The organism is Methylobacterium sp. UNCCL125, assembly GCF_900116795.1.
In the GTDB taxonomy this organism is placed as follows: domain Bacteria; phylum Pseudomonadota; class Alphaproteobacteria; order Rhizobiales; family Beijerinckiaceae; genus Methylobacterium; species Methylobacterium fujisawaense.
In genome coordinates this window covers 1-110830 of the sequence record NZ_FPBW01000021.1, presented here as the reverse complement: position 1 = coordinate 110830, position 110830 = coordinate 1, and the positions used below count along the sequence as shown (strand labels likewise).

Sequence of the window (110830 nt, the reverse complement as noted above, 5' to 3'; positions counted from 1 at the left end):
GCGATGGCGCCCGAGCGGGTCATGATGGCGACGAACCGCGCATGGGCGGCGGCATCGGAAAAAAGCTCCGGCAGGCCGGTGCGGGGCAGCTCGCCGAAGACGCTGAGCCGGTACGCCTTGAGCCCCGTCGCCTCGCCCTGCCAGAACGGCGAGGAGGCCGAGAGGGCGAGCAGCAGCGGCTGGAACGGCAGCAGCCGGTTCATGAGATCGATGCGGGCCTCCGGGTCCGGCACCTCGACATGGACATGCATCCCGCAGATCAGGGCCCGCCGGGCGGCGATGCCGACATCCGACAGGATGCCCTTGTAGCGTTCGCCGTCCGTGGCGGTCTGGCGCGACCAGCGCGCGAGGGGATGCGTGCCGCAGGCGAGGAGCGCCAGCCCATTCTCCGCGGCGATGCCGGCGAGCCGGGCCCGCTGGCCGCCGAGATTCGCCCGGGCGGCGCTCGCGTCGGTGAGCGGCGGGGTGCAGACCTCGACCTGTGCGGCGACCAATTCGCGTCCCGTCTCGGGGAGTTCCGCCTTCACCCGCGCGTGGAAGGCGGCGAGGTCGCCGCGCGGTGTCCCACGGGTCTCGGCATCGGCCAGGAAGTATTCCTCCTCGATGCCGAAGCGGTAGCTGTGGGCGCTCATCGTGGCCTCCGGAAACGCGACGCGTGCGCGGCCAACGCGCCGGCTCACGGGAAGGTGCCGTTCAGGCCGCGCGCAGCGGTCCGCCCACCAGCCAGGCGGGATCGAACCAGCGGTCGGCCTCGCCGTCGTAGGGCAGGCGGGTGATGTCCCAGTTCTGGATGTACTTGGCGTAGACGTTCCACACCGCGATCCCGCCGCCGACGAAGATCCGCCGGCCGGGATAGCGCTTGAGCACCGCCTCCGGATCCTCGTGGCTGCGGATCACGTCGATGGTGCGGTCCTTGAAGGCGAATTCGGGCACCGAGGCCACCGTCTTCGGCCCGGCGATCAGGACATGGCCCATGGTCAGCGCGAAGAAACGCGTCACGTCCTCCACGAACAGCGGATCGGTGTTGCCCTCCCAGGGCAGCTGGCCGTTGAGGCCGAGCTGGCCCCGCAGGCCGATCGCACAGATGCAGCGGACGTCGATCATGGAAAGCAACTCAGACAGGAAGATCAGGCCTGCCCCATCCACCCCCTCATCCTGAGGTGCCCGCGCGAGCGGGCCTCGAAGGCGGGGTCCAGGGATCGCGCGACCTGTGGAGCCCGCCTTCGAGGCCTCCGCTGCGCTCCGGGACCTCAGGATGAGGGAGGCGGTGGGGTGCGTGTTCGAATAACAGGGTACCGGCTCATTCAGGTGCGCGGAAACTCAGCACCCGGTCGGTGGGGAAATCGTAGAGCTTGCCGGTCTCGGCCCAGTCCGGCGCGGCGAGCCGCACGAAATGGGGGGCGAGGTCCTCGGGCGTCTTAAGGGTCTCGGGGTCCTCCCCGGGCATGGCCGAGCGGCGCATGCCGGTCCGCAAGGGTCCGGGATTGAGCAGCATGGCCCGGATCGCCGTGCTCTCGTTCTCGGCCGCGTAAGTCCGCACCAGGGCCTCCAGTGCCGCCTTCGACACCGAGTAGGGTCCCCAGTAGGGCCGGCACTTCGAGGCCGCCCCCGAGGAGACGAAGATCGCCCGCCCGGCATCCGACATGCGCAGCAGCGGATCGAGGGAGCGGATCAAGCGCCAGTTGGCGGTGACGTTCACGTCCATCACCTGCCCCCAGATCTTCGGGGTGATGTGGCCGATGGGCATGAGCGCGCCGAGGATGCCGGCATTGGCGATCAGGATGTCGAGGCGCTTCCAGCGCTCGTTGATCGCCGCGCCGAGGCGGTCGATCGCGTCGTAATCGGCGAGGTCGAACGGCACGAGGGTGGCGCTGGAGCCGGCCGCCCGCACGGCGTCGTCCAGCTCTTCCAGGGCGCCGACGGTGCGCGCCACCGCAATCACGTGGGCGCCGGCGCCGGCGAGCGCCAAGGCGGCAGCGCGCCCGATGCCGCGGGACGCGCCGGTGACGACCGCGACGCGGCCTTCCAGGGGTTTCTGAGACTCAGCCATGCGCAGGACCTAGCGCATTCCGACCGGAAGGGTCGAGGAATCGGTTTCAAAAGGTCTATGACCTTTTGCGGGTGCAGGGCAGAGCCCTGCGAGAGACCCAGGGGCGCCGCCCCTGGACCCCGCCAAAGGGCTCGCCCTTTGGGAACCCCAAACCTCAGTCCGCCTCGGCCAGCATGGCGAAGCGCTTCGGGCCGGCAATGGAGAGGTCCGTGAGGCCGGTCGGGTAGTCGCCCGTGAAGCAATGGTCGGTGTATTGCGGGCAGGCGGCGTTCCGGGCCTCCTCGCCCATCGCCCGGTAGAGGCCGGGGATCGACAGGAAGGCAAGCGAATCCGCGCCGATATACTTGCGCATCGCCTCGAGATCGTGGGTCGCGGCGAGCAGCTTCTCCCGCTCGGGCGTGTCGATCCCGTAGAAATCCGGGTAGGTGATCGGCGGCGAGGCGATCCGGAAATGCACCTCGGCGGCCCCGGCCTCGCGCATCATCCGGACGATCTTCACCGAGGTCGTGCCGCGCACGAGGCTGTCGTCCACGAGGACGATGCTCTTGCCCTCGATCGCCGCGCGGTTGGCCGAGTGCTTCATCCGCACGCCGAGTTCGCGCACCGACTGGGTCGGCTGGATGAAGGTCCGCCCGACATAATGGTTGCGGATGATCCCCATCTCGAAGGGAATCCCGGTCTCCTGCGAGAAGCCAAGTGCCGCCGGGACGCCGGAATCAGGCACCGGCACGACGATGTCGGCCGTGACGGCGGCTTCGCGGGCCAGTTCCCGGCCGATCGCCTTGCGCACCCCGTAGACGCTCTTGCCGTTCACCACCGAGTCCGGCCGGGCGAAGTAGATGTATTCGAAGATGCAGGGCCGCATCGGCACGGCGTCGGCGAAGCGGATCGACTCGATCCCCTCCTCGGAGATCACCACGATCTCGCCGTTCTCGATGTCGCGGACGAACCGGGCGCCGATGATGTCCAATGCGCAGGTCTCGGAGGCCAGCATGTAGCGGCCGTCCAGCTCGCCCAGCACCAGCGGGCGGATGCCCAGCGGGTCGCGGGCACCGATCAACTTCTTGTTGGTGAGCGCCACGATCGCGTAGGCGCCCTGGATCGCCTGCAGGGCGTCGATGAAGCGCTCGATGATCCGCGGCTTCCGGGAGCGGGCCGCGAGGTGGAGGATCACCTCGGTGTCGGAGGTCGACTGGGTGATCGCACCGTCGCGGACGAGGTCGCGTCGGATCGACAGGGCGTTGGTGAGATTGCCGTTATGGGCGACTGCCAGCCCGCCGCTGGCGAGCTCCGCAAAGAGCGGCTGGACGTTGCGCAGGATCGTCCCGCCGGTGGTCGAGTAGCGCACGTGCCCGATGGCGGCGCGGCCCTTCAGGCGGGCGATGGTGTCGCCGTCCGAGAAGGAATCACCCACGAGGCCGGGGCGCCGTTCGGAGTGGAACACCGAACCGTCGAAGGAGACGATGCCGGCCGCCTCCTGGCCGCGGTGCTGAAGGGCGTGCAGCCCCAGCGCGACGATGGCCGAGGCCTCCGGATGGCCGAAGATGCCGAAGACGCCGCACTCCTCCCGGAGCGTGTCGCCATCGAGATCGAAATTGAAAGCGTCGGTGGAGGCGGCGGCGTGTGACATGAGGCGGTCGATCACTCACAGATCCCGGCGGCGAAGGGCCGACGCGCCGGTCGTCGCGGAAGCAATCCGTGCACCACCGGAACCGCTATCTAGGCGTTCCGCACGACGAGTCCTACGGCGAATACCGCAGATCAGCGTCGCGTCGGGGTCGGCGCGGTCTCGGTCCGGCGCTGGGGCGCCGCGTCGGTCTCGGCCGGGGCGTCGGCCGCCTCATTGGGCGGCGTGGCGACCTTCGGCTTCTTGAACTGCTTGAGGAAGCCTTCCGGATTCTCGGGCAGCTGCGCCACGAGGGCGTCGCCGGACTTCTCCAGCATCGGGCGCGTGCGGGCCTGGGCGGCCCAGTCCGGCACCTTGCCCTGGACCAGCCAGGACAGGAACACCCAGCCGATCACGCAGATCAGGAAGCCGCGGGCCGCACCGAACAGGAAGCCGAGGGAACGGTCGACGGCACCGATCCGCGAATCGAGCACCACGTCGGAAATCTTGACCGTGATGATCGACACGATGATCAGGGTGCCGAGGAAGATCGCCGCGATCGAGGCGACCAGCGCGACGGTGTCGCTGTTCACGTGCTGCTTCACGGTCGGCAGCAGCATCGGATGGAGCGTCCAGGCGACCGCGGCGGCGGCAACCCAGGCGACGATCGCCAGCACCTCGCGGGTGACGCCGCGCACGGCCGCGAGCAGCGCGGAAACCGCGACGATGCCGAGCACGGCGAGATCCAGGACGGTAAACGGCATCGTTAAACTTTTTGGTACCCGCGGGGATGCCGTGTCCGACCTGCGGCTCCCCCGGACCGCGGTGGATTTATACCAAGCCGGATCTCGGCCGTCACCCTCGCGAGCCCGCCTGATCGCGCGCTGTGCCGTCCTTGCATCAGCCGCGCCGTTCACCAGGGCGCGAGCCGCCGCGCCGAGGGCCCGGCTCCACCCGGGCGCCGTACCGGTGCTATGGGTCCGGCCTGGGGTCCGGTCTGTGCTTCCGGAGCCCCGGTGGCGAATGGATGGAGGCGGTCTGCGTGGCCGAGGCCGGACCTGTGACGGAGATCGGCGCCCACGGCGCCCGGCTCACGATCGACCTCGGGGCGATCGTGGCCAACTGGCGGATCCTGGCGGCCCGCGGCGCGGGCGCCGACTGCGCCGCCGTGGTGAAGGCCGACGCCTACGGCTGCGGCATCGGTCGCGTCGGGCCGGCCCTGTGGGCCGCCGGCTGCCGGACCTTCTTCGTCGCCCATCTGTCGGAGGGGGTCGCGGCCCGTGCCGCCCTGCCCGAGGCGGCGATCTACATCCTGAACGGTCTGCCACCGGGCGCCGCGGAAGCCTTCGCGGCGCACGAGCTGCGCCCGGTGCTGGGCAGCATCGCGGAGTTGTCGGACTGGGCGGCGCTCTCGTCCGGCCGCCTGCCGGCGGCACTCCACGTCGATACCGGCATGAACCGTCTGGGCCTGCCCGTGCCGGAGGCGCTCGATCTCGCGGGCGATGGGCGGATCACCGCGGCCGGGATCGACCTGCTCCTCAGCCACTTCGTCAGCGCCGAGAAGCCGGAGGATCCGGTCAACGCCCGGCAGATCGCCGATTTCGCCCGCGTCCGGGCGGCGTATCCGCAACTCCGGGCCTCGCTGGCGAACTCGTCGGGCGTCTTCCTCGACGGGGCCCGGCACGATCTCCTGCGGCCGGGCTACGCCCTGTTCGGCGGCAACCCGATTCCGGGGGGCGCCAACCCGATGCGCCCGGTGGTGCGGCTGGAGGCGCTGATCGCACAGGTACGCGACGTCGCAGTCGGAGCGACCGCGGGCTATAACGGCCGCTGGACCGCGCCCCGGCCGAGCCGGCTCGCGACGCTCTCCCTCGGCTACGCCGACGGGTTCCCGCGGACGATCAGCGGGCGCGGGCAGGCGCTGGTCGGCGGCGTGCCCTGCCCGATCCTCGGCCTCGTCTCGATGGATCTCATCATCCTCGACGTCACTGCGGCGCCCGCCGCGACGCGCGGCGCAACCGCGGTGCTGATCGGCGACAGCCTCGACATCGACGCGGTCGGGCGCTCTGCCGGCACGATCGGCTACGAGATCCTGACCGGGCTGGGTTCTCGTTATGTTCGAGATTATGTAGGCTGACGCACCTCCCCGCTGATCCGCCGGACCGACGGCGCCCCGGATTCGAATGGCCAAGATCCATCAGACCTTCGTCTGCCAGTCCTGCGGGGCGGTCTACAACCGCTGGCGCGGGCGCTGCGAGGCCTGCAACGGCTGGAACACGATCGTCGAGGAGGCGCCTTCGGCTCCCGGGCAGTCGGGTCCCGCCGCGACAAGGCCGTCGCGCAACCGCGGCCGGGTCTTCCCGCTGGAGGGGCTGACCGGCGAGGCCAAGGAGGCGCCGCGCATCCCCTCGGGGATCGGCGAGCTCGACCGGGTCACCGGTGGCGGCTTCGTGCGCGGCTCGGTGATCCTGCTCGGCGGCGATCCCGGCATCGGCAAGTCGACCCTGCTGATGCAGGCCTCCGCCGCCATGGCCGGGACCGGTGAGCGGGTCGCCTACATCTCGGGCGAGGAGGCGGTGGGACAGGTGCGCCTGCGGGCGGAGCGGCTGGGGCTCAGCGCGCTCCCCGTGCAGCTCGCCGCCGAGACCAATGTCGAGGACATCGTCGAGACCCTGAGCCAGGGCCGGCCGCCGGCCCTGGCGATCATCGACTCGATCCAGACCATGTGGACCGAGACGGTGGAATCGGCCCCCGGCACGGTGACCCAGGTGCGCTCCTCGGCCCAGGCGCTGATCCGCTTCGCCAAGACCACCGGCACGGCGGTGATTCTCGTGGGCCACGTCACCAAGGACGGGCAGATCGCCGGCCCCCGGGTGGTCGAGCACATGGTCGACGCAGTCGCCTCCTTCGAGGGCGACCAGGGCCACCATTTCCGCATCCTGCGCGCCGTGAAGAACCGGTTCGGGCCCACCGACGAGATCGGCGTGTTCGAGATGACCGATGCGGGCCTCAGCGAGGTGCCGAACCCGTCCGCCCTGTTCCTGGCGGGCCGCGACCATCAGGCGGCCGGCACCGCGGTCTTCGCCGGGATGGAAGGCACCCGGCCGCTTCTGGTGGAGATCCAGGCCCTGGTGGCGCCATCGTCACTCGGCATGCCCCGGCGCGCCGTGGTCGGCTGGGATCCGAACCGGCTGTCGATGGTGCTCGCCGTGCTGGAGGCCCATGGCGGCATCCGGCTCGGGAGCCACGACGTCTACCTGAACGTGGCGGGGGGCCTGCGCATCACCGAGCCGGCGGCGGATCTGGCGGTGGCGGCCGCCCTGGTCTCCTCCCTGTCGGGGGCGGTGCTGCCGCCGGAGACCGTGTATTTCGGCGAGATCGGCCTGTCGGGGGCGATCCGGCCAGTGGCCCAGGCCGGATCCCGGCTCAAGGAGGCCCAGAAGCTCGGCTTCGCCAAGGCCTTGATCCCGCAGGGCCGGGGCGAGGGCGAGAAGGCGCTGTCGGTGGAAACGCTGCGCCACATCGCCGATCTGGTGGCGGGTATCAGCGCGGGCGCGCCGCGGAAGGGGTCCGGGCAGCGCGGGCGGCAACAGGCGCGCTACGCCGACGAGGAAATGTGAGGTCGTCGAACGACGGCCTGCGCCGGCAGGCTCCACACCGTTCGAGGGACGAGCGCGGATTCCCTGTCCCACACGCGAGAGGGCGCGCGTGGCGCCGGGGTTGGTCTGTCAGCCGCCCGTCACGCTCATGTGCCGCGGCACGGCGGCCGGGCGCTGGCGCTCGATGACGAAGTCGTGGCCCTTGGGCTTGCGGGTGATCGCCTCGACCACGGCCGCGGCCAGCACCGCGTCGTCCTGGGAGGCGCGCAGCACCGCCCGCAGATCGGCCGAATCCTCCTGACCGAGGCACATGTAGAGCTGGCCGGTGCAGGTCAGGCGCACCCGGTTGCAGCTCTCGCAGAAATTATGGGTCAGCGGCGTGATGAAGCCGAGCTTCCCGCCGGTCTCCTCGACGCGCACGTAACGCGCCGGGCCGCCGGTGCGGTCGGGCAGCGGCGTGAGGGTGTAGCGGGTCTCCAGGCGCTGCCGGGCCACCGACAGGGGGAGGAACTGGTCGGTCCTGTCCGCCTCGATCTCGCCGAGCGGCATGACCTCGATCAGCGTCATGTCCATGCCGAGGCCGTGCGCCCAGGCGATCATGTCGGGGATCTCGTCGGCGTTGACGTCGCGCAGCGCCACAGCGTTGATCTTGACCTTCATCCCGGCGGCCCGCGCCGCCGCGATGCCGTCGAGCAGCACCGCGAGATCGCCTCGGCGGGTGATCTCGCGGAACTTGTCGGGGTCGAGGGTGTCCAGCGAGACGTTGATCCGGCGCACGCCGAGGCTCGCCAGCTCGTCCGCGTAGCGCGTGAGCTGCGTGCCGTTGGTGGTCAGCGTCAGTTCCTCCAGCGCGCCGGAATCGAGGTGGCGCGAGAGGCGGCGGAACAGGTGCATGATGTCGCGCCGCACCAGCGGCTCGCCGCCGGTGATCCGGAGCTTGCGCACGCCCCGGGCGATGAACACGCCGCAGAGCCGGTCCAGCTCCTCCAGGGTCAGCAGATCGCGCTTGGGGAGGAACTGCATGTGCTCGGACATGCAGTAGGCGCAGCGCAGATCGCAGCGATCCGTCACCGAGATGCGCAGATACGAAATCGCCCGCTGGAACGGGTCGATCAGCGGGGCGGGCCCGGCGGGCACGCCGACCGCGGACGTCTGCGGCGTCAGGGAGCTGTCATCGAGCATCGTCCGGCATATGATGTCCCGGACGGTCGCGGGCAAGCAGGTCCCGCGCCGCAGCCCCAGATTGCGTGAGGAGTGTGACCCGTGAGCGAGGATCTGTGGCCGACCGAGATCCGCCTGTCGGCCGATCGGCGGGTGCTCAACGTCGCCTTCGAGGACGGGGCGCGCTTCGCCCTGCCGGCCGAGTACCTGCGCGTGTCGAGCCCCTCGGCCGAGGTGCAGGGCCACTCACCGCTGGAGCGCAAGGTGATCGGCGGCAAGCGGTCCGTGGCGATCCTGGCGGTGGAGCCGATCGGCAACTACGCGGTGAAGCTCGGCTTCGACGACATGCACGACACCGGCATCTATGGCTGGGGCTACCTCCACACCCTCGGCCGCGAGTACGAGGCGCGCTGGACCACCTATCTCGGCGAACTCGCCGAGCGCGGCCTCGACCGCGACACGGCGCGGCAGGCTTCGGTCAAGTCCGGCGGGGGCTGCGGCTCGGGTTCGTGCGGGTGCCATTGAGGGCCGCGGCGGACGCTTCCCGCCGCACCGGTTCCGGCGCGGGATGCCGCGACGACCGGCCGCCGCGGCTCGGCGGCTGAAGCCGCGCCACCCTGGGGCGTCGCGCCGCGTGCGCGAGGACGGCGTGGGTCACTGCGCCGCCCGGGAGGCCGAAGCCTTGCATCGTCATGACGGCACACCCACCGACCGCTTCCCTTGGAGCCGCCATGGCCTTCGCCTGCACCATCCCAGCCGTCCCGACTGTCCAGCAGGACGACGCCACCGTGCGCATCACCCGCTGGGACTTCCCGCCGGGCGCCGTGACCGGCTGGCACGAGCACGGCTGGCCCTACTTCGTGGTGATGCTGATGGATGGGATCCTGCGCGTCCACGACGGCATGGCGGTCAGCGAGACGGCGCTCGCGGCCGGCCAATCCTACATGCGCCCGGCCGGCATCCGGCACGACGTGATGAACGGCTCGGACCACCCGATCGCCTTCGTGGAGATCGAGGTGAAGCGCCCGGACGCGCTGGTGACCCTGCCGGGCGCCTGAACGCGAAAGGGCCGACCTGTGACGGCCGGCCCCTCCCAAAGGTCCGAACGCCTCAGCGCTGGACGATGACCTTCGTGCCGACCTTGGCGCGGGTGTAGAGGTCCGTCACGTCGTCGTTGGTCATGCGGATGCAGCCCGACGAGACGGCGGTGCCGATGGTCTCCGGCTCATTGGAGCCGTGGATCCGGTAGATCGAGCCGCCGAGATACATGGCGCGGGCGCCCAGCGGGTTCTCGAGGCCGCCCTTCATGTAGCGCGGCAGGTCGGGCCGGCGCTTCAGCATGGTCGACGGCGGGCGCCAATCCGGCCACTCACGCTTCATCGTGATCGTCTGCACGCCACCCCAGGTGAAGCCCGGCCGGCCGACGCCGACGCCGTAGCGCAGGGCCTGACCGCCGCCCAGCACGTAGTAGAGCCGCCGCTCGGCGGTGGAGACGACGATCGTGCCGGCGCCGTAGGGGCCGTTATAGGCCACCGTCTCGCGCGGGATCGCCGACATCTGCGGGACCGCGGCGTCGGCGTTCAGCGGGTCGGCGGGGTTGAGCGAGGCGTTCGCCACCGGCACCGCAACCGTCTCGACGGCCTGCGGGCGCACGCGCACGGTGAGCGCGTCGTTCAGGGGCTGGCGGGTCAGCGGGTCGATCTCGTAGGCCAGAACCGGCGCGGCGGAGGCGGCCACGCCGAAAAGCCCGATCAGGGCGGGGAGAAAACGACGCATCAAAGCCTCTCGGGGCAGGCGCGGACTATGGCGGGAACGCGGCGAATACCGGGGCACGATGCCGTGCCGATCCTCGCCAAGGGGTAAACGCTCGCGCCTCGAATCCAAGCCTGAAACCGCCCCGCCCGGGCGGTTCCGCCCGCCCGTGACTCGATGGCAACACTGTGGCAGCTTGGCCGTAGCCCCGGGATGAATGCCGACGGTCCCGGCGTCCGGTGCCTTCGCCCCGCCGGCGAAGGCCTGCTCGCATCCCGCCTCCGGTCGATGGCGCCGGCACCACCGTCCTTGCGCGCCGAGAGAAGCAATCTCGTGAGCGTGGCAGGTCCTGCTGTCCCACGCTCCTGGGGCGCTTCGCTGCGCGCGACGACGGCGAGGGCCGGCTCGAACGACGGCCCGCGACCGGCGCCCGGATCAGGCCTCGTCGGCGGCGAGCCAGATGGCCGGCTCGCGGGGGACCGTCCGGAGCGGAGCCGGTGCGGAGGGCAGGCCGCGGAGCTGGGCGAGTTCGGCGAGCTCCGGCGCCTGCGCGGTGTCGTCGGCGTTCAGGAACAGGCCGCGCGCCCGGGCGGCGCGGCCGAGATCGGCCCGGCTCGTCCAGACGCTCTGGGCCGGGCTCGTGAGGAGCGCCAGGGCCAGCGGCGCCATCCAGAGGGCGAGCCACGCGTTCCCGACGAGGAGCAGCGCGAAGACCATCAGCCCGCCGACCACCACGGCGTCCGCCTGGAGCCGGAAGGCCTCCGCCCAGGACAGTTGCCGATCGTCGCGATCCTGCGTCTCCCAGCGCACCACCCGGCCGAAGAAGGTCGAGACCACGGCCCCGGCGGTGAACAGGGTCAGGACCGGCCACAGGAACACCCACGCCGCCTGCTCCAGGGCGGCGCTCGCGAGCAGCGCCCGGGTGCCGCCGAAGGCCGCCCGGCGCTCCGGCGATGCCAGGACATGGACGAGACTGAGGAGCTTCGGCAGGGCCAGGATTGCGAGGCTGAGGGCGGCCAGAGCGTGGGCGGCCGCGCCCTGCCCGGTCAGCCCGTAGGCCAGGAGGCCGAGATCGCCGGTCCGGGCGGCCTGCCACGCGGCGAGGCCGAGGAAGGCGATCCAGAGCGGCAGCATCCCGTAGGAGAGGATCCCGACCAGGAGATGCCAGCGGCTCGCCGCGTGCAGGCCCGCCCAGGGCAGCACGCGCAGGTGCTGGAGATTGCCCTGGCACCAGCGGCGCTCGCGGCCGAGCAGGTCGATGAGGTTGGTGGGCATCTCCTCCCAGGTGCCGCCCATCTCGGGCAGGAGCCGCACCTCCCAACCGGCGCGGACCATCAGCGCGCCCTCGACGATGTCGTGGCACAGGATCTCGCCGCCCAGCGGCTCCCGGCCCGGGAGCTTCGGGAGCTGCGCATTCTCCGCGAAGGCCTCGATCCGCAGGATCGCGTTGTGCCCCCAGTAGCTGCCCTCCGGCCCCTGCCAGGTCTCCAGGCAGCGCAAGGCCAGCGGCGCGTAGAGGCGGACGGCGAATTGCTGGATGCGGGCGAAGAGCGTGTCGCGACCGGCCGCGTAGGAGACGGTCTGGATCAGGCCGGTGCGGGGGCTCGCCTGCATCAGCCCGACGAGCCGGGTCATGGCCGCGCCGGTCATCAGGCTATCGGCGTCCAGCACGATCATGAAGGCGTATTCGGCACCGTAGCTGCGGCAGAACTCGCCGATGTTGCCGGCCTTGCGGCCGACATTCTCCGTCCGGCGCCGGTAGCGGATCCGCGGCAGGGCCGGATCCTGTGCCGCCCAGGCCTGGATGCGCGCGAATTCGTGCTCCTCCACGGCGGCGATCGCCCCGTCCCGCGTGTCGGAGAGGACGAAGATGTCGATGCCCTGCGCGTCGGTACGGGCCAGCGAGCGGGCCATCACCCGCAGGCGGGCGAACACCGCGACCGCGTCCTCGGCGTGGATCGCCACCACGGCGGCGGTGCGTCCGGTCCCGGCCGGCCCGGCACCCGCCGCTTCGGAGCGGCGCTCCAGCGCGGATTTCGCCCGGTCGCCCAGGAGGGAAGCGACGAACCCGTAGACGTACTGGCAGGCGACGAAGGCCTGCCAGCCCATCACGAGGCCGAACAGAACCAGGACCGCCCAGGCAAGCGGGCTGACGCCCGCCGGATAGGCGAGCGCGGCGAGCCACACGAGACCGCCGGCGGTGCCGAGGCTCGGGACGGCCAGGGCCAGGCGCCGGGCGCGCAGGGCGCCGCGGCCCGCGCCGGTCCAGACCTCGCGACAGGATGCGGCGTCCGACGGATCGGGTATGGCGGGATCCGCGTTCCGGTGCGACCGCTCGGCGGAGGAGGTGACGCGTGAGGACATGGCGCGAGGAACTCGACCGTGGAAGGCTGCCGGCCGCCCGGCCGTCGGAGGCCGGGAACCGATGACCGTGGATACCGATGTGCGGGGTGAGGACACGGAGCCGACCCGGCAGCACAGACCGCCGGAAGCCGAACGGATCAATCCCCCCTCCCGACGCCGCGTTCTTCGAACAGCTCTGGCCGCGGCTGCCGGCACGGTTCTACCTAGCGCGGCTGATCTGAATGGGTCCAGAACGTGGGCCGGGCCGGCGCTTCCGCCGCAGGGGGGCGCAATGACCTTCGAAACCCTGTCGGCGGAGGCGGCACGCCTCGCCGCGGCCCCCTATGCCGCCCCGCCCGAGGATCTTCCGCCGGCGCTCGCCGCCCTCGACTACGACGGCTACCGCGCCATCACCTTCCGTCCGGCCGAGAGCCTGCACCTCGGCGACCATTTCAGCGCCCAGCTGTTCCACCGCGGCTTCCTGCAGCGCAAGCGCGTGGCGCTCTACCTCCAGCCGCGGCGCGGGCCGGCGCGCCCGATCCCCTACGAGACCCGCCTGTTCGATCTGGGCCGGCGGCTCGCCGGCCAGAGCTTCGCGCCGGATCTCGGCTTCGCGGGCTTCCGCCTGCACTACGCCTTCCCGGACATGCCGGCGTGGCGACCGAAGGGCTTCCAGGAGGAGTTTCTCGTCTTCCTGGGGGCCTCCTATTTCCGCCTGCGCGCGGCCCATCAGGAATACGGGCTCTCGGCCCGGGGGCTCGCCATCGGCACGGGCGCGCCGGAGGGCGAGGAATTTCCCGACTTCGTCGCCCACTGGATCTGCGAACCGGAGCCGGAAGCCCGCACCCTGACGGTGCTCTCGCTGCTCGACAGCCCGAGCGTGGCCGGCGCCTTCCGGTTCGCCATCAGCCCCGGAGACCCGGCGCGGATCGCCGTCACCGCGGCGCTCCATCCACGCCGGTCGATCGCGAAGCTCGGGCTGGCCCCCCTCACCAGCATGTTCCTGTACGGGCAGAACGGGCCCGGGGCGCGGGGGGCCAAGCCGTTCGACGACTTCCGGCCGCAGGTCCACGATTCCGACGGCCTCTGCGTCGCGGCCGGGGCCGATTCGGCGCGGGTCGACCGGATCTGGCGGCCCCTGGTCAACGGGCGCAAGCAGCCGCAGATCTCCGCCTTCGCGGCCCGGCCGCTCGCCGGCTTCGGGCTGCTGCAGCGGGAGCGGACCTTCGCGGCCTATCTCGACGTCGAGGCGCGGCACGAGGCGCGACCGGGCCTGTGGGTGGCCCCGGATCCCGCCGGGGGCGCCTTCGCGAACGGCGCCGTGCAGCTCTTCGAGATCCCGTCGGGCGAAGAGTACATGGACAACATCGTGGCGGCCTTCGTGCCCGCGGCGCCGGCGCAGCCCGGCGCGCCGCTGCATCTCACCTACGGCCTGACCACGGTGGGGGCGGAGCCCGTGCCGGCGATCCCGGACGCCGCCCTCGCCCGGGTGACCTCGACGCGATTCGGGTCCGCGGAACGCCTGCGCCCCATCACCCCGCCGAGCCCGCAGCGGCGGCTCTGCGTGATCGATTTCGAGGGTCCGGGCCTGCCGAAATCTGCCGACGAGGCGGTCACCGCCGAGGTCTCGGCCAGTGCCGGCACGATGCACGAGCCGGTGGCCAACTTCGTGCCGCAGACCGGCGGCTGGCGGATCTATGTCGAGTGGCGCCCGCCGGAACCGATGCCGGCGGGCGACGTCGTGCTGCGCGCCCGGCTGGTCCGCGGGACGACGCCCCTCAGCGAGACCTGGGACGCCGCCCTGTAACCCCGTGATCGCGCGCGACGCGAAGCGACCCGGGGCAGCGCGACGTCGGGTCTCGCCGCTCCGACCGGAGCGCGGCGCGACGGTTCGGGCGGCGAACGCTCAGGCGGTCCGGCGCTCCTGCTCCAGGCGGCGGGCCAGGCGGGTGGCGCCGTAGACCTCGCTCAGGCGGCGACGGGCGGCGGAGACCGGCGGGGCCTGCCGCTCGACATGGGCGGCGGCGATGACGCGCAGGGCGGCGGCGACCGAACGCTCCAGGCGACGCTCGGCCTGAGCGGCCGCGTCGTGATGATTGTCCAGCATTGATGATCCCTCGTGCCGCGCCGTATCCGCCCTCTCGCGGGGCGGTATCCGACGGCGCAGACAGATTTCACATCTGGCTTGACCGTATCAAGGCAGCTTGGCCGTAAGCCGAAGACCGTCGTTACCGCAGTTCCTCGTGCCAGGTCCGGCCGTCGCGCTCGATCAGCGCGATGGCGGCGGTCGGCCCCCAGCTCCCAGCCGGGTAGGGCCGCGGCGCCTCGGGCCGGTCGGCCCAGGCCTTGAGCACGCCGTCCGCCCAGGCCCAGGCGGCCTCGACCTCGTCGCGGCGCATGAACAGGGTGGCGTTGCCGCGGACCACGTCCATCAGCAGGCGCTCGTAGGCGTCGGGATAGCGCTGCTTGAAGGTCTCCTCGAAGGAGATGTCGAGATCGGTGGGACGCAGGCGCAGGCCGCCGGGGCCCGGATCCTTGGTCATGACTTCGAGCTTCATGCCCTCCTGCGGCTGCAGGCGGATCACGAGGCGGTTCGGCTCGCGGCCGAAGGCCTCCTCGGGGAAGATCGAGAACGGCGAGGCGCGGAACTGCACCACGATCTCCGAGAGCTTCCGGGGCAGGCGCTTGCCGGTGCGCAGGTAGAACGGCACGCCGGCCCAGCGGCCGGACTGGATCTCGACCTTCATGGCGACGAAGGTCTCGGTCCGGCTCTCGTGGCCGAGCTCGGAGAGGTAGCCCTCGACGGGCTTGCCGTCGACGGCGCCCGCCACGTACTGGCCGCGCACCGTCACGCTCTGGATATCGTGCGTGGTGATCGGCTTGAGGGCGCGGAGCACCTTCAATTTCTCGTCACGGACCGAGTTCGCCTCGAGGTTGAGCGGGCTCTCCATGGCGGTGAGGCACAGGAGCTGCAGGATGTGGTTCTGCAGCATGTCGCGCATCGCGCCCGACGTGTCGTAGTAGCCGGCCCGGCCCTCGACCCCCACCGTCTCGGCGACCGTGATCTGGACGTGGTCGATCACGTCCGAGGTCCAAAGCCGCTCGAAGATCGTGTTGGCGAAGCGGAGCGAGAGCAGGTTCTGGACCGTCTCCTTGCCGAGATAGTGGTCGATCCGGAAGATCTGCGATTCGGGGAAGACCTCGCCGACCGCGTCGTTGATCGCCCGGGCCGATTTCAGATCCTTGCCGATCGGCTTCTCTAGCACGACGCGGGACTTCTCGCCGACGAGCCCGTGGGCGGCGAGGTTGCGGCAGATCGAGCCGTAGAGGTCGGGCGAGGTGGCGAGGTAGTAGGGCCGGACCTGGTCGGGCCGCTCGTCGAGCTTGGCCACGAGGTCCGTCCAGCCGCTGTCGCCGGCGCCGTCGACCGCGACGTAGTCGACGTGGTCGAGGAAGCGATGGAGCATGTCTTCCGACAGGTCGGCGGCGGGGACGAAACGCTTCAGGGCGTCGCGGGCATGCTCGCGGAAGGCGTCGAGGGACAATTCCGAGCGCGAGGCACCGATGATCCGGCTCGTCTCCGGGATCTGCCCGTCCCGGAAGCGGTAGAACAGGGCCGGCAGAAGCTTTCGCGCGGTCAGATCGCCGGTCGCGCCGAACACGACGCAGTCGAAGGAGGCGACGGGAATGATCGTGGCCAAGTGCGGCTCCCGGTTGTCGTGCGCTGGTCTCGTGCGGCGGCTGCGTCGCACTGACCTAGCCCGTGTGCAAGGGCTTCGCCAGACTCGGGGCGCGGACCAGCGCTGCCCGGGCCGGGGCGCAGCCGCGACAGCTTTGGGCAACCCGATGACGTCACGCTCCGTCTTTGCGAGCACGGCGAAGCAACCCAGGGCCGCGCGCCGACGCCGAAAGGCAGCACGATGCGTGAGCCGGCCGTCTACATCATGGCGAGCCGCCGCAACGGGACGCTCTACACCGGCGTGACATCCAACCTCGCCCGGCGGGGTCTACGAGCATTGCGAGGCGCTGCTCCAGGGCTTCACCAGCCGCTACGATTGCAAGCGCCTCGTCTGGTATGAGCGCTATCCCACGATGAATGAGGCCATCACGCGCGAGAAGCAGATCAAGGCGGGCTCACGGAAGAAAAAGCTCGCGCTGATCGAGGCGATGAATCCGGATTGGAACGACCTGTATCCAGATCTCGCGTGAACAGGTCCGGCGTCGCGGCTCCCTGGATTGCTTCGCTGCGCTCGCAAGGACGGTGAACGCGGCAACCCACGCGCAGCCAGGCGACGAGTCTCGCTCCCCCGTCTTTGCGAGCGAAGCGAAGTGACCCAGGGCCGAGCGAGGCCGTATGGGTCACCCCTCCATGTACCGCTTGAAGCCTTCGGAAAAATCCGGGTGCCAGCGCGACAGGGCGGGCCGGTTCTCGATGATGTCGCCCGCCGCCCAGGCGATCCGCTTCGCGTCCTGCGCCCGGGTGGTCTCGTTGTCGGGGCAGAGGATGTAGAAGTCGCCGGCGGTGAGCCGCTCCAGCATGAAGGCCACGGTCTCGTCGGGCGTCCAGGCTCCCGCGGGCTTCTCGGCGACGCCCCGGGCCTTGGTGAGGCCCGTATAGACGAAGCCCGGGATCAGCAGGTGGGCGGTGGTCCGGCATCCTTCGCGGTTGCGCAGCTCGTGGGCGAGCGCCTCGGTGACCGCCTTCACCCCCGCCTTCGAGACGTTGTAGGGCGCGTTGCCCGGCGGCGTGGTGATGCCCTGCTTCGAGCCGGTGACGATGATCGCCCCAGGCTTGCCGCCCGCGATCATGCCGGGCGCGAAGGCGTGGATGCCGTTGACCACGCCGCCGAGATTGGTGCCCAGGATCCGCGTCCAGGTGTCGGGGTCGGAGAACAGTTTCCCACCGGCCTCGATGCCGGCATTCAGCATCACCAGGGCCGGCGGCCCGGCCTTGGCGACGGCAGCCGCCAGGGCTTCCACCGCCCCGCGATCCGACACGTCGGTGGGTATGGCCCGGACCTCGACGGCGGCGAGTTCGGCCACGGCGGCGCGGGCCGCGTCCAGGGCCGGCCCCGGCAGGTCGGCGAGCCAGACGTTCATGCCGGCCCGCGCGAAGGCCTGCGCGGCGGCGAGCCCGATGCCGCTCGCAGCGCCGGTGACGACCGCGCTGCGGCCGGGGCTGATCGCGGGGTTCTGGCTCATGACGGATCCTCGGAGGCGTGGCGCCCTTCAGATGGGGCGAGCCGGACGGAAGGCGAGTTCGAGCCGGATCCCGCGACCCGGCAGAACCCGCGGATCGCCGCGGCGGCGGCTTCTGCTAGGGTGACCGGACACCCTTCGGAACGAAGCACCCGGATGCCCCCTCCCCCGAGCCGCCGGTCGATCCTCGCCGGTGCGGCCTCCCTCGGCCTCGCCCATGCGGCGCGTGCGGCCGGCCCGGCGGGGTTCGGTCCCCTCGGCCGTCCGTCCTGGTCGGGCGACAGCCTCCAGGCCGCGGCGGCCGCCAAGGGCCTGCTCTACGGCTGCGAGGTCCCGTTCCACCGCTTCGATTCGACGCCCGCCTACCGGCAGGCGGTGGCGCGGGAATGCGGCATCCTCGTCTGCGGCACCGAGATGAAGATGGAGGAGGTCCTGCCCGCGCCCGGCAAGACCGACTTCGCCCGCGGCGACGCAATCCTGCGCTTCGCGCGGGGAAACGGCCAGCGCATGCGCGGCCACACGCTCGTCTGGCATGCGGCGCTGCCGCCCTGGGTCGGCCCGCTGCTCGGCCGGGCGAGCGCCGTCCAGGCCGAGGATTTCATGCGGCGCTGGATCGAGACGGTGGCCGGCCACTACCGGGGCCAGATCGTCGCCTGGGACGTGGTCAACGAGATCTTCGGCAACGAGGCCGATCCCGACCGCGGCGGGGGCCTGCGCGCCTCGCCCTGGCTCGCCGCGATCGGCCCCGGCTACGTCGATCTCGCGTTCCGGATCCTGCACGAGACCGACCCGGCGGCCGCCGGCACCTGGAACGAGGACGCGGTGGAGCAGGGCGTGCCCTGGATGGAGGCCAAGCGCACCAAGGTCCTGCGCTGCCTGGAGGCGATGCGGTCCCGCGGCGTGCCGATCCGGCGCTTCGGGCTTCAGTCGCACCTCACCAGCACGATCCCGATCGACCAGGGCCAGCTGCGGCGCTTCCTCCGGGAGATCGGCCAGATGGGGCTCGGCATCGCGATCACCGAACTCGACATCGACGACCGCGCCTTCCCGTCCGACGTGGCGACCCGCGACCGGAAGGTGGCCGATTACGCCCGGCGCTACCTCGACGTGGTGCTGGACGAGCCCGCCTGCCTCGACGTCCTGACCTGGGACATCTACGACCCCGACACGTGGCTGAACGACCATCCATACCGCAAGCGGCCCGACGGCCTGCCGCAGCGGGCCCTGCCCCTCGACGCGCAGTTCCGGCGCAAGCCCCTGTGGCACGCCATGAAGGCGGCCTTCGAGGCCGCGCCGGATCACAAAACCGCCCGCGAGACGCTCAGGCGGGCGTGACGCCGGCCCGGCGTCCGTCCTCGGCCAGGCTCGGCTCCGGCGGCCGGTCCGCGAGGAGCCGGCGGCGAAGGCGCGCGCAGGGGCGCTCGACGACCGCGTACATCCCCCAGCACCACAGCAGCGTCACCGGGAAGGCCGCCAGCATCAGCCCGACGCCGTGCAGCCCGGGCCTCACGTGCAGCACCAGCGCCACCACGGTCATGTGTGCGAGGTAGAAGCTGTAGGACCACAGCCCGAGCTGGCGCATCGGCCGGCTGGCGAGCAGCCGGACCATAGGCCCCTCGCCGTGCAGCAGGTACGCGAAGGGCACGAACAGGGCGGCGCTCTGGAGCGTGTAGCGCAGGCTCTCCCGGAAGGCGGGCTCGCGGACCGCCAGGGTTCCGAGGATCACCGCGAGGCTGGCCGCGACGTGCCAGGCCGTGGGGCGCCACGCCCGGTCGGCCGGGACCACCGGGTTGTTCCACAACCCGAGGCAGCAGCCGAACAGGATCGCGTCGATCCGCGTGTGGGTCCAGCTGTAGTTCAGGCTGTAATCCGGCAGCCGCCAGACGTTCTCGCACCGGATCGCCAGCACCACCGCGCAGAGCCCCAGGCAGGCCAGAGCCGCACGGCGCGGCCGGAGGCGCCCGAGCCAGAGCACGAAGGCCAGCGGGAAGACGAGGTAGAAGTGCTCCTCGATGGCGAGGCTCCACAGCGGCACCGGCAGCACCGCCTCGGTGCCGAACAGGCCGGGATAGTTGGTCAGGAACGTCGCCTGTCCGAGGATCGCCGCCGGTTCGACGTGCATCCAGTCCAGCCATCCCGCCCCGTAGAGGGCGCCGGAGGCGAGCAGGGTCAGGTACATCGGGGGCAGGATGCGCAGGCTGCGCCGGAGGTAGAAGGCCGGGAGCGACACCGCGCCCGTCTGCGCCCGCTCGATTCGCAGGAGCGTGGTGATCAGGTAGCCGCTGAGGAAGAAGAAGACGGTGACGCCGAAGCCGCCCGGCACAACGTGGCTGTAGCCGCAATGGGCCGCGAACACGATCAGGATGGCGAGCGCCCGCACCCCGTCGAGCTGAGGCAGGTAGGGCATCGTCTTCGGGACCAGAAACCCGGAATCCGGCATGGCGGAGGTCGATCTCCTGTCGCGTCAGGGGCCCAGCATAAGCGCCCTTTCCGTGCGGACGGACATCCGCACGGCACGCTGAGCGGCTGGACCAGTGTCCGGATGGTGAATCCGGGACTCAAGGCCCCGGCAACACCGGAGGAGATTGGTAACCACGGCCGTCCATGATCCTGCCCGACCGCCCTGTCTCGGGCGCCGTCGGGAGTGTTGCGTATGGTCCCGGTCCCGCCCCGCCGTCACGCCCGCCCGCACGCCGCCCTGGGCGCGGGCCTGTCGCTGCTGGCGCTCCTCGGCGCACCAGCCGTGGCCCTGGCGCAGGGCGCCGGCGCGGTGCAGGGCAGCCCGGTGCCGCCGCTCGCCGTGCCGGTCGCGGTGCCGCCCGCCGCCACAGGGGAGGCCGCGAAGGGCCAGGAGCCCCGGATGCCGGAGGCGAAGGGTGAGGCGAAGGGCACGGCCGGCAAGGCGGCGGATGCCAAGCGCCCTGAAACCAAGCCGGCCGAGGCCGCGCCGGAGCCTGTCCCGGCGCAGGGAAAGGCGCAGGATGCCAAGGCCCAGGATGCCAAATCCCCGGACAACAAGGCTCAGGACACCAAGTCGTCGGACATCAAGTCGTCGGACATCAAAACCCAGCAGGCCAAGCCTCAGGAGGCGGCCAAGAAATCCCGCGAGCCGGCCCCGCTGGTCTACGCCAAGGTCTCCACCGACCCGAACCCGACGCTGACCCCCCGGACGTTCCTCGACACCCTCCGGGCGGCCGAGCGCTACGCGGCCTTCGCAGAGGCCGGCGGCTGGGAGCGGCTGCCCGAGGATCTCGCGCGCCTCAAGCCCGGCGAACGCAATCCGGCGATCCCCGCCCTGCGCCACCATCTGACGCTGACCGGCGACCTGCCGGCGGATGCCCCGCCGAACGACCGCCTCGACCCGCCCCTGGTGGCGGCGATCGCGGCGTTCCAGGGGCGCCACGGCCTCCCCGACAGCGGCATACTTGGCCGGCTTACGATCAATGCGCTCAACGTGCCGGCTGCGGTGCGCCAGCGCCAGCTCGCCGCCTCCGCGGCCCGGCTGATGGGCTCGAAATTCCCGTTCGGCGACCGCTACGTCGTGGTCAACATCCCGTCCGCCGCCGTGGAGGCGGTGGAGAACGGCGCCGTTGCGCGCCGCTACGTCGCGGTGGTCGGCTCCCCCGACAAGGCGACGCCGCCGGTCGAGACGCGGATCACCGACATCAACTTCAACCCGACCTGGACCGTCCCGGCCTCGGTGGTGAAGAACGAGATCATCCCGCAGATGCGCAAGAATCCGGGCTATCTCGCCAAGAACCACATCCGGATCCTCGGCCCTTCGGGCGAGGTCGATCCGACCCGGATCGACTGGGCCGGCGAGAAGGCGGTCAATTACACGTTGCGGCAGGATTCCGGCTTCGACAATTCGCTGGGTCAGGTGCGGATCGACATGCCGAACCGCTTTGCCGTCTACATGCACGATACGCCGGCAAAATCGCTCTTCGCCGCCAGCGTGCGGTTCCACAGCCACGGCTGCGTCCGGGTGGGCCAGGTGAAGGAGCTCGTCGGCTGGCTGCTCCAGGGCACGGACGGGCCCAACGGGCCGGGCACGAACTGGGGCCCGATCGAGATCGAAACCGGGATCGCCGACGGCGAGCGCCGCGACATCAAGCTCGCCAAGCCGGTCCCGGTCGTCTTCGTGTATCTCACCGGCTTCGCCACGCCGGACGGGAAGGCGCATTTCCGCGACGACATCTACGCCCTCGACACGCCGGCTCCGGAACCGGCCGCTACCGGCGCGATCCCCCCCGCAGCACCCCCGGGTGCGGACGCGGCCTCCGCGAAGCCGGCCTCCGCCGGTGCCGCGCCGACCGCGCCCCGGCCCGGCGCCGCCCACGACGCGAAGCCGGCCCCGGCGCGGGCCGCTGCGACCAAGCCCGCCGCAGTCAAACCCACCCCCGCGAAGCCCGCGGTAGGCCGCTCGGCCGCCGAGCACCATAGTTTGGAATCTGTCGAACCTATCCGCTAAGCCCAACCCAGCCATGCGATTCTCGGTCCACCGGAACCTCCCGGCAGGCCCGTCATTGGCTCAGGGAACGCGCATCGGCCCGTTTTCAGCAAGACGGGGCGACGCGCCGAGCCGCGGAATCAGACTGGAGACCACCATGGCCAAGGCCAAGCCGAGCAGCCGCATCGAGAGCGCGCGGCTGAACACCCCGACCGACCTTGATCCGAACGACGTGCGGACGATCGCCGAGGGCCTGACGATCCTGAGTTCGGACCTGTTCGCCCTCTACATCAAGACCAAGAACTTTCACTGGCACATGAGCGGACCCCACTTCCGCGATTACCACCTCCTGTTGGATGAGCAGGCCGCTCAGATCTTCGAGATCATCGACGCCGTGAATGAGCGCGCCCGCAAGATCGGCGGCACGGTGCTGCGCTCGCTCGGCCAGGCCAAGAGCCTGACCCGCGTGGCCGACAACGATGCCGAGTATGTCTCGCCCCTCGACATGCTCAAGGAGCTGCGCGACGACAACAAGGCCCTCACCGCCAACATGCGCACGCTCCACGGCGTGACCGATGAGGCGGGCGACGTTGCGACGACCTCGCAGCTGGAGGAATGGATCGACCAGTCCGAGGAGCGCACGTGGTTCCTCTACGAGACCACCCGCAACGCGACCGACAGCGGCCACTGAGCCGCGCCTCCCGGCATCGGCACGGCCGATGTCGGGTCCGGCCTCGTCGCGCCGCCGCTAACTGCCGGCGAGATCGAGGTGCACCTTCACGAGTCCCGGGTCGTCGGGATCCCGCCCCTGCGTGAACCCGAGGCGGCGGCACACCGCCAGCATCGGCCGGTTCTCGGCGAGCACCGTGCCCTCGACCCGCCCGATGCCCTCGGACTGCGCCCAGTCGATCATGAGGCGCATCAACGCGAAGGCGAGGCCGGTCCCCCGGGCATCGCGGCCGACCGCGATCGCGTACTCGCCGCTCTCATGGTTGGCGTCGGCATGCAGCCGGACTGCGCCGAGCATGCGCTCGCCGCCGCCCGGTTCGATCTCCGTGGCCACGAAGGCGATGGCGCGGGCGTAGTCGAGCTGCGTCAGACGCGCCAGGAAGGCGTGGCTGAACTCGCGTACCGGGCCGAAGAACCGCAGCCGCAGATCCTCCGGGTCGAGTCCCTTGAAGAAGGTCAGGAACAGGCCCTCGTCCTCCGGGCGCACCGGCCGCACCCGCACCGTCCGGTCCTTGAGGTTGAGCGTCCGGACCCATTCGGCCGGGTAGGGCCGGATCGCGAAGCGCGGATGGCCGCGTCCGTCGGCTCCGCGCTCGGCGCGCCCGATCCGGACCCGCGCGTCGAGGGCCAGCACGCCGGTCTCGTCGGCCAGAAGCGGGTTGATGTCGAGTTCGCGCACCTGCGGCAGGTCGGCGGCGAGCTGGGACAGCTTCACCAGCGTCAGCGCGATCGCCCCGAGATCGGCGGCGGGCACGTCGCGGTAGGCTTCGAGGCGCCGCGCGACCCGGGTGCGGGCGATGAGGTCGCGCGCGAGGGTCAGGTCCAGCGGCGGCAGGCCGAGGGCGCGGTCGTCGATCACCTCCACGGCGGTGCCGCCCCGGCCGAAGACCACGACCGGGCCGAACACCGCATCCTCGGCGAGCCCGGCGATCAGCTCGCGGCGCTGGCCGCGGCGGACCATCGGCTGCACGGCAAAACCGGTCACCCGGGCATCCGGCCGCTCCCGGCGCGCGCGGGCCAGGATGCTGCGGGCCGCGTCCGCCACGTCGGCCTCGCTGGTCAGGTCGAGATGGACGCCGCCGATGTCGGATTTGTGCACCACGTCCGGCGAGACGACCTTCAGCGCCACCGTACCGCCCGCCGCGATGATCGGCCACGCGGCCGCCGCCGCCGCGTCCTTGTCGGGCGCCAGCGTGATCGGCACGGTCGGAATCCCGTAGGCCTCCAAGAGGCCGTTGACCGCCACCGGGTCGAGCCAGGCGGCCCCCTGCTGCAGCGCCCCGGCGACGATCGAGCGGGCCCGCGCCGTGTCGGGGGAGAAGTCCCGCGGCAGCGAGTCCGGCGTGCGCATCAGGTCGTCCTGCGCCTCGCGGTAGCGCACGAGGTGCAGGAAGCCCTCGATCGCCTCGGAATCGGTGGTGAAGTGCGGGATCCCGGCCTGCGCGAAGGTCTCGCGCCCCGCCTCCGCGTCGCCCAGCGAGACCGCGAAGACGGGCTTCTTGCGGGATTGGCCGGCCCGGGCGGTCTCGACCGTCTCGGCGATGGCACGCGCCACCGCGCCCGCCTCCGAACGAATCGTGGGCACATGGATCGCCAGCACGGCGTCGCTCGTCCGATCGGTCAGCAGGGGTGCCAGCGCAGCGGAGAAGGCCGGCCCGGCGGCATCGATGCCGAGATCGAGAGGGTTGCCCGGCGCGCGGCCGTCCGCCTCGGCGGGCGCCGCCAGGGTCCCGGCCCGCTCGATCAGCCGATCCGCGGCGAGCAGCCCGATGCCGCGGCCGTTCGACACGATCGCCAGCCGGTGGCCCGGAAAGGGCCGCTGGCGCCCCAGGGTCTCCACAGCGGAGAACATCGCGTCGAGGTCCGGCACGGCCAGCAGGCCCGCCCGCCGGAACGCCGCCGCGTAGACCGCATCCGGACGGGCCAGGGCGCCGGTATGGGTGGCGGCGGCGCGCGTGTCCGGGCGGTGCCGGCCGGCCCGAAGCACCACGACGGGCTTGGCCCGCGCGGCGGCCCGGGCGGCCGACATGAAGCGGCGGGCATCCGCGACCCTGTCGAGGCAGAGCAGGATCGCGCGGGTGTGATAATCGGCAGCGAAGTGGTCGAGGCAATCGGCCACGCCGATATCGAGGACGCTGCCGAGCGAGAGAACCGCCGAGAAGCCGGTCCCGTGGCGGGCGCCCCAGGCGACGATGGCGGCCGCGACCGTGCCGGATTGCGAGACGAGGGCGAGGTCGCCGGACGCGGGGGCATGGGCGAACAGGCTGGCGTTGAGCTTGGCACCCGGCACCGCGAGGCCGGCGCTGTCGGGACCGAGCAGGCGCAGGCCGTGGGCGCGGGCGATCCGGTGGGCGACCGGGCCGGGATCGTCCGGCTCGGACCCGAGCCGGGCGGTGAGGATCACCGCCGCCCCGGCGCCGATCGCGGCGGCCTGCGCGACGACCTCGGGCACGCGCGGCGGCGGCACCGCGATCAGAACGAGATCGGGGGCGACGGGGAGATCCGCGACCCTGGGCACGCAGGGCAGCCCCTCGACCGTCGCCTGATCGGGCTGGACCGGCAGGATCGCGCCGGGAAAGCCCGCGGCGCGCAGGCTGTCGAACACGCTGCGCCCCAGTGAGCCCACGCGGGCGACCGCACCCACCAGGGCGACCGACCGGGGCGCCAGCAGTTTGTCGAACCGGTATGTGCTCATGACCGGCGGCTCACGGCGCCGCCGTCACGGGATGAGCTTCCGCAGGCCGTTCGTGCCGGCACGCATCTGGTCCCCCGCTTCGTCCGATCGGGCACGGCTCATGGAACGCCCACTGCCCCCCCTCAGATGGCGCGATCCGGCGCGCCTGCAACGCCCGAGCGGCACGCGACATGGGGACACCGAACGATCGCCCCGACGGCATCGTTGGCGACGTCCTTTTGTCCAATATCCAGCGCGCTTTATCCACTCCAAGACGGCAGTTGTGGGCGTGTGTAGATTGGTCTTGCTATTAAATTCCCACCACCATAGTAACTGCTGCTTAACTACCCTGTATCGGGTTGAGCAGAGACAGATTCCGGCCGGCACCTCGGGTTGGCGGCGAGCCGGGATCGACAGGAGGTTATGGGATGGACGCCACGGGTGAAGGGCAACCGGACTATCTCGCGCTGTCCGTCGACATCGTGTCGGCCTTCGTGAGCAACAATCCGGTGCCTGCGCCGGAGCTGCCCGGGCTCATCGCGGCCATCCACGCGACGCTGCACGGTCTCGGCGAGCCGGCCATCACGCCGACGGAGGAATTGCGGCCGGCCGTGCCGGTCCGGCGCTCGGTCCAGCCCGACTTCATCGTGTGTCTGGAGGACGGCAAGAAGTTCAAGTCGCTCAAGCGCCATCTGCGCACGCACTACAACCTCACGCCCGAGGAATACCGGACGAAATGGGGCCTTCCGCCCGATTATCCGATGGTGGCGCCGAACTACGCCGCGGCGCGCTCCAGTCTCGCCAAGAGCATGGGCCTCGGCCACCAGCGGCGGAAGGGCTGAGGGCGCGCCGAGCGCGTCCACAGCTTTCGGATCCGGGTTAGGCATCGGGCAAGCCAAGCTTGCGAGGGTCAGGGGCCCGTCAGCGCCTCAGAGACCCGATGCCCGGCAAGCCCAATCCCGTTGCCCGCCTGTTCTGGACGGCCGTGATCGGCCTTCCGTTCGGGCTCTGGTACGGCCGGCCGGCCCTGGCCGCGACGGGCCTGGCCCTCGTCCTGGTCCTGCTCCGGCATCTCGGGCGCAAGCGCCGCTTCCGTGCCCGGGTGCGGCGGATCGCCCGGGCGCATGCCGACACGCTGGCGCTGCGGCGGCGTCAGGAGAGCTACTGCGATCCTTACGGCAACTGGATCGAGGACGGCTGGCTGCGCGAGCGGGACTACTTTCTCGACCGGACCGTCCTGCCGCAGCTCGGCCCCCGCTTCGCCGACCTCGCCGAGGTGGAGCACGAGCGGATGCTGGCGATCATCGAGGCCGAGGCGGCGGCCGTCGCCCTCCCGGAGGAGGACGAGGCGCCGGGGGACGGGCTGGACTACGAGCGCTACTGCGCCGAGCGCCTGACCCGGGCGGGCTGGCGGACGCACCGGACGCCGGCGAGCGGCGACCAGGGCGCCGACATCGTCGCGGTGCAGGACGGCCTGCGCCTCGTGGTGCAATGCAAGCGGCTGAGCAAGCCCGTCGGCAACGCCGCCGTGCAGGAAGCGGCCGCGGCGCTGCGCTACTGGGACGGGGACCGGGCCGCCGTGGTCTCCAATGCCGGCTTCACCCCGGCCGCGCGCCGGCTCGCCACGGCGACCGGCGTGCTCCTGATGCATCACGAGGCGCTGGACACCCTCGACGCGCACGATCTCGCAGAGGCGTGACGGTCGTCAGGCAAGCGGCCCGGGGATGGCGGTCTCCGCCTCGCTGAGCAGCCGCGCCTCGTGCCGACGCACGAACAGCCAGAGGGCCAGGCCTCCGAACACCACGAGCGCCAGCAGGGTCAGGCCGACCGGGCCGACGATGTGCTCGATCTGGCGCCCGCAATAGTAGGAGCCGATCCCCATGCTGCCGGCCCAGACGACGCCGCCGAGGGCGTTGAAGGCGAAGAAGCGCCGGGCATCCAGACGGTTGACCCCGGCGAGCACGGCCGCGTAGGCGCGCAGCATCGCGGTGAAGCGGCCGAAGAACACGATCTTGCCTCCGTGCCGGCGGAACAGATACTGGCCGAGCTTGAGCCGCCCGTGATCGAGGGCGATGAGGTGACCGTAGCGCAGGAGCAGCGGCATGCCCCAGCGCCGCCCCGCCCAATAGCCGACATTGTCGCCCAGGATCGCCGCCGCCGCGGCCGCGGCGATGACCAGGCCGATATTCAAATTGCCGGTGCTGCCCGCATAGACGGCGGCCGAGATCAGCACCGTCTCGCCGGGGCATGGCACGCCGGCGCTCTCGAGGGTGATGATCACGAAGATCGCGATGTATCCGTAATTCGCGATCAGCTCGGCGATGGGCAGATCGTTCAGGAAGGCCATGCGGTCCTCGGGGCCGGTCTCCGGGCAAAGCCCGGCGACACAAGCGGATGGATCGTGGCCTTAAAAGGGCCGATCCGCGGAGCGCGGCGCGGTCAGAGGACCTTCAGCAGGGCCTCGGCGCCCGAGGCCTCCGCCTTCGAGGGCGTCTCCTCGACGTTGAGGATCCGGACGACGCCGTCCTCGACCAGCATCGAGTAGCGCTTCGAGCGCATCCCGAGGCCGAAACCCGTGCCGTCCATCTCGAGGCCGATGGCCTTGGCGAAATCGGCGTTGCCGTCGGCCAGGAATTCCAGCCCTTCCGCGCCGCTCGCCTTCGACCACGCGTCGAGCACGAACACGTCGTTGACGCTCGTCACCGCAATGGCATCGACGCCGCGTCCGAGGATCTCGTCCTTGTGGGTGACGAAGCCCGGCAGGTGGTTGCGGTGGCAGCTGGGGGTGAACGCGCCCGGCACGCCGATCAGGACCACGCGCCGGCCCTTGAACACGTCGTCGGTGGTGCGCGCGATCGGGCCCTCGGGGCCGATCACCCGGAAGGTGGCCTGGGGCAGGTGGTCGCCGACCTGGATCATCGCGGGTCCCTCGTTGTCGCGCGCTGGGATGGCACGCGTGAGCAGCGCGCCTGACCTAGCGTGGCAGGGGATGCCTGTCGAGGATGCGGCCCAGTCCGGCTTGAACCACACGCACGGGCCGAGGCGCTTGATGCCGAGGCGCTCGATCTTGTGAGACCGCTCGATCCGCGCCCTCTGCTCCCCAACGTCGAGAGCGGGAGAGGGCACGACACCCGCCGTGACCATCGGGCCGCGGCCGCAACCGCGCCGGCCGCGACCCGGACCGTCCTCGGCATTGCGGGACACGGATTGCGACGCGCACAAGCTTGGGGGAGGCTTGCTGCGTCCCTATTGCCCGCTGGACAACTAGGAGACGGGGCGTAGCATGGACGTATGGCGCACCCTCCGCACCGCAGGCCCGATCCCCCGTCGGCAGCGTCTTCGCTGGCCGGCAAGGCCGCGTCGCCGCTTCAGACGGAGCTGTCGGGTCCGAACTTCCTCGACGGGCAATTCCTCGTGGCCATGCCCGGCATGGCCGACGAGCGCTTCGCCCGTTCGGTGATCTATGTCTGCGCCCATTCCGCCGACGGGGCGATGGGCATCATCGTCAACAAGGCGGCGACCGACATCAGCATGCCGGACCTCCTGGTCCAGCTCGACGTGGCGCCCGAGGCGGATGCGATTCGCCTCCGCGAGCGGGTCGGCCACATGCCGGTCCTGATGGGCGGTCCGGTGGAAGGACGGCGCGGCTTCGTGCTCCACAGCGACGATTTCCACATCCAGCAATCGACGCTGATCATCGACGACGGAATCTGCCTGACCGCGACCGTGGAGATCCTCCGCGCCATCGCCAGCGGCGAGGGGCCGGCGAGCGCCGTGCTCGCGTTGGGCTATGCCGGCTGGCAGGCGGGTCAGCTGGAGAGCGAGATCATGGCCAACGGCTGGCTCAACTGCCCGGCCGATCCCGCCCTGATCTTCAACGCCGACCTCGACGCCAAGTACGACCTCGCCCTGCGGGCCAACGGCATCGACCCGGCGATGCTGTCGATGACCGCCGGCCGGGCCTGATCGGCACCGACCTCGGAGATTTGCGGCGCCCCGGTGCTTGCGAGCGGGGCAATCCCGCCAGCCCAGGCTGTCCGGCCTCCTGCCGCCCTGGGCCGCGGCCCAGCGCTCGCGATGCCGCGGGCGTCAGAGCGCCGGGCCGACGGAGCCGGCGCGCCGCGCCTCCACCTATTCCGGAAGCACGTCGCCGCCGCCGGCCGCGTCCGGGTTCATGCCTTCGACGGCGGGCTTGGGACGCGGCCTGCGCGGCGCGACGGCGGCCGTGGGCGTCGCCGTGTTGGCGCCGAGCCGGGTCGCCAGGGCCAGGGCGCGGTTCTCCGTCACCCGCAGGTGGCAGAACCCGTGTGTGCCCTCCCGCGCATAGGTGCGGCAGAGCTGCTCCCGGTCCGACGAGAAGGCCGCCTGCTCGCTGACGATCGGCCGCACGTCCTCGCGCCGGGCGCGCTGGGTCATCAGCTTGTAATTGTCCCGAACGGCCTTGTCGGCGACGCCCCGGGCGGTGTCGAACTCGCCGGCCCGCGGGATCAGGGTGGCGGCGGCCGGCCCCCAGAGGCCCACCGGCGTCGTGGCGCAATCCGCCGCCGAGAAGGTACAGATCGGGCCCGCACCGAGGCTCGAGACCAGGACGCCGCCCTCGGTCACGTCGAAGCGCAGCGGGCACTCGGCCCCGGCCGCCTCGAAGCGCGGCACGCCCTCGGGCTTGCCCTCGGCGCTGAGCGTCACCGGGTTGCCGCCGGCGAGGGGAACCGTGCACGATTCCGCCGGCTGCGAGATCTTGGTCCCCGGTAGCTTGATCCGCGCCGTGACGGCGGTGCCGGACCGTTCCAGCTTCAGGGTTCCGGACAGGCCGTTGAGCTGCAGATCCTGGCCGATCACGCCGTCCTCGGAGGGCGTCTTCAGAACGATCGGGCGGGCCGGCGCAGGGGCGGGCCGGGGCGCCTCAGGGGCCGCGGGCGGGCCCGGCTCGCCCGGCGCGGCGGGAGCCGGCGGCGCCTCTGGGAGGCCGCGGGGCGGCACCGGCGGCCGCTCCGGCTTGATGCCGAACAGGCGCTCGAAGAAATTCTGGGCCTGCGCCGGAGGGGCGGCGAGCATCCCGGGCGCCGCGACGGCGACCGCCAGGATCGGAAGCAGGAGACTGCGGATCGGGCGCATCGGACTCTACGACGGGGACACGAAGTGGCGGGGCCACGCGCAACCCCTTGTCGAAGCGTTAACACGGCGTCGATGGCGCCGACGTGGCAGCGAAGCAACAAAATGCAGTCACGCCGCCGGGCAGAGGGCGGCCCTGCGGCGAGATCCTGCCGGAATGACAAGGATATGGCGCGCCTGTGCGGGATGAATGCCGCCGCGCAGGCTTTGCCTTGCGAGCCCGGAACGGGGTTCTTATATCGCCCTCGACGCGGGATTGCGCGCTGGGTTTCAGCCGTTCACGGCCCTTGATCCGGCCCGGGTCCCATACTCACATCACCTCCGTACACCGCCATGGGCCGAGCTGCTTCGGGGCTCGGCGGTCTGCTTGAACGCGACGAAAAGAGGGATCCCGCCATGGGTAAAGTTATCGGCATCGACCTGGGCACCACCAATTCCTGCGTGGCCGTGATGGATGGCACGCAGCCCAAGGTCATCGAGAATTCGGAAGGCGCGCGCACCACGCCGTCGATCGTCGCCTTCACGGATGACGGCGAGCGGCTCGTCGGCCAGCCGGCCAAGCGCCAGGCGGTCACGAACCCAGAGCGCACGTTCTTCGCCATCAAGCGGCTGATCGGCCGCACCTACGACGATCCGCTGACCCAGAAGGACAAGGGCCTCGTCCCCTACAAGATCGCCCGCGGCGACAACGGCGACGCCTGGGTCGAGGCGGACGGCAAGAAGTATTCGCCGTCGCAGATCTCCGCCTTCACGCTGCAGAAGATGAAGGAGACCGCGGAGGCCCATCTCGGCCAGCCGGTGACGCAGGCGGTCATCACCGTCCCCGCCTACTTCAACGACGCCCAGCGCCAAGCCACCAAGGATGCCGGCAAGATCGCGGGCCTTGAGGTTCTGCGCATCATCAACGAGCCGACCGCGGCGGCGCTCGCCTACGGCCTCGACAAGAAGAAGGCCGGTACGATCGCGGTCTACGACCTCGGCGGCGGCACCTTCGACGTGTCGATCCTCGAGATCGGCGACGGCGTGTTCGAGGTGAAGTCCACCAACGGCGACACCTTCCTGGGCGGCGAGGACTTCGACAACCGGATCGTCGAATACCTGACCTCCGAGTTCAAGAAGGAGCAGGGCATTGACCTGACCAAGGACAAGCTTGCCCTCCAGCGCCTCAAGGAGGCGGCCGAGAAGGCCAAGATCGAGCTGTCCTCGGCCACCCAGACCGAGATCAACCTGCCCTACATCACCGCCGACAACACCGGCCCGAAGCACCTCGCGCTGAAGCTCAGCCGGGCGAAGTTCGAGTCGCTGGTCGACGATCTGGTGCAGCGGACGATCGAGCCCTGCCGCAAGGCGCTCAAGGATGCCGGCGTCTCGGCCTCCGAGATCGACGAGGTGGTGCTGGTCGGCGGCATGATCCGCATGCCGAAGATCCAGGAGGTGGTGAAGTCCTTCTTCGGCAAGGAGCCCCACAAGGGCGTCAACCCGGATGAGGTCGTGGCCATCGGCGCCGCCGTGCAGGCCGGCGTTCTCCAGGGCGACGTCAAGGACGTGCTGCTCCTCGACGTGACCCCGCTGTCGCTGGGCATCGAGACGCTGGGCGGCGTGTTCACCCGGCTCATCGACCGCAACACCACGATCCCGACCAAGAAGTCCCAGACCTTCTCGACGGCGGAGGACAACCAGAACGCCGTCACGATCCGGGTCTTCCAGGGCGAGCGCGAGATGGCGGCCGACAACAAGCTGCTCGGCCAGTTCGACCTCGTCGGCATCCCGCCGGCGCCCCGCGGCATGCCGCAGATCGAGGTGACCTTCGACATCGACGCCAACGGCATCGTCAACGTGACGGCCAAGGACAAGGCGACCAACAAGGAGCACCAGATCCGCATCCAGGCCTCGGGCGGCCTCTCGGACGCCGACATCGACCGGATGGTGAAGGACGCCGAGGCGAATGCCGAGGCCGACAAGAAGCGCCGCGAGCTGGTCGAGGTGAAGAACCAGGGCGAGAGCCTGATCCACGCCACCGAGAAGTCGGTGACCGAGTACGGCGACAAGGTCCCGGCCGCCGACAAGGGCGCCATCGAGACCGCGATGACCGCGCTCAAGACCGCCCTCGAGGGTGAGGATGTCGAAGCCATCAAGGCCCGCACCACGGACCTGATGCAGGCTTCGATGAAGCTCGGCGAGGCCATGTACGCCGCCAATCAGGCGGCCGGCCCCGACGCCGGTGCCGAGGCGGCCTCCGAGAAGAAGGACGACGTCATCGACGCCGACTTCCAGGAGGTCGATGAGAAGGACCAGAAGAAGCGCGCCTGAGGCGCGGGTCGGAGACGACCGTGCGGGGCCGGAGCGATCCGGCCCCGCCTTTGCTTGACACGCGCTGTTGCGCAGGCGCCGCAGGACGCGGGATATCGCCCGGATCGGAGCCGCGGGCTGCCGGCCCGTGCTAGAGCGCGAATCGCGACGTGCATCGGTCCGCACATCCTGCGCAAACCCGCGTCCCGAAGCCCCGCCGCGGCGGGCGTCGGCGCGGCGGGGTCCAGGGATCACGGCGCCGTCTGGACGCCTCCTGCGAGGCGGCCGCGCCGCGCCCCGAGACAGGGCGCGGATGGATTGTCCGGAGACGGGTTGGGATGTCGAAGCGGGACTATTACGAGATCCTGGGGGTCACCAAGACCGCCACGGAAAGCGAGATGAAGGTCGCCTTCCGCAAGCTCGCGATGACCTTTCATCCCGACCGCAATCCCGGCGACAAGGACGCCGAGATCAAGTTCAAGGAGATCAACGAGGCCTATCAGTGCCTCTCCGACGGCCAGAAGCGTGCCGCCTACGACCGGTTCGGCCACGCGGCCTTCAGCCAGGGCGGGGGCGGCGGTCCCGGATTCGGCAACGAGTTCGGCGACTTCATGTCGGATATCTTCGACAATTTCTTCGGTGACGGCCGCGGCGGCGGCGGCGGCGCGCGCGGGCGCGGCGGCACACCGGGCCGCGAGCGCGGGGCGGATCTGCGCTACAACCTCGAGATCACCCTGGAGGAGGCCTTCACCGGCAAGGCCGAGACCATCCGGATCCCGACCTCGGTGACCTGTGAGGCCTGTGACGGCTCGGGCGCCAAGCCGGGCTCGAAGCCCCGGACCTGCCCGACCTGCGCGGGCTACGGCCGCGTCCGGGCCGCCCAGGGCTTCTTCGCCATCGAGCGTACCTGTCCGAACTGCCACGGCCGCGGCGAGATCGTCGACGATCCCTGCACGTCCTGCCAGGGCGCGGGCCGCGTCAACCGCGAGCGCACCCTCTCCATCAACGTGCCCGCGGGGGTCGATGACGGCCTGCGCATCCGGCTCGCCGGCGAGGGCGAGAGCGGCCTGCGCGGCGGGCCGGCCGGCGACCTCTACGTCTTCCTGTCGATCAAGCAGCACGAATTCTTCCAGCGCGACGGGGCCGACCTGTTCTGCCGGGTGCCGATCTCGATGGTGACGGCCGCCCTCTCGGGCGAGATCACCGTGCCGGTGATCGACGGCTCGCAGACGCAGGTGCGCATCCCTGCGGGCACGCAGACCGCCAAGCAGTTCCGCATCAAGGGCAAGGGCATGCCGGTGCTCCGCTCGCGGGAGGTCGGCGATCTCTACATCCAGGTCTTCGTCGAGACCCCGCAGAACCTGACCAAGCGCCAGCGCGAGTTGCTCCAGGAGTTCGATCAGTCGGCCTCGCCGGAGAATCATCCCGAATCCGCCGGCTTCTTCTCGAAGGTCCGGGACTTCTTCGGGGGCGCGGTCCGGCCGTGAGCCGGATCCGAATCCTGGGAAGACCCGTTATGCAAGCGGCCGGCGTGGCTTGGGTACCCTAGGCGACGCGCCGCCTTGACTGTAAGACAACGCCGTTCTTCAGCCTTTCATTCTCATTCGGCATCAAGGAATCCAGGACTTGCCGCCGCTCCGCCGTCCCAACGCGAAGGCTCCTGTCGGCAGGAGCGCGATTTTCGGGCCGCGGCGCGACCCCCTGGAGGACGAGGCCCGGTTCCTGCGTTCGTGGCTCGAGCGGCCCCTCGTCACGGGTGCGGTGACGCCGTCGGGCAAGATGCTCGCGCGCACCATGGCCGCCTATGTCGACCCGCGCCTGGAAGGACCGGTGGTCGAACTCGGCCCCGGCACCGGTCCCGTGACCGAAGCGCTGATCCGGCGCGGCGTTGCGCCGGAGTGCCTGATCCTCGTGGAATTCAATCCCGATTTCTGCCGCCTCCTGACCCACCGCTTCCCCGGTGTGCGGGTCATTCAGGGCGATGCCTACAACATGCGGGCGAGCCTTCAGGACGTGCTGACGCAGCCCGCGGCGGCCACGATCTCGAGCCTGCCGCTGTTCACCAAGCCGTTGGAGCAGCGGCTGGACCTGCTCAACACCGCCCACGACCTGATGCGGCCGGGGGCTCCGTTCGTGCAGTTCACCTACGCGGTCGTGCCGCCGATCCCGGCCCGTTGCGAAGCCGGCAGCTATACCGCCGACCGTTCCAACCGGGTCTGGCTGAACCTGCCCCCGGCCCGGGTCTGGGTCTATCGCCGACCCTGACATGAACACGGCCTGAGCGAACAGGTCACGTTTGCGTCAACTTGAAAGGCACATACCTGAGACACGGCCGGACGCGCCAACGCGGCCGGCGTGGAACAGGAAAGCGCCGATGTTCACCAAGACTGCACGGACCCGCTTTGCAGCCGCCCTTGCCTTCGGCGGGCTGGCCTTTGCGGCCCCGGCCATGGCCGCTCCGCTGAGCCTCGACGCCGGGCTTCAGGCTGACAGCGGGGACATCCACACCGTCCAGTATGGCTACGGCTACGGTCCCCGTCACGGCGGCTGGGGCCACCATGGCTTCGGTCCGCGCCATCATCATCATGGCGGCTGGGGACGGGGACGCCATTACGGCTGGCGCAACCATGGCTTCGGCCCGCGTCACCACCATCACGGCGGCTGGGGCCATCGCCACGGCTACGGCCGCTGGTAAGCACTGACGGCGTGCGTCTCGCTCAGGCGGGGCGCGCGCCGGCCCTCATGCCGGCCCTCATGCCGCCCTCACCCGTTCGATGACGGGCGGCCGCTCCGACGGCGCGTCGCCGATCCGGTAGGCGACGCGCAAGGCAGCCTCCGCGCGATCCGCCGAGGCCTCATCGGCGGCGTGGACGACCCCCAGCAGGCCACCGGACGCACCGGGGCCGGCGAGATCCGTGAAGCCCACACGCGGATCGATCGAGTCCCCCGGCTGCGTCCGCCCGCCACCGAGCCCGATCACCGCCAGGCCCAAAGCCCGTGTGGCGACCGCCGCAACGGTCCCTTCCTGGTGGACCGGCCGCCGCACCGGCGCCGCGGGCAGATAGGTTGCCGGCCTCTCCAGCAGATCACCCGGCCCGCCGAGAGCCGTGACCATGCGGGCGAAGCAATCGGCCGCCCGGCCCGACGCGAGCGCCTGCTCCAGTCGCTCGGCGGCGCTGTCGCGGTCCGGCGCCAGACCGCCGACGACCAGCATCTCAGCTCCCAGTGCCAGCGTGACCGCGTGGAAGCGCGGCTCGCGGCGGTCGCCTGTCAGATACGCGATCGCGTAGGCGACCTCGACGGCGTTGCCGGCCGCACTGGCCAGCGGCGCATCCATGTCGGTGATCAGCGCGGCGGTGCGCAGGCCGGCGCCCTCCGCCACCGTGACGATGCTCTCGGCCAGGGCCCGCGCCTCCGGCAGCGTCGCCATGAAGGCCCCGCCCCCCTGCTTGACGTCCATCACCAGCCCGTCGAGCCCGGCGGCGAGCTTCTTCGACAGGATCGAGGCGGTGATCAGGTCGAGGGACTCGACCGTGCCGGTCACGTCGCGGATCGCGTAGAGGCGCCGGTCGGCCGGGGCGAGGTCGGCGGTCTGGCCGATGATCGCGCAGCCGACGTCCCGGACGACCCTGCGGAACGCGTCCAATCCGGGCGTCGCGTCATAGCCCGGAATACTGCCGAGCTTGTCCAGCGTCCCGCCTGTATGGCCGAGGCCGCGCCCCGAGATCATCGGCACGTAGCCGCCGCAGGCCGCGACCATCGGCGCCAGCGGCAGGCTCACCGCGTCGCCGACGCCGCCGGTCGAGTGCTTGTCGAGGACCGGCCCCGGCAGATCCCAGGCGAGGACACGGCCCGACTCGGCCATCGCGCGGGTCAGGGCCACCCGCTCCGGAAGGGAAAGCCCGCGGAAGAACACCGCCATGGCGAAAGCCGCCGCCTGCCCCTCCCCCACCGTGCCGTCGGTGAGGCCACGGACGAAAGCGTCGATCGCCTCCGGGTCGAGGGGAAGGCCGTCGCGCTTGGCCCGGATCGTCTCCTGAGGCAGCCGCACGTTCACGACTCCCGGGCCTGGATCAAGGCCGCGAACAGGCTGCTCGCCCCGAGCCGGAAGGTCTTGGGGCTCACCCAGGCGGGACCCATGAGGCGGTCGGCAAGAGCCAGGTAGGTGGCTGCGTCGGCGATGCTGCGCAGGCCGCCGGAGACCTTGAGGCCGGCGGGCCGGCCGCTCGCCCGGATCTCATCCAGCATCGCCTCGGCAGCCTCCGGCGTCGCCGAGACCGCGCTCTTGCCCGTGGAGGTCTTCAGGAAGTCGGCGCCCGCCTCCAGGGCGATCCGGCTGGCCTCCCGGATCCGATCGGGATCGGCGAGCTCGCCCGTTTCCAGGATCACCTTGAGGATCGCGGATCCGCAGGTGTCGCGCACCGCCTCCACCATGTCGCGGGCGATCGCCGCCTCGCCCCGCAACAGGGCGCGGTAGGGCAGGACGAGGTCGATCTCGTCCGCCCCGTCGCGCAGGGCCTCGGCGGTGTCGTCGGTGGCGCGGGCGCAATCCTCGCCACCGTCCGGGAAGTTGATCACCGTGGCGATCCGGATGCCGGTGCCCGCGAGCGCCCGCGCGCCCTGCTCGATGAAGCGCGGCCAGACGCAGATCGCCGCGACGCCGCCGCGCTTCGCGTCCCGGCAGAGGGCGTCGATCCTGGGTTCGGTGCAGGTCTCGCCGAGATCGGTGAGGTCGAGGAGCGGCAGGGCCCGGCGGGCGACCGCGCCGGCTTCGGACTCAGTCATCGGCGGTCTCTCCATCGGGCAGATGGGCCACGAAGGCCCGGATCAGGCGGCCGAGATCCTCCGCGGCCCGCGCCGCCACCGCCTTCGTCTCCGCGTGGTGCGGCGCCCCCCCGGCGATCCCGGCCGCGAGGTTCGTCACCACCGAGACCGCCGCCACCGGCAGGTCGAGGAACCGGGCGAGGATCACCTCGGGCACCGTGGACATGCCCACGAGGTCGGCCCCCAGGATGCCGGCCATCCGGACCTCCGCGGGCGTCTCGAAGCTCGGGCCGGAGAACCACGCGTAGATCCCCTCCCCCAGGGGCAGGCCGCAGGCCGCCGCCGCCGCGCGCAGCCGCGTCCGCAGCTCCGGATCGTAGGCCGCGGTCATCGGCACGAACCGGGCGTCGCTGGCCTCGCCGATCAGCGGGTTCAGGCCGGACAGGTTGATGTGGTCGGCGAGCAGCACGAGGCTGCCCGGCCCCGTCCCAGGCCGCAGCGATCCGGAGGCGTTGGTGAGCAGCAGACGCCGGGCGCCGAGGTGCCGGGCGCAAGCGAGGGGCACCCGCATCACCGCCGGATCGCCGCGCTCGTAGGCGTGGGCCCGCCCCTCGAAGATCAGGACCGGCCGCCCAGCGAGGCGACCGCGGTGCAGCCGGCCGCCGTGACCGCTGACGCCCGGCCCCGGAAAACCGGGAATCGCCGCGTAGTCGAGGACGATGGCATCCGTGAGGGCGGCGGCGATGCCGCCGAGGCCGGTGCCGGTGACCACCGCGCAGGCGTAGGGTCCTGCGAAACCGGCGTCGCGCAGGGCGTCGCAGGCAGCCGCCTCACTCACCCAGCGTCTCCGGGCCGAAGGATTCCGGCAGCAGCTCCGCCAAGGTGAAGCTGCGGGCGACGCCGCCCGGTCCGGCGGCATGAATCGGCGTGTCCGGTCCGGCGAACTCGCGGATCCGCTGGCGGCAGGCACCGCAGGGCGTCACCAGGCCGACGCCGTCGCCGCAGACCAGGATCGCCGCGATGCGCCGGCCTCCGGCCGCCACCATGGCGGCGATCGCTCCGGCCTCCGCGCAGGTCCCGACCGGGTAGGCGGCGTTCTCCACGTTGCAGCCGGCATGAATGACGCCGCGCTCGTCGCGGAGCGCCGCACCGACCGGGAAGCGGGAATAGGGCGCATGCGCCCGGTCACGCACCGTCCGGGCGGCCTCGAACAGGGCGGCGAGCCCGTCATCGTCCCGTGCTGAATCCGCGGCCTGCATGGCCGATCTTTGGCACCCGCCGGGGCGCCCTGTCGAGGGGGCCTGTCGAGGGGGCCGGGGCGGGGTCAGCGCCCTCCGGCCGGGTGCCGCCGGGACGCCGTCAGCGGATCGCCGCGCCGAGGAGGCGCGCCGCCTGCCGGAGATCCGTGTCGTCCCGCGGGCCGCTCAGGGCGTAGGCCGTGTCGCCGGCATTCCACGACACGACGTCGCCGTCATCCGAGCCGGTGAGTGTCGTCGGACCGCCGCGGATGCCACGGGTTGCGAACAGCGACGCCTCGCCGAACCGACCGGCCTCCAGGGCGACCTCGATCCCGGTGCCGTGCCGGGCGGGGAAGACCTGGATGTCGCGGACGCGCCAGCCATCCGGCAGGGCCGGGAGATCGATGCCCGTCGCCGAGCGCAGGCGCGGCCGGTCGTAGACCGGATCGTCGGCTTGGCCGCCCATGCTCTTGCGCAGCTGCGCGACGACCCGGGCTTGGCGCGCATCCGCGATCAGGGCCGGGTCCGGCGTCGCCGCCTGGGTGTCGGGAACGCCGAAGCGGCCGATCTCGTCATGGGCGAGCCAGCCCGCCCCCACGAGCACCGCGATGGCCGCGGCCCGCTTCAGGCGCGAGGCGACCCGGCGCCAGCGCAAATTCCGGTCGAAGCGACGCGCCAGAACGACGTTCCGGTCCGGCCCGGGCCCGGGAACGCGCTCGAAACAGGCCCGCAGGGCGTCGCGATCGTGCATCTCGGCCATCACCCGGGCCGCGGCCTCGGGGTTGGCCGCGAGATGGGCCTCGACGTCGAGACGGCGCATCGGGTCGATCTGCCCGTCGACGAAGGCGATGAGATCGTCGTCTGTGATCGGATCGATCATCGTGAAAGTCCTCGAATCCAGCGTGCCCGGAGGCGATCCGCCGGTCGCAATCGTTCAATCGGCACCGGCGCCCGCGGGCGCCGGACCTGTGTCGGCGCGGTCCTCAGCTCTCGCCGACGGCGCGTCGGAGGTGCCAGTGGGACCCGTTTTTCGGCTCGTCGGACACGACGAGCCGGAGGGTGGAGGGTGGCCCGCGACGCGTCTCGGGTGCCCGGGACGGTTCCCCTTCGCCGGAGGCCCGGTCGGCCCGCGTCCCCTCTTCGAAGGCCCGCAGGGCCGCCCGGCCGCGGCCGAGACGGGACATCAATGTGCCGATCGGAATGCCCAGCACGGCTGCCGCATCGGCGTAGGCCATGCCTTCCAGCGTGACGAGATGGAGCGCGGCGCGCTGCTCCTCCGGCAGCTTGAGGAACGCCTGCCGAATCTGGGCGAGGCGCACTTGGCCCTCCTGGGCCGGCGGGGCCATGTCCTCGGTCATCCGCACCAGCGTGTCGGCGTGACGGGCCTCGACCTGCCGGCGACGCTGCTCGTCGATGAAGGCGTTGTGCAGCACTGTCATCATCCAGGTGCGCAGATTGGTGTTGGGCCGGAGCGTGCCCTGCATTTCCAGCGCCCGCACCAGGGTATCGTGCACGAGATCGTCGGCCCGCAGCGCGTCGCGGGTCAGCGAACGCGCGTAGCGCCGCAGGGGCACCATCAGGTCGAGGAGGTCCGGGCGCGTGTTCTTGTCCGATGCCATGGGATGTGAACGCGAGGCAGCGGCCTTTTAATCCCGCCTGCCGGCCGGGTCTCGGATGTCAGGCCTGATCGAGGGCTGCCGCGATGCCCGAGATCACCCGCGGATCCGTCGGCTCGACCTGCGTGGCGAAGGCCGCCGCCAGGGTGCCGTCCCGGGCGATCAAGTACTTGTGAAAATTCCAGCGCGGCGTCTCGGCCGGGCGCTCGGCCGCTGCCCAGCGGTAGAACGGGTGGGCGCCCGGCATCTTCACCCGGGTCTTGGCGGTGAGCGGGAAGGTGACGCCGTGATTCTTCCGGGCGGCCTCCGCGATGGCCCGGCCGTCCAGCGGCTCCTGATTGCCGAAATCCGGCGAGGGCACGCCCAGGACCGTGAGCCCCCGGTCGCCGAACCGCGTCCAGAGCGTCTGGAGCCCGGAGAGTTGCCCGGCATAGCCGCAGGCCGTGGCGGTGTTGACCACCAGGATCGGCTTTCCCGCATAGGCCGAGAGCGGCATCGGCGCGCCCTCGGGCGTCTCGAAGGCGAAGTCCGTGGCCCGCATGGCCTCGGCGGCGCGGGCGGTGCCGGCAAGGCCGGCACCGATCAGGATGAGAGCCTCGCGGCGCAGCAGCGTCATGGCAGGTCTCCGGCTCGGACGTCCCGCGGCCGCAACGGGCCAGGTCGGACGGGGGATCACCTCATTGATATGCCTGCTGCAGGTCGACCGTACAGTCTCGGCCGACTGCGTCATAATTCTCCGCGAGCCAGGCTTGCGCGGCGGCGCGGCCCTTGTCGCGCAGGCGCTTGAAGACGGTCCAGCGGGCGTCGAGCTTGGAGGCGGCGTTGTAGTCCTCCAAAGCGTCGGTCCCGTCGATGCGGTGCACCAGGACCCGGCGATACTGGCCCTGGCCGAGAACGCCTTCCTCGATCAGCCCGTCGAGGAAGTCGATCGCCCGCAATTCCCGCATCAGGTTGGCGTTGAAGGTGATCTCGTTCAGCCGGTCGCGGATCTCGGCCTCCGTGCGCGGGGTCTCCCGCCGCTCCACGGGGTTGATCTGCACGAGCACGATGTCGCGGGTCTGGGCGCCGCGATGCAGGGGGTAGAGCGGCGGATTGCCGAGATAGCCGCCGTCCCAATAAGGCACGCCATCGATCTCCACCGCCTGGAAGACGGTAGGCAGGCAGGCCGAAGCCATCAGGTGATCGAGGGTCAGCCGCTCACGCTCGAAGACCGCGAGCTTGCCCGTCCAGACATTGGTGGCCGAGACGAACAGGCCCGCCGTGTCGGCCTCGCGCAGGCGGTCGAAATCGACCTGCTCGGCCAGCGCCTTGCGCAGCGGGTTGATGTTGAGCGGGTTCGACACGTAGGGGCTCGGCGCCAGCATCTTGGCCCAGAACTCGGCCACCGGATTGCCCTTCCACAGGCTGAACAGGCCGCTGACGAAGTTGCGCTGGGCCGGGCCCAGGTCGCCGTCGAGGCTGACCTCGCGCCAGAACCGCTCCAGACCCTCGCGGGCTCCGTCCGGGCCGCCCTTGAGCCAGCCATCCACGAGGACGACGGCATTCATCGCTCCCGCGCTCGCCCCCGTGACCGCCTCGAAGCCCAGACGCCCATCTTCGATCAGCGCATCGAGGACGCCCCAGGTGAAGGCGCCGTGCGCACCGCCGCCCTGCAGCGCCAGGGCCACCGGCTTCTCCGCCTTGGGCCCGGCCAGCACGTGGCCCGACCCCTGGGCGGACTGCGCCTCGATCACGTCCGAGACGGGTGACTCGGGGACGGCGGTGGCCGGATTGTGCGGCTCGCCGCCGGATTGCTCGCTCATGTCGGCCTCCTGGTCCGGCCGCTTAGATGGGATGCTGCATTGCAGCATCAACCGTCGGCCGTGCCTGCGGCCCGCGGCCCGCGCCCCCGCCGACCCGAGCGAATCGGCAACAGAGGCGGACGAAATCCCGATGGCGCCGAAGGCAAACGCCGCGCGGACGTGCAGCAAACTCGACATCCGCGCCCGGATACGACATGACAGCCGCGATGCTGTCATGCGCGATGCTGTCCTGCGTGGCGCCGGCTTGACGCGGCGCCGGGTCGTCCGCAGCTAACCCGCGACAGCCCCGAAGTTCCGGCGAAGCGTGTCCCGGGACAGACCCGGCAGCCCTCAGGCTCCGGCGTCCCGTGAGGCGCGCCCGCGAAGGTCCACGATGGAAGTCATGGAAGCCACCCGTTCCGAAAGCCCTGCCGCCGACAACCCGCTGGCCGGTGGCGGCCCGGAAATCGCCGGCCCCGCGCCGCGCCACCGCACCGTCGGCGTGACGGTCGGCGAGGGCGAAGGCGCGGTCACGGTCGGCGGCGGCGCGCCGATCGTCGTCCAGTCGATGACCAACACCGACACGGCCGACATCGACGCCACGGTGGCGCAGGTCGCCCAGCTCGCCCGGGTCGGCTCGGAGCTGGTGCGCATCACGGTCGACCGGGACGAGGCGGCGGCGGCGGTGCCGAAGATCCGCGAGCGCCTCGACCGGATCGGCGTCCACGTCCCGCTGGTGGGCGACTTCCACTACATCGGCCACAAGCTGCTCGCCGACCACCCGGCCTGCGCCGAGGCGCTCGCCAAGTACCGGATCAATCCCGGGAACGTCGGCTTCAAGGACAAGAAGGACACCCAGTTCTCGGCGATCATCGAGCAGGCGATCAAGCACAACAAGACCGTGCGGATCGGCGCCAACTGGGGCTCGCTCGACGGCGAGCTGCTCACCCACCTGATGGACGAGAACGCCAAGGCGCCGCGGCCGATCGATGCCCGCGCGGTGATGCGCGAGGCGATGGTCCGCTCGGCGATCAGCTCAGCCGACCGCGCCGTGGAACTCGGCCTGCCGCAGAACAAGATCATCCTCTCGGCCAAGGTCTCGGCCGTGCAGGACCTGATCGCCGTCTACCGCGAGGTGGCGCGCCGTTCGGATTACGCGATCCATCTCGGCCTCACCGAGGCCGGCATGGGCTCGAAGGGTCTCGTGGCCGCCTCCGCCGCCATCGGCGTGCTCCTCCAGGAGGGCATCGGCGACACGATCCGCTACTCGCTCACCCCAGAGCCCGGCGGCGACCGGACCGTCGAGGTCAAGGCCAGCCAGGAACTCCTGCAGACGATGGGGTTCCGCACCTTCGTGCCGATGGTGGCGGCCTGCCCGGGCTGCGGTCGCACGACCTCGACCACCTTCCAGGAACTCGCCCGGGACATCCAGAACTGGATCGTCACCTCCATGCCGGAGTGGAAGAAGTCCTATCCGGGCGTCGAGGGGCTGAACGTCGCCGTGATGGGCTGCATCGTGAACGGCCCGGGCGAATCGAAGCACGCCGATATCGGCATCTCGCTGCCCGGCACCGGCGAGACCCCGACCGCGCCGGTCTTCATCGACGGCAAGAAGGCCATGACCCTGCGCGGCCCGACGCTGGCCAAGGATTTCGAGACGATCGTGATCGACTACATCCAGCGCCGATTCGGTCAGCAGGGCGGGACGCGCACCGCCGCCGAGTGAGGTGCGGTGCGGGGGTAAACACCCCCGGCCCGCTCCCGTCGCGGCTCGGTGAAGTCGGTCCTCGCCCGAGAGGACGCCTCCGACCGCACCGGCATTCCGGGGCTCCGCGAGCGGGCCCGGAAACAAGAACCCGCGTCGGTTCAGGCGCTTGATCCATCGGCGCATCGGGTCGGCATGCGAGCGTGTCGCGCCTCCGGCGCATCGCATTCGGACCTGAATCGCACCGAGACCCAGCTCCGCGATCTTCGCAGAGGCACACGGTTTCCGGCCGCACGAGGGCATGATAGCAAGGCCACACGATCCCGCGAGCGGTCGGCCCGGTGGCCGGCCCGCACGGTTCGGCGGAGTGTTCGCGTGTTCTGCCCGGCCCCGACTGGCCCCTGAGCCGAACCGCGAAGCGCCGGCCACGCCCGAGCTTCCGACATCCCCATGAGCCACAACTTCGCACCCGGCGTAGCAGCCCAGCCCGCGCCCGCAGCGCCCGACGCCGCGCGGGAGGCCGCCGCGGCGTCCGACGAGACGACCGGCCAGACGCCCATGCACGGGCCGGCGACCTCCGGCACCCTCGATGCCCCCGAGAAGGCGGAGACGCGCCACGGCCATGCCGGCTTCTGGACGCTCCTCGTCGGCTCCGTCGGCGTCGTCTACGGGGATATCGGCACCAGCCCGCTCTACGCCTTCCGCGAGGCGCTGGTCCCGGCCCGGACCGACGGCATCCTGTTGCCCGAGGAGGTGATCGGCACCGTCTCGCTGATCCTCTGGGCGCTGTTCATGATCGTGACGGTGAAATACGTCGCGATCCTGCTGCGCATGGACAACAACGGCGAGGGCGGCATCCTCTCGCTGATGGCGCTCGCCCGGAAGGCGCTGGGCGGCTCGCGCATCGTGTTCATGCTGGGATTGATGGGCGCCTCGCTGTTCTACGGCGACGCGGTGATCACCCCGGCGATCTCGGTGCTCTCGGCGGTGGAGGGCCTGAAGCTCGTCACCCCCGCCCTCGACGATTACGTCTTGCCGATCACCGTGGTGATCATCGTCGCGCTGTTCCTCGTGCAGAACCGCGGCACCGGCAAGGTCGCGGCCTTCTTCGGGCCGGTGACCATCGTGTGGTTCCTCGCCATGGCGCTGGCGGCACTGCCGCATATCGGCCTGCACCCGGAGGTGTTCCGCGCCGTCAATCCCTGGCACGCCGTGAACTACCTGCTCGGCCATGGCACCGGGGCGCTGGTGGCCTTGGGCGCGGTGTTCCTGGCGGTGACCGGGGCCGAGGCCCTGTTTGCCGATCTCGGCCATTTCGGCCGCAAGCCGATCCAGCTGGCCTGGATCGGCCTCGTCTTCCCGGCGCTCGCCCTCAACTATCTCGGGCAGGCGGCCCTGGTGCTGGAGAAGCCCGACACCGCCGACCCGTTCTTCCAGCTGGTGCCGGCCTGGGGCCTGCTGCCGATGGTGATCCTCGCCACGATCGCCACCGTGGTGGCGAGCCAGGCGGTGATCACCGGCGCCTTCTCGTTATCCCGGCAGGCGATCCAGCTCGGCCTGCTGCCGCGCCTCGAGATCCGCCATACCTCCGAGTCGCATGCCGGGCAGATCTACCTGCCGCAGATCAACGGGCTGCTGATGGTGGGCGTCGTCCTGCTGGCGGTGCTGTTCAAGACCTCCTCGTCGCTGGCCTCGGCCTACGGCATCGCGGTGACCGGCACGATGCTGCTCACCGCCTCGCTGACCTTCCTGGTGATGTGGCGCATGTGGAAATGGTCGCCGGTGGCGGCGGCCGCCGTGATGCTGCCCTTCATCGTCCTGGAGTTCCTGTTCCTGCTGTCAAACCTGATCAAGGTGGTGGAAGGGGGCTACGTGCCGCTGCTGCTCGCCGGCGGCCTCATCATCCTGATGTGGACCTGGGTGCGGGGCGTCACGATCCTGTTCAACAAGACCCGCAAGACCGACGTGCCGCTCGTGGAACTGGTCGGCATGCTGGAGAAGAGCCCGCCCCACCACGTGCGCGGCACCGCGGTGTTCCTGACGAGCGATCCCGAGATCGCCCCGGCCGCGCTCCTGCACAACCTCAAGCACAACAAGGTGCTGCACGAGAAGAACGTGATCCTCACCGTCGAGACGGTGGACACGCCCCGCTCCAACGAGGCCGACAAGGTGCGGATCGAGCCGGTGGGCCCGCATTTCTACCGGGTCGTGATGAAGTTCGGCTACATGGAGACGCCGAACATCCCGAAGACGCTGGTGCTGCTGCGCCGCCAGGGCTTCAAGTTCGACATCATGGCGACGTCGTTCTTCCTGTCGCGCCGCTCGATCCGGCCGGCGGCGCATTCGGGCATGCCGCTCTGGCAGGACCGGATCTTCATCACCCTCGCCAAGAACGCGAACGACGCCACGGACTTCTTCCAGATCCCCACCGGACGTGTGGTGGAGGTGGGGACGCAGGTGACGGTCTGAGGGCCGCGCCGCCATGGTCATCGGCGCGCGCGTCCTGACGATCCGTGGGCCGGTGGCGGACATTCCCGGCGCGGTCCGGCTCGAGCGCCGGAAGACACGGACGGGCACGGGATCTGCCGCTTCACGATCGGCCGGCCCGAGGAGCCGTGCAACAATTTCGGGGCCGGCGTCGATGCGCTGCGGGCCGTCCACTTAGCGATGCAGAGGTCCGGCATCGACCTCAAGGTCAGCGCGGCCCACGAGACCGGCACCCGGGTGGGGGCAAAGCCCGGGCATGGGCCGGCTCTCCTATTCCGTAGAACGGCCACGCGCGTCCGATCGGCGCGGACAAGGTCTCGCGGAGCGAGGGCCCTGCGCTCCCTGTGCGAGCGGAGCGAAGCCACCCGGCACGCCACGCGCACCGGGTGCGCGCGGTCGTGGATCACGTCGTGCCCCGCGTGAGGCATGCTGCCTGTGATCGCACGCCCTGACGATGTGCGCCGCCGCACGCGGCATGTCCTGAGCGCAACCACTCGCGGATGACCGGCCGCGTCCCTGCGTTGCGCCCGGCCCGAGGCCTGATTTAGAATACTTATTATTCTGAGCTTGAGCGTTAGCCCGGCGGCCCGGCCGCATCGGTGAACGTTAGCCGGCAAATCCGGCCTTGGCCTCCGGCCCGGCTCAGACCCGACTGATCGCCGCTCCGGCGCCGCCAGACAGGACGCAACGATGATCAAACTCACCGTGAACGGGGCTGCGCGCAGCTTCGACGGCGACCCCGACATGCCGCTGCTGTGGTACCTGCGGGACGAACTTGGGCTCACCGGCACGAAGTTCGGCTGCGGCGTCTCGCTCTGCGGGGCCTGCACCATCCATCTCGGCGGGACGGCGACCCGTGCCTGCATCACCCCGGTCTCGGCCGCCGCCGGCCAGGAGGTCGTCACCATCGAGGGGCTGTCGCCGGACGGCAACCACCCGGTGCAGGTGGCGTGGCGCGACCAGAACGTCGCCCAGTGCGGCTTCTGCCAGTGCGGCCAGATCATGCAGGCCGCCGCGCTCCTGAAGGACACGCCGAAGCCGTCCGACCAGGACATCGACGACACGATGAGCGGCAACATCTGCCGCTGCGGCACCTACCCGCGTATCCGCGCCGCGATCCATCAGGCTGCCGGCCAGCCGGCGCCCGCCACCAAGGGAGAGCGCCTGTGATCCACGACGCGAAGATGAGCGCCCAGCTCGCCGCCGGCACCAAGCCGGCCCTCGACAATGTCAGCCGCCGCGGGATCCTCGGCGGCGCCGGCGCTCTCGTTCTGGCCCTCTCGCTGCGCCCGGCGCGAGCCGACGAGACCCAGACCGCCGAGCAGAAGGCCCAAAAATTCGGCGCCGACGGCATGCCGCACGGCTGGCGCGACGATCCGAAGATCTTCGTCGCCATCGCGCCGGACGGCACCGTCACGGTGACCAACCACCGTTCCGACATGGGCCAGGGCATCCGGACCTCGGTGGCCTTCACGGTCGCCGACGAGCTGGAGGCCGACTGGTCGAAGGTGAAGGTGGTCCAGGCCTGGGGTGACGAGACCCGCTTCGGCAACCAGGACACCGACGGCTCGCGCTCGACCCGCCACTTCTTCCAGCACTTCCGCCACGCCGGCGCCGCCGCGCGGCTGATGCTGATCCAGGCCGCGGCCAAGCAATGGGGCGTGCCGGCCTCCGAGGTGACGGCGGTCAACCACACCCTGACCCACGCCAAGTCGGGCCGCACCCTCGGCTACGGGGCCGTGGCCCAGGCCGCCGCCGAGCTGCCGGTGCCCACCGACGTCAAGCTGAAGGACCCCAAGGACTTCCGCTACATCGGCACCGGCAAGGTCGGGCTGATCGACAATTTCGACATCACCACCGGCAAGGCCGTCTACGGCCTCGACACCAAGCTCGACGGGATGCTCTACGCGGTCGTCGCGCGCCCGGCCGTCTATGGCGGCACGGTGAAGTCCTTCGACGACAGCGAGGCCAAGAAGGTCCCGGGCGTCGTGAAGATCTTCAAGATCGACGGCGGCACGATCCCGTCCGAGTTCATGCCGCTCGGCGGCGTCGCCGTGGTGGCCAAGAACACCTGGGCGGCCCTGAAGGCCCGGGACGCCCTCAAGATCACCTGGGACGACGGTCCGAACGCCGGCTACGACACGGACGCGTTCCGCAAGGAGCTGGAGGCCGCGGCCCGCAAGCCCGGCAAGGTCGTGCGCACGCAGGGCGACGTCGACGGCGCCCTCGCCAAGGCCAAGACCAGGGTCGAGGCCGAGTACTTCGTGCCCCACCTCGCCCAGGCGCCGATGGAGCCCCCGGCCGCGGTGGCCCGCGTGAAGGACGGGTTCTGCGAGGCCTGGGCCTGCACGCAGGGTCCGCAGGCGGCCAACGACCGCCTGATGAAGGCGCTCAAGCTGCCCGACGACAAGGTCAAGGTGAACGTGACGCTGCTCGGCGGCGGGTTCGGGCGCAAGTCGAAGCCCGACTACGTGGTCGAGGCGGCGCTCTGCTCGCAGGCCGTGGGCGGCGCCCCGGTGAAGCTCGCCTGGACCCGCGAGGACGACCTGCACCACGGCTTCTACCACACGATCTCGGTGGAGCATCTGGAGGCCGGCCTCGACGACAAGGGCATGCCGGTGGCGTGGCTGCACCGCTCGGTGGCGCCGACGATCGGCTCGATCTTCGCGCCCGATCCGAAGCACGAGCTGCCGTTCGAGCTCGGGATGGGGCTGGTCAACACGCCGCTGAACATCCCGAACATGCGGCTGGAGAACCCCGAGGCTGCCGCCCATGTCCGCATCGGCTGGTTCCGCTCGGTGTCGAACATCCCGCACGCCTTCGCGATCCAGTCCTTCGTGTCGGAGCTGGCGCACGCCGCCGGCCGCGAGCCGAAGGAGTACCTGCTCGACCTCATCGGACCCGATCGCAAGATCAGCCCGACCGAGATCGGCGACGTCTGGAACTACGGCGAGGACCCGAAGCGCTACCCGATCGAGACCGGCCGCCTGCGCGGCGTGATCGAGGCGGCCGCCAAGGGCGCGGGCTGGGGGCGGCAGATGCCCAAGGGCACCGGCCTCGGCATCGCCGGCCACTACAGCTTCGTCACCTACACGGCGGTGGCGGCCGAGGTGGAGGTCGACGACAAGGGCCAGGTGAAGGTGAAGGCGATCGACATCGCGGTCGATTGCGGGCCGCAGGTGAATCCGGAGCGCATCCGCTCGCAGATGGAAGGCGCCGTGGTCATGGGGATGGGGCTCGCCCTGACCTCCGAGATCACCTTCAAGCAGGGCCGGGCGGTGCAGAACAACTTCGACGGCTACGAGGTCCTCCGGATCGACGCCGCCCCGAAGGTGGTCCGCGTGCACCTCGTGCCGACCGGCAATTGGGACGGGCCGCTCGGCGGCGTCGGCGAGCCCGGCGTGCCGCCGGTGGCGCCGGCGATCGCCAACGCGATCTTCGCGGCCACGGGCCGCCGGGTCCGGCAATTGCCGATCCGCGATCAGCTGAGCGCCTGAACCGTCACCCGTCGCGAGACGTTGGGGCCGCAGGGGGAACCTGCGGCCCCATTCTTTTGGAAAGTACCCGACCCGATGATGCGTCCCGCCCTGACGGCCTGCCTGACCCTGATCCTGACGGCAGCCCCGGCCCTCGCCTCGCCCTGCGGCGACCGGATCGACAGCGTTTCCAAGCGGGTTCAGTCCGAGATGAGGCAGTCGATCTCCGCCTCGACCAGCGGCCAGGGCAATGCCGCCAAGCGCGGCGGCGAGGGGGTCACCGGCACGGAGGGTCAGCGGGCGAAGGAATCCCCCGAGGCGCCGCCGGAAAAGTCGGCCCAGGCCGGCCAGGGGGCGGATGCCGCCCAGCAGGCGCAGGTCGCCCTCGAAGAGGCGCGCACGGCCGATTCGAAGGGTGACGCCAAGGGCTGCGAGGCGGCCCTGTCCCGCGTCGAGCAGCAGTTGAAGAGGACACCCTGAGGCACTTCATAAAACGGGCTGACGGGTTCGATGCGCGAGGCTGGCCGCTCCCGCATCGATCCAAGCCACCTCTCTCATCCTGAGGCCCGCTGCGCGGTCACCTGAGGATGAGGGGAAGGGTTCGACGTGAGCCCTGGCTGGCTTTGCCGCCTCACCGGCCCAGCGCGCTGATCTCGATCACGAACTTCCGCCGCAACGCCCGCGAGAAATCGCCGTAACCGGCGGCCGCCAGCAGGAACGCCCCCGGGCCGCCGATGACGTGGGCGCGGTACCATTGCTCCAGGCTCGTGCGTTCCTGCGGCAGCGGGGTCGGGAGCAGGCCGTAGCCCGGCGCCCGATAGGCCCCGGCCCCGACGACGTCGTTCTCGCCCGGCACCAGGATCGGCAGGCCGTTGACCGTCGCGCCGGTGGCGAGCAGCGCCGCATGCGCCTCCGCGAGGCTGTCGGCGTCGGTGCAATTGTCGATCCCGTCGCCGGAGACGTCGACCACCACGCGCTCGGCCGGGATCGGGAGCGTCGGGAGCACGGCGTCGGTCACCGTGCGGAACATCTGGCCGAGGCAGGTGAACTCGCCGGCCTGCCGGGGCGTGGCCCGGACCAGGGCGGCGGTCGCCGCAGCATCGACGCGGTTGGCGATCCGCCGCCAGCCGACAGCGAGGTTCGCCCGGTCCGCCCAGGTCACCATCGCGAACAGGATCCCGCCCGGATTGCCGGTGATCGCGCCGATCACCGACGGATCTTCCAAGGCCTCCGCGATGCCCTCCATCTGGAGCCGGAAGCGGGATTCGTCGACGGATTGCGACACGTCCACCGAGACGACCAGCGCGGTGGCGACGCTCTCGGGGGCGGCCTTGGCGGGCGCCAGCCCGAGGAGCAGGAGGCCGGCGCCCCGCAGCGCGCCGCGGCGGATCCATCCCGAACCCGTCCGCATCATCGGCCTCGGCGCTCCCGGAAGGCGCGGCCCTGCGGCCGTCGCGCATCCGTTAGGCCACGTTTCGACGGGACGCGAAACCGGCCTTTCGGGGGGGCCGCCGCGCGGCCCCGCCCATAGGACCGACGCGCTGCGGGCAGGCCCGGATGCGCGTCGGCAGGGTGTCGTGCGGGCGCGAAGCCCGGCCCCGGTGAGGAGGATTCGCTCCGGCGGCGGTAGCCCGCTCATCTCGGAGGTGGCCCGTCCTCCGGCCCCGTCCCTGGGCCGGCCGCGGGGTCGTCGAGGACGGCCTCGGCCGCCCCGGAAGGTGCTTAGGCCGCCGCCGCGGCGGCGAGGGCGTGCCGGTTGCCGTTCAGGCCGGCGCAGAGATCGTCGATCTCGGCGAGGTCCAGCGCCTCGCCGGCCCGGCCGGCGATGGTGTCGATCAGGTGATCCTGGCGGGGATCGAACGGATGACCCTGCATCCGGTAGAACTGGTAATAGCGCAGCGCCGCCAGGACGGTGTCACGCTCGCGGTCGGTTACGGTGAAGTGCTGCATGGGTAGTTGCTTCCCCTTGTGGCTTCAACGAACGCCCGGGTAGGCCGCGACGCCGATCCCGAGCTTGACTGTTGTAACCCGTGGGCAACTGCCCGACCAGTTCTTGACAGCTCGCGCCGATGTGATTCGCGTCATTTAAGATTTTGATCCTGGCCGGAGCCGGGCGATCACGGATCCAAAAATCCTGTTCTCACAACAGCTTGGCAAACCGGGTCGCGAATGCCGCGCGGTCGGACCCGGCCGTTGCCCGTCCCGAGTCCCCGCATGGACTCTCACGGACCCTCATGGACCCGCGCCGCCGCCCCCGGGCCCGCCTAGAGGCCGAGTTCGGCCAGATAGCGCGGCAGCGCGGCGCTCGCCGGCCCGTACCGGGCCCCGTCGAAGGCGTCGGCGTTGTCGGACGGCTCCAGGTTGACCTCGCAGGTCGGGATGCCGAGCGCCCGGGCCTGCCGGACGTAGCCCGCCGCCGGGTAGACCGCACCCGACGTGCCCACGGCCACGAACAGGTCCGCCCCGGCCAGCGCAGCCTCGATCGCGTCGAGGTGCATCGGCATCTCGCCGAACCAGACCACGTCCGGCCGCATCCGGCCCGACGCGCCGCAGGCGGGGCAGTGATCGGCCCGGCTCAGGTCGGCGCGCCACGGCGTGACCGCACCGCAGGCGCAGCAGCGCGCCTTGAGCAATTCGCCGTGCATGTGAGTGACCGCCTGCGAGCCGGCCCGCTCGTGCAGGTCGTCGACGTTCTGCGTGCACAGGAACAGCCGCCCGCCCCGCGCGGCGAGCCGCGCCTCGGCCTGCGCCAGAGCGACATGCGCGGCGTTCGGCTCGGCCGCGACCGCGCCGCGGCGGCGATGGTCGTAGAAGTCGAGCACCGTGTCGGGGTCGGCCGCGTAGGCCTCCGGGGTGGCGAGCCGCATCGGGTCGAACCGCGCCCAGATCCCGCCGCGGTCCCGGAACGTGCCGAGCCCGCTCTCGGCCGAGACGCCGGCCCCGGTCAGCACGAAGATCGTCCTGGGATGGTCCGTCATGCGGTGCTCCTGCTCGCCGGAGATTGGCCGGATATGTCCGCTGGCTGGCAGCGCGGTTTCTTTCGCCCAGGGTCAAGCCGAGGAATCCTGCGGCTCGCTTCACCGAGCGGGAGACACGAAATGTCCGATGTTGCGCTGCTGGTCATCGATGTCCAGGAATCCTTCCGGCACAGGCCCTTCTGGAACGACGCCGATGTCCCGCCCTTCACCGAGCGCCTGCAGACGCTCATCGACGGTGCCGCGGCGCGCCGGATTCCGATCCTGCAGATCTTCCACCTCGCCGAGAGCGGTCCCTTCGCCGCCGCCTCCGGCCATGTCCGCACCCTGGAGCCGATCGTGATCGCGCCGACGGCGATCTTCCACAAGCGTCGGCACAGTGCCCTGGTCGATAGCGGCCTGCCCGGCTGGCTGACGCAGCACGGCATACGGCGCCTGATCGTGTCAGGCATCCGCACCGAGCAATGCTGCGAGACCACCACCCGCCACGCCTCCGACAGCGGCTGGCAGGTGGATTACGTCACCGAGGCGACGCTGACCTTCGCGATGACCCATCCGTCCGGACGCCGGTTCACGGCGGACGACATCAAGGCCCGCACCGAGCTGGTGCTGGTGGACCGCTTCGCCCGCATCGCCACGGTGGAGCAGGCGCTCGCCGGTCGGGACTTGCCGGTCGCGGCATGAGCGGGACGGCGCGGCGCATCCCGGTCCTCGTGGTCTTGCCGCCGCGCACCCTGCTGCTCGACCTCGCGGGACCGGTCGAGGTCCTGCGCATCGCCGGGGCGGCTCAGGAGCGGGTCGCGTTCTCGGTGCGCTACGTGGCGCCGCGGGCGCGCACCCGCTGCTCGATCGGTCTGGATCTCGGCGGCACCGAGCCGCTGCCGGAGGCGATCGCGCCGGGTACCGTGGTGCTCGTGCCGGGCGCGTCGGCCCGGGTGCTCGGCGGCGAGGCCGATCCGGACGAGGGCGCCGCCGAAGCGCGGATCGTCGACTGGCTGCGCGGCGCGGTCCGGCCGGGCCACACCCTGGTGACGGTCTGCGACGGTACGCTGCTGGCGGCCCGGGCCGGCCTGTTCGACGGCTATGCCTGCACCACCCATCACGCGAGCTGCGCCCGGCTCGCCGCCCTGGCGCCGCAGGCGCGGGTGCTGGAGAACAGGCTGTTCGTGCAGGACCGGGACCGGTTCAGCAGCGCCGGCGTGACCGCGGGCGTGGACCTGATGCTCCATCTCGTCGCCGAATGGGCCGGCCCGGCCGCGGCGCTGGCGGCGGCCCGGACCCTGGTGGTCTACATGCGGCGCGGCCCCGACGACCCGCAGCTCTCACCCTGGCTCGAAGGCCGCAGCCACCTGCACCCGGTGGTGCACCGCGCCCAGGACGCGATCACCGCCGAACCCGCCCGCGCCTGGTCCCCCGAGATCCTCGGCCGCCTCGCCGGGGCGAGCCCGCGCAACCTCGCCCGGCTGTTCCGGGTCCATGCCGGAATGACGGTGACCGACGCGGTCAACCGCGCCCGGATCGCGCTGGCCCGGGACCTGATCGCCCAGACCGACCTTGCCCTGGAGCAGGTCGCCGACCGCGCGGGCTTCGGCTCGGCCCGCCACATGCGGCGGGTCTGGCGTCAGTTCCACGACGCCGCGCCCTCGAATCTCCGAACCCAAATCTTGGTTTCGAAAGGTCCGTGACCTTTCGCGGGTCCAGGGCGGAGCCCTGGGGCCTCAGGGGCACCGCCCCCGAACCCCTGCCCAAGGGGTGAGCCCTTTGGGATCCCCCGACCACGCTCTGGACCCCGCCGGATGGCTGTGCCCTCCTCGCATCGTCCGAATCGGCGCGGACGATGCATCCGCCCGTCCCGACAGGCGCCCGCGGGCGCGGAGGAGAGCGCATCATGCCCGAATTCGACCTGGCGATCCGCGGCGGGACCGTGGTCACGGCGAGCGACACGGTGCGGGCGGATGTCGGCGTGCGTGGCGGCCGGATCGTGGCTGTGGCCGAGGGCATCGCCGACGCCGCCCGGGTGATCGACGCCTCCGGCCTGCTGGTCCTGCCCGGCGGCATCGACAGCCATGTCCACATCGCCCAGGATTCGGGCCCCGGCATCGTCATGGCCGACGACTTCGCCAGCGCCACCCGAGCGGCGGCGGCCGGCGGCAACACCTGCGTGATGCCCTTCGCGCTCCAGCCCCGGGGCGCCTCCCTGCGCGGGGCGGTCGACGCCTACCGGGCCAGGGCCGAGGGCCAGTGCCACGTCGACGTGGCGATCCACATGATCATCTCGGACCCGACCGAGGCGGTGCTCGGCCAGGAGCTGCCGGCCTTGGTCGCCGACGGCTACACCTCGTTCAAGGTCTTCATGACCTACGACGACCTCGTGCTGAACGACCGCCAGCTCCTCGACGTGTTCCACGTCGCGCGGCGGCAGGGCGCCCGGGTCATGGTCCACGCGGAGGGCTACGACGCGATCCGCTACCTCAGCGAGCGTCTGGAGCGGGCGGGCGAGACCAGGCCCTATGGCCACGCCCTGTCGCGCCCCGAGATCGTCGAGCGGGAGGCGGCCCACCGGGCCATCAGCCACGCCGAGCTGATCGACCTGCCCATCGTGATCGTCCACGTCTCGGGCCGCGAGGCCACCGAGCAGATCGCCTGGGCTCAGGGACGGGGCCTGAAGATCCGGGCCGAGACCTGCCCGCAATACCTGACCCTGACGGCCGAGGACATGAAGGGGCTCGGCCAGGACGACCCCATGGCGGGGTCGAAATACGTCTGCTCGCCGCCGACGCGGGACGTCGAGAGCCAGGAGGCGGTGTGGTCGGGGATCCGGCGCGGGATCTTCGACGTGGTCTCGTCCGACCATTGCCCGTTCCGCTACGACGACCCGCAGGGCAAGCTGAACCCGCGGGGTAAGACCTCCTTCCGCTGGATCCCGAACGGCATCCCCGGCATCGAGACGCGGCTGCCGGTGTTCTTCTCCGAGGGCGTCTCGAAGGGGCGCATCAGCCTCAACCAGTTCGCCGCGCTCACCGCCACGAACCACGCGAAGCTCTACGGGCTGTACCCGCGCAAGGGCTCGATCGCCCCGGGCTTCGACGCCGACCTGACCCTCTGGGACCCGAACCGGCGCGAGACCATCCGCCAGGAGATCCTCCACCACGGCTCCGACTACACGCCGTGGGAAGGGTTCGAGGTCACCGGCTGGCCGGTGATGACCATCGCGGGCGGGCAGGTCATCGCCGAGGATGGCCGGGTCCTGTCCGAGCCGGGCCGCGGGCGGGTGCTGGACCGGGCGGTCGATCCGGCCGAGCGGCGGGAGGCGTAGCCTTGGCCCGCCGCTTGCTCTCCGGTGTCGGATGGCGGGCGACACAGGGGGAATCGATGTTGCGGACGCGGCGTCGACCGGATCGAGCGCGGGTCCCCTCTCCCGTGCGGGAGAGGGACAGGGTGAGGGGCGTGCGGCTTCCGGATAGGGCGCGCATGGCAAGGGTGTGCCCCGTCCTGAACGTTCTCGTCCCTCACCCCTACCCTCTCCCGCACGGGAGAGGGGGCGTGTCGCGGCCTTCAAGAGTGATCGTGCCACTCTTGTATCTTGCACATCGCCGGAAGCAGGCGAGCCTCACATGAATGTCGAGCTGATCGGCCTGACCAAGCGCTACGGCGCGGCGACCGCGGTCGATGCCATCGACCTGAAGGTGCCGTCCGGGGCCTATTGCTGCCTGCTCGGCCCCTCCGGCTGCGGCAAGACCACGACGCTCCGGATGATCGGCGGCCACGAGCGCGCCAGCGCGGGCGACGTGGTGATCGGCCCGAAGGCGGTGGGCGACGCGGCGCCGTCCGAGCGCGGCACCGCCATGATGTTCCAGAGCTACGCCCTGTTCCCGCATCTCGATGCGCGGGACAACGTCGCCTTCAGCCTGCGGATGCGTGGAATCGGCAAGGCGGAGCGCCGGGCCAAGGCCATGGCGATGCTCGACCTCGTGCAGATGAGCCACCTCGCCGGGCGCCTGCCGGCCCAGCTCTCCGGGGGCCAGCAGCAGCGCGTGGCGCTGGCCCGCGCCCTCGTCACCGGCCCGAAGGTGCTGCTCCTCGACGAGCCGCTCTCGGCGCTCGACCCGTTCCTGCGGGTCCGGATGCGGGTCGAGTTGAAGCGGATCCAGACCGAGCTGGGCCTCACCTTCATCCACGTCACCCACAGCCAGGAGGAGGCGATGGCGCTCTCCGACCTCGTGGTGGTGATGAATGCCGGGCGGATCGAGCAGGCTGCCGACCCGCGCACCGTGTTCGAGCGGCCGGCGACCGCCTTCGTGGCCCGGTTCATCGGCGGCCACAACGTGATCCGCCTGCCCGACGGGCTCATCGCCGTGCGGGCGGACCGGATGCGCCTCGGCGCCGAGGCCGGCCCCGCCGCGCGGCCGGCCCGGGTGGTGGCTGTCGAGTACCAGGGCACCAGCGTCCATGTCGGCCTCGACGCAGAGGGGCTGGAGCGCGCGCCTGAGAGCCCCGCCGCCCTCACGGCGATCCTCAGCGACGCGGATTTCGCGGCCCGCCCGCTGCGCCCGGGCGATACGATTCCGGTCGGCTGGGACGCGGCCGCCGCCCACCGCCTCGACGCGTAACCGGTACGGAGACGACGATGGATGCTTTCTCGAAGCCGAGCCGGCGCACGCTCCTGAAGGGGGCCGCCGCGCTGGCCGCGACGCCTGTCACCGGCTTCCCGGCGGTGCACGCCGCCGAGCCGGTGACCCTGCGCTACCTCGGCACCGCGGTGAACCAGTCCGCCGACATCGCCAGGAAGGTGAAGGAGGATCTGGGCCTCACCATCGAGTACATACCGGTGGTGACCGACGAGGTGACCAAGCGCGTCGTCACCCAGCCGAATTCCTTCGACCTGGTCGACACCGAGTATTTCAGCCTCAAGAAGATCCTGCCCTCCGGCAACCTCCAGGGCATGGACGCCAAACGGATCAAACTGGCCGACAAGATCTCGTCGATCTTCACCAAGGGCGAGGTGGGGGGCCGGAAGATCGGCGACCAGGGCACGGCCCCCCGGAAGGTCTTCTATCTGGAGGGCCAGGATTCGAAAAAATTTGCCGGCGAACAGACCGAGTGGATCTCGCTGATCCCCACCGTCTACAACGCCGACACGCTGGGCATCCGGCCAGACCTGATCAAGATCCCGGTGACGAGCTGGAAGGAGCTCCTCAACCCGGCCTTCAAGGGCAAGGCCTCGATCCTCAACATCCCGTCCATCGGCATCATGGACGCCGCGATGGTGGTGGAGGCGACCGGCGACTACACCTACGGCGACAAAGGCAACATGACGCGCCCTGAGATCGACCGCACCATCAAGGTGCTGATCGAGGCTAAGCGCGCCGGCCAGTTCCGCGCCTTCTGGCAGGATTTCAACGAATCCGTGAACCTGATGGCCTCGGGCGAGACGGTGATCCAGTCGATGTGGTCGCCCGCCGTCACGAAGGTGCGCGCGCAGGGGGTGCCCTGCACCTATCAGCCGCTGAAGGAGGGCTACCGGGCCTGGGCCTCGGGCTTCGGCATCCCCAAGACCCTGAGCGGCAAGAAGCTCGATGCCGCCTACGATTTCATCAACTGGTTCCTGTCCGGCTGGGCCGGGGCCTACCTGAACCGGCAGGGCTACTACTCGGCGGTGCTGGAGACCGCACAGGCGAACATGCAGCCCTACGAATGGGCCTTCTGGATGGAGGGCAAGCCCGCCGAGAAGGACATCCTCGGTCCCGACGGCACCCTGATCGAGAAGGCCGGCGCCACCCGCGACGGCGGCTCCTTCGACGCGCGGATGGGCGCGGTCGCCTGCTGGAACGCCGTGATGGACGAGAACACCTACATGGTGCGCAAGTGGAACGAGTTCATCGCGGCGTGAGGGCGGTGGGCGCCCCCTCCCCGTCCTTCTCCCTCCGCGGGCCCTCGGAGACGCCCGTCCTGCGCGGCCACGCGGCTGCCGGATGGAAGGCGGGCCCCCTCTCCCGTGCGGGAGAGGGGGCGCGGTGCGCCTCGCGGAAGCCGATGTGTGAACATCGGAGCCCGCAGAGGGGGAGGGAAGCGGCGGCGCGCGTGGGGCGAATCCGATGACCGATCTCGCCCTGCCCGCCGCCGAGACCGCCGCGCGGACCGCAGCCCCCACCGTTGCGGGCCGCCCGCGCCGGCGCACCCTCGCCTATCTCCAGGCCGCGCCGCTGGCCCTCGTCTTCCTCGCCTTCCTGGTGGTGCCGCTGGTGCTCACCGGGATCGTCTCGCTGTGGGAGTACAACGAGTACGAGATCATCCCGGCGCTGACCCTGCAGAACTACGCCGACGTCTTCGACGGCTGCCTGTCCGCCGACCTCTGCACCACGCTGCGCACCTATCTCTCGACGGTGAAGTTCGTCGCGCTGACGCTGGCGATCACCCTGCCGCTGGGCTTCGCCATCGCCTACTTCCTGGCCTTCTATATCCGCTCCGGCACGGTGCGGATGGGGCTGTTCCTGCTCTGCACGATCCCGTTCTGGACCTCGAACGTGATCCGCATGATCTCGTGGATCCCGCTGCTCGGCCGCAACGGCCTCGTCAACGACACGCTCCGTGCCCTCGGGCTGATCCGCGCGCCGATCGAGGGCCTGCTCTACTCCGACTTCGCGGTTGTCCTGGCCTTCGTGCACCTCGACACGGTGTTCATGATCGTGCCGATCTTCAACAGTCTCGCGCGGATCGACCGGCGCCTGATTGAGGCGGCGCGGGATTGCGGCGCGTCCGGCGCACAGATCCTCTGGACCGTGATCCTGCCGCTGGCCAAGCCCGGCATCGCCATCGGGACGATCTTCGTGAGGACCCTGGTGATGGGCGACTTCGTCACCGTCGGCGTCATGGGCGGCCAGCAGATCGCCAGCGTCGGCAAGGTGATCCAGGTGCAGATGGCCTACCTGCAATTCCCGGCGGCCGCGGCCAACGCCATGGTGCTCTTGGCTGCCGTGCTGCTGATGATCCTGGGACTCACCCGGATGATCGACCTCCGGCGGGAGCTGTAGCGATGGACCGGCCCCGCGGCCTCGCCTTCTATCTCCTGGCCGGCGTCTTCGCCCTCTACGTCCTGTTCCTCTACGGGCCGACGCTGACCATCCTGGCCCTGAGCTTCCAGGGGCCCTCCGGCGGCCTGACCTTCCCGATGAACGGCGTGTCGACCCATTGGTTCGCCAAGCTGTGGGAGGGCGTCGGCGTGGTCGACATCTGGGCGGCTCTGCGGCGCTCCCTGGCGCTCGGCCTCGTGGTGATGGCACTCACCGTGACGATCGCCTTCTATGCCGGCCTCGCCTTCCGGAAGGGGTTTCGGGGGGCCGGCCTCGTCTTCGCCCTGGCGGTGTCGAGCCTGATCGTGCCCTCGATCGTGGTCTCGCTGGGCATCGGCCTCGAGTTCCGGCTCCTCGACGATGCGATCAAGGCGCTCGCCGCCGCCACCGGCTGGGGGTTCCTGGAGGATCACGGCACGCTGATGGGCCTCTACACCTCGGCGCTGGGGGCGCACCTGACCTGGACGCTGCCCTTCGGCCTGCTGATCATGTTCGCGGTCTTCAACCGGTTCGACCCGGCCTACGAGGAGGCCGCCCGCGACCTCGGCGCCAGCGGTCCGCAGACGCTGCGCCACGTAGTGGTGCCGATCCTTGCGCCCGCGCTCGTCGGCGTCGCGCTGTTCGGCTTCACCCTGTCGTTCGACGAACTCGCCCGCACCAGCCAGGCGATCGGCGGCCGCAACACCCTGCCGCTGGAATTGCAGGGCCTGACCACCACGGTGACGACGCCGGAGATCTATGCGCTGGGCACGATGACCACCGCCGTCTCGGCCCTGGTGATCGGGACGGCGCTCGGCCTGACCCTGTGGCTGCAGAAGCGCCGGGCGCGGCGGGCCATGGCGGGGTTGCGGTAGGGCGCTTACCCGCTCACCCTGGAGGCCGTCGAGTCGACGAGGTTCGCGGGTGTGGCCAGCTGGTTCCGTTGCGATCGCGATCCTCGCTTACGGCCGCGGCAATACGGTTCTGATCGAGATCGAGACGCCTGCCGGACGGCTGGAGGCTGTCGGCGAACTGGAGCAGATCGGCCGAACCTTGTATTTTCGTCGCGCCCACATCCAGGGGCTGCACAAGGGTGCCCTTGGGCGAGCGGGGCTGAACGCGATCGGCGCGGAGATCCTGAGAGAGGCTGAAGTCGATGCGGTCGTCATTGAAGGAGGCGCTCGAACGACAGGAGCGGGACCGAAACGGGGGCGCCGGCCACCACCCTTCCGGTATCCCCGTTGAACTCGTGCTTCAGATTTCGGCCTCGAACGATCAGCCCGTCGACCTCGTGAAGGCCCTGATGGCATTCGGCCTGGACTTGCACGAGGCGCACGACATCGTCGATCGCTTGGCGAGCGGAGAAAAGGTCGCGACCACCCTATACCTGACCGCCGAGGGTGAATCGCCTTTCGCATTGAGCCGCTTCGGTGTGATGGTTGGCGCCCCCCAGCCGGTCGACGCGGCTTCCATCCCTGTGGATGTGCTGAACGCGATCGAGGCGTGGCGCCTGTCCGAGCCGGAGCGTCCCACCCGGGATGAGGCGATCGGCATCATCCTCCGCCGCGGCCTCGCGGCCGCGTAAGGGCTCCACCGCAACATTGCCAACCCACCCCCATCCGTGTATGCGCAGCCCGCGCCCCCGAGACACCCTTGGAGGCAGGGGCGCGTCGGGAAGGGCTTGGCCGTCCGCACAGGGCGGCCTTTTCGCGTTCCGGCTCCAGCAATTCGTAAGGATCACGCCATGAGCGCAGTCAAGACGCTTGAGGCCGTGGCACGCGACCGGGTCGGCAAGGGGGCCGCCCGGGCCGTTCGTCGCCAGGGCCAGATTCCCGCCGTCATCTACGGCGGTGGCCAGCCGCCGCAATCCATCGCGGTCGATCTCATCCGCACCCGCACCCTGATCTACGCGGGCGGCTTCAAGACGACGCTGTTCGAGATCAACGCTGGCGGCAAGAAGATCCGCGCGATCCCGCGCGACTTCCAGCTCGACCCGGTCTCCGGCGTGCCGCTGCACGTCGACTTCCTGCGCGTCGTCTCGGGCCAGACCGTCACCGTCGAGGTGCCGGTGCACTTCGTCAACGAGGACGCGGCCCCCGGCATCAAGAAGCTCGGCGGCACCCTCAACATCGTGGCTCACACGCTCGCCCTCGACGTCGCCCCGGATCAGATCCCGGATGCGATCGAGGTCGACCTGACCGGCCGCGCGATCGGCGACGTGATCCACGTCTCCGACATCAAGATCCCGGCCGGCACCTACACCGGTGAGGCGACCGATCCGGTGGCCAACATCGTGCCGCCGACCGTGCTGGGCGCCGAGGTGGAGGCCGAGGAGGCCGCCATCGCCGAGGCGCAGTCGGCCGAGGCCGCCGAGGAGAAGGCCGAAGCCGAGGCCGAGACCTCCGAGGACGAGAAGAAGGACGGCGAGGAGGCCTGAGCCTCGTCGCACTGCTCCGCACTCTCGAGAGCCCCGGCCCTGCCGGGGCTCTCTTCGTTCGGGCGGGCGGTCAGGGATAGAGCCGCGCGCGGCTCCAGCCATCGCCGGCCCGGGTGAAGCGGACCCGGTCGTGCAGGCGGAAATCGCCGTTCTGCCAGAACTCGAGGGTGACCGGCGCGATGCGGAAGCCGGTCCAGTGCTCCGGCCGGGGGATCGGCCCTTCGCCGTAGCGCTCGGAGAGGTCCGCCACGGCGCTCATCAGCGTGGCGCGATCGGCGAGCGGGCGTGATTGCTGGCTGGCGATGGCGCCGAGCCGGCTCTCGCGGCGGCGGCTCTGGAAATAGGCATCCGCCTCCTCGGCCGTCACCGGCGTGATCGGGCCCCGGGCCCGCACCTGCCGACGCAGGCTCTTCCAGTGCAGCACCAGGGCGGCTTGCGGGTTCTGGGCCAGCTCCTCCCCCTTGGTGGATTGCGTATTGGTGTAGAAGACGAAGCCGCGGGCGTCGAAGCCCTTCAGCAGCACCATCCGCACGTCCGGCAGCCCGTCCGACCCGGCGGTGGCGAGCGCCATCGCGTTCGGGTCCTCGGGTTCGGCCGCCTCCGCGTCCTTCATCCAGGAAGCGAACAGCCCGAAGGGGTCGTCGCTCAGTGTGAAGTCCGCGCTCTTCGGGTCATCGGTCCTTAACTGATCCACGCCAAGACTCCTGCCTGCCGCGTCAAGGGCCTGAGGGGGCACCGACATCGGCATGTTCGGTCGAGCGGAAAGCCCGTCGTGAGTCAGGTGTAATGCGGCGATGCGCGTGTAAAGGGCCAAGCCGGCGGGCGCGCATCTGCGCGTCCGTGTCGGTCGTGTCGGTGGCGATAGCCCTGTGCGGCTGCAGCCAGCCTCTGCTAATCTTCCGGGGCGATCCCCCGGCGGCGCCGCGCGTGGTCGAGGAGCCCACCGTCACCGGCAGCATCGAGAAGCGGCCTGTTAGCTTCGGGGACGACCTCGCCGAGGAGGATTGGCGCCGGGCGCGTGCCGCCCTGGGCGTCGCCCTGGATCCGCAGGGCAACGGGCGGCCCGTGAAATGGGACAATCCGGAGACCGGGCTTCACGGGTCGGTCAACCCGACCGGCTTGCCCTATGTCTCGGACGACCTGATCTGCCGAAACTTCCTGGCCTCGGTGATCGGACCGGCCCGCAGCCGCTTCGTCCGCGGCACCGGCTGCAAGCTCTCGGGCGGCCCATGGACGCTGAAGCGCGTCCGGAGCGCGAGCGGCGCCGGCCGCTCCTGAACGAGGCCGCCGCGCCCGGCGGCCTCAGCCAAGTCTTTCAGCCGGCGAGGTTTCTCAGTAGGGGTGGCCGTAATACGGCCGCACGCGCAACCGCGGCTGCGCCGCCGGCGGGGCGGCGTAGCGGGCCGCGGCCTCCGGATCGTAGGTCCGGATGTAGGGGTCGAGGGCTGGGTCGCGGTAATTGCCGTTGTTGACCCCGGCCGAACGATCGTTGCCGCTCAGCGCCGCGTAGGGCGAGAGGCCGCTGCCACTGTCGCCGCCACCACCGCCGCCGCCGCCCCAGGCAAAGGCCATCCCCGGAGTGGCGGCGAGGAGCATCGCCGCGAGGGGCACCGTCAGCGTCTTGCGCGTCATGTCCTGTCTCCGCACCATGTCATTGCCAAGCGAACGGTCCAGCTGAAAGCGCGGTTCCCTCAAAGGCGGACTCTGGCGCGAACCGCCGCGGCTTCACGGCATTGTATCACCGTCTGCCAACACCCGCCTATTCGACGCCCTGAATTTCGATTTTTTCGGTTCACCGCCCAGAAATCGTCTCCGCTGTTAAGATTGAACCGGTAGACATCGATCCGGCCGTGCTTGATCGTGGCGCGGCGTAACAGAATTCGAGCCTGCGCGACGACCGTATCGGCGGTCACCGCCGGGCGCATACCGGGTCTGGTTGCCGTGAACGTCGATACGAAAGCCGGCACGCGGGGCATGAGGCCGACCGGCTGATGGAGCGGGCGACCGGAGGCATGGACCGGCCATCGGCGGCCGGCGGCCGGGCTCCCGCCCGGGCCGAGCCTTCGCCCTCGCGGACGCTCCCCCGCAGCCGGACCGTCACCGTTCGACTGGACCGCCGGGCGCTGCGCGGCTGGCATATCCGCCTTCTCGACCAGCTCGGGCAGCGGCCCGACCACCGGATCCGCGTCGCATGGGTCGACCACGCGGGGGGGCTGCCGCCGAACGCGGAACTCCTGTTCCGGCTGGAGGCCACCATCCACGGCCTGCCCCGGCCGGGCCTGGCCACGGCGGCCGAGCCGGTGGCGCTCGCGTCCTACGAGGCGAGCCCCGCGGGCGAGGAGCTCCGCAGCAGCGGCGCCCAGGATCTCGTCCTCGATCTCTCGAGCGCGCCTGCGGAACCGGGATCGGCACCGGCGTGGCGGCTCGACTATGACGGGATGCCGGGCGAAGCCGGCCTGCTCGCGGCCCTGTTCGCCCATGGTGCCCCGGTGGCGGCCCTGCGTGGACCGGACGGCAAGCCGGTGGCCTTGGGGCGCCTGGGCGCGGAATCGCATACGGTGATGCTCGCGGCCTTCGAGGGCTACCTCGCGCGGACCATCACGCTGATCCTCGCCGCCCTCGACGGCGCCGCCTCGACGGAGCTTCCCGACGGCGCCGGGGCGCCCCTGCAGCCCGCGACCGCCTACGACCTCGGCGGCCTGGGCGCCCGGCGGCGGGCCGCCGGGGGGCTCGCCCGGCAGATCGCCCGCAGGCTCTACGCCCTCTGCTTCCACGGCCCGCACTGGCGGGTGGGCTGGCGCCGGATCGTCGGCCCCGACCTGATCGATCTGCGCCGGCATCCCGAGGGCGGCTGGCAGGTCCTTCCCGACGACGGCCGGCGCTTCTACGCCGACCCCTTCGCGATCGCCCGGGACGGCGCCGTGACCCTGTTCGTGGAGGAGTTCGACTATCGCCGCGGCAAGGGCGTGATCGCCGCGGTGGGCTTCGGGGAGACCGGACCCCGCGGCCGTCCGGAGCCGGTGCTCGAACTCGAGACCCATCTCTCCTACCCGTTCGTGTTCGAGGCGGACGGACAGGTCTGGATGATCCCGGAATCCCACGCCTCCGGCACGATCGACCTCTACCGGGCCACCGACTTCCCGCGCGGATGGGTCCACGAGGCGGTGCTCCTCGACGGGGTCGTGGCCGGGGATGCGACCCTGCTGCAGCATGGCGGCCGCTGGTGGATGTTCGCCACGGTCCGGGCCGGCGGGGGGAGCTATTCCGACACCCTGCATCTCTGGCACGCGCCGCATTTCCGCGGGCCCTGGACCCCGCACCGGCACAACCCGGTGTTGATCGATATCGGCTCGGCCCGGGCCGCGGGCCCGATCGTGGCGCGCGACGGCGGCCTGATCCGGCCCGTCCAGGATTGCCGCGAGGGCTACGGCGCGGCGCTCGGCCTCGCCCGGATCCTGCGCCTCGACGAGGAAGCCTACGCGCAGCGGGTCGAGACGCGCCTGCGGCCCGGGGCGGCCTGGCCGGGCACGCGCCTGCACATGCTGAGCGCCGCCGGCGGCTTCGAGTTCATCGACGGCTCGCACCGGGCCCGCACGCGACTCCTGGGCTGATCCCGGCCCGCGCCGCGCCCGGCGCGGACCCGTCGGTGCCGAACGGCACCCGCGGACGGCTCGCATCCCGGCCCCGCGCACGCTAAGCGGGGGGCTCCACCCGCGCCGATCAAGCAGAACCGCCGGGACGATCACCATGGCGAGCCCCGTCGAACATGCGAGCTTCCTGCCGCCGGTCCTGACCTTCCTCACGGCGGCGGTGATCGGCGTGCCGATCTTCCGGCTGATCGGCCAGAGCGCCGTGCTGGGCTACCTCGTGGCCGGTGTGCTGATCGGGCCCTCGGGCCTGTCGCTGATCGCCGAGCCCGAGACGGCGGCGAGCGTCGCCGAGATCGGCGTGGTGCTGCTGCTCTTCATCGTCGGCCTGGAACTGCACCTGTCGCAGCTCGTCTCGATGCGGCGCGACATCTTCGGCCTCGGGACCGCGCAGCTCGTCCTCTGCGCGCTGGTGCTCGGCGGCGCCGGAATCCTGGCGGGCCTCAGCTTGGGCGCCGCCGCGGTGATCGGCCTCGCGCTGGCGCTCTCGGCCACCGCGGTGGCCCTGCAGCTCCTGGAGGAGCGGGGCGATCTTTCCAGCGCCTATGGCGGCCGCGCCTTCGCGGTCCTGCTGTTCCAGGACCTCTCGGTGGTCGGCATCCTGGCGCTGATGCCCCTGCTGGCCTCGGCGGGGGAGGCGACCGACGTCTCCTGGCTCGGGGAAGCGGCCCTCTCCACCGGCAAGGCGCTCGCGGCGATCCTGGCGGTGGTGCTGGTCGGCCGCTACGGTCTGAACCCCTTCTTCCGGCTGCTCGCCGCGAGCGGCGCCCGCGAGGTGATGACCGCCGCCGCGCTCCTGGTGGTGCTCGGCACCGCGCTCCTCATGGAGCAGGTCGGCCTGTCGATGGCGATGGGCGCGTTCCTCGCCGGCATCCTGCTGGCCGAGTCGAACTTCCGCCACCAGCTGGAGGCCGATATCGAGCCGTTCCGCGGCATGCTGCTCGGCCTGTTCTTCATGAGCGTCGGCATGTCGATCGACGGCAACCTCGTGCGGGAGGTCTGGCCCGCCCTGTTCGGCGCCACCCTGGCGGCGATCCTGGTCAAGGTCGCCATCGTGGCCGGCCTGTTCCGGCTGTTCGGCTCGGACACGCTGGGGGCCCTGCGGGGGGCGGCGGTGCTGGCGCCCGCGGGCGAGTTCGCCTTCGTGCTGCTGCCTCAGGCCCAGGATCTCGGCCTCACCGGCGTCACGGCGACGCGCTTCGCGGTGGCGCTCGCCGCGCTGACCATGCTGATCGGGCCGATCGCCGCCAAGGGGCTCGACAAGCTGATCGAGCGGCGCACCGCGCGCAGCACCCGCGCGCTGGAGGCGCCCTCCACCGAGCTGACCGAGAGCGGCGACGCCAGGGTGCTGGTGATCGGCTTCGGCCGCTTCGGGCAGGTGCTGACCCAGGTGCTGATGGCCGAGGGCATCCCCGTCACGGTGATCGACAAGGACGTGGAGCAGCTCCGCGCGGCCTCGCGCTTCGGCTTCCGCATCTATTACGGCGACGGCACCCGGCTCGACGTGCTCCGCGCCGCCGGGATCGGCCGGGTCGAGCTGGTCTGCATCTGCGTCGACGACCGGGAGGGCGCCCTCAAGATCGTCGACATCGTCCACGAGGAGTTCTCCAGCGTGCGCACCTTCGTGCGCGCCTACGACCGCCTGCACGCGGTGGAGCTGATGAACCGGGACGTCGACTACCAGATCCGCGAGACCGCCGAATCCGCCCTCGCCTTCGGACGGTCGGCGCTGGAGGGGCTCGGCCTGTCGCCGGAGGCCGCCTCGGCCCGGGCCGACGACGTGCGCAAGCGCGACATCGCCCGCCTCGTCCTGCAGCAGGCCGGGGCCCTGCCGGACGGCGCCGGCTGGATGCGCGGCGCCGCGGCGGGTCTGAAGCCCGAGCCGCTGACCATTCCGGTCCGGCCGGCGCGGGCGCTCAGCACCGAGACCCGCGACCTCGTGGGCAGCGACCGGCGCGAGGCGGCCGAGCGGCTGCTGGAGAAGCCCGCACTGGCGCCGCAGGAGACGGACGCCGCCGAGGGGGAGGCCGATCCGGAGGCGGAGCTGGAAGCGGAAGGCAGCGCCCGGGATGCGTGACCGGCCGGATGTCTGACATGTCCGACGGGCCGCCCCCGGCGGAGGCGGGCCGCTTCGTCACCGGCTCGATCCTCCGGCACGTGGTGGTGATGGCCGCCACCGGATCGGTGGGGCTGATGGCGATCTTCGTCGTCGACCTCTTGTCGCTGCTCTACGTGTCGACGCTCGGCGACCCGAACCTCACCGCGGCGGTCGGCTTCGCCGGCATCGTGCAGTTCTTCGCCACGGCGGTGAATATCGGCCTGATGATCGCCGCCGGGGCCCTGGTCGGGAAGGCCGTCGGCGCGCGCGACCGCGCGGCGGCGCGGCGCCTCGCGACCTCCGCGCTGGTCCTCGGCAGCCTCGTGGCCGCCCTCATCGCGGTGCTGATCGCGCTGCTCGCCGACCCGCTCCTGGGCCTGATCGGCGCGAAGGGCGAGGCGCTGCGGGTGGCGATCCTGTTCCTCCACATCACCCTTCCGTCGAACCTGCTGCTCGCCGCCGGCATGCTGTTCACCGGCCTGCTGCGCGCGGTGGGCGAAGCCAGGCAGGCGATGTCGGTCACCCTGGCCGGAGCGGTGGTCACCGCACTGCTCGATCCGCTGCTGATCTTCGGGGCCGGCCTCGGCGTCACGGGCGCGGCGATCACCGTCTGCGTCGCGCGCGCGACCTTCGTGGCGGTGGGCGTCCGCGGCGTCGCCCGGCACGGACTCCTCCGCCGGCCGCACCTGTCCGACCTGCCGGCCGACGCCGCCGCCCTGGCCGGCGTCGCGGGACCGGCCGTGCTCACGAATCTCGCCCCCTCGGTGGCGAGCGCGTTCCTGGCACGGCTGTTCGCCGGCTACGGGGCCGATGCGGTCGCCGCCGCGTCGGTGATCGACCGCCTGACGCCGGTGGCCTTCGGCGGCCTGTTCGCCCTGTCGGGGGCGATCGGCCCGATCCTGGCGCAGAATTGGGGCGCGGGCCTGTTCGACCGGATGCGCGGCGTGCTGCGCGCGGCGGTCCGGGTGACGCTGGCCTATGTCGCCGTGGTCTGGCTCGTCCTGGCGCTGACCCGGGGATGGCTCGCCACCCTGTTCGGCCTGCACGGGGTCGCGGCCGAGCTCTTCGGCTTCTTCTGCCTCGTCGGCGGCGCGATCTGGTTCTTCAACGGGCTGCTGTTCCTCGGCAACGCCGCCTTCAACAATCTCGGCTTCCCCCTGCGCTCGACGCTGCTGAACTGGGGGCGCGCGACCCTCGGCACTGTCCCCCCGGCGATGCTCGGGGCGGCGCTCTACGGCCCCCGCGGCGTGGTCGCCGGGATGGGCGTGGGATCCCTGGTCTTCGGCGCCCTCGGCATCCTGCTGGCCCGCCGCACGGTGGACCGCCTGGAAGGGAGCGGCCGGCGCGGGCGTGAGCCCGAGGCTGCGGCGGCGGTGCTGGAGAGGCCGGCGCCGCTGCCGCCGGGCCATGCCCATCCCGAGCCGTTGCACTGAGACGGCGGAGAAGGCGCAAGTTCCGCGGGGAAGAACTGGTATTTCCCCGCGTGACGGGTCACCATACCCTGTCTCGGCCTGTCCCGGCCGGGGCAGGATCGAGGCGTCATGTTCAACCCGCTCGAGATGTTCCAGGCCCAGGGCGAGGCCGGCCTTCAGGCCATGGCCCAGCAATTCGGCCTGACGACTGAGCAGACGGCCCGCGCCTTCGAGGCGCTGATGCCGGCCCTGACCCTGGGGCTCCAGCGCAGCGTCGGCGTGGACCCGACCGGCTTCGCCCGGATGTTCGGGCTGGAAGCCGCCAAACCTGCGCCGCCGCAGGGCTTCGAGGCCCTCAGCCAGATGTTCGGCTCGGCGCAGCTGATGCAGGCCGTGCTGCGGCAGGCCTCGGCCACGAGCGGCGTCGGCGCGCAGGTGCTGCGCCAGATGCTGCCGATGATGGCGGGGGCCGTGGTGGCGAGCATCGTCCATGTCATGCTGAACCAGCCGCAGGCCGAGCCCGCGCAGGCGCGGTCGAGCCCGCCGCCGCCCGTTCCGTTCCCGTTCGGGCCGGCCTGGGCCGAGATGGCCAAGGCGATGATGCCCGCGGTCCAGCCGCCGGCGCCGCCGCCGAAGCCGGCCGCCAAGCCGACCGCGAAGCCGTCGCAGGGAACTGCAGGCGAAGCCGGCTCGGATGTGTTCCAGCAGATGATGCGCACCGGGGCCGAGGTTCAGGGCAACAACATCCGGGCGATGCAGGAGCTGTTCGAGACCTTCTGGCCTGCCTCCGGGGGCGCGACGCCCCAGTCCTCGGACGGCACCCCGGCACGTCCCGATCCGGCGCCCGCCGATCCGGCGGCGGGCAAGGGCCGGCGCGGTCGCCCGTCCGGCGGGACCGGTTGACGCAGGGACAGGGCCCGGGCGGACGTTGACCCCGCGGATCGAAGCGGCAACCTTTCGCCGAGGAGATCCGCCGATGAGCGACCATTTGACCGCCTGGGACGATCGCACGGAGAGCGTCGCCGGGAATGGCGTCGCCAAGCGCGCGATCCCGGGTGCGGGTGCCAGCCTCGTGCGCGTGGTGGTGCCGGCGGGCATCTCGGCGCCGGCCCACAGCCACGACCACGAGCAGTTCGTGCAGGTGCTCGCGGGCTCCGGGGTCCTGGAGACCGAGCAGGGTCGCAAGCCGTTCTCGGCCGGCAGCGTGTTCCACTTCCCGGCCGGGGCGTGGCACGCGGCCGAATTCGAGACCGAGACGGTCTTGATCGAGACGAACCTCGCGTCGCAGGTCTGACATAGGTCCGGCGGGCGTGGCTGGTTCGGCCGGGACTCCTCGGCCGGCTGAGGCTCGGCGCTGAGGAGGAGGACGGATCATTCCGGTCCGGGGCCGAGTTGCCGTTCCAGTTCCTCAGCCGCGGGCACCGTCTCGCGCGCGTACCGGACGGCCTGATCGGCGGTCAGCAAGCGACCGTCCTCGGGAAAGAAGGCGAGCCCCCCCGACCGATGTCACGCAGGCCGTGATCGCCATCAGGGCGCCGATGGATTCCGCGATGGTGCCGAACCAGAACGCGTACACGCATGGCCAGGAGCCGGCGAAGTCGGTCTCCGGATAGGTTTCCTTCAATTCCGAGAACGGCACGATCGAGCACTCGAAGCCCGAGGCCCGGCCGCGCCGCACGGCCGGCAGATGCCCCGACGAGGCCGGCGGAATCGTCGTTCCACGAAGCTGCAGATCGAAACCGAGCGCGTCCAGGCCGGCCTGCCAATCCGATACGCCGGCGAGTGGTCTCGGACACAGGGCGTACGCTTCATTACTCATGCGCGCACGACTCCGCGTGTGACGGCGACAGAGATGCGGCTCGTGACGGAGATGCCGCGGAGCAGATGGATCTCGATGACCGGGACGCTGTCGTCGACACCTGCGCCGGCCCGCAGGGCACGGATGCGGCGCGGCGACAGACCCGTTTCGCCGGTCTTGATGTCCCAGATCGCCCGGACCGGCGCTGCGCTGGTCCGGCCATCCCGGAGAAGAACATCCGTGCGTCTGCTGCCGGACAGGCCGTGGCGGACGATGTCGCCGGCGACGAAGCTCTGCTCGACACCGTGCCTGCCGATCCCGGGGAGATCCAGCGCGCGCAGGCGGGCCGCCAGGCTGGCGTGGATCTGGAACCCGTAGAGGAACCCCCCTCCCGGCTCGGTGCTCGCGACGACGTCCTTCAGGACATCGAGGATCTCATCGGTCTTCGCGTCGATCCGAGGATCACCCGTTCGGTCCTTGCGAAGGACGGTGGGCGACCCGCCCTCTCCACACCACCGACCATCGCGGCCCCGTAGCCGATCCGGTCTGAATCCGGCTTTGATGCCCCGGCGTTCCAGGGCCACGAAGGCTCGGCACAAGCAAAGCTCCGCGAGGGAATACGCCCAGATCACATCGGGATCATGATCTCGCATCGCGCCAGGACCCGCCGTCCTTGTTCCTGTTTTATTCCATGATTATTTTCCTTCCATCCAGCGATAGCAGGTTGCATCAGGAAAACACTTCGACCCCATCCGGCCGAGCAGGCGCCCGGCCTGCGGCAAATTATTCTTGGCGCGCGAGCAAAATGCCTGCGCTTGGCCTGAGCCGTCGGCGCGTGTAGGAATCCCACCTTGAACGCCCGCCCGTGCACGCCGACGAAAGGCCGGGCATCGCCCCTACCAGAACAGAGGCAGACCATGAGCGCCGGTACCGCCGCCGACAAGCACTTCTCCAACAGCTTCTTCGCTGCCCCCCTCACGGAAACCGATCCCGAGATCGCCGAGGCGGTGGCCAAGGAGCTCGGCCGTCAGCAGCACGAGATCGAGCTGATCGCCTCGGAGAACATCGTCTCCCGCGCCGTGCTGGAGGCGCAGGGCTCGGTGCTGACCAACAAGTACGCGGAGGGCTATCCGGGCCGGCGCTACTACGGCGGCTGCCAGTTCGTGGACATCGCCGAGGATCTCGCCATCGAGCGCGCCAAGCGCCTGTTCGATTGCGGCTTCGCCAACGTGCAGCCGAACTCGGGCTCCCAGGCCAACCAGGGCGTGTTCCTGGCCCTGATGCAGCCCGGCGACACCTTCCTGGGCCTCGACCTCGCCGCGGGCGGCCACCTGACGCACGGCGCCCCGCCGAACGTCTCGGGCAAGTGGTTCAAGCCGGTCTCCTACACGGTGCGCCGCGAGGACCAGCGGATCGACATGGAGCAGGTCGCCCAGCTCGCGCAGGAGCATAAGCCGAAGGTGATCATCGCCGGCGGCTCGGGCTACCCGCGCCACTGGGACTTCGCCAAGTTCCGCGAGATCGCCGACTCGGTGGGCGCCTACTTCATGGTCGACATGGCCCATTTCGCGGGCCTCGTTGCGGCCGGCGTCCATCCGTCGCCGTTCCCGCACGCCCATGTCGCCACCACGACGACCCACAAGACGCTCCGCGGCCCGCGCGGCGGCATGATCCTGACCAACGACGAGGCGCTGGCCAAGAAGTTCAACTCGGCGATCTTCCCGGGCATCCAGGGCGGCCCGCTGATGCACGTCATCGCCGGCAAGGCCGTGGCCTTCGGCGAGGCGCTGAAGCCCGAGTTCAAGATCTACGCCCGCCAGGTGGTGGAGAACGCCAAGGCGCTCGCCGACACGCTGATCTCGGGCGGCTACGACATCACCTCGGGCGGCACCGACAACCACCTGATGCTGGTCGACCTGCAGCGGAAGGGCCTCACCGGCAAGGCGGCGGAAGCCGCGCTGTCGCGGGCGCACATCACTTGCAACAAGAACGGCGTGCCCTTCGACACGCAGAAGCCGACCATCACCTCGGGTATCCGGCTCGGCACCCCCGCCGGCACGTCCCGCGGCTTCGGCGTCGCCGAGTTCAAGCAGATCGGCGGCTTCATCGTCGAGGTGCTGGACGGGCTCGCCGCAAAGGGTGAGGCGGGCGACAGCGCGGTCGAGGCCGATGTCAAGAGCCGCGTCCATGCCCTCACGGACCGGTTCCCGATCTACGGCTGAGGCGTGAGCGGGGCCGGTCTTTCGGGCCGCCCTTCGGTGGATTAGGAAACGGCCGCGGATCCGACCGGTCCGCGGCCGTTTCCATGCCCGAGTATCCCATCCATGCGGTGTCCCTATTGCGGCGGCTCCGAGACCCAGGTGAAGGACTCGCGGCCCTCCGAGGACGGGGCCGCGATCCGGCGGCGCCGGGTCTGCCCCGACTGCGCCGGCCGCTTCACCACCTTCGAACGGGTGCAGCTGCGCGAGGTCGTGGTGCTCAAGCGCTCGGGCAAGCGCGTGCCCTTCGACCGGGACAAGCTTCAACGTTCCATCGACGTGGCGCTCCGCAAGCGCGCCGTCGATCCGGAGCGGATCGAGCGGCTGGTCAGCGGCATCACCCGGCAGCTCGAGAGCGCCGGGGAGCCCGAGGTGACCTCCGAGGCGATCGGCGAACTGGTGATGGCGGGGCTCAAGGGTCTCGACGATGTCGCCTACGTGCGCTTCGCCTCCGTCTACAAGAACTTCCGCGAGGCGAAGGACTTCGAGGACCTGCTCGGCACGCTGAGCGACGGTAGCCCGGTGCCGGCGGCCGTGCCGGGGCCGGACGCCGAGCTGGAGCCCGAGGCACCGGGGCGGCGCCGCGCCGGCCGCCCATGAGTGACGATACCCACTTCATGCGCCTCGCCTTAGCGCTGGGCCGCCGCGGTCTCGGCACCACGTGGCCGAACCCGTCGGTCGGCGCCGTGGTGGTCGAGCCCGGAACCGGGCGCATCCTCGGGACGGCGGCGACGGCGCGGGGGGGACGCCCGCACGGGGAGCCCGTGGCGCTGGCCGCCGCGGGGGACGCCGCCCGCGGCGCGACCCTCTACGTGACCCTTGAGCCGTGCTCACATCACGGCCGCACGCCGCCCTGCACCGACGCCATCCTGGCCTCCGGGATCGCCCGGGTGGTCAGTGCCCTGGAGGATCCCGACCCGCGGGTGGCGGGGCGGGGCCACGATCTCCTGAGACAGGGCGGCGTCGCGGTCGAGACCGGGCTGATGCGGGATGCGGCGGCTCGCGACCATGTCGGCCACATCACCCGGGTGACACGCGGCCGCCCGGCCCTGCACCTCAAGCTCGCCCGCACCCGCGACGGCTTCTGCGCCGCCGCCGGTCCGGAGCGCCTGCGCATCACCGGCCCGGTGGCGGACGGGGCGGTCCATCTGTGGCGCGCCCATGCCGACGCGATCCTGATCGGCATCGGCACCGCCCGGGCGGACGACCCGTCGCTGACCGTCCGGCTGCCGGGCCTGGACGGGCGCTCGCCCCTGCGGGTCGTGCTCGACACGCATCTGCGGCTCTCGCCCGCCAGCGTCCTGGCGCGGACCGCCCGCGACACGCCGACCCTGGTGCTCACCACCCGCTCGGCCCCGGCCCATGCGCGGCGCGCCCTGGAGGCGCTCGGCGTCGAGGTCGCGCCCGTCCCGGCGGACGCGGCCGGCGGGATCGATCTCCCGGCGGCCCTGGCGCAGCTGGGCGAGCGCGGCCTGACCCGCCTGTGCAGCGAGGGCGGCCCCCGCCTTGCGGAGGCGCTCGCACGGGCCGATCTGATCGATACCTGCACGCTGGTCACCGGTCCGGTGGAACTGGGACCGGCGGGCGGTCTTCCGGCGCTGGGGCCCGCCCTGGCGGAGGCCCTGGCGGGCGACCGGTTCCGCGAGGCCGAGCGGCTCACGTTCGGACCCGACGGGGCCGTGACCTACGAGCGCAACAGGACGTAAGCGATGTTCACGGGGTTGGTCAGCGACGTCGGCACGGTCGTCTCGGTCTCGGGCGAAGGTGATCTGCGCCGGATCGCGATCCGCGCCTCCTACGACCCGGCGACGATCGCGCTCGGCGCCTCGATCGCCTGCGCGGGCCCCTGCCTCACGGCGGTATCGGTCGAGCCGGCCGAGGGCGGCTGCGTCTTCGCGGTGGACGCGGCCGCCGAGACCCTGGCGCGCACCACCGTAGGTTCCTGGGCGGCGGGCACGCGGATCAACCTCGAACGCTCCCTCAAGATCGGCGATGAACTCGGCGGCCACTTGGTCACGGGCCACGTCGACGGTCTCGCCGAGATTGTGGAGCGCGAGAGCGTCACGGCGGGCGCCTGGGGGCCGAGCGAGCGGTTCACGCTCCGGGCGCCGGCGGCCCTGGCGAAGTTCATCGCCGAGAAGGGGTCGGTCTGCCTCGACGGCACCTCGCTCACGGTGAATTCGGTCCAGGGCGACCTGTTCTCGGTGCTGCTGATCCCCCACACGCTCCAAGTCACCACCTGGGGTGAGCGGCGGCAGGGCGACCGCCTGAACCTGGAGGTCGACCTGATCGCTCGCTACGCCGCCCGGCTCGCGGAGGCGCGGGCCTGAGCGTCCTCAGCGCGGCGGGATCGAGTAGGTGCCGGTGGCGTGGCAGACGAGGTCCGGGCTGCCGACAGCGGTGATCGCCACCTCGCCGACGGCGAGCCGCCGCCCGAGCTTGAGCAGCCGGCATTCGGCCACGAGATCCCCCGTGGCGGGCTTGCGCAGGAAGTTGAAATTCAGGCTCGTGGTCACCGCGAGCGCCACCGGCCCGATATTGGCGAGGATTGCCGCGTAGAGGGCATAGTCGGCGAGCGCCATCATGGCCGGCCCCGACACCGTCGCGCCCGGGCGCAGGAAGCGCTCGTGGGCCTCCAGCCGCATCCGCGCCGAGAGCGGTCCCACGGCCTCGAGGTGGTAGGCCCGCCCGCCCGCCTGCATCTGCGGGAACTCGCGGTCGAGGAAGTCACGGGTCTCGGCGAGGGTCAGGATCGTGGCGGTCATGGGCCCTTGCAGCACGGGCGCTCCCGGGAGGCAATCCGAAGCCCGCCTCCCGTCCATCCCCCCGGATCCTGCGGTGTCCGGATGGAATCAACCGTCGCGCGGCTCCGATCAGAAGAAGATCGGCCGTGCGCTGGCGGTGATCTCGCCCAGCACCGTGCCGGTGGCCGGCTCGATCTCCTTGAGCACCACGTCGTAGCCCCAGAGGTCGGCGAGGTGCTGCAGGACCCGCTTGGCATCGTCCTTCTGCAGGGTGATCTTGTTGATCGCCTTGTGGTGCAGGATCAGGCGCCGGTCGCCCTCGAGATCCACATCCACCACCTCGATGTCGGGATCGAGCCACGCGACGTCATACTGGCGCGCGAAGGCGCGGCGCAGCTTGCGGTAGCCGCGCTCGTCGTGGATCGCCTCGACCCGCAGCTCCGGCTCCTCCGGATCGTCCACGACGTGGAACAGGCGCAGGTCGCGCATCAGCTTGGGTGACAGGAACTGCTGGATGAAGCTCTCGTCGCGGTAATTCTCCCAGCAGTCGCGCAGGACCGCCATGGCGTCGCCGGTGCCGGCGATGTCGGGGAACCACGCCCGGTCCTCGTCGGTCGGCTGCTCGGCGATGCGGGCGATGTCCTGCATCATGGCGAAGCCGATCGCGTAGGGGTTGTGGCCGCCGTAGGAGCGGTCGTCGTAGTTCGGCTGCCGGATGACGTTGGTGTGCGATTGCAGGAATTCGAGGTAGGCGGCCTCGGTGATCTGCCCGGATTCCGACAGGGCGTTCATGATCCGGTAGTGGCAGTACGTGGCGCAGCCCTCGTTCATCACCTTGGTCTGGCGCTGCGGGTAGAAGTACTGGGCCACCAGGCGGACGATGCGCAGGATCTCGCGCTGCCAGGGGCGCAGGCGGGGTGCGACCTTCTCCAGGAAATAAAGAATGTTCTCCTGGGGCAGCTCCAGCAGCGCCTTGCGCCGCTCGGCGGCCATGTCGGAGCGGACGGCGCCGACCTTCTGCGGCAGGGTCCGCCAGAGATCGTTGTAAATCTGCTCCCCGTGCTCGATCCGCTCGCGCTCGCGCCGCTGCTCGGAGGCGAGGTCCGGCCGCTTCTTGCGCGGATAGCGGTGGACCCCCTGGCTCATCAGCGCATGGGCGGCGTCCAGCACCTGCTCCACCGCCTGATGGCCGTAGCGCTCCTCGCAGCGGGCGATGAAGCCCTTGGCGAAGTCGAGATAGTCCAGGATGCCTTCGGCGTCGGTCCACTGCCGGAACAGATAGTTGTTCTTGAAGAAATGGTTATGCCCGAAGGCGGCATGCGCGATGACGAGCGTCTGCATCGTCGCCGTATTCTCCTCCATGACGTAGGAGATGCACGGGTCGGAGTTGATGACGATCTCGTAGGCGAGGCCCATGAGGCCGCGGCGGTACCCGGACTCGTGCTGGGCGAAGTGCTTGCCGAAGGACCAGTGCTTGTAGAACAGCGGCATGCCGATCGACGCGTAGGCGTCGAGCATCTGCTCGGCCGTGATGATCTCGATCTGGTTCGGGTACCAGGACAGGCCGAGCTGCGGTCCGGCCACCGCCTCGCAGGCGTCGTGGATCCGTCGGATCGTGTCGAAATCCCAGTCGTTACCGGTGAACAGGGGTTTCTGGCCCCCGGAGATGGTCTGGGGCGTCCGTGCCTTGACGAGCGTCATGCGGCCTCCCGTTCGATTGCTTGGATCCGGCCAACTCCGCGTCTCGCCCTCCCCCGCAGAGGCGGGAGGGACGCGTCGCGCCACTCCGTGTCACGCCTCCGCCTCGGCGCGGCCTTCCTTGCGGCCGAACAGCTCGCGGAAGACCGGGTAGATCTCCCGGCGATGGTTGACCTTGCGCATGGCGATCGGACCGCCGGCCTTGGCGATCGCCTCGTAGGTCCGCCACAGGGTGGTGCGGTGCTCCACGAAGCCGGCGCGGGGGCCGTTCTCGTCCCCCACCTCGAGATAGGCGAAGTGCTGGCAGGCCGGCAGGATGTGCGACCGCAAGAGTTCCGTCGAGGTCGGCCCGTCGGAGGAGACGTTGTCGCCGTCCGAGGCCTGGGCGGCGTAGATGTTCCAGTCGTTCGGGTCGTAGCGCTCGGCGATGATGCGCTTCATCTCCACGAGCGCCGAGGAGACCAGGGTGCCGCCGGTCTCCCGGGAGCCGAAGAAGGTCTCCTCGTCCACCTCGGTCGCCCTGTCGGTATGGCGGATGAAGACGATTTCCACGTGCCGGTAGCGGCGCGTCAGGAAGATGTGCAGCAGGATGTAGAACCGCTTGGCGAGGTCCTTCATGTGCTCGGTCATCGAGCCCGACACATCCATCAGGCAGAACATCACCGCCTGGGCGATCGGCCGCGGATAGGGCTCGAACCGGCGGAAGCGCAGGTCGATCGGATCGACGTAAGGGATCCGCTTCGACCGCTCGCGCAGCCTGAACAGGGCCTGCTCCAGTTCCGAACGCTCTGGATCGCCCTCCGCCAGGGCCTGGATCTGCGCCTCCAGGGCCGCGACTTCCTCGGGCTTCGGCCGCTTGAGGGCGATCCGCCGGGACATCGAGTTGCGCAGGGTGCGGGTGAGCGCGAGATTCGCCGGCGAGCCGGTGACCGTGTAGCCGGCCCGGCGCAGCCCCTCCGTCTCCACCACGGCCAGCCGCCGCTTGGCGAGGTCCGGAAGCTCCAGATCCTCGAGGAAGAGCTCCAGAAACTCCTCGCGGGTGAGGACGAAGCGGAACGCGTCCTCGCTGTTCTCGCCGCCCTCCCCGCCTTCACCGGCACCACGGCCGCCGCCGCTGCCCGGGGGCCGCTCGATCGTGTCGCCCTCGACGTAGGTCTTGTTGCCGGGCAGGATGTGGTCCTGCAGGCCCGTGCCGGGCTGGCGCGAGAAGCGCGGCTCCCGGACGCCGTCCGCCGGCACGGTGACGCGGCCGTCCTTGCCGAGATCCTTGATGTCCTTCTCGCGGGCGGATTCCCGCACCGCGCGCTGGGCCACGTCCTTCACGCGCCGCAGGAAGCGCTGGCGGTTCGGGAGGCTCTTGCCGCCCGGGTTCAAACGTCGGTCGACGATATGCATCCGCTGCGAAAACCCTCGTCCGCGTGTTCCGGCCGGGTCCGGACCCTTGTCGTACCATGCTGTTACCGGAGGGATGGATCCCTCTTTTGCAGCAGGGCCGAGATCTTCACCGGCCGGTCGTCCGAAACTGTGGCGGCAAAGGGTCGGATCTCAGGGTCGAACCCTGTGCCGGCCGGATTGGACCCGGCCGGACACCCCGCGCCTCAGCCGGCCTGCTTCACCCGCATGTACCATTCCACCAGACGGCGAACCTGCCGCTCGGTGTAGCCGCGCGCGACCATGCGCTCGACGAACTCGCCGTGCTTCTTCTCGGTCTCGCCATCCTTCTTGGAACCGAAGGAGATCACCGGCAGCAGTTCCTCCACCTGGGAGAACATTCGCCGCTCGATCACCTCGCGCAGCTTCTCGTAGGAGGTCCAGCTCGGGTTGCGGCCGCCGTGCTGGGCTCGGGAGCGCAGGGCGAACTTGACCACCTCGTTGCGGAAGTCCTTCGGATTGGCGATCCCGGCGGGCTTCTCGATCTTGGTGAGCTCCTGGTTCAGGAGCTCCCGGTTCATGAGCTGCCCGGTCTCGGCATCCTTGAAGTCCTGGTCTTCGATCCAGGCGTCGGCATAGTCGATATACCGGTCGAACAGGTTCTGCCCGTAATCGTGGTACGATTCGAGATAGGCCTTCTGGATCTCGTGCCCGATGAACTCCGCATAGCGCGGGGCCAGCTCGGTCTTGATGAATTCCAGGTACTTCTTCTCGGTCTCGGGCGGCAGCTGCTCGCGCTTGAGCGACTGCTCCAGCACGTACATCAGATGCACCGGATCGGCCGAGACCTCGGTGGTGTCGTGGTTGAAGGTCGCGGCCAGGACCTTGAAGGCGAAGCGGGTGGAGATTCCGTCCATGCCCTCGTCGACGCCGGCCGTATCCTTGTATTCCTGCATCGAGCGGGCGCGGGGATCGACCTCGCGCAGGGACTCGCCGTCGTAGACCCGCATCTTCGAGAAGACGTTGGAATTGGCGTGCTCGCGCAAGCGGGACAGGACCGAGAAGCGCGCCAGCATCTCCAGCGTGCCGGGGGCGCAGGCGGCGTCCGAGAGTTCCGAGCTGGAGATCAGCTTCTCGTAGATCCGCTGCTCCTCGGTGACGCGCAGGCAGTACGGGACCTTGATCACGTAGATCCGGTCGATGAAGGCCTCGTTGTTCTTGTTGGTCTTGAAGGTCTGCCACTCGGCCTCGTTCGAGTGGGCCAGGATCACGCCGGTGAACGGGATCGCGCCGATATTCTCGGTGCCGACGTAGTTGCCCTCCTGCGTCGCCGTGAGCAGCGGGTGCAGCATCTTGATCGGCGCCTTGAACATCTCGACGAACTCGAGGATGCCCTGGTTCGCGCGGTTCAGGCCGCCCGAATACGAGTAGGCGTCTGGATCCGCCTGCGACAGGGTCTCCAGGCGCCGGATGTCGACCTTGCCGACCAGCGAGGAGATGTCCTGGTTGTTCTCGTCCCCCGGCTCGGTCTTGGCGATGGCGATCTGGCGCAGCCGGGAGGGCCGGACCTTGATCACCTTGAAGCGCGAGATGTCGCCGTTGAACTCGTCGAGGCGCTTGAGCGCCCAGGGGCTCATCAGGCCGGTCAGCCGCCGGCGCGGGATGCCGTAACGGCGCTGGATCTCCTCGCCCATCGTCTCGGGATCGAACAGGCCCAGCGGGCTCTCGAAGACCGGCGAGACCTCGTCCCCGGCCTTGAGGACGTAGACGGGATGAACCTCCATCAGGAGCTTCAGCCGCTCGGCCAGCGACGACTTACCGCCGCCCACCGGGCCCAGCAGGTAGAGGATCTGCTTGCGCTCCTCCAACCCCTGCGCGGCGTGGCGGAAGAACGAGACGATCCGCTCGATCGTCTCCTCCATGCCGTAGAACTCCCGGAAGGCCGGGTAGGTCCGGATCGTCCGGTTCATGAAGATCCGGCCGAGGCGCGAATCCTTGGCGGTGTCCACGAATTCGGGTTCGCCGATCGCCGCGAGGATGCGCTCTGCGGCCGAGGCGTACATCAGGGGCTCGTCGCGACAGGCCTCCAGGTACTCGGAGAGCGTCATCTCCGTGTCGCGGCGGGCCTCGTACCCTCGGGCGAAGCTCTGGAAAAGGTCGTTCGTCGCATGCATGGGCATTCGATAACCCTCTCAGACCGTGACAGCTTCATCCTGTCTCGGCTTGGATGCAACCGACAGGCCCGCTTTTGTCGCAGTGCGGCGAGCGTGGCGCCCGGCATGTCGATTGCTTGCAACACTCCCGAGCGCTGAAGGCCGCACAGATGAGACTCCGTGCGGCCCCCGAACGGCTGCACGAGCCGCTGAACTGGGCAGATACCGCCTAAGCGGGCCCAGGCTCACAAATCCGTGCCCTCTTTCTTGCCATCGTCTCCCGATTTGGCACCGGACGCCGCGACCGTAATCTTGACGGTCTGCGTCTGCACTTGACCGTCGGAGCTCTTGACCTCGAACGTCACTTCGTCGGTTCCGGTGAAACCGGAGTTGGGCTGGTAGAACAGCGCCTGGACGGCCGCCTCCTTGTTGGGACAGCGATAGCTCGCCGGTGTCTTCAGCTTGCCGACCTTGGTGATCACCGAGCCGTTCTTGGGCGGCCCGGAGACCTTGAACTCGGGCATCGGCCCAGGAGAACAATCCTTCTTGAGGTTCGGCGCGATCTCGATGCGCACGGTCTTGCCGGGCGCCACGGTCTTGGTTCGGCTGGCGGGCGCCTGGGCCAGCGCCGGGCCGGCGAGGGCCATGCTCCCGACGAGCAGCGCGGCGAGCGGACGAAGGGCAATCATGGAAGCGTCTCTCCAGTGCCGAGCCGGGACCTGTCTCCGGACGCGCGTCCGGATGCCCCGTTCCTCGGTGGAGACCATGTGGGGACGCCGCGCACGGGCGTCGAGGGCCCGGACGGCCCCTTAATTCTGGAGCGCCGCCGCGACGATACCGGTGATGCGGGCGATCTGCGCGGCATCGAATTCGCCGGCCAGGGCGGCGGCGAGCCGCCCTTCGACCCGCGCGCGCTCCCCGGCATCGGCAAGCGGAGCGGGGGGAATCTCATCCTCGGCCAGACGGCAGACCCGGCGAATCGTCTCGGCGGCCGCGAGGAGTTTCTCCCGGTCGGTGGGACCCATCTCCCAGAGCGGATTGCGCAGGCGGCTGATCACGCGCTTGGCGTCGCGGTACTCGCGGTCGACGCCGGTAGCCGCCTCGATCTGGCTGACGAGGAACATCAGTTCCAGGACTTCGGACGCCGCGTCCGGGCATGTGCGGACGATCCGCATGATGCGGGCCATCAGTTCCTGGCTGGGCGTCAACTTGGGTTTGGGCGCGGCCATGCGGGCGACAACGCAGGTTGTCGCCGGAAAGTTCGCTGGCCGCGTGTCGGATCGCGCGGTCGTGCCGACACGGTCAGGCTGGGCCGGTCAGGCCTCCAGGTCGGGCATCTTGCGCAGGCCATCGAGCAGGGCGCGGCAGGCCCGCAATTCCTCCAGGGCTTCGGCCAGGGACGCCCGGTCGGAGGCTCCGAGAGTGCCGGACCGGGCGCCCGCCTCCGTCTCGACCTCCTGAATCAGGGGTTCGGCCGCCACGGCCTCGCCGCGGCCGACCGCCTGCACGAAGCGGACGCCGTTCTCCTTGAGGACCCGCTGCGCCCCCGCGATGGTGTAGCGCTGCACGTGCAGGAGATGCCGGATGCCCGCCACCAGCTCGACATCCTGGGGCCGATAATAGCGCCGTCCACCCGCCCGCTTCACGGGACGGATCTGGCCAAAGCGGGTCTCCCAGAACCGCAGCACGTGCTGGGGCACGTCGAGTTCCTCGGCCACCTCGCTGATCGTCCGGAACGCATGGGCGCTTTTCTCGCCGATCCCGGTCGGCGGTTCGTCGGTCTGTGCGGCGGCGAGGGCTGGCGGCATGGGTGTCTTGCGAATGGGCTCGGAACGCCCCGATCTTGACCGGTCGCAGGGTCGCACTCAAGCCTGAGAGGCTGAGGAATCCGGCGGCGTTTGGAGCGGGTGCCGCTTGTGCGGTGCGTCGTGTGCCGGGCTCCGGATCACCGTCCGCGACCTTGCGGGCATCCGGCACAAGGGCGGGGCAGGATGAATCGCAGCCCGTTCCGGGGCGCAGGCCCCGCAGGAGGCGAACCCGCACGCGGACCCGCTCAATCGTCGTCGTGAACGCCCGTGCCATTCAGGCCGTTGATCTTGGCCTTGAGCACGTTGGACGGCTTGAACACCATCACCTGCCGCGGCTCGATCGCGACCTCGACCCCGGTCTTGGGGTTGCGGCCGACGCGCTTGCCCTTGCTGCGCACCACGAAGGAGCCGAACGAGGACAGCTTCACCGTCTCGCCGCTCGCCAGGCAGCTGCAGATCTCCGACAGCACGGTCTCGACGAGGGCGGCCGACTCGGTCCGCGACAGGCCCACCTGATGGTAGACGGCCTCGCTCAAGTCGGCGCGCGTCACCGTCTTGCCTGCCATGCCGTGTCCCCTCGCCCGCATCCTTCGCCCCATGACGCATGGTGCGGCACGCGCGGCCACACCAAACGCTGAAGGCGTATCCCTATGATCCGGCACGCTAATCGGCGCTCCGCCCCCGGTCAACCGCAGCGGGGCCGCGAATCGTTTCAGGCGCCCGCCCGAAGCCTCACCAGCGGATCAGCGCCGCACCCCAGCTGAACCCGCCGCCGATCGCCTCGATCATCACGAGGTCGCCCGCCTGGATGCGACCGTCCCGCCGCGCCACGTCGAGGGCCAGGGGAATCGAGGCCGCCGACGTGTTGCCGTGGCGGTCCACCGTCAGCACGATCTTCTCCCGGGCGATTCCGATCTTGTCGGCCGAGGCCTCGATGATCCGGCGATTGGCCTGATGCGGCACGAACCAGTCGAGCTCCTCCGCGGTGACGCCCGCCTGCGCGAAAGCCTCGACGATGACGTCGGTGACCTGCCCCACGGCGAACCGGAACACGTCGCGGCCCTCCATGCGCAGGTGGCCGGTCGTGCCGGTGGAACCCGGACCGCCGTCGACATAGAGCTTTTCCCGGTGGCGCCCGTCCGACCGCAGGCTCGCGCTGAGCACGCCGCGGTCCCCGGCCTCGTCCTGCGCCTCCAGCACGATGGCGCCGGCCCCGTCGCCGAACAGCACGCAGGTGGTGCGGTCCTCCCAGTCGACAATCCGCGAGAAGGTCTCGGCGCCGACCACCAGCGCGCGGCGGGCCGCGCCCGTGGTCAGGAACTTGTCGGCGGTCGAGACCGCGAAGACGAAGCCGGCGCAGACCGCCTGCAGGTCGAAGGCCGCGCCCTGATGGATGCCCAGCGCCGCCTGGATCTGGGTCGCGGTCGCCGGAAAGGTGTGGTCCGGCGTCGAGGTGGCGCAGATCACGAGGTCGATGTCGTCGGCGGTCAGGCCGGCATCCTCCAGGGCGGCCCGGGCCGCGCGCGCGCCGAGGACCGAGGTGGTCTCGTCGGCGGCCGCGATGTGCCGCTGGCGGATCCCGGTCCGCTGGACGATCCACGCGTCGGAGGTGTCCATCTGCTCGGCCAGATCGGCATTCGTCACCACCCGTGCGGGCAGGCTCGATCCGGTCCCCACCACCACCGAGCGCAGAGGGGGCGCGCGCCGGTGCGGCTCGGGGTCAGTGCGGAGGGTTGCCATCATTGTCCTTCCCGGACGACGCCAGATTCACAATTTCCAGTTGTGAAGCCGCAGCCGTCCGATTTCCATCCCATCCGTCGACGGGGGCTCAGTCCGGCACCGGCGTCACGCCGGCGCCAGCGCCGCGGTCTGGTCGAGCATCTCGCGGATCGTGCGGATCATGTCATGGCGCGCCATGTCGTGCGCCAGATCGATCGCCGCGGCGAAGCCCTGCGCATTCTCCGAACCGTGGCTCTTGATGACGATGCCTTCGAGGCCGAGGAACACCCCGCCATTGGCCCGGCTTGGGTTCATCTTGTCCTTGAGGGCCTTGAAGGCCTGCCGGGCGAACAGGGCGCCGATCTTGGCGGCCAGCGTCCGGGTCATGGCGGCGCGGAGATACGTGCCGATCTGCTTGGCGGTGCCCTCGGCGGTCTTGAGGGCGATGTTGCCGGTGAACCCCTCGGTCACCACCACGTCGACGGTGCCGCGCCCGAGATCGGTGCCTTCGACGAAGCCGTGATAGGTGAGGCCGGGGCTCTCCATCTCGCGCAGGATCCGGGCGGCCTCCTTGACCGCCTCGTTGCCCTTCATCTCCTCGGTGCCGACATTGAGCAGGCCGACGGTGGGCCGGTCGAGGTCGAACACGATCCGGGCCATGGCGGAGCCCATCACGGCCATCTCGACGAGGTGCTCGGCATCCGTGCCGATGGTGGCGCCGACGTCGAGCACGACGCTCTCGCCGCGCACGGTCGGCCACAGGCAGGCGATGGCCGGACGCTCGATGCCCGACATGGTCTTCAGGCAGATCTTCGACATCGCCATCAGGGCGCCGGTGTTGCCGGCCGACACGCAGGCATCGGCCTGCCCGTCGCGCACCGCCTGGATCGCCTGCCACATGGACGATTTGCCCCGGCCCTGGCGCACCGCCTGGCTGGGCTTGTCGTCCATGGCCACGGCCACGCTGGTGTGGCGGATCTCGACGCAATCCTTGAGCCGGGGCTCCTTGGCGACCAGCGGCGCGATCACGGCCTCGTCGCCGAACATCAGGAAGGTGGTGCCGGGATGACGCTCCCGGGCCAGGGCCGCGCCGGGCACGACCGTGGTGGGCCCGTGGTCGCCACCCATGGCGTCGAGCGAGATGCACACGCGTTGGGACATGTCGGTAGCGGGTCGCGGGTCTCGGCGGGAAAGGGTTCAGACGTCGGCGGGACGGGGCCCGCCGGGCGCGGCGGACCATAGCGATACCGGCCCGGCGGGCAAATGAAATCGGGCGGCGCGGGCTTCCGGGCGGTCGCCGACGGCCTCAGGCTCCGCCGTCGCGGAGCTTGCGCAGGCCGTCGAGGGGCCCCGCATCGTCGCCCGCCACCACCGGCTCGAAGGTGATGCCGGGCTTGCGCGGATAGGGATCGAGGCCGAGCGCCAGGAACTCGGCGGTGAGCGCCCCGAAATCGATGCGGCCGCCGACCAGCGGGTCGGGGATGTCGGCCTCCTCGGCCTCGGTGCCGGCGAGCCGGTCGGTATCGGTGAACACCACCTCGACCGGTTCATGGACCGGCGCCTCGAAGGGTTCGAGGCTCACGGTGCAGACCTGCGTCACCAGGGCTTCCACCGCGCCGGTCACGGTGAGCCGGCTGGTCGGCCCCTCGATGGCGAAGCGCCCGACCAGATCGCGGATCCCGGGGATGCCGAAATCGGCGGCGAGCGCCGCGCATTCGGCCGGGCTCGCCTCCACGGTGACGGCGCCGCGCCCCTGGGGCAGGCGCTCGACATTGACCCAGCGCGCGAGGGGAAAGCCCTCCTGGCCGGCGTGGCGGGTCATGAATTTCCTCCATCTCCAGCGTGGACCGATGCCGGCGCGAAGCCGTCCGGCTCCGGGAAGGGCGGCCCAGCCCCGAGCAGCCCGTCCAGATCGGCGCCGGCGAGGGCGGCGTCGGCGGACTGCACGTAGGCGGCAAGACCGCGCCCGTCACCCTCGCCGCCCAGCACGTTGCGGACGAGAACGGCGCGCAGCGCCGCCGCGTCGCCGGCCTCCAGGGCGGCATCGTAGCCCTCGGCCCGGCCGTAAAAGGCGGCGCCGAGCTTCTTCATCCGCTTGGACACGCCCATGTCGCCGACACCGAGTTCGCGCAGCGAGGCGTCGAGCTGGGTGAAGACCGAATTCACGAGATCCTGGGCCACCTCGGACGCCGGCGCCGGCAGCCGGTTCAGCCGGCGCAGGACCAGGATCGCGTGCAGGCAAAGGGCCTCGAACCGGCCCTCCACGGTATCGGGCACGCCGAGGCGCGTGTAGAGGCCCGGCCGGCGCGCGGCCATGCTCAAGGCCACGTGCAGCCCCTCGACGGCGCGGCGCCGCGCGCTCGCGCGCCGGAACAACCCGGCGATCATCGGTGCCGAACCCCGGCCATCTGTGGCCAAGCTTGCCTTGTCAAAGCCATAACCCCGCGGTACGGCAACCCACGCCCAGGGCGCAAGCGCCGTCGGAGCCCCGTGTCGGCGACGACGGTTGCGCCCCGTCCGTCAACACGCTCTCTGGGGGCCCGATGCGGCGCCGTCTCGTCCAGTCCTTCGCGCGCCTCGCCCTGCTCGGCCTTGCGGGAACCGGCCTGTCCGGCTGCATCGGCGAGGAGCTGCGTCACGGCTATCAGGTCGACCAGGCGGCACTCGCCACGATCAAGCCCGGCATGAGCCCCGAGCAGGTCCTGCAGATCCTCGGCACGCCGTCGACGGTGTCCACCGTGGGCAACAAGTCCTGGTACTACATCTCGCAGAACACCCGCCGGACGATCATGTTCCTAGGTGAGCAGGTCGAGGACCAGAAGGTGACGGCGGTCTATTTCTCGCCCGCCTTCAAGGTCGAGCGGGTGGCGCTCTACGGCCTCCAGGACGGCCGGATCTTCGACTTCATCGAACGCACGACGCCGACGAGCGGCGCCGACCGCGCCTTCCTCAGCCAGCTGTTCCGCGGCCTGACCCGCTACGAGCCGTTCGGCAGCGGCAGCGGCACCAGCGTCGTGCCAGGCGCTAATCGCGGCATGTGATCGGCATCGCCCGCCACGAGGCGGGCGATCTCCGCCGGCTCCGAGAACAGGTGCTCGGGGCCGAGGGCCGCGAGAGCCCCGGAATCGGTATAGCCCCAGGCCACGGCGCCGAAGGGACAGCCCAGGGCGCGCGCCGCCTCGAGGTCGCGGATCTCGTCGCCGATGCAGAGAGCCCGGTCGGGCGCCACGCCGGTCCGTGCGAGCAGCGTCCGCAGCCGACGCGCCTTCCCGAAGACCGAGGCCCCGCAGGCATAGGTGCCGATGCGGTCGGCATTGTCCGGTCCGAGCACCCGCCGCACCGTGTCGGCGCGGTTCGACGACAGGATCGCCAGCGGCACGCCCGCCTCCGCGACCGCGGCCAGCATCGCCGGAACGCCGGGAAACAGGGCGATCTGCCCGGCGTCGCGCGCGGCCAGCCTGTGCATGTGGCGGGCGATGAGCGGCAGCTTCCAGCGCGGGATGCCGAGATGGGCCACGATCGCCCGGGCGCCCAGGAGCCGCAGACCCTCGACCTCATGGGCCTCGACCCGGCGGAAGCGGTAGCGGTCGGCGACCCCGTTCAGAACCGAACAGAACCACGGGAAGCTGTCGGCCAGGGTACCGTCGAAATCGAGGACGACGAGACGCGGCCGTGGAGCGGCCGGCGGCCGGGTCATGTCAGGTCCGCAGGTTCTCGAGCGGGACACAGAGCCGCATCAGGAGACCGCCCGGCGCCCAGTCGTGCTCCAGCACGCCGTCGAGCTGGCCGGCGACGCTGCGCTCGGCCAGAACGGTGCCGAACCCCTTCCGGAGCGGCGCGCCGGCAACCTGGGGGCCGCCCTCCTCGCGCCATGTCAGCGTATAGCGGCCTGCCTCCCGGGCCCCGCTCAGCGAGACGCCGCCCTCCCGCGTCGAGAGCCCCCCGTACTTGACCGCGTTGGTCGCCTGCTCGTGCATGATCAGCGCGAGGGCGGTGGCGGTGCGCTCGCCGATCTCGGCATCGTCCCCGGTGATCACCACGCGCGCGCGTCCGTTCTCCTCGTAGGCGGCCATGATCAGGCGCATCAGCCCGAGCACCGTCTGACCGGCCACCGGCGGGGCGCTGTCGGGGGAATGGGGGCGAACATATTCGTGGGCCCGGGCCAGGGCGCCCAGTCGCTCGCGGAACGCCGCCACGAACGGCTTGGCCGCAGGATCGCTCCGGGCGGTCAGCGCGGCGAGGCCGCCGACCACCGCGAAGATGTTCTTGATCCGGTGCGACAGCTCGCGGATCAGAAGGTCCCGCGCCTCCTCGGCGCGCTTCGCCTCGCGCAGGTCGCGGGTGACGGTGGCGTATCCCACCTCGGTCCCCATCGGATCGCGCACCGGGAAGATGTTGTAGAGCACCGCCAACGGCTCGCCGGTGACGAAGTGCCGGAAGGCCAGCTCGCCCTCCCAGAACCCGTCCCGGCGCACCGCCGGCATGACGGTCTCGGCCAGGATCCGGCGGCTGTCGTCGGTGAAGAAGTCAGACACCGTGCACGCCCGGGCGGCGGCGAGGTTGGGCAGGCCGACCAGGGCCAGGGCGGCCTCGTTGAGATGGGTGATCTCGCCCTCGAGGGTGCAGAGCCCGATGAAATCCTTGGAGGTCTCGACGATCACGGCGAGCTTGCGGGCTTCGGCCTCGGCACGCTTCAGGTCGTCGATATCGGTACAGGTCCCGAACCAGCGCTCGATCCGCCCCTCGGCGTCCCGGATCGGCATGGCGCGCCCGAGCGTCCAGCGGTAATCGCCGTTGTGGTGGCGCAGGCGGTACTCGATCTCGTAGGGCTCGCCCGTCCTGAGGCAGTGGCGCCACCGCGCCCAGGCCCGCTCTTGGTCCTCGGGGTGGAACACCCCGTTCCAGCCCTCGCCGTCGGTGGAGCCGTAGGGCACGCCGGTGAACTCGTACCAGCGGTCGTTGTAATAATCGTGGAACCCGTCCGGCCGGGTGGTCCAGACCATCTGGGGCATGGCGGAGGTCATCACGCGGAAGCGGCGCTCGCTCGCGGCGATCTCCGCCTCGCGGGCGGCGACCCGCGCCAGCGTCCGGCGATGCTCCAGCAGGCTCGAGATCTGACGTGCCAACGCCAGCAGGGTCGCGGTCTGCTCGGAATCGAGGCCGTCCGGCCGCGGGGCCCGGTCCAGCACGCACAGGGCACCGATCGGAATGCCATGATTGCCGCGGATCACCGCGCCCGCATAGAAGCGGAAGGCCGGCGCCCCGGTCACGAGGGGGTTCTCAGTGGTCCGCGGGTCGGTGGTCAGATCCGGGATGACGAGAAGATCGCCCGCCTCGATCGTATGGGCACAGACCGAGCAGTTGATCGGCAGTTCGCGCTTGCCGAGGCCCACCTCCGACTTGAACCACTGCCGCTCGGCATCCACCAGGCTGACGAGGGCGACCGGCGCGCGGCAGACATAGGCTGCGACCCGCACGAGATCGTCGTAGAGCGGCTCCGGCTCCGAATCGAGGATCGCGAGATCACGAAGTTCCGCGATCCGATCCGCGGCGCTCCAGCGTCCATCGGTCGGTCCGGCTTCCGCGAGCGCGTGAGGTGCAGGCACATCCATGGTCCTGCCCTCACATAGGCGCGCAGCGGCCCCCTGCCTAGGGACCGCCGCGCTTTCCTGCCGTGCCCGCCGGGGCCCGGCAGACGATGCTGGCCGGGGCGCGTCAGGCGGCGCGGGACTTCGTCAGGGTCGGGTAGTCGATGTAGCCCTCGGGCCCCTGGCTGTACCACGTCGCGGCGTCGTCCTTGTTGAGCGGCGCCTTCTGGGCGATCCGCTCGACGAGGTCCGGATTGGCGATGAAGGTCCGGCCGAACGCGATGGCGTCGGCCTCGCCGGCATCCAGAACCTTCTGGCCGCTGATGCCGTCGTAATCGGCGTTCAGGATCATGGGGTTGCGGAACACGCGCCGCATCGCCGGGGCGATCGGCGGGTGGTCGGCCTTGCCGAAGGTGCCGTTCGGCCCCGGCTCGCGCATCTCCAGGAAAGCGATCCCGACATCGGCGAGCGCCTGGGCGGCGGCCACGAACAGCGGCTCCGGATCGGAATCGTTGCAGCCCTGGATCGCGCCGTTGGGCGAGAGCCGCACGCCGGTGCGCTCCGGCCCGGCCACCTTCGCCACAGCCTCGGTCACCTCGCGCAGCAGCCGCACGCGGTTCTCGATGGAGCCGCCGTACTGGTCGGTGCGGTGGTTGGTGCCGTCACGGAGGAATTCGTCGATCAGGTAGCCGTTCGCGGCGTGGATCTGCACGCCGTCGAAGCCGGCCGCCAGGGCATTGGCGGTGGCCCGCTCGTAATCGGCGAGCAGGCGCGGCACTTCCGAGACCTCCAGCGGGCGCGCCTCGGCATAGGGCTTCTTGCCGGAATACGTGTGCGCCTGGTCGGGCGCCGTCGTGGCAGAGGCCGAGATCGGCTTCTCGCCGCCCAGGAAGTCCGGGTGGACCAGCCGCCCCATATGCCAGATCTGGCAGACGATCTTGCCGCCCTTGTCGTGCACGGCCTTCACGATCGGCCGCCACGCGTCGACCTGGGCGTCGGACCAGATCCCCGGCGCGTAGGGCCAGCCGAGACCCTCCTGGCTGATGCCGGTGGCCTCGGTGAGGATCAGGCCCGCGCCGGCGCGCTGGGCGTAATACTCGGCCATGATCGGGGTCGGCACGTGCTCGCGGGTGCCGCGGCCGCGCGTCAGGGGCGCCATGAAGATCCGGTTCTTCGCCTCGATGGCGCCGATACGGATCGGGTCGAGCAGGGACGGCATGAGGTACCTCGTTGTGGTGCGGCGCAGGCCGCGTCCGGTTTTATTCCCGCGCCGAGGTGGCGCTGCGCCGCCGCGATGCCAAGGTGCAGCGCAGCAGGGCTGACAGGCGCGTGCGGGGGCGCACACGGTGAATGGTGAACAGCCGGGCTCGCTCGGAACCCGGCCCTGTCGACTGATCCGCACCGTGCGGTCCGCGGTCACCGTTCGGGCCGGTCGACGAGAAGGCGCTCACCGATGCCGCCGTCGGTCGCCGGGTCGGCGCCGATGCGCCCGTGTCGTCGCCGCGCGTCTCCGGATATCCGGAGTCGACGCCGGCCATGCGGCTTCGGGTCGTCCGGTCCGGCCTGGGTGTCGGTCTCCATGCCGGGCCGCGCGGCCGATGCCGGAGAGGCAGGATCCGGCTCGGCCGATCGCCCCGACGTCCGGTCAGGCTGCGAGTTCGCGCATCGCCGCGGCGACCTCGTCGCGGCGGTAGGGCTTCTCGAAGAAGCGCCCGCGCTCTGGCAGATCCCCGGGTTCGGGCTGAATCTTCCCCGAGGTCATGATGATCTCGACCGGCGGCCAACGGTCTCGGATCGCATGGGCGAGGTCCAGACCCGCCATGCCGATGCCGAGGTCGATGTCGGAGAAGACGAGGACGATGTCGGGCCGCGCCTCCATTAGGCGCACCGCTTCCTCGGCGTCGAACGCTTCCAGGGCCTCGAACCCCGCCTCCTCGACGAGGTCGACAGCCATGAGGCGCATGACCGGCTCATCCTCGATGACGAGGATGGCATTCCGCCTCGCAGTCCCTGCAGCCACGGCTCGCTCCTTATCCATGCTGCAATTGGACGAGCAGCGCACGCAGCGTCGCTTCGAAGCCAGAGGAAGGGTAACGAAGGTCGACGCCGCCGGATCCGGCCAATCCCAAACGAATGAGGCGCGAGCCGAACCCGGCGCGCTTGGAGTGCGCGGGGGCCACAGGTGGCGGGCCGCCCCGCTCGACCCAGTCGAGCACGACCTCACGCTCCCCGATGCCCTCATCCAGGCGCCACGTCACGGCGACCCGCCCGTCGGGGACCGACAAGGCCCCGTATTTGGCGGCATTGGTCGCCAGTTCGTGCAGCAGGAGCGAGACCGAGAGCGTCGCGCGCGGCCCGAGATCGAAATCGGGGCCCGTGACCGTGATGCGGTCGCCATGCCCCGCGGCGCCGAGGACCGCATGGACGACCTCGCGGACCGGGGCGCTCGTCCATGTCTTGTGGAGGAGCACGTTGTGGGCGGTCGACAGCGCGTGGATGCGCCGCTCGAAGGCTTCCACAGGAGCGCGGTCGGGGACACCGCGAAGGGTCTGCGTGGCGATCGACAGCACCATCGCGAGCATGTTCTTCAGGCGATGCGAGATCTCCTCGTTGAGGATGCGCTGCTGCTCCTCGGCCTCGAGCCGGGCGACGCCCGACTCCAGACGCTCGGCGACGTTGCGCACGAAGGCCAGGGTTTCCGGCGACCATCGGCGGGGCTTGTCGTCCTGCACGATGAACACCGCCACCGTGCGTCCCCGCTCGCGAACCGGCATGTTCACGAGCGCGCCGATGCCGACGTCGAGCATCAGCCGGGGATCCGAGGACGTTCTCGGATCGGTTCGCACGTCCTCGATGACCAGCGGCTCGCCGCGCCGAAGGTGCTCGCGGATGTCGCCGAAATCGGCGTAGCGGTGCCGCCCGGCGATGCTGGCGACGCCCGGTGCGGTCCAGCCCTCCTCGATGTCGACGAATTCGACGTCGCCGTCGATATGGCCATAGCCGGCCCGCGTGACGCCGAGGGTCGTGCCGACGATCTCGGCGGCGGCCTGGATCATCTCCGGGGCCTCTGTCAGGTCGCGGAACCGGTCGCCGAGGCTCAGCAGGGCCGTACGTCGCGCCTCGGCCTGGACCCGGTCGGTGACTTCGAGGAAGGTGACGGCGAAGCGGTCGGCGCCGATGGCGAAGGCGCGGCCCTCGTACCAGCGGTCGAGCGTCCCGACCCGCCGCAGGAACTCGCGCGGTTCCGCGCTCTCCACCACCTGTGCGAACTCATTGACCCAGGCGTCCTCGATACCGGGGAAGACCTCGCGGATGGTCCGGCCGGCAACCTGGTTCACGTCGATGCCGACGAGGTCGCCCCAGGCACGGTTGACCTCGACGTAGCGCCAGTCGGTCACCTGTCCGGCCTCGCGGATGACCTCGCCGACGATGAAGCCCTCGCACAGCCGCTCGAACAGGCTGCGCCAGTAGGCCCGGCTCTCGGCGAGGGCGTCCTCGCCGTCGAGGCGCTCGTGGACCGCCGCCATCAGGCGGGCGAGCGTCTCGAAGAACGCCACGGTCTCGCGGTCGAAGGCGGCCACCCGCGTCGAGGCGAAGGCGATGACCGCGCAGAGTTCGCCCCGGCTGACGATGGGGAACCCGGCATAGGCGTCGAGGCCGTTGCCGCGGGCCACCTCCCATCGCGGATCGAGACTGGCCTGTAACCCGCTGAGGATCAGGGGCTGACGGGTCTCCGCGACGATGCCGCAGAGCGGAGTCCCGAACGGCAGGCGCTTCAGGCGCTCGCGCCCGTCCGGAGAGATGTTGACCGCGTGGGTCAGGCGCAGGTGCTGCCGGTCCGGCGTTACGTCGTAGAGGCAGGCCCGGTCGAACCCGAGGGCGTCGGCCCCGTCCCTCAGAATGGGTTCGAGGACCGCGGAGGGGTCGTCGGCGGTGAGCAGGGCCGTGGAGGCGGTGGCGATGACGTCGAGCCGGTGCGCCCGCCGCAGCTCGGCGGCCTGGAACGCAAGGACCTGATCGCGTTCGTCCACGGCCCGGCGCATCTGCAGCTGGGTGACGACCTGGGCCGCCAGGATGCGCAGGTCCTCCTGCTGCTCAGGGGTCAGCCCCTGGGGCCGGGGCACGGTGTCGATGACGCAGAGCGAGCCGAGCACCTGCCCGTCGGGCGCGCGCAGGGGCGCCCCGGCGTAGAACCGGATGAACGGCTCCCCAGTGACGAGGGGGTTGTCGGCCGTGCGCGGGTCGGCCGCGAGGTCGGGCACGATCAGCAGGTCCGGCTCGGCCAGCGCGTACTTGCAGACCGAGCGCTCGAGGTCGGTCTCGCACGAAGGAAAACCGATCCGTGCCTTGAACCACTGGCGGTCGGCGGCCACGAAGCTGACGAGGGCGACCGGGGTCAGGCACAGCCGGGTCGCCAGCCGCACGATGCCGTCGAAGGCGGCCTCGGGCGGGGTGTCGAGGATGCCGTAGGCCTTGAGCGCGGCGAGACGCAGGTCGGCGGCGATGAGATGCTCGACGCCTTCCATGTCGATCACGGTCATGCGGAAATGGCCCCGTGCGTCGCCAGGGGATCGGGCGCGCCGTCGGGGTCGAGCGCGACGAGGGTTCCGGCCGGCGTGAAGGTCGCGCCGAGGACGAGGGCGAAGTGCTCCTGCACCCGGCGATGGCATTCGCAGGACGCCGCCTGCAGAGCCGGCCGGTCGCGGACCGTGATCCTGGCCCGGCCCATCTCGATGAGCCCCTGGGCCTGGAGCCGGTTGAGGATGCCGCTGAGATAGGTCCGGCGCACCCCGAGCATCTCCGCCAGCATGTCCTGGGTGACCGGCAGGACGTCGGTGGCGAGCCGGTCGTGCAGGGCGAGCACCCAGCGCGCGCACCGCTGTTCGATGGGATGGGCGGCATTGCAGGCGACGGACTGGACCACCTGCGCGAGGAGGCAGTCGGCGTAGCGCACGAGGGCGTTGCGGATCGGCAGCGAGGTGCGCTTGGCCGCCTGCATCCGCGCCGCGTCCAGCCGCACCGCCGCCCCGCCCATCTGAACGACGGCGCGGTTGAAGGCCGGGAGGTAGCCCTGGCTCACGACGCCGCCGAGCGCCCCCTCACGACCGACGGTCGCGGTCTCGATGGTGCGGCCCTCCTCCAGCGGCACGATCAGGGAGACCACCGTCCCGTCGAGCGGGAAGATCATCGCGGTGACCTCGTCCCCCGGCTCGAACAGGACGTCGCCGCGCACCAGTGTGACCACCTCCGCATGGGGGAGAAGCCTCGACCGTTCGACGGGTGGCAGCGAGCGGAGCAGGAGGTTCCGCTCCAGCGGGGACGGTGAGTTCGGCGGCATCGGTCGCGGCAGGCTGGCGCTACGAGCCGGCATAGCCCAGCTTGGCCGCCGCGTCCGTTCAAGAGTGAACACTTCCCGCTAAAATGATGGCCGGCGGACGCGAGGTCTCGACATGACGGATTGCCGCGGTCGTTCACGGTCGGCGCAGCGTCCTGCAGGTCGCCGCGCCGACCGCGACGGTCCGAGAGTCAAACCCCGGCACCGCCCGATCGGGTGCCCGTGCCCCTCGCCCTGTCGGATCGGCGATGAGGCATCCGCAGGATCCGCCCGGCTCCGTGCGGGCCGGAAGCGGATCGGCTGCAGACGGCCGCCCGGATCCGGTGCGGCCGGTGATCCCTCAGATGGCCCGCAAGCGGAACCGAGAGGTCGGAAAGCCGACCTTCGGTTCGGCCATCCATCGATCAGCTGTGTGCCAGCACCGCGAGCAGCAGCAGGGCGATGATGTTGGTGATCTTGATCGCCGGGTTCACCGCCGGACCGGCGGTGTCCTTGTAGGGGTCGCCCACCGTGTCGCCGGTCACCGCCGCCTTGTGGGCCTCGGAGCCCTTGCCGCCGTGGTGGCCGTCCTCGATGTACTTCTTGGCGTTGTCCCAGGCGCCGCCGCCCGACGTCATCGAGATCGCCACGTAGAGTCCGGTGAGGATCACGCCGAGCAGGCTCGCCCCAACCGTGGCGAAGGCCTGGCTCTTTCCGGCGATCAGCTGGATCACGAAGAACAGCACAACCGGCGACAGCACCGGCAGGAGCGAGGGGACGATCATCTCCTTGATCGCCGCGCGGGTCAGCATGTCCACCGCCCGTCCGTAATCCGGCCGGTCGGTGCCCTGCATGATCCCGGGCTTCTCCCGGAACTGGCGCCGGACCTCCTCCACCACCGCGCCCGCCGCGCGCCCGACCGCCGTCATGGCGATGCCGGCGAACAGGAACGGGATCAGGCCGCCGAGCAGCAGGCCGACCACGACGTAGGGGTTGGACAGGGAGAAATCGACGCTGACGCCCTGGAAGAAGCGGTACTGTGTCGGGCTCGCATTGGCGATGAAGTAGTTCAGGTCCGACGTGTAGGCGGCGAACAGAACCAGCGCGCCGAGGCCCGCCGAGCCGATGGCGTAGCCCTTGGTCACCGCCTTGGTGGTGTTGCCGACCGCGTCGAGGGCGTCCGTGGACTTGCGCACCTCCGCGGGCAGGCCCGCCATCTCGGCGATGCCGCCGGCATTGTCGGTGACCGGCCCGAAGGCGTCGAGCGCCACGATGAAGCCCGCCAGCGCCAGCATGGCGGTGACCGCGATGGCGATGCCGAACAGGCCGGCGAGCGCGTAGGTGCTGATGATGCCGGCCACGATCACGATGGCCGGCAGCGCGGTCGATTCCAGCGAGATCGCCAGCCCCTGGATCACGTTGGTGCCATGGCCGGTCACCGACGCGTCGGCGATCGACTTCACCGGGCGGAAGTTGGTGCCCGTGTAGTACTCGGTGATCACCACGATCAGCGCCGTGATGGCGAGCCCGATCACCGCGCATCCGAACAGGCCGCCCGACGTGAAGGTGACGCCCGTGGAGGTGGTGAAGGTCGTCGAGAAGCCCCCGAGCAGGGTCATGTTGACCGCCGCGATCGCCCCGATCGACAGAACGCCCGCGGCGATCAGGCCCTTGTAGAGGGCGCCCATGATCGACTGGTTGGCCCCGAGCCGCACCGCGTAGGTGCCGGCGATGGAGGTGAGGATGCAGGCCGAGCCGATGGCCAGCGGGTACAGCATCATCGGCTCGAGGACGTCGCGGCCGCTTCCCGTGGGACCGGAGAAGAAGATCGCGGCCAGCACCATCGTGGCGACGACCGTCACCGCGTAGGTCTCGAACAGGTCGGCCGCCATGCCGGCGCAGTCGCCGACATTGTCGCCGACATTGTCGGCGATGGTGGCGGGGTTGCGCGGATCGTCCTCCGGGATGCCGGCCTCGACCTTGCCGACGAGGTCGCCGCCGACATCGGCGCCCTTGGTGAAGATGCCGCCGCCGAGGCGCGCGAAGATCGAGATCAGCGAGGCGCCGAAGCCCAGGGCGACGAGCGCGTCGATCACCTCGCGGCTCGACGGGTCGAGATGGGCGCCGCGGGTGAGGAACAGGTAGTAGAGGACGACGCCAAGGAGCGCGAGGCCCGCCACCAGCATGCCGGTCACCGCCCCCGACTTGAAGGCGACGTCGAGGCCGCCGCCCAGCGAGGTGGAGGCGGCCTGGGCCGTGCGGACATTGGCCCGGACCGAGACGTTCATGCCGATGAAGCCCGCCGCCCCCGACAGCACGGCGCCGATCAGGAAGCCGACCGCGACCTTGATCCCGAGGAAGACGGCGAGGAGGACGAACAGGACGACGCCGACGAGGCCGATCGTCGTGTATTGCCGCCGGAGATAGGCCTGCGCGCCCTCGGCGATGGCGGCGGCGATCTCCTGCATGCGCTGCGTGCCGGCATCGCGCCGCATCACGTCGAGGATCGTGACGATGCCGTAGGCGACGGCGCAGAGCCCGCCCACGATGATCAGAAGCAAGGGAATCATTCGACCGTCCTTGTCATTATCGTGCCTGGCGTGGGCTTGTGATTGTCGAGCTTGACCGCCGGACGACGGCCATGGGACGCGGTGCTCGGATTCGGGGCTTTCCTTCCCAGAACAATACCTTGATTGCCAAACTTCGCCGGTGAGCGCAAACGCCGCGTGGGAGAATACGCTCAGGCCTCGGATCTCATGCGCCCGCGCGCGCGGTCCTCGCAGGCGCACGATTTCGCATTATTTTGCATTTCCCGGCGGCATGGGGTCGATGGCAACCGGGCATCGCCGCAGCCGCGGGCTGAGCCGGCGGTCGATTAACGTTCTTTTAACCCTCCGGTATTCTATTTTTAGTTGTACTTTGACGGGGCTCGCGATGAGCAGTGACCACGCCGCCAAGCTGGCGGCCACGCTTGAGGTGTTGCGCGGTGCAGTCGGCTTCCTGATCGCCGAACGGGTCGCGGCGCAACCGGTGGCGATCCAGGATGACCTGATCTCCGCGCTGCAGGACGCCCTCTCCCGGACGCCCGGCATGGGCCGGGATCCGGTGAGCCCTTGGATTCCGGTCGTCGCGGCGGACATGATCGACGAGGTCCGTCGTCAGATCGGGCATCCGGCCGGAGCCGCGGCCAGCCGCGGCGCCGCACGATCCGGGCCGGCTCAGATCTCAGAAGTGGCTGAAGGACCCAGCCGCGAATACGCGCTCGGCGCCATCGCGCATTTCGAAGCGCGGCGGGCCGTCGCCTGATGTGATGGTGCCGATGGCCGAGACGATGAGACCGGCGGCGGCCGCCTCGGCCTGGAAGGCCGCGACATTCTCCGGAGCAACGGTACAGAGGATCTCGTAATCGTCGCCACCGGTCAGGACCGCGTCGATCAGCGCGGGCTCGGCCGCGCAGGCGCGCCGGGCGGCATCTGAGAGCGGCAGGGCGGCGGCCGCGACCCGGGCGCCGCGACCCGTGCCCAGCATCTTGGCGAGATCGCCCGCGAGGCCGTCGGACACGTCCATGGCCGCCGAGGCGTAGCGGCGGACCGCCGGCGCCGCGGCGAGCCGCGGGCGCGGATGCAGGTAGCGGTCGGCGAGTTCGGCCTGGAGCGCCGGGTCCAGCCCGGCGACCCAGGGCGCCGTGGGCTCTAGGCGGAGCCGCAGGCCGAGGGCGGCGTCGCCGATCGTGCCGGTGACGCAGATCCGGTCGCCGACCCGCGCGGTGGTGCGGCGGACGATGGCGCCGGTCGGCACCTCGCCGAACAGGCTCACCGAGATCAGCGCCGGGCCACCGGAGCGTACCGTGTCGCCGCCGAGGAGCGGACAGCCGGCCTCCGCCGCCGCCGCGCCGAGCCCCGCCGCGAAGCCGTCGAGCCAAGCCTCCGTCCAGTCATCGGGGAGCGCCAGGGTGAGCAGGAAGCCGCGCGGGACCGCGCCCTTGGCGGCGATGTCGGAGAGGTTCACGCCGAGGGCCTTCCGGGCGATCGAAGCCGGCGGATCCTCCGCGAAGTAGTGGATCCCCGCCACCACGGCATCGGTGGTGAGGACGAGGTCGTGGCCCGGCGTGGGCGTCAGCGTGGCGGCGTCGTCCCGCAGCCCGTGGGCGCCCGGCCCCGCGAGGGGGGCGAAGTAGCGGGCGATCAGCCCCTCCTCAGAAGCACGGGCCGACCCGGCCAAGGCTCAGGCCTTCCCGGCGGGCGGCTTTCCGGCGGATGGCTTTCCGGAGGACGGTTTGCCGACGGACGATTTACCGGGAAGCGGCTTCGACGAGCCCGGCTTGCCGGACGCCTTCTGAGCCCCGACCTCCCCCGGCCGGACCTCCCGGGCGAGCCGGTCGAGCACGGCATTGACGAGGCCGGGCTCGTCGGCCGTGTAGAAGCTGTGGGCCACGTCGACATATTCCGAGATCGCCGCGGCCGCCGGCACGTCGCGGCGGAACATCAGCTCGTAGGCGCCCGCCCGCAGGATCGCCCGGAGCACGATCTCGATGCGCCGCAGCGGCCAGCCCTGGGCGAGGGCCTGATCGAGCTTCGGGTCGATGGCCCGCTGCTCCTCGACCGTGCCGCGCAGGAGGTCGCGGAAGAAGGCGGTCTCGGCCGGGGGATGGACGATCCCGTCGACCTCCTGGCCGATCCAGAAGGCCTCGAACTCGGCGAGCGCGTCGAGGACGCCCTTGCCGGAGATGTCCATCTCGTAGAGCGCCTGCACCACGGCGAGGCGGGCGCCGCTGCGCAGGCTGATCTTGGCGGGCTTGCCGGCGGGCTCGGCGCCCGTCTCCGGCTGAGTGTCGGTGGTCCCGGTCATGGGGGTATCCGTCATCGGGTGCGCGCGGCTTCGGCGGCGCGCTTCAAAGCGAGCACGCCGAGGGCAGCCTCGGCGGCACCGCCGCCCTTGTTCATCTCGGCGACCCGGGCACGGGCGAGGGCCTGCGCCTCGGTCTCGACCGTGAGGATGCCGTTGCCGAGGGGCACGCGGCGCTGCACCGACAGGTCCATGAGCGCCCGGGCGCTCTCGCCGGCGACGATGTCGTAGTGGCCGGTCTCGCCGCGGATGACGCAGCCCAGCGCCACCACCGCGTCGTATGGCTCGGCGTCGAGCAGGATCGCCACGGCGGCGGGGATCTCCAGGGCGCCCGGAACGGTCACCACGATCGCCTGCGCGGAGGCGGCCGCGATGGCCGCGCGGGCCCCGGCGAGGAGTTCGTCGGCGATCGCGTCGTAGTAGCGCGCCTCGACAACGAGGATCCGGGCGCCGGCGAGGGCCGGGTCGGTGGGCTTGGGCGCCGAGTCGGCGCGGGTATGGGCGACCATGGCTCTCGTCCGGCCGGGTTTTCGGGAATGGGCGGGCGGCACGTCGGGCGCCCGCACGGGGAGGACGGTTAGACCGAAGCGGCCGGCGCCACAAGCGGTGCGGGATCTTGGCTCAGGCCTGGTCGCGCGAGCGGCGCCGAAGCCGGCCCCACCAGCGGCGGCAGCGGAGGCGCCGCGGGCCCGCCCGCCGGCAGGGCCGTGCGCGCGACGTTCATCGTCATGGCGAGGAGCGCGTAGTAGCCGTTGATGCCGGCGAGGTCGATCGCCCCCTGCTCGCCGAAGCGCGCCACCAGGGCCGCGTAGGTCGCATCGCTCACCGCGCGGTTGCGCATCAGCTCGGTCGAGAACGCGTAGGCCAGCGCCTCGTCGGCGCTCATCGTGTCGGGGCGGCGTCCTTCGGCGAGCGCCTGCGCGGTCTCGGGGGCGACCCCGGCCTTCAGGGCGATGGGGTGGTGGATGGCCCACTCCACCGGCTGGCTCCATTCCCGCGCGACCACCAGGATCGCGAACTCGCTGACCCGGAGCGGCAGGACGCTGCCGTAGCGCAGGTACTGGCCCATCCGGCTCGCGCACAGCATCAGCTCGGGGCTGCGCAGGAGCGGCACGAACGGCCCGAAGACCGGGACGCCGCGCTCGGCCTGGAACGCGGCCGCGGCCTCGGCCTGCGCCTGGGACAGGCTGTCGGCCGGGATCTCCGGCATGCGCTCCGCGCTGGTCTGCCCGCTGGCCATGCGTTTCTCTCCCCTGCCTCGACCCCGACCCGCGGCGCGCTCTGGATTTCCGGCCCCCGTGCGCCTAGACCATTGAGGCTCACCGGCACGCACCGCGCCCGACCGGGCCGCGACCCCTGAACGCCAGCGAGGCTTACGGCTTTGGCCCTCCCCGTCAACGAACGCCGGCGCATCATGCTGCTCACGGGCGCGAGCCGGGGCATCGGTCACGCCACCGTCAAGCGCTTCTCGGCCGCGGGCTGGCGGGTGATCACCTGCTCGCGCCACGCCTTCCCGGAGAACTGCCCCTGGGAGATGGGGCCCGAGGACCACCTGCAGGTCGACCTCTCCGACGCGCAGGACACGGCCCGCGCCGTCGAGGAGGTGCGGGGCCGGCTCGCCGCCGAGGGCGGGGTTCTGCACGCGCTGGTCAACAATGCCGGCATCTCGCCGAAGGGGCCGGAGGGCGAGCGCCTCGGCGCCCTGGCCACCGAGTTCGACACGTGGCAGCGGGTGTTCCAGGTCAACCTGTTCGCCACGATCCTGCTGGCCCGGGGCCTGCGCGAGGAACTCGCCCGGGCCAAGGGCTCGGTCGTCAACGTGACCTCGATTGCCGGCTCGCGCGTCCATCCCTTCGCGGGGGCGGCCTACGGCACCTCCAAGGCGGCGCTCGCCGGCCTGACCCGCGAGATGGCCGCCGATTTCGGGCCGCTCGGCGTGCGGGTGAACGCGATCTCGCCGGGCGAGATCGACACGTCGATCCTGTCGCCCGGCACCGAGAAGCTCGTCGAGCAGATCCCGCAGCGCCGGCTGGGCACGCCGGACGAGGTCGCCAAGGCGATCTACTTCCTGTGCACCGAGGCCTCGTCCTACGTGAACGGCGCCGAACTCCACATCAACGGCGGCCAGCACGTTTGACCAGATCGGGCGCTTCCTCTGGCGCATCCTCGGGCACGACGGCCGCGCGCCGGCACCCGGCGCCGGGCCGCAGGCTGCGCGCCGTCGTCCTGGGCCTCATCGTGGGCGTCGCGCCCGTCGCGGGGGCGCGGGCCGAGCCCGGGATCCGGATCCTCGACCTGCCCTTCAAGGTGCGGGCACTGCGCGGCTCGCGCAGCGAGGCGGCGGTCTCGGTGGCGACCTCCGGGCTCCTGCCGATCACCGGCGCCAAGACCGGTCCGCAGACCGGCGGCCAACAGGCCGGCGACGAGGAGAGCGCGCCGATCGCCGTGGTCTGGGGCGACGAGGGCGGCGCCGTGCTCGCCCTCGCCGAGGGCCGCGTCACCGTGCGGCCGATCGGCAAGGAGGCTGTCGAGGGGCTGACCGCCGCCGAGACGCCGCGCGGGGCCCTGCCGGGCTCGCGCCGGACGCTCTCGGGACCCCTGAGCGCCTATCTCACCGGGCGCACCCGCGCCCCCGACGGCGGCGCGGCCGCCGCGGTCCTGACGATCCGCGAGCGCCAGCCGATGGCGGTCAGCACCGATCCGAAGCCCGTGCCCGTGGCCACCGTGACGGTGCCGGCGGGGGGCGAGGCGGTGTTCGCGCCCCTGCGGCCGCGCCTGCTGCGCCTCGGGGGCCGGCCGGCGCTCCTGGCGGCGACGCTGTCGGGCGCGGATGCCGGGGGGCTCGCGCTGATCGACCGGCCCGCCGGCGATCCGGGCGCGGCCTGGGCCGTCACCGCCCGCACGCCCGCCCAGCCGGGGCCACCGCTGAAGATCGTCGGCATCGCCGATTTCTCCGGGTCCGGCGAAAGCCAGGCCGCGACGGTCAGCGCCAAGGGCAGGCTCCAGCTCTGGACGCTCCGTCCCGACCGGATCGAGGCGGCCGGCGAGGCCGAGGGCTACGCGGCGGGCGACGGCGATTCGGATCTCGCCGTCACCACCCCGGCCGGCGGCGGCCCCGAACTCGTCCTGCCGGTGGCGGGCCGCCCGGAGATCGCCTTCGTGGCAGCCAAGGGCGGCCTGCGCGAGCGCGCGCGCGTGCCCCTGCCGGTTCCCGCCGAGACCGGCATCGTCGTCCTCGGCGAGGGCGCCGTGGCGCGGCTGCTCGTCGGCCTCGCCGACGGCCGGGTGGCCGTCGTGGCACCCGATGGAGGCACGCCGTGAGTGCGGGCGCACCGGATTCCGACAGCCGCCTGTTCCCGGCGCGGCCCTTCGTGGGCGCGTCGATCGCGGTGATCCGCGGCGATCGCGTCCTTCTGGCGGCGCGGGCCAACGAGCCGATGCGCGGCGTCTGGACCCTGCCGGGCGGTCTCGTGGAAGCGGGGGAATCCCTGGCCGAGGCGGCCCTGCGCGAATTGTCCGAGGAGGTCGGCCTGCCCGCAGAGGTTGTCGGCGTGCTCGCGCCCACCGAGATCATTCTCCGGGACGAAGCCGGCCGCGCCCGACATCACTACGTCGTCCACCCGCACGCCGCCCTGTGGCGCGGCGGCGAACCCGTGGCCGGCCCCGAGGCGCTGGGGACCCGGTGGGCGACGCTCGCGGAGGTCGCGACCCTTCCGACCACCCCGGGACTGGTCGACACCCTGCGCGAGGCCTTCGCGCGCGTGGATGCACATGTGGATGCACATCCTGCGCGGACGGGCGGCGGGGAGGCGACGGCGTGAGGCGGCCGACGACGATCCTGTGCCTGCTGGCGCTCCTCACCGGCCTGGTCTCCGGGCCGGCGCTGGCCCAGCAGCGTTCCGGCCGAGGGGCCGCGCCCGCCAAGGAAACCGCCCGGGAAGCCGCGAAGGAGGCCCCCAAGGAGGCGAACGCCCCCGCGGACGTGCCCGCCCCCTACGACCGGGACCTGCTGCGCATGTCCGAGATCATCGGGGCCCTGGCCTTCCTGCGCAACCTCTGCGGAGCGCCGGATGCGTCCGACTGGCCGGCCCGCATGAAAGCCCTGATCGAGTCCGAGGGCGTGACCCCGGTCCGCCGCGACCGCCTGGCCGGCGCCTATAACCGCGGCTACCGCGGCTATGCGCTCACCTACCGGGTCTGCACGCCGGCGGCCCACGAGGCCGCCGCCCGGTACGTCGCCGAGGGCGACCGGCTGTCGCATGCCCTGGCCGGCCGTTTCGGAGGGTGATGCAGGCGCAACACACGCACCGGCGATGCCGGCGAAACATCGGATTTGAGCGCCCGTGTTAACCGATCCGAAATTCTCGGCTGGCCGAGCCGCCGGGACCCGCCTATCATCCATTGTGTCCGCCGGGCCCCGTGTCCGGCGCAATGGAAGTATCCGGCTATGCAGCACAGCTCTCACACCGCCCCCATCGAGGTCGATGTCGAGGAGAAACGCGTCGCGCTGAGTTACGTCTCGGAAGCGTTCGCGGAAGGCTGCCTCGATGGTCTCGACGGTGACTGCATGGCCCAGGCCGCCCTGTTCGCGGCGTTTCAGGAACTGGTGACCACGTACGGCGAGGAAGCCACCGCCCGGTACGCCGAAGGATTCCCGGAGCGCATCCGCGGGGGCGCCTTCACCACCACCCTGCAGCATTGAGCGTGTGAGCGCGGACGGTTGAGGCACGGGCGGTCAGCGACTACGTCCCGGGTCTGCGGTTCGGCGCGCCGGACCGCCCGCCGCCCGAGGAGCCGCCGCCCATGCCCGTTGCCCTGTTGCCGGACCGCGTCCTGGTCACCGTCGTGGGACCGGACGCCACGACGCTGCTCCAGGGCGTCCTGACCTGCAATGTCGAGACGCTCCAGCCCGGTGAGGCGCGCCTCGGCGCCCTGCTGACGCCGCAGGGCAAGATCCTGTTCGACTTCCTGGTCTCGCGGATTCCGGACGGCTTCCGGCTCGACGTGCAGGCCGACAAGGCTGCAGACCTCGCCAAGCGCCTGACGCTCTACCGTCTGCGCGCGCAGGCGACGATCGCCGCCGACCCGACCGTCGCGGTGGCGGCCGTCTGGGCCGGCGCCGTCCCGCCCGCGGCCGAGGCGGTAGCGGATTCCCGCGCGGCCGATCTCGGCGCCCGCCTCTACGCCGCCGCGGGCGCCTTCTCGGCGGACGCGACGGAGGCCGATTACCACGCGCACCGGATCGCCCTCGGCGTGCCCGAAGGCGGACGCGACTACGCCTTCGGCGACGCCTTCCCGCACGAGGCGCTGATGGACCAGCTCGGCGGCGTCGATTTCCGCAAGGGCTGCTATGTCGGCCAGGAGGTGGTCTCGCGGATGCAGCACCGGGGCACGGCCCGGACCCGCATCCTGGCCGCAGCCTATCCCGACACCGCGCCCCAGCCCGGCACCGAGATCACGGCGGGCGGCAAGGGGCTCGGCACCACGGGCAGCGCCGCCGGAACCCGCGGCCTCGCCCTGGTCCGCATCGACCGCCTGGGCGACGCGCTGGCGGCCGGCGAGACCCCGCGGGCGGGCGAACGCCCCGTGACGCTGGAGCGCCCGGCCTACGCGACCTTCGCGATGCCGGATGTTGCGACGAGCGCGGCGGGCTGAGGCCGGATCGCATTCCGCGGGCGCCGCATACTCCGGGACAGGGGCCCTGCGTTACCGATCGCAGCCCGATCCCCGGGCGGGTGCGGCGACGCAGACCCCGATCCCGGGCATTCGCACCGGAGCACGATCAGCTTGCGCGTGGGGCGGCTTCCTGCGACCCCGGGGCGGCATGCCGGGATCGTTAGAGGTTCCCAGGAGCCGGCATCCTCCGGCCGGCATCCCAGGCCGGCCCGGAGTCGATCGGGAGCCGTCCCCGACCTTCTGCCCTGAAGCGGCTTCTCGCCTCCGGGCCGCAGCGACGGCCAGATCGGTCGCATGGGCGGGGACATCGAGGAGGACGACCATGACCTTCCAGGACGAGATCGCAGCGTTCTTCGCCAGCTACGTCGAGGCGTTCGCGCGCCGCGACGCCGATGCGTTGAGCGAGCTTTGGGAGCCGGTCGGACTGTTCCCATCTTCGACCGGCAACTTCGCGTTGCCGAGAGAGGCATTTCGCGACCATTGCGTGACGCTCATGGACTTCTATCGCAAGCAGGGGGTCGTCCAGCCCCTGGGCGAACTCCGGTCGGCGGTGGAACTCTTCCCGAACGTCGCTCAGGCTCGGATGACCTATCGGATGCGGGGCGAGGGAGACGCACTCGTCGCCGAGTGGGACCACGTCTACATTCTGCGCCGCTCCGACCGCTGGCGCGTATCGTTGACGATCGCTGACGGTGAAATGGCGGCATGGGCCGCACGAGGGGCGCAACTCTGATTTGCGAATGTCGGGCGCTCGACGCCACACAGGACGCCTGTTGCTCAGGCGCCTCGCGAGAAAGCGGAAGCGCTGACAATCTCGGAAGGGTCGCGAGCAGGCGCGACGGCGATGTCCATTCCGGTGCGTTTGCCGCTCTGGAGCGGAGCCTCGCACATCCACCCCTCGCCGACATACGCGCCTTTGCACCCGCGGCCGTCGTCGACATCATTTCGGAGGTTGCCGCCGTAACTGATCTGATATGAGGTGCGCCCCTCGAAAGCTCGACATCGACGGGATTGCGACCACAAATGACTCAGAATCGGATCACCGTGGAAGCAACGGCTCCCGCACCCCTCGATGTCGCCTGGAAGGCCTATACATCGCCCGACCAGATCATGCAGTGGAACTTTGCCTCCGACGACTGGCATTGCCCAGCCGCAAGCGTCGATCTGAAGGAAGGTGGCAAGTTCACGTCCCGCATGGAGGCGAAGGACGGAAGCATGGGCTTCGATTTCGAGGGCACTTACACAAAGATTATTCCGAACACGCGAATCGAATATGCGTTTGGTGATCGCAATGCGGTGATCGAGTTCACCCCATCGGGCGAGCGAACGCACGTAAAGATTGCGTTCGATCCCGACGAACACGTCCCCATCGACCACCAGCGCGACGGCTGGGCGGCCATTCTTGGAAACTTCTGCCAGCATGTCGGGAGGCGTTGAAGCCCGCCCAACGAGAACGACGACCGAGACCGCTTTCCGGCCGGAGCGGGCGTTTCCCTCCCGCCCCGACAACGCCAGTCCTGTGCCTTCCCTCTCATCCCTCGAGCGGACAGCCTGCAAGCGTTGAGGAGACCCTCCAGACGACCAGGAGAGGATGCTCGAAATCGAAGAGGACGATCTGTCTCGCGAGCAGACACGCGCATTGCTGGCGCTTCATCGTGCAGGCCCGCACGCGTCCTCGCCGCCCGGCCACGTGTTCGCGTTCGATCTCTCAGGCTTGCACTCACCGGGCGTGACCGGGTTGACGTCGCAGAAGGCGCGCGCCGGCCCTGCGACCGGATCAATCCCCCATGCGTGAAGCCGGAGCGGAGCGCGCCGCGACAGCCGCTGCGCGTTCCCCATTCCGACGATGGCGTTCCGCTCCTGTTCTCGTTAACGTGGCCGGATGTCCGAGACTGGCCTGATCGACCATTCCGACGGCTGCCCCCGCTGCTGGTGGGCCGGCCTCGACCCGCTCTATGTCGCCTATCACGACACCGAATGGGGCGTGCCCGAGTATGACGGCCGGGCCCTCTACGAGAAGCTGATCCTCGACGGCTTCCAGGCCGGCCTGTCCTGGATCACCATCCTGCGCCGCCGGGACGGGTTTCGCGACGCCTTCGCGGGTTTCGATCCGGAGCGGATCGCCCGCTTCACCGAGGACGATGTCGCGCGGCTGATGGCCGACACCCGCATCATTCGCAACCGCGCCAAGATCCAGGGCACCATCGCGGGCGCCCGGGCTTGGCTGCGGATCGAGGACCAGGGCCCCGGCTTCTCGCGCTTCCTCTGGGATTTCGTCGACGGCCGGCCGATCCAGGGCAAAGCCCGGACCCGTGCGGAGATCGCCACCGAGACGCCGGCCTCCCGGGCGATCGGGAAGGCCCTGAAGGCGGAAGGCTTCTCCTTCTGCGGGCCGACCATCGTGCACGCCTTCATGCAGGCGGTGGGCATGGTCAACGACCACCTCGTCGGCTGCCACCGGCACGGACCCTGCGCCGAACTGGGCCGGCCCCGATGAGCGAGCCGCCGCGCGCCTGGCAGCGCATGCTCTCCGGCCGGCGCCTCGACCTCCTCGATCCGGCGCCCGGGGACATCGAGATCGCCGACATCGCCCACGGCCTCGCCCGGGTCGCCCGCTGGAACGGCCAGACCCATGGGCCGCACGTCTTCTCGGTGGCCCAGCACAGCCTGCTGGTCGAGGCGGTGGGCCGCCATCTCGACGCCGCCTGCACCGATCCGGACGGGCTGGAACTCCTGCTGCACGATGCGCCGGAATATGTCGTGGGCGACATCATCTCACCCCTGAAGGCCGCCCTCGGCGACGCCTATCGCGGCATCGAGCTGCGTCTGCTCGCCGCGGTGCGCCGCCGCTTCGGCCTGACCGCCCCGGTGCCGGCGCTCGCCCGTTTGGTGAAGCAGGCCGACCGGATCGCAGCCCATGTCGAGGCGGTGCGCCTCGCCGGTTTCGCCCGGGACGAGGCCGAACGCTATTTCGGCCCCGCCAGGGCGCTGCCCGAACCGGTGCTGGTCCTGGCCGAGCCGTGGCCGACCGCCGAGGCCGAGGCGCGGTTTCTCGCGCGATTCCACGCTCTGTGTCCGACCTGACGAATCTCCGCCCTCGATCCGTCACGATCGCAGGTCACTGGCGCCAGACCATGCCGACCCTCCACGTCTGTCCCCTCTCGCGTCTGCCCGAGACGGTCGCCGCCACCGATGCGAGCCACGTGCTCACGCTGATCAATGTCGGCACGCCGCTGGAGCGGCCGGCCGCGATTGCGGCGGAGAACCACGTCGTCATCGGGGTCAGCGACATCGCCGCGTCGCGCGACGGGCACGTTTTGCCGGCTGAAGAACATGTGGCCCGGGTGCTCGACTTCATTCGGGCCTGGCCGCGGGAGAAGCCGCTCGTCATCCACTGCTATGCCGGGATCAGCCGGTCGACAGCCGCCGCCTATATCGCAGCCTGCGCGCTGGCGCCGGAGCGCGACGAGGCGGCGATCGCCGAGGCCCTGCGCGCAGCTTCGCCTTCGGCGACGCCCAACCCCCTGTTCGTGGCCATCGCCGACCGCATGCTCGGCCGCGACGGCCGCATGGTCGCGGCGATCGCGCGCATCGGTCGCGGCGCCGACGCCTTCGAGGGCACGCCGTTCAGCCTGGCGCTGGCGTGAGCCGAAGTGTGGCGCAAACGCCGCCGCGTGGCTCCAAAACGGTGCGGATCCGGCCGGCGGATTGGCCCCCCGGGTTGTGGGCACCGGGTTTCGCGCCGTACAACCACCCCCAAAGGAAGTATCTGGGATGAGTGCGAGCAGACCCGAGGGGGCCCCCGCCGCCGGCGACCTGCCCTTCGAGAAGGCGCTGGAACAGCTGGAGGAAATCGTTCGCCGGCTTGAGCGGGGCGACGTGCCCCTCGACGAATCGGTGGCGATCTATGAGCGCGGCGAGGTGCTGAAGAAGCATTGCGAGGCGCTGCTGAAGCGGGCCGAGGCCCGGATCCAGCGGATCACGCTGGGCTCCGATGGGCGGCCCGAGGGCGTTGCCCCACTCGACATGTCCTGAGGCTCGGCGGTCAAACCGATCCCATCCGTTAGAGGTTGATGCCGTGGCAATTACCCCCGAGCAGAGTGCGCTTCTCGATCGTGTCCCGAATCCTGCGGCGCTGCGGCGTCTTCCGGAATCGGATCTTCCGGCTGTTGCGGAGGCGGTGCGCGCCGAGATGATCGACGCGGTGTC

The 110830-nt window shown here is 70.8% G+C and carries 109 protein-coding genes and 1 pseudogene (1 of these 110 cut by a window edge); 56 read left to right on the top strand and 54 right to left on the bottom strand.

Annotation, left to right across the window (positions count from 1 at the left end; genetic code table 11):
* From BM396_RS21310 to BM396_RS21290, 5 genes are all read right to left on the bottom strand, one after another.
* Positions 1–632, bottom strand: the 5' portion of a protein-coding gene (locus BM396_RS21310; protein ID WP_043385278.1) for a carboxylate-amine ligase. The gene continues 487 nt to the left of window position 1, outside the view; the window shows 632 of its 1119 coding nt (coding positions 1–632); it begins with the start codon at positions 630–632; its stop codon lies off the left edge, out of view.
* Positions 633–693: 61 nt separating this feature from the next.
* A complete protein-coding gene (locus BM396_RS21305) occupies positions 694–1104 on the bottom strand; it encodes a dihydrofolate reductase (RefSeq protein ID WP_043385327.1) in 411 nt (136 codons plus the stop codon).
* Between the two features lie 196 nt (positions 1105–1300).
* Positions 1301–2050: an SDR family NAD(P)-dependent oxidoreductase gene (locus tag BM396_RS21300; RefSeq protein ID WP_043385275.1), complete on the bottom strand. Its 750-nt coding sequence runs from the start codon at positions 2048–2050 to the stop codon at positions 1301–1303.
* A gap of 154 nt (positions 2051–2204) precedes the next feature.
* Complete coding sequence (gene purF, locus BM396_RS21295; protein ID WP_043357788.1) at positions 2205–3680, bottom strand: amidophosphoribosyltransferase; 1476 nt, start codon at positions 3678–3680, stop codon at positions 2205–2207.
* A 131-nt stretch (positions 3681–3811) separates the two neighbouring features.
* Complete coding sequence (locus BM396_RS21290; protein WP_043357783.1) at positions 3812–4420, bottom strand: CvpA family protein; 609 nt, start codon at positions 4418–4420, stop codon at positions 3812–3814.
* Positions 4421–4683: 263 nt separating this feature from the next.
* On the opposite strand from BM396_RS21290, the gene alr reads away from it, so the two are divergent.
* On the top strand, positions 4684–5793 hold the full coding sequence (gene alr / locus BM396_RS21285; RefSeq protein ID WP_139239529.1) for an alanine racemase: 1110 nt from the start codon (positions 4684–4686) through the stop codon (positions 5791–5793).
* A 46-nt stretch (positions 5794–5839) separates the two neighbouring features.
* Positions 5840–7276 carry a DNA repair protein RadA gene (gene radA / locus BM396_RS21280; RefSeq protein ID WP_043385270.1) on the top strand — a complete coding sequence of 479 codons (1437 nt, stop codon included), beginning with the start codon at positions 5840–5842 and terminating at the stop codon, positions 7274–7276.
* Between the two features lie 108 nt (positions 7277–7384).
* Here the strand turns inward: radA and moaA are convergent, their stop codons facing one another.
* Positions 7385–8437: a GTP 3',8-cyclase MoaA gene (moaA, locus tag BM396_RS21275; RefSeq protein ID WP_043385267.1), complete on the bottom strand. Its 1053-nt coding sequence runs from the start codon at positions 8435–8437 to the stop codon at positions 7385–7387.
* An 81-nt stretch (positions 8438–8518) separates the two neighbouring features.
* On the opposite strand from moaA, the gene BM396_RS21270 reads away from it, so the two are divergent.
* Positions 8519–8941 (top strand): gamma-butyrobetaine hydroxylase family protein, encoded by a 423-nt coding sequence (locus BM396_RS21270; protein WP_043385264.1) that lies wholly within the window; start codon positions 8519–8521, stop codon positions 8939–8941.
* Positions 8942–9147: 206 nt separating this feature from the next.
* Complete coding sequence (locus BM396_RS21265) at positions 9148–9474, top strand: cupin domain-containing protein (RefSeq protein WP_043385261.1); 327 nt, start codon at positions 9148–9150, stop codon at positions 9472–9474.
* 52 nt (positions 9475–9526) lie between these two features.
* Here the strand turns inward: BM396_RS21265 and BM396_RS21260 are convergent, their stop codons facing one another.
* Positions 9527–10192, bottom strand: coding sequence for a L,D-transpeptidase (locus BM396_RS21260; RefSeq protein WP_043385259.1), 666 nt, complete (start codon positions 10190–10192; stop codon positions 9527–9529).
* 411 nt (positions 10193–10603) lie between these two features.
* A complete protein-coding gene (mdoH, locus tag BM396_RS21255; protein ID WP_043385256.1) occupies positions 10604–12532 on the bottom strand; it encodes a glucans biosynthesis glucosyltransferase MdoH in 1929 nt (642 codons plus the stop codon).
* A 271-nt stretch (positions 12533–12803) separates the two neighbouring features.
* Between mdoH and BM396_RS21250 the strand changes: the two genes are divergently transcribed.
* Positions 12804–14318, top strand: coding sequence for an OpgD/OpgG family glucan biosynthesis protein (locus BM396_RS21250; protein WP_043385253.1), 1515 nt, complete (start codon positions 12804–12806; stop codon positions 14316–14318).
* A gap of 99 nt (positions 14319–14417) precedes the next feature.
* Here BM396_RS21250 and BM396_RS21245 read toward each other — a convergent pair whose 3' ends face one another.
* Together BM396_RS21245 and zwf are read right to left on the bottom strand one after the other, a co-directional pair.
* Positions 14418–14618 carry a hypothetical protein gene (locus BM396_RS21245; RefSeq protein WP_043357814.1) on the bottom strand — a complete coding sequence of 67 codons (201 nt, stop codon included), beginning with the start codon at positions 14616–14618 and terminating at the stop codon, positions 14418–14420.
* Positions 14619–14739: 121 nt separating this feature from the next.
* Complete coding sequence (gene zwf / locus BM396_RS21240) at positions 14740–16212, bottom strand: glucose-6-phosphate dehydrogenase (protein WP_043357817.1); 1473 nt, start codon at positions 16210–16212, stop codon at positions 14740–14742.
* A 219-nt stretch (positions 16213–16431) separates the two neighbouring features.
* Here zwf and BM396_RS21235 point away from each other — a divergent pair.
* Positions 16432–16720 (top strand): annotated as a pseudogene (locus tag BM396_RS21235) (GIY-YIG nuclease family protein).
* A gap of 150 nt (positions 16721–16870) precedes the next feature.
* Here the strand turns inward: BM396_RS21235 and BM396_RS21230 are convergent.
* On the bottom strand, positions 16871–17713 hold the full coding sequence (locus tag BM396_RS21230; RefSeq protein WP_043385250.1) for an SDR family NAD(P)-dependent oxidoreductase: 843 nt from the start codon (positions 17711–17713) through the stop codon (positions 16871–16873).
* A gap of 153 nt (positions 17714–17866) precedes the next feature.
* On the opposite strand from BM396_RS21230, the gene BM396_RS21225 reads away from it, so the two are divergent.
* Positions 17867–19045: an endo-1,4-beta-xylanase gene (locus BM396_RS21225; RefSeq protein WP_043385247.1), complete on the top strand. Its 1179-nt coding sequence runs from the start codon at positions 17867–17869 to the stop codon at positions 19043–19045.
* Here BM396_RS21225 and BM396_RS21220 read toward each other — a convergent pair.
* Complete coding sequence (locus BM396_RS21220) at positions 19032–20150, bottom strand: acyltransferase family protein (protein ID WP_043385243.1); 1119 nt, start codon at positions 20148–20150, stop codon at positions 19032–19034. The two genes, BM396_RS21225 and BM396_RS21220, sit on opposite strands and share 14 nt — an antisense overlap.
* 213 nt (positions 20151–20363) lie before the next feature.
* Between BM396_RS21220 and BM396_RS21215 the strand changes: the two genes are divergently transcribed.
* Both BM396_RS21215 and BM396_RS21210 read left to right on the top strand, forming a co-directional pair.
* Positions 20364–22181, top strand: a complete 1818-nt coding sequence (locus BM396_RS21215; protein ID WP_043385240.1) for a L,D-transpeptidase family protein — start codon at positions 20364–20366, stop codon at positions 22179–22181.
* Positions 22182–22317: 136 nt separating this feature from the next.
* Positions 22318–22851, top strand: coding sequence for a Dps family protein (locus BM396_RS21210; protein WP_043385237.1), 534 nt, complete (start codon positions 22318–22320; stop codon positions 22849–22851).
* Positions 22852–22908: 57 nt separating this feature from the next.
* Here BM396_RS21210 and BM396_RS21205 read toward each other — a convergent pair whose 3' ends face one another.
* Positions 22909–25584 carry a bifunctional acetate--CoA ligase family protein/GNAT family N-acetyltransferase gene (locus BM396_RS21205; RefSeq protein WP_043385234.1) on the bottom strand — a complete coding sequence of 892 codons (2676 nt, stop codon included), beginning with the start codon at positions 25582–25584 and terminating at the stop codon, positions 22909–22911.
* A 407-nt stretch (positions 25585–25991) separates the two neighbouring features.
* Here BM396_RS21205 and BM396_RS21200 point away from each other — a divergent pair, with 407 nt between their 5' ends.
* Together BM396_RS21200 and BM396_RS21195 are read left to right on the top strand one after the other, a co-directional pair.
* Positions 25992–26405 carry a Ros/MucR family transcriptional regulator gene (locus BM396_RS21200; protein ID WP_043357841.1) on the top strand — a complete coding sequence of 138 codons (414 nt, stop codon included), beginning with the start codon at positions 25992–25994 and terminating at the stop codon, positions 26403–26405.
* Between the two features lie 98 nt (positions 26406–26503).
* Positions 26504–27262 carry a restriction endonuclease gene (locus tag BM396_RS21195; protein WP_043385231.1) on the top strand — a complete coding sequence of 253 codons (759 nt, stop codon included), beginning with the start codon at positions 26504–26506 and terminating at the stop codon, positions 27260–27262.
* A gap of 6 nt (positions 27263–27268) precedes the next feature.
* On the opposite strand, the gene BM396_RS21190 is transcribed toward BM396_RS21195, so the two are convergent.
* Complete coding sequence (locus BM396_RS21190) at positions 27269–27910, bottom strand: DedA family protein (RefSeq protein WP_043385228.1); 642 nt, start codon at positions 27908–27910, stop codon at positions 27269–27271.
* A gap of 92 nt (positions 27911–28002) precedes the next feature.
* On the bottom strand, positions 28003–28482 hold the full coding sequence (locus BM396_RS21185; protein WP_043357846.1) for a peroxiredoxin: 480 nt from the start codon (positions 28480–28482) through the stop codon (positions 28003–28005).
* Between the two features lie 372 nt (positions 28483–28854).
* Between BM396_RS21185 and BM396_RS21180 the strand changes: the two genes are divergently transcribed.
* Positions 28855–29529, top strand: coding sequence for a YqgE/AlgH family protein (locus BM396_RS21180; RefSeq protein WP_257787385.1), 675 nt, complete (start codon positions 28855–28857; stop codon positions 29527–29529).
* Between the two features lie 165 nt (positions 29530–29694).
* Here BM396_RS21180 and BM396_RS21175 read toward each other — a convergent pair whose 3' ends face one another.
* Positions 29695–30678, bottom strand: a complete 984-nt coding sequence (locus BM396_RS21175; RefSeq protein ID WP_043385225.1) for a hypothetical protein — start codon at positions 30676–30678, stop codon at positions 29695–29697.
* Between the two features lie 393 nt (positions 30679–31071).
* Between BM396_RS21175 and dnaK the strand changes: the two genes are divergently transcribed.
* From dnaK to BM396_RS21155, 4 genes are all read left to right on the top strand, one after another.
* Entirely contained in the window at positions 31072–32985 is a 1914-nt protein-coding gene (gene dnaK, locus BM396_RS21170) for a molecular chaperone DnaK (RefSeq protein WP_043357850.1), read from the top strand.
* 317 nt (positions 32986–33302) lie between these two features.
* Positions 33303–34451, top strand: coding sequence for a molecular chaperone DnaJ (gene dnaJ, locus BM396_RS21165; protein WP_043357852.1), 1149 nt, complete (start codon positions 33303–33305; stop codon positions 34449–34451).
* A gap of 139 nt (positions 34452–34590) precedes the next feature.
* Positions 34591–35229: a class I SAM-dependent methyltransferase gene (locus BM396_RS21160; RefSeq protein WP_043385223.1), complete on the top strand. Its 639-nt coding sequence runs from the start codon at positions 34591–34593 to the stop codon at positions 35227–35229.
* A 109-nt stretch (positions 35230–35338) separates the two neighbouring features.
* Positions 35339–35659 (top strand): hypothetical protein, encoded by a 321-nt coding sequence (locus BM396_RS21155; RefSeq protein WP_043357856.1) that lies wholly within the window; start codon positions 35339–35341, stop codon positions 35657–35659.
* A 57-nt stretch (positions 35660–35716) separates the two neighbouring features.
* On the opposite strand, the gene deoA is transcribed toward BM396_RS21155, so the two are convergent.
* From deoA to BM396_RS21115, 8 genes are all read right to left on the bottom strand, one after another.
* Positions 35717–37015: a thymidine phosphorylase gene (gene deoA, locus BM396_RS21150; protein ID WP_043385321.1), complete on the bottom strand. Its 1299-nt coding sequence runs from the start codon at positions 37013–37015 to the stop codon at positions 35717–35719.
* 2 nt (positions 37016–37017) lie between these two features.
* Complete coding sequence (deoC, locus tag BM396_RS21145; RefSeq protein WP_043385220.1) at positions 37018–37749, bottom strand: deoxyribose-phosphate aldolase; 732 nt, start codon at positions 37747–37749, stop codon at positions 37018–37020.
* The gene (locus BM396_RS21140; RefSeq protein WP_043385217.1) at positions 37742–38566 is read right to left on the bottom strand and encodes a purine-nucleoside phosphorylase; all 825 of its coding nucleotides are present in this window, start codon (positions 38564–38566) and stop codon (positions 37742–37744) included. The genes deoC and BM396_RS21140 overlap by 8 nt, the downstream gene beginning before the upstream one ends.
* On the bottom strand, positions 38559–38987 hold the full coding sequence (locus tag BM396_RS21135; protein ID WP_051976160.1) for a cytidine deaminase: 429 nt from the start codon (positions 38985–38987) through the stop codon (positions 38559–38561). Before BM396_RS21135 ends, BM396_RS21140 begins: the two co-directional genes overlap by 8 nt.
* 100 nt (positions 38988–39087) lie before the next feature.
* Entirely contained in the window at positions 39088–39846 is a 759-nt protein-coding gene (locus tag BM396_RS21130) for an anti-sigma factor (RefSeq protein ID WP_043385215.1), read from the bottom strand.
* Positions 39847–39949: 103 nt separating this feature from the next.
* Complete coding sequence (locus tag BM396_RS21125) at positions 39950–40585, bottom strand: sigma-70 family RNA polymerase sigma factor (protein WP_043385212.1); 636 nt, start codon at positions 40583–40585, stop codon at positions 39950–39952.
* Positions 40586–40643: 58 nt separating this feature from the next.
* Positions 40644–41198: a glutathione peroxidase gene (locus BM396_RS21120; RefSeq protein WP_043385209.1), complete on the bottom strand. Its 555-nt coding sequence runs from the start codon at positions 41196–41198 to the stop codon at positions 40644–40646.
* A gap of 61 nt (positions 41199–41259) precedes the next feature.
* Complete coding sequence (locus BM396_RS21115; protein ID WP_043385206.1) at positions 41260–42384, bottom strand: patatin-like phospholipase family protein; 1125 nt, start codon at positions 42382–42384, stop codon at positions 41260–41262.
* 382 nt (positions 42385–42766) lie between these two features.
* Here BM396_RS21115 and ispG point away from each other — a divergent pair, with 382 nt between their 5' ends.
* From ispG to BM396_RS21090, 5 genes are all read left to right on the top strand, one after another.
* Positions 42767–44089 carry a flavodoxin-dependent (E)-4-hydroxy-3-methylbut-2-enyl-diphosphate synthase gene (gene ispG, locus BM396_RS21110; protein WP_170861860.1) on the top strand — a complete coding sequence of 441 codons (1323 nt, stop codon included), beginning with the start codon at positions 42767–42769 and terminating at the stop codon, positions 44087–44089.
* Between the two features lie 429 nt (positions 44090–44518).
* Entirely contained in the window at positions 44519–46537 is a 2019-nt protein-coding gene (locus BM396_RS21105; protein WP_043356352.1) for a potassium transporter Kup, read from the top strand.
* Positions 46538–47245: 708 nt separating this feature from the next.
* On the top strand, positions 47246–47725 hold the full coding sequence (locus BM396_RS21100) for a (2Fe-2S)-binding protein (protein WP_043385201.1): 480 nt from the start codon (positions 47246–47248) through the stop codon (positions 47723–47725).
* Positions 47722–50052, top strand: a complete 2331-nt coding sequence (locus BM396_RS21095; RefSeq protein WP_043385197.1) for a xanthine dehydrogenase family protein molybdopterin-binding subunit — start codon at positions 47722–47724, stop codon at positions 50050–50052. The genes BM396_RS21100 and BM396_RS21095 overlap by 4 nt, the downstream gene beginning before the upstream one ends.
* Positions 50053–50127: 75 nt before the next feature.
* Positions 50128–50511 (top strand): hypothetical protein, encoded by a 384-nt coding sequence (locus BM396_RS21090; protein ID WP_043385193.1) that lies wholly within the window; start codon positions 50128–50130, stop codon positions 50509–50511.
* A 151-nt stretch (positions 50512–50662) separates the two neighbouring features.
* On the opposite strand, the gene BM396_RS21085 is transcribed toward BM396_RS21090, so the two are convergent.
* The 3 genes from BM396_RS21085 to BM396_RS21075 form a co-directional block, all read right to left on the bottom strand.
* Entirely contained in the window at positions 50663–51442 is a 780-nt protein-coding gene (locus tag BM396_RS21085) for a DUF1194 domain-containing protein (RefSeq protein WP_043385316.1), read from the bottom strand.
* Positions 51443–51753: 311 nt separating this feature from the next.
* Positions 51754–51981 (bottom strand): hypothetical protein, encoded by a 228-nt coding sequence (locus BM396_RS21080; protein ID WP_043352204.1) that lies wholly within the window; start codon positions 51979–51981, stop codon positions 51754–51756.
* Between the two features lie 314 nt (positions 51982–52295).
* A complete protein-coding gene (locus BM396_RS21075) occupies positions 52296–53009 on the bottom strand; it encodes an SIR2 family NAD-dependent protein deacylase (protein WP_043385190.1) in 714 nt (237 codons plus the stop codon).
* Positions 53010–53129: 120 nt separating this feature from the next.
* Between BM396_RS21075 and BM396_RS21070 the strand changes: the two genes are divergently transcribed.
* The 9 genes from BM396_RS21070 (at position 53130) to BM396_RS21030 (ending at position 62492) form a co-directional block, all read left to right on the top strand.
* Positions 53130–53690, top strand: a complete 561-nt coding sequence (locus BM396_RS21070; protein ID WP_043385188.1) for an isochorismatase family protein — start codon at positions 53130–53132, stop codon at positions 53688–53690.
* On the top strand, positions 53687–54691 hold the full coding sequence (locus BM396_RS21065; RefSeq protein WP_043352210.1) for a GlxA family transcriptional regulator: 1005 nt from the start codon (positions 53687–53689) through the stop codon (positions 54689–54691). The genes BM396_RS21070 and BM396_RS21065 overlap by 4 nt, the downstream gene beginning before the upstream one ends.
* A gap of 203 nt (positions 54692–54894) precedes the next feature.
* The gene (hydA, locus tag BM396_RS21060; RefSeq protein WP_043385186.1) at positions 54895–56322 is read left to right on the top strand and encodes a dihydropyrimidinase; all 1428 of its coding nucleotides are present in this window, start codon (positions 54895–54897) and stop codon (positions 56320–56322) included.
* A gap of 298 nt (positions 56323–56620) precedes the next feature.
* Complete coding sequence (locus BM396_RS21055; protein WP_043386396.1) at positions 56621–57616, top strand: ABC transporter ATP-binding protein; 996 nt, start codon at positions 56621–56623, stop codon at positions 57614–57616.
* Positions 57617–57633: 17 nt separating this feature from the next.
* Positions 57634–58896, top strand: a complete 1263-nt coding sequence (locus tag BM396_RS21050) for an ABC transporter substrate-binding protein (RefSeq protein ID WP_043386400.1) — start codon at positions 57634–57636, stop codon at positions 58894–58896.
* A gap of 205 nt (positions 58897–59101) precedes the next feature.
* The gene (locus BM396_RS21045; protein WP_043386403.1) at positions 59102–60037 is read left to right on the top strand and encodes an ABC transporter permease; all 936 of its coding nucleotides are present in this window, start codon (positions 59102–59104) and stop codon (positions 60035–60037) included.
* Between the two features lie 2 nt (positions 60038–60039).
* Positions 60040–60930 (top strand): ABC transporter permease, encoded by an 891-nt coding sequence (locus BM396_RS21040; protein ID WP_043386406.1) that lies wholly within the window; start codon positions 60040–60042, stop codon positions 60928–60930.
* Positions 60931–61211: 281 nt separating this feature from the next.
* A complete protein-coding gene (locus BM396_RS21035; RefSeq protein WP_139231610.1) occupies positions 61212–61640 on the top strand; it encodes a hypothetical protein in 429 nt (142 codons plus the stop codon).
* A 159-nt stretch (positions 61641–61799) separates the two neighbouring features.
* Positions 61800–62492 carry a 50S ribosomal protein L25/general stress protein Ctc gene (locus tag BM396_RS21030; protein WP_043386413.1) on the top strand — a complete coding sequence of 231 codons (693 nt, stop codon included), beginning with the start codon at positions 61800–61802 and terminating at the stop codon, positions 62490–62492.
* 70 nt (positions 62493–62562) lie between these two features.
* Here the strand turns inward: BM396_RS21030 and pdxH are convergent, their stop codons facing one another.
* Entirely contained in the window at positions 62563–63186 is a 624-nt protein-coding gene (pdxH, locus tag BM396_RS21025) for a pyridoxamine 5'-phosphate oxidase (RefSeq protein WP_078947071.1), read from the bottom strand.
* Positions 63187–63278: 92 nt separating this feature from the next.
* On the opposite strand from pdxH, the gene BM396_RS21020 reads away from it, so the two are divergent.
* On the top strand, positions 63279–63770 hold the full coding sequence (locus BM396_RS21020; RefSeq protein WP_051976210.1) for an RT0821/Lpp0805 family surface protein: 492 nt from the start codon (positions 63279–63281) through the stop codon (positions 63768–63770).
* 54 nt (positions 63771–63824) lie between these two features.
* Here BM396_RS21020 and BM396_RS21015 read toward each other — a convergent pair whose 3' ends face one another.
* Positions 63825–64124 (bottom strand): hypothetical protein, encoded by a 300-nt coding sequence (locus BM396_RS21015; protein WP_043386416.1) that lies wholly within the window; start codon positions 64122–64124, stop codon positions 63825–63827.
* Between the two features lie 359 nt (positions 64125–64483).
* On the opposite strand from BM396_RS21015, the gene BM396_RS21010 reads away from it, so the two are divergent.
* From BM396_RS21010 to BM396_RS20990, 5 genes are all read left to right on the top strand, one after another.
* Positions 64484–66103: a glucosamine inositolphosphorylceramide transferase family protein gene (locus tag BM396_RS21010; protein ID WP_043386418.1), complete on the top strand. Its 1620-nt coding sequence runs from the start codon at positions 64484–64486 to the stop codon at positions 66101–66103.
* A 136-nt stretch (positions 66104–66239) separates the two neighbouring features.
* A complete protein-coding gene (locus BM396_RS21005) occupies positions 66240–68216 on the top strand; it encodes a monovalent cation:proton antiporter-2 (CPA2) family protein (RefSeq protein WP_043356576.1) in 1977 nt (658 codons plus the stop codon).
* A gap of 17 nt (positions 68217–68233) precedes the next feature.
* Positions 68234–69670: an MATE family efflux transporter gene (locus BM396_RS21000; RefSeq protein WP_043386422.1), complete on the top strand. Its 1437-nt coding sequence runs from the start codon at positions 68234–68236 to the stop codon at positions 69668–69670.
* Positions 69671–69778: 108 nt separating this feature from the next.
* A complete protein-coding gene (locus tag BM396_RS20995; protein ID WP_043356569.1) occupies positions 69779–70552 on the top strand; it encodes a DUF937 domain-containing protein in 774 nt (257 codons plus the stop codon).
* Between the two features lie 73 nt (positions 70553–70625).
* Positions 70626–70943, top strand: a complete 318-nt coding sequence (locus BM396_RS20990) for a cupin domain-containing protein (protein ID WP_043386424.1) — start codon at positions 70626–70628, stop codon at positions 70941–70943.
* 114 nt (positions 70944–71057) lie between these two features.
* Here BM396_RS20990 and BM396_RS20985 read toward each other — a convergent pair whose 3' ends face one another.
* Positions 71058–71468 carry a hypothetical protein gene (locus tag BM396_RS20985; protein ID WP_043386427.1) on the bottom strand — a complete coding sequence of 137 codons (411 nt, stop codon included), beginning with the start codon at positions 71466–71468 and terminating at the stop codon, positions 71058–71060.
* A 65-nt stretch (positions 71469–71533) separates the two neighbouring features.
* Here BM396_RS20985 and BM396_RS32285 point away from each other — a divergent pair, with 65 nt between their 5' ends.
* The 5 genes from BM396_RS32285 (at position 71534) to BM396_RS20960 (ending at position 76035) form a co-directional block, all read left to right on the top strand.
* Entirely contained in the window at positions 71534–71983 is a 450-nt protein-coding gene (locus BM396_RS32285) for a hypothetical protein (protein ID WP_139239528.1), read from the top strand.
* Between the two features lie 381 nt (positions 71984–72364).
* Positions 72365–73669 (top strand): serine hydroxymethyltransferase, encoded by a 1305-nt coding sequence (glyA, locus tag BM396_RS20975; protein WP_043386430.1) that lies wholly within the window; start codon positions 72365–72367, stop codon positions 73667–73669.
* Positions 73670–73771: 102 nt separating this feature from the next.
* Positions 73772–74305: a transcriptional regulator NrdR gene (gene nrdR, locus BM396_RS20970; protein WP_043386431.1), complete on the top strand. Its 534-nt coding sequence runs from the start codon at positions 73772–73774 to the stop codon at positions 74303–74305.
* Positions 74302–75411 carry a bifunctional diaminohydroxyphosphoribosylaminopyrimidine deaminase/5-amino-6-(5-phosphoribosylamino)uracil reductase RibD gene (gene ribD / locus BM396_RS20965; protein WP_043386433.1) on the top strand — a complete coding sequence of 370 codons (1110 nt, stop codon included), beginning with the start codon at positions 74302–74304 and terminating at the stop codon, positions 75409–75411. Before nrdR ends, ribD begins: the two co-directional genes overlap by 4 nt.
* A gap of 3 nt (positions 75412–75414) precedes the next feature.
* Entirely contained in the window at positions 75415–76035 is a 621-nt protein-coding gene (locus BM396_RS20960; protein ID WP_043351065.1) for a riboflavin synthase, read from the top strand.
* A gap of 6 nt (positions 76036–76041) precedes the next feature.
* Here the strand turns inward: BM396_RS20960 and BM396_RS20955 are convergent, their stop codons facing one another.
* The 12 genes from BM396_RS20955 to BM396_RS20900 form a co-directional block, all read right to left on the bottom strand.
* A complete protein-coding gene (locus BM396_RS20955; protein WP_043386434.1) occupies positions 76042–76470 on the bottom strand; it encodes a PaaI family thioesterase in 429 nt (142 codons plus the stop codon).
* Positions 76471–76578: 108 nt separating this feature from the next.
* On the bottom strand, positions 76579–78150 hold the full coding sequence (locus BM396_RS20950; RefSeq protein WP_043386436.1) for a SpoVR family protein: 1572 nt from the start codon (positions 78148–78150) through the stop codon (positions 76579–76581).
* Positions 78151–78240: 90 nt separating this feature from the next.
* On the bottom strand, positions 78241–79542 hold the full coding sequence (locus BM396_RS20945; protein WP_043386438.1) for a YeaH/YhbH family protein: 1302 nt from the start codon (positions 79540–79542) through the stop codon (positions 78241–78243).
* Positions 79543–79745: 203 nt separating this feature from the next.
* Positions 79746–81698, bottom strand: a complete 1953-nt coding sequence (locus BM396_RS20940; protein ID WP_043348452.1) for a PrkA family serine protein kinase — start codon at positions 81696–81698, stop codon at positions 79746–79748.
* A 218-nt stretch (positions 81699–81916) separates the two neighbouring features.
* Positions 81917–82360, bottom strand: a complete 444-nt coding sequence (locus tag BM396_RS20935; RefSeq protein WP_043348449.1) for an Ig-like domain-containing protein — start codon at positions 82358–82360, stop codon at positions 81917–81919.
* 120 nt (positions 82361–82480) lie between these two features.
* A complete protein-coding gene (locus BM396_RS20930) occupies positions 82481–82900 on the bottom strand; it encodes a hypothetical protein (RefSeq protein WP_043386440.1) in 420 nt (139 codons plus the stop codon).
* An 87-nt stretch (positions 82901–82987) separates the two neighbouring features.
* Positions 82988–83479 (bottom strand): MerR family transcriptional regulator, encoded by a 492-nt coding sequence (locus tag BM396_RS20925; protein WP_043386442.1) that lies wholly within the window; start codon positions 83477–83479, stop codon positions 82988–82990.
* Positions 83480–83724: 245 nt separating this feature from the next.
* Positions 83725–84045: an integration host factor subunit alpha gene (locus BM396_RS20920; RefSeq protein ID WP_043348440.1), complete on the bottom strand. Its 321-nt coding sequence runs from the start codon at positions 84043–84045 to the stop codon at positions 83725–83727.
* Between the two features lie 166 nt (positions 84046–84211).
* The gene (locus tag BM396_RS20915) at positions 84212–85219 is read right to left on the bottom strand and encodes a beta-ketoacyl-ACP synthase III (RefSeq protein WP_051976215.1); all 1008 of its coding nucleotides are present in this window, start codon (positions 85217–85219) and stop codon (positions 84212–84214) included.
* A 105-nt stretch (positions 85220–85324) separates the two neighbouring features.
* Complete coding sequence (gene plsX / locus BM396_RS20910) at positions 85325–86359, bottom strand: phosphate acyltransferase PlsX (protein ID WP_043348438.1); 1035 nt, start codon at positions 86357–86359, stop codon at positions 85325–85327.
* A 145-nt stretch (positions 86360–86504) separates the two neighbouring features.
* The gene (locus BM396_RS20905; RefSeq protein WP_043386443.1) at positions 86505–87020 is read right to left on the bottom strand and encodes a YceD family protein; all 516 of its coding nucleotides are present in this window, start codon (positions 87018–87020) and stop codon (positions 86505–86507) included.
* Positions 87017–87586: a ubiquinol-cytochrome C chaperone family protein gene (locus tag BM396_RS20900; protein ID WP_043348434.1), complete on the bottom strand. Its 570-nt coding sequence runs from the start codon at positions 87584–87586 to the stop codon at positions 87017–87019. The genes BM396_RS20905 and BM396_RS20900 overlap by 4 nt, the downstream gene beginning before the upstream one ends.
* Before the next feature lie 155 nt (positions 87587–87741).
* On the opposite strand from BM396_RS20900, the gene bamE reads away from it, so the two are divergent.
* On the top strand, positions 87742–88239 hold the full coding sequence (gene bamE / locus BM396_RS20895) for an outer membrane protein assembly factor BamE (RefSeq protein ID WP_043348419.1): 498 nt from the start codon (positions 87742–87744) through the stop codon (positions 88237–88239).
* On the opposite strand, the gene BM396_RS20890 is transcribed toward bamE, so the two are convergent.
* The 8 genes from BM396_RS20890 to BM396_RS20860 form a co-directional block, all read right to left on the bottom strand.
* On the bottom strand, positions 88176–88895 hold the full coding sequence (locus BM396_RS20890; protein WP_043386446.1) for an HAD hydrolase-like protein: 720 nt from the start codon (positions 88893–88895) through the stop codon (positions 88176–88178). The genes bamE and BM396_RS20890 overlap by 64 nt on opposite strands.
* A 1-nt stretch (position 88896) precedes the next feature.
* On the bottom strand, positions 88897–90810 hold the full coding sequence (locus BM396_RS20885; RefSeq protein ID WP_043386448.1) for a PAS domain S-box protein: 1914 nt from the start codon (positions 90808–90810) through the stop codon (positions 88897–88899).
* A 103-nt stretch (positions 90811–90913) separates the two neighbouring features.
* Entirely contained in the window at positions 90914–92005 is a 1092-nt protein-coding gene (locus tag BM396_RS20880) for an alkene reductase (protein ID WP_043348413.1), read from the bottom strand.
* 197 nt (positions 92006–92202) lie between these two features.
* A complete protein-coding gene (locus tag BM396_RS32890) occupies positions 92203–92367 on the bottom strand; it encodes a hypothetical protein (protein ID WP_158713296.1) in 165 nt (54 codons plus the stop codon).
* A 64-nt stretch (positions 92368–92431) separates the two neighbouring features.
* Positions 92432–92806, bottom strand: coding sequence for a response regulator (locus BM396_RS20875; protein WP_043348410.1), 375 nt, complete (start codon positions 92804–92806; stop codon positions 92432–92434).
* 10 nt (positions 92807–92816) lie between these two features.
* A complete protein-coding gene (locus tag BM396_RS20870) occupies positions 92817–95327 on the bottom strand; it encodes a GAF domain-containing protein (RefSeq protein WP_051976212.1) in 2511 nt (836 codons plus the stop codon).
* Positions 95324–96157 (bottom strand): Crp/Fnr family transcriptional regulator, encoded by an 834-nt coding sequence (locus BM396_RS20865; protein ID WP_236961966.1) that lies wholly within the window; start codon positions 96155–96157, stop codon positions 95324–95326. Before BM396_RS20865 ends, BM396_RS20870 begins: the two co-directional genes overlap by 4 nt.
* A 368-nt stretch (positions 96158–96525) precedes the next feature.
* Positions 96526–98670, bottom strand: coding sequence for a sodium-translocating pyrophosphatase (locus tag BM396_RS20860; RefSeq protein WP_043386451.1), 2145 nt, complete (start codon positions 98668–98670; stop codon positions 96526–96528).
* A 259-nt stretch (positions 98671–98929) separates the two neighbouring features.
* Here BM396_RS20860 and BM396_RS20855 point away from each other — a divergent pair, with 259 nt between their 5' ends.
* Positions 98930–99406, top strand: coding sequence for a hypothetical protein (locus BM396_RS20855; protein WP_244538925.1), 477 nt, complete (start codon positions 98930–98932; stop codon positions 99404–99406).
* Here BM396_RS20855 and thiL read toward each other — a convergent pair.
* The 4 genes from thiL to BM396_RS20835 all read right to left on the bottom strand — a co-directional run bounded on the left by thiL (position 99326) and on the right by BM396_RS20835 (position 102185).
* Positions 99326–100321 (bottom strand): thiamine-phosphate kinase, encoded by a 996-nt coding sequence (thiL, locus tag BM396_RS20850; protein WP_043386456.1) that lies wholly within the window; start codon positions 100319–100321, stop codon positions 99326–99328. The genes BM396_RS20855 and thiL overlap by 81 nt on opposite strands.
* Before the next feature lie 3 nt (positions 100322–100324).
* On the bottom strand, positions 100325–100948 hold the full coding sequence (gene nusB, locus BM396_RS20845; protein WP_051976213.1) for a transcription antitermination factor NusB: 624 nt from the start codon (positions 100946–100948) through the stop codon (positions 100325–100327).
* An 11-nt stretch (positions 100949–100959) separates the two neighbouring features.
* Positions 100960–101454: a 6,7-dimethyl-8-ribityllumazine synthase gene (ribH, locus tag BM396_RS20840; RefSeq protein ID WP_043348390.1), complete on the bottom strand. Its 495-nt coding sequence runs from the start codon at positions 101452–101454 to the stop codon at positions 100960–100962.
* A gap of 68 nt (positions 101455–101522) precedes the next feature.
* The gene (locus tag BM396_RS20835; protein ID WP_244538924.1) at positions 101523–102185 is read right to left on the bottom strand and encodes a carboxymuconolactone decarboxylase family protein; all 663 of its coding nucleotides are present in this window, start codon (positions 102183–102185) and stop codon (positions 101523–101525) included.
* Between the two features lie 174 nt (positions 102186–102359).
* Between BM396_RS20835 and BM396_RS20830 the strand changes: the two genes are divergently transcribed.
* The 13 genes from BM396_RS20830 (at position 102360) to BM396_RS20770 (ending at position 110656) form a co-directional block, all read left to right on the top strand.
* Complete coding sequence (locus BM396_RS20830; RefSeq protein ID WP_043348395.1) at positions 102360–103082, top strand: SDR family NAD(P)-dependent oxidoreductase; 723 nt, start codon at positions 102360–102362, stop codon at positions 103080–103082.
* Between the two features lie 101 nt (positions 103083–103183).
* Entirely contained in the window at positions 103184–104266 is a 1083-nt protein-coding gene (locus tag BM396_RS20825; RefSeq protein WP_244538923.1) for a hypothetical protein, read from the top strand.
* Complete coding sequence (locus tag BM396_RS20820; protein WP_043386459.1) at positions 104263–104766, top strand: NUDIX hydrolase; 504 nt, start codon at positions 104263–104265, stop codon at positions 104764–104766. The genes BM396_RS20825 and BM396_RS20820 overlap by 4 nt, the downstream gene beginning before the upstream one ends.
* On the top strand, positions 104763–105233 hold the full coding sequence (locus BM396_RS20815) for a TIGR02301 family protein (protein WP_043348384.1): 471 nt from the start codon (positions 104763–104765) through the stop codon (positions 105231–105233). The genes BM396_RS20820 and BM396_RS20815 overlap by 4 nt, the downstream gene beginning before the upstream one ends.
* Positions 105234–105392: 159 nt before the next feature.
* Positions 105393–105647, top strand: coding sequence for a hypothetical protein (locus BM396_RS20810; RefSeq protein ID WP_012320917.1), 255 nt, complete (start codon positions 105393–105395; stop codon positions 105645–105647).
* A 101-nt stretch (positions 105648–105748) separates the two neighbouring features.
* Complete coding sequence (locus BM396_RS20805; RefSeq protein ID WP_043386461.1) at positions 105749–106600, top strand: CAF17-like 4Fe-4S cluster assembly/insertion protein YgfZ; 852 nt, start codon at positions 105749–105751, stop codon at positions 106598–106600.
* 343 nt (positions 106601–106943) lie between these two features.
* On the top strand, positions 106944–107354 hold the full coding sequence (locus BM396_RS20800) for a Cif family virulence factor (protein ID WP_043386464.1): 411 nt from the start codon (positions 106944–106946) through the stop codon (positions 107352–107354).
* Between the two features lie 290 nt (positions 107355–107644).
* The gene (locus BM396_RS20795) at positions 107645–108058 is read left to right on the top strand and encodes an SRPBCC family protein (RefSeq protein ID WP_043386467.1); all 414 of its coding nucleotides are present in this window, start codon (positions 107645–107647) and stop codon (positions 108056–108058) included.
* 154 nt (positions 108059–108212) lie between these two features.
* On the top strand, positions 108213–108416 hold the full coding sequence (locus tag BM396_RS20790; protein WP_199807260.1) for a hypothetical protein: 204 nt from the start codon (positions 108213–108215) through the stop codon (positions 108414–108416).
* 87 nt (positions 108417–108503) lie between these two features.
* The gene (locus BM396_RS20785) at positions 108504–109118 is read left to right on the top strand and encodes a DNA-3-methyladenine glycosylase I (RefSeq protein ID WP_043386470.1); all 615 of its coding nucleotides are present in this window, start codon (positions 108504–108506) and stop codon (positions 109116–109118) included.
* Entirely contained in the window at positions 109115–109705 is a 591-nt protein-coding gene (locus BM396_RS20780; RefSeq protein ID WP_043386474.1) for an HD domain-containing protein, read from the top strand. Before BM396_RS20785 ends, BM396_RS20780 begins: the two co-directional genes overlap by 4 nt.
* Positions 109706–109755: 50 nt before the next feature.
* Positions 109756–110268 (top strand): tyrosine phosphatase family protein, encoded by a 513-nt coding sequence (locus BM396_RS20775; RefSeq protein ID WP_043348372.1) that lies wholly within the window; start codon positions 109756–109758, stop codon positions 110266–110268.
* Positions 110269–110395: 127 nt separating this feature from the next.
* Entirely contained in the window at positions 110396–110656 is a 261-nt protein-coding gene (locus BM396_RS20770) for an exodeoxyribonuclease VII small subunit (RefSeq protein WP_043348369.1), read from the top strand.
* The last annotated feature ends 174 nt before the right edge of the window (positions 110657–110830 follow it).

Coding starts and splice junctions, on each gene's coding strand:
- BM396_RS21290 (WP_043357783.1), bottom strand. CDS start 4,420: ATGCCGTTTACCGTCCTGGATCTCGCCGTGCTCGGCATCGTCGCGGTT.
- ispG (WP_170861860.1), top strand. CDS start 42,767: ATGGAAGCCACCCGTTCCGAAAGCCCTGCCGCCGACAACCCGCTGGCC.
- BM396_RS20985 (WP_043386427.1), bottom strand. CDS start 71,468: ATGAGTAATGAAGCGTACGCCCTGTGTCCGAGACCACTCGCCGGCGTA.
- alr (WP_139239529.1), top strand. CDS start 4,684: ATGGAGGCGGTCTGCGTGGCCGAGGCCGGACCTGTGACGGAGATCGGC.
- BM396_RS20935 (WP_043348449.1), bottom strand. CDS start 82,360: ATGATTGCCCTTCGTCCGCTCGCCGCGCTGCTCGTCGGGAGCATGGCC.
- BM396_RS20885 (WP_043386448.1), bottom strand. CDS start 90,810: ATGGATGTGCCTGCACCTCACGCGCTCGCGGAAGCCGGACCGACCGAT.
- BM396_RS20960 (WP_043351065.1), top strand. CDS start 75,415: ATGTTCACGGGGTTGGTCAGCGACGTCGGCACGGTCGTCTCGGTCTCG.
- BM396_RS21190 (WP_043385228.1), bottom strand. CDS start 27,910: ATGGCCTTCCTGAACGATCTGCCCATCGCCGAGCTGATCGCGAATTAC.
- ribD (WP_043386433.1), top strand. CDS start 74,302: ATGAGTGACGATACCCACTTCATGCGCCTCGCCTTAGCGCTGGGCCGC.
- BM396_RS21200 (WP_043357841.1), top strand. CDS start 25,992: ATGGACGCCACGGGTGAAGGGCAACCGGACTATCTCGCGCTGTCCGTC.
- BM396_RS21225 (WP_043385247.1), top strand. CDS start 17,867: ATGCCCCCTCCCCCGAGCCGCCGGTCGATCCTCGCCGGTGCGGCCTCC.
- BM396_RS21260 (WP_043385259.1), bottom strand. CDS start 10,192: ATGCGTCGTTTTCTCCCCGCCCTGATCGGGCTTTTCGGCGTGGCCGCC.
- BM396_RS20950 (WP_043386436.1), bottom strand. CDS start 78,150: ATGACGCTCGTCAAGGCACGGACGCCCCAGACCATCTCCGGGGGCCAG.
- BM396_RS20990 (WP_043386424.1), top strand. CDS start 70,626: ATGAGCGACCATTTGACCGCCTGGGACGATCGCACGGAGAGCGTCGCC.
- BM396_RS20835 (WP_244538924.1), bottom strand. CDS start 102,185: ATGGCCAGCGGGCAGACCAGCGCGGAGCGCATGCCGGAGATCCCGGCC.
- BM396_RS21045 (WP_043386403.1), top strand. CDS start 59,102: ATGACCGATCTCGCCCTGCCCGCCGCCGAGACCGCCGCGCGGACCGCA.
- BM396_RS20775 (WP_043348372.1), top strand. CDS start 109,756: ATGCCGACCCTCCACGTCTGTCCCCTCTCGCGTCTGCCCGAGACGGTC.
- BM396_RS21030 (WP_043386413.1), top strand. CDS start 61,800: ATGAGCGCAGTCAAGACGCTTGAGGCCGTGGCACGCGACCGGGTCGGC.
- BM396_RS21075 (WP_043385190.1), bottom strand. CDS start 53,009: ATGACGGACCATCCCAGGACGATCTTCGTGCTGACCGGGGCCGGCGTC.
- BM396_RS20865 (WP_236961966.1), bottom strand. CDS start 96,157: ATGCCGGCTCGTAGCGCCAGCCTGCCGCGACCGATGCCGCCGAACTCA.
- BM396_RS21005 (WP_043356576.1), top strand. CDS start 66,240: ATGGCGAGCCCCGTCGAACATGCGAGCTTCCTGCCGCCGGTCCTGACC.
- radA (WP_043385270.1), top strand. CDS start 5,840: ATGGCCAAGATCCATCAGACCTTCGTCTGCCAGTCCTGCGGGGCGGTC.
- BM396_RS21115 (WP_043385206.1), bottom strand. CDS start 42,384: ATGAGCGAGCAATCCGGCGGCGAGCCGCACAATCCGGCCACCGCCGTC.
- BM396_RS20830 (WP_043348395.1), top strand. CDS start 102,360: ATGCTGCTCACGGGCGCGAGCCGGGGCATCGGTCACGCCACCGTCAAG.
- BM396_RS20930 (WP_043386440.1), bottom strand. CDS start 82,900: ATGGCCGCGCCCAAACCCAAGTTGACGCCCAGCCAGGAACTGATGGCC.
- BM396_RS21070 (WP_043385188.1), top strand. CDS start 53,130: ATGTCCGATGTTGCGCTGCTGGTCATCGATGTCCAGGAATCCTTCCGG.
- dnaK (WP_043357850.1), top strand. CDS start 31,072: ATGGGTAAAGTTATCGGCATCGACCTGGGCACCACCAATTCCTGCGTG.
- BM396_RS20915 (WP_051976215.1), bottom strand. CDS start 85,219: ATGGCAACCCTCCGCACTGACCCCGAGCCGCACCGGCGCGCGCCCCCT.
- BM396_RS20770 (WP_043348369.1), top strand. CDS start 110,396: ATGAGTGCGAGCAGACCCGAGGGGGCCCCCGCCGCCGGCGACCTGCCC.
- BM396_RS21055 (WP_043386396.1), top strand. CDS start 56,621: ATGAATGTCGAGCTGATCGGCCTGACCAAGCGCTACGGCGCGGCGACC.
- BM396_RS21195 (WP_043385231.1), top strand. CDS start 26,504: ATGCCCGGCAAGCCCAATCCCGTTGCCCGCCTGTTCTGGACGGCCGTG.
- hydA (WP_043385186.1), top strand. CDS start 54,895: ATGCCCGAATTCGACCTGGCGATCCGCGGCGGGACCGTGGTCACGGCG.
- BM396_RS20880 (WP_043348413.1), bottom strand. CDS start 92,005: ATGCCGTCCCTGCTCGACCCGATCCGTATCGGCGCCATCGAGGCGAAG.
- BM396_RS21080 (WP_043352204.1), bottom strand. CDS start 51,981: ATGCAGCACTTCACCGTAACCGACCGCGAGCGTGACACCGTCCTGGCG.
- BM396_RS21205 (WP_043385234.1), bottom strand. CDS start 25,584: ATGAGCACATACCGGTTCGACAAACTGCTGGCGCCCCGGTCGGTCGCC.
- BM396_RS20925 (WP_043386442.1), bottom strand. CDS start 83,479: ATGCCGCCAGCCCTCGCCGCCGCACAGACCGACGAACCGCCGACCGGG.
- BM396_RS21210 (WP_043385237.1), top strand. CDS start 22,318: ATGGCCAAGGCCAAGCCGAGCAGCCGCATCGAGAGCGCGCGGCTGAAC.
- plsX (WP_043348438.1), bottom strand. CDS start 86,359: ATGTCCCAACGCGTGTGCATCTCGCTCGACGCCATGGGTGGCGACCAC.
- BM396_RS20790 (WP_199807260.1), top strand. CDS start 108,213: ATGCTCGAAATCGAAGAGGACGATCTGTCTCGCGAGCAGACACGCGCA.
- BM396_RS20800 (WP_043386464.1), top strand. CDS start 106,944: ATGACCTTCCAGGACGAGATCGCAGCGTTCTTCGCCAGCTACGTCGAG.
- BM396_RS21010 (WP_043386418.1), top strand. CDS start 64,484: ATGGAGCGGGCGACCGGAGGCATGGACCGGCCATCGGCGGCCGGCGGC.
- nrdR (WP_043386431.1), top strand. CDS start 73,772: ATGCGGTGTCCCTATTGCGGCGGCTCCGAGACCCAGGTGAAGGACTCG.
- ribH (WP_043348390.1), bottom strand. CDS start 101,454: ATGGTCGCCCATACCCGCGCCGACTCGGCGCCCAAGCCCACCGACCCG.
- BM396_RS21125 (WP_043385212.1), bottom strand. CDS start 40,585: ATGGCATCGGACAAGAACACGCGCCCGGACCTCCTCGACCTGATGGTG.
- nusB (WP_051976213.1), bottom strand. CDS start 100,948: ATGACCGGGACCACCGACACTCAGCCGGAGACGGGCGCCGAGCCCGCC.
- BM396_RS20785 (WP_043386470.1), top strand. CDS start 108,504: ATGTCCGAGACTGGCCTGATCGACCATTCCGACGGCTGCCCCCGCTGC.
- BM396_RS20780 (WP_043386474.1), top strand. CDS start 109,115: ATGAGCGAGCCGCCGCGCGCCTGGCAGCGCATGCTCTCCGGCCGGCGC.
- BM396_RS20920 (WP_043348440.1), bottom strand. CDS start 84,045: ATGGCAGGCAAGACGGTGACGCGCGCCGACTTGAGCGAGGCCGTCTAC.
- BM396_RS20940 (WP_043348452.1), bottom strand. CDS start 81,698: ATGCCCATGCATGCGACGAACGACCTTTTCCAGAGCTTCGCCCGAGGG.
- BM396_RS21185 (WP_043357846.1), bottom strand. CDS start 28,482: ATGATCCAGGTCGGCGACCACCTGCCCCAGGCCACCTTCCGGGTGATC.
- BM396_RS20890 (WP_043386446.1), bottom strand. CDS start 88,895: ATGACCCGGCCGCCGGCCGCTCCACGGCCGCGTCTCGTCGTCCTCGAT.
- BM396_RS21135 (WP_051976160.1), bottom strand. CDS start 38,987: ATGCAGGCCGCGGATTCAGCACGGGACGATGACGGGCTCGCCGCCCTG.
- BM396_RS21155 (WP_043357856.1), top strand. CDS start 35,339: ATGTTCACCAAGACTGCACGGACCCGCTTTGCAGCCGCCCTTGCCTTC.
- BM396_RS20855 (WP_244538925.1), top strand. CDS start 98,930: ATGGCAACCGGGCATCGCCGCAGCCGCGGGCTGAGCCGGCGGTCGATT.
- glyA (WP_043386430.1), top strand. CDS start 72,365: ATGAGCGCCGGTACCGCCGCCGACAAGCACTTCTCCAACAGCTTCTTC.
- BM396_RS20810 (WP_012320917.1), top strand. CDS start 105,393: ATGCAGCACAGCTCTCACACCGCCCCCATCGAGGTCGATGTCGAGGAG.
- BM396_RS21065 (WP_043352210.1), top strand. CDS start 53,687: ATGAGCGGGACGGCGCGGCGCATCCCGGTCCTCGTGGTCTTGCCGCCG.
- BM396_RS20795 (WP_043386467.1), top strand. CDS start 107,645: ATGACTCAGAATCGGATCACCGTGGAAGCAACGGCTCCCGCACCCCTC.
- BM396_RS20945 (WP_043386438.1), bottom strand. CDS start 79,542: ATGCATATCGTCGACCGACGTTTGAACCCGGGCGGCAAGAGCCTCCCG.
- BM396_RS20995 (WP_043356569.1), top strand. CDS start 69,779: ATGTTCAACCCGCTCGAGATGTTCCAGGCCCAGGGCGAGGCCGGCCTT.
- BM396_RS20900 (WP_043348434.1), bottom strand. CDS start 87,586: ATGATCGCCGGGTTGTTCCGGCGCGCGAGCGCGCGGCGCCGCGCCGTC.
- BM396_RS32285 (WP_139239528.1), top strand. CDS start 71,534: ATGGATCTCGATGACCGGGACGCTGTCGTCGACACCTGCGCCGGCCCG.
- BM396_RS32890 (WP_158713296.1), bottom strand. CDS start 92,367: ATGGAGACCGACACCCAGGCCGGACCGGACGACCCGAAGCCGCATGGC.
- BM396_RS21050 (WP_043386400.1), top strand. CDS start 57,634: ATGGATGCTTTCTCGAAGCCGAGCCGGCGCACGCTCCTGAAGGGGGCC.
- BM396_RS21220 (WP_043385243.1), bottom strand. CDS start 20,150: ATGCCGGATTCCGGGTTTCTGGTCCCGAAGACGATGCCCTACCTGCCT.
- BM396_RS21090 (WP_043385193.1), top strand. CDS start 50,128: ATGATGCGTCCCGCCCTGACGGCCTGCCTGACCCTGATCCTGACGGCA.
- BM396_RS20905 (WP_043386443.1), bottom strand. CDS start 87,020: ATGACCCGCCACGCCGGCCAGGAGGGCTTTCCCCTCGCGCGCTGGGTC.
- bamE (WP_043348419.1), top strand. CDS start 87,742: ATGCGGCGCCGTCTCGTCCAGTCCTTCGCGCGCCTCGCCCTGCTCGGC.
- BM396_RS21180 (WP_257787385.1), top strand. CDS start 28,855: ATGGCGCACCCTCCGCACCGCAGGCCCGATCCCCCGTCGGCAGCGTCT.
- BM396_RS21300 (WP_043385275.1), bottom strand. CDS start 2,050: ATGGCTGAGTCTCAGAAACCCCTGGAAGGCCGCGTCGCGGTCGTCACC.
- BM396_RS21100 (WP_043385201.1), top strand. CDS start 47,246: ATGATCAAACTCACCGTGAACGGGGCTGCGCGCAGCTTCGACGGCGAC.
- dnaJ (WP_043357852.1), top strand. CDS start 33,303: ATGTCGAAGCGGGACTATTACGAGATCCTGGGGGTCACCAAGACCGCC.
- moaA (WP_043385267.1), bottom strand. CDS start 8,437: ATGCTCGATGACAGCTCCCTGACGCCGCAGACGTCCGCGGTCGGCGTG.
- BM396_RS20870 (WP_051976212.1), bottom strand. CDS start 95,327: ATGACCGTGATCGACATGGAAGGCGTCGAGCATCTCATCGCCGCCGAC.
- BM396_RS21000 (WP_043386422.1), top strand. CDS start 68,234: ATGTCCGACGGGCCGCCCCCGGCGGAGGCGGGCCGCTTCGTCACCGGC.
- BM396_RS21085 (WP_043385316.1), bottom strand. CDS start 51,442: ATGCGGACGGGTTCGGGATGGATCCGCCGCGGCGCGCTGCGGGGCGCC.
- BM396_RS20805 (WP_043386461.1), top strand. CDS start 105,749: ATGCCCGTTGCCCTGTTGCCGGACCGCGTCCTGGTCACCGTCGTGGGA.
- BM396_RS21230 (WP_043385250.1), bottom strand. CDS start 17,713: ATGAGCCAGAACCCCGCGATCAGCCCCGGCCGCAGCGCGGTCGTCACC.
- BM396_RS21015 (WP_043386416.1), bottom strand. CDS start 64,124: ATGACGCGCAAGACGCTGACGGTGCCCCTCGCGGCGATGCTCCTCGCC.
- BM396_RS21040 (WP_043386406.1), top strand. CDS start 60,040: ATGGACCGGCCCCGCGGCCTCGCCTTCTATCTCCTGGCCGGCGTCTTC.
- BM396_RS20860 (WP_043386451.1), bottom strand. CDS start 98,670: ATGATTCCCTTGCTTCTGATCATCGTGGGCGGGCTCTGCGCCGTCGCC.
- BM396_RS21105 (WP_043356352.1), top strand. CDS start 44,519: ATGAGCCACAACTTCGCACCCGGCGTAGCAGCCCAGCCCGCGCCCGCA.
- BM396_RS21120 (WP_043385209.1), bottom strand. CDS start 41,198: ATGACGCTGCTGCGCCGCGAGGCTCTCATCCTGATCGGTGCCGGCCTT.
- BM396_RS21245 (WP_043357814.1), bottom strand. CDS start 14,618: ATGCTGGACAATCATCACGACGCGGCCGCTCAGGCCGAGCGTCGCCTG.
- deoC (WP_043385220.1), bottom strand. CDS start 37,749: ATGACTGAGTCCGAAGCCGGCGCGGTCGCCCGCCGGGCCCTGCCGCTC.
- BM396_RS21215 (WP_043385240.1), top strand. CDS start 20,364: ATGGTCCCGGTCCCGCCCCGCCGTCACGCCCGCCCGCACGCCGCCCTG.
- BM396_RS21020 (WP_051976210.1), top strand. CDS start 63,279: ATGCGGCGATGCGCGTGTAAAGGGCCAAGCCGGCGGGCGCGCATCTGC.
- BM396_RS21130 (WP_043385215.1), bottom strand. CDS start 39,846: ATGATCGATCCGATCACAGACGACGATCTCATCGCCTTCGTCGACGGG.
- BM396_RS21035 (WP_139231610.1), top strand. CDS start 61,212: ATGCGGTCGTCATTGAAGGAGGCGCTCGAACGACAGGAGCGGGACCGA.
- BM396_RS21305 (WP_043385327.1), bottom strand. CDS start 1,104: ATGATCGACGTCCGCTGCATCTGTGCGATCGGCCTGCGGGGCCAGCTC.
- BM396_RS20955 (WP_043386434.1), bottom strand. CDS start 76,470: ATGACCGCCACGATCCTGACCCTCGCCGAGACCCGTGACTTCCTCGAC.
- BM396_RS21265 (WP_043385261.1), top strand. CDS start 9,148: ATGGCCTTCGCCTGCACCATCCCAGCCGTCCCGACTGTCCAGCAGGAC.
- BM396_RS21250 (WP_043385253.1), top strand. CDS start 12,804: ATGACCTTCGAAACCCTGTCGGCGGAGGCGGCACGCCTCGCCGCGGCC.
- mdoH (WP_043385256.1), bottom strand. CDS start 12,532: ATGTCCTCACGCGTCACCTCCTCCGCCGAGCGGTCGCACCGGAACGCG.
- purF (WP_043357788.1), bottom strand. CDS start 3,680: ATGTCACACGCCGCCGCCTCCACCGACGCTTTCAATTTCGATCTCGAT.
- BM396_RS21175 (WP_043385225.1), bottom strand. CDS start 30,678: ATGCGCCCGATCCGCAGTCTCCTGCTTCCGATCCTGGCGGTCGCCGTC.